Here is a 115,343-nt window from a genome sequence, read left to right on the forward strand (position 1 = left end):
TTTTAGTATTTGTTCCAGCTCGCAAATTCTTACTAAAATCCCCAAAAATATCCATTTTATTCTTGATAAAATAGTTCGAAACTAACTCAAAACTAACTACAATTGGCAAAAATTAACGGGATACAACAGTATTCACTAGAAAAATAGAATACTGTTATATCAACGTTTAGAGCCCCTTAGAACCTTCAGAAAAAGCTAACTTTCTGCTGGAAGGCAGTGTGGGGTAAAGCCTTTTTTAGCGCTAGAAACGTTGATTTATCAATGTTTCTGGTGCTTCTTTTTTTCAAAAAAGCAAACTAACATCAAAACTAACTACAATTTCTTTTAGAAAAGATTGTTTTCCTTTTTAACTAACAACAAAAAAACGATCAAGTTATTTTTGATCGTTTTTTGTTGTTGTATTTTATTACCAGGTTATTTTTTTAAATGAATGATACACCATTCGTCTTAAATCGACTGTACTACTTTTCTTAGTAATTAAAAAAAACTAGAGTCTCAATATTTCTCCTTTTTCCCATGAAGTAATGAATCGATTTAATCTTCTTATCTGCGTTTCTTCTTTTTTGGCACTCATGATCCACCAAATAGAATCTCTTTTATAAGAAGGTGGAAGCTGATTAAAAAATTCCCAAGCGCTTGGATTTTTTCTGATTTTATCTTCATATTCTTTTATCAGAGTAACATTCCTATGAACGGAAGAATAGCCTGTTTGATCCTTTCTTTGATTAAAAATAGTCAGTCCTTCAGGTCTCATTTGATTGAGTTCTATTAGTTTATGCACCTTTTGCACATTAACTTTGCTCCAGAGGCTATTTGGTTTACGTGGCGTAAAACGGATTTTATAGCGATCTTCGTCAACTTTTTTTCGTATTCCGTCAATCCAACCAAATGATAGGGCACAATCTACTGATTCAGACCAAGTGAGACTAGTTCTGTTGGTCTTTTTCTTTAAAAAAAGGACCCAAACTTCGCTAGCTGTTTAGTGATGGCTGTCTAGCCAATCAATAAATTCTGTTTGACGACTAAAAAATAAGGCTTCACTCATTTTTCCAGCCATTCTAAAATCATTTGATTGAGTTCTTCAGGTTTTTCTTCTTGAATCCAATGACCAGTGTCCAAACTCTTAACATCTATATGAGGTACAAAATCTTTTATATTTTGAAGTGGCGGAATGATATCTTTTTCGCCGTATACCATCAATGTCGGCTGATGAAGAATAGGAGATACAGCACCTAATATATACCAATTACGATTGAGGTTTCTGTACCAATTGATGCTTGGAGTGAAACCGGTCTTCTTGAATCCGGAGATATAAATAGCAAGATCCTCATCGCTCATCACAGGTTCTCCTAATGGCTTGGTTGCTGTCGCTAGATGAATCATTTCCATTCCTTTTACAGGACCTTGTAATGGAACATTTTTCCGATATAAGTTATGAAGAAATTGAGCTATATTTTCGTCTAATAGAACATCTGCAACACCTGGCTGTTTGTTGAAGTGAACAAAATAATAGTCCTCTCCAAAAACATCTTTCATAAAATCAATCCAAGGTTTCTCGCCACGAACTTGGTAAGGCAAACATAAGTTAATCATTTTACGAACACGTGCTGGATGCAGCAAAGCCATGCTCCAAACAACACTTGCGCCCCAATCATGCCCCATAAAAATGGCCTCTTTGTACTGATAATGATCCAATAGAGCAACAAGATCGCCAGTTAAATGTTCAATATCATAGTTTGTGACTTCTTTTGGACAAGAAGAGGACCCGTACCCGCGTTGATTAGGTATAATAACGTGATAACCTGCTTCTACAAGAGGAGTCACTTGATGTCTCCAAGAGTAGGCATGCTCTGGCCATCCGTGGCAGAGAACGATAGGTTGCCCTCCAGTTTTTTGTCCAGCTTCAAAAACTTCTAAATCCACCCCGTTTACAGAAATACGTGTTGGTGTTGGAAATGTATCATTTTTTGTCATTTAATAGTCCTCCTAATGAAGCTAAAAGTGTCTTACAAAAACAATCGTATCATAGAGGTGTGACGACAGTCTGTCAGCTTTGAGAAACTTACTTAATAATAGTTGTGAGTCATCAAATTGAGTTTAGAAACCATTTTTTTGAGCTAAGAGCTTTATATGTTCTCCAAAATTAAATAAAGGAGAGAATAATCTTTTTTTCGGGGAATATAGCTGTAATAAGAACTCACTTACTTCTAACATCGTAATCTCTTCTTTATTTAGAACTTTCCCCAGAGGAGACTTCATTGCAAAGGGAAAACGTTCAAGACGATGGGTGTCATTGGTGTTGGCTCATTAAAAAATACAGTCATCTCAGGATAAGATTTTTCTATTTCTGGCTTTAGTAAATATTTTTAAAAAAGGATTTTCTGTAAATTATGTTCGTCACAAATTGTAATAACTTTTTCCATTCATCATAATCATAGGGATTTTCAAAATAGAACCGTTCAGCAGTGAATTCGTCACCTTCGTAAGCGTCAGATATGATTAGATCTGCAATATATGGATTATGAGTAATTTCAATAGAATCTTTGCTAAACGTTGTTTGTAGAGACGTAATTAGAGTTGAGCCTGTATAGACATTTTTTGAAAATTGAATATAAATTTTTACCTTAGATGGTTTACTGTTGATATCAAAAATAAAGTATAGTATATGACTTAGTTGTTTTTTTAAGTCATCTGATAGAGTTGCTATTTGCTGTTCAAATACACGATCAGACAAAAAATCCACTATTATTTTATTATTTTTTTTGAAATTTGTATCTATTTTTGAATGTTTTCCTTTTGTTTCTAAGTAATTTTCATGAAAATCAATAAAATCAACATTAATGAATTGAGAGTAAGTAAAAGACATTAATAATAAATAGTAAGATTCTATATATCCTTCCTCTGTATAGTCGAATGCAGCATGTTTTGAAAAAGCTGTCATGATACAGCCTACATCCATCGCAACTTTTAAGTCGGATCCTTCATAGCGGGCTACAATTTCTTTCTTTTTTTCAAAAGTATCTATGTCAAAAATTAATCCTCGAACTAAAAAACAAAAAAATATCGATTCATTTTTTATTATAGATGAATCACTGTCATTTTTCCCTGTGGCAAGAATAAAATTAGGTTCGTAGAAGAATTGTATGTCTTCTAGAAGTTCAGGGCTCAAATTCACAATTTTTTTTCGATAATATAGTCTATAAAGTGTGATACCTTGTAGCATTTTTAATCTCATTTCTTGTGAGGAAGATAGGTATGGCTGAGTTATTAAATTTTTCTTTATGTTATCTAATTGTAAGAAAGATTCTGGCATTTTAGAGCTAAAAGGATTTTCTTTATGTGTTTTATTCGCAAATGAAATAATGACATATAAAAAAAATCTAATACCAAGCTCGCTTCCTTTGAAACGTCCGGTATCGGAAAACGAAATTTCGCCATTAAATGAATGGGCTATTTTGTTGAGAATTGAGATTTTATTATAAACGGTGGAGGAAGCAAAATTTAATGAGTTTGCTAGTGTATCAATGGAGTTGTTCGTTTGAATAACTTGTTCAAAAACTAAAAAGAGAGAGCTTTTTTTTATATAATATTCTTTTACACTATCAATAATAAAAGAGTTATCAATCATTCCTTCTTTTTTTATGTAGTAGTTTCCAGTAGTAGAGGCTAAAAGCTCTATCGAAGTAAAAATGGACGATAAATCATAGCTTAGTTCGTCAATATATCTGAGAGCAGAATTTTTTGAGATATTCATACTAGTCATAATATCTTTTAGGAAAACTCTTTTTTCTGCGGTAATAAGCGAATGTAAGAGATCAACTTTAAAAAGCTCTTTCTTGCTAACAAAGTATTGAAGCATCCGCTTTCATCTCCTTATAAATTTGATTAACAACTAATTAATTTCAACCTAGTTATCTAAAAAAAAGATGTGGATCAAAATTATTTGAAAATGAGTGTAAAAATAACAACTAAACTATAACATGACACTTATTAAATTGCAATTGTTTTATATAGCACAATTGGATTCTATAAACATGAAATAAATTGTTTCAATAACAAGTAATCAGTATGTGGTGTTTTATATTATAGTGTAATGGTATATGTTTATAGTTGCTTAAATAAATACCAACATATAACAATGAGGCGTAATGGAGGAGGAAGTATATGTACTCAAAAAAAATACCAACTATATTCAGTGTTTTTCTTGTTGTAATGGGGATTTTTAGTAATTTGGCTTTAAATGTAGAGGCTACTGCAGCTAAAGATTATAGCAATCAATTTATCACAAATGCTGAATTACAAGATGAAAATGGCGACCCGCAAGATCATTTTGGTCTACATGCTACAATGATAGCGCATTACGAATTTGTTATTCCTGACAATGTATCTATTCATTCGGGGGACTCAATGACGGTAACATTGCCACCAGAATTAACAATTTCGGGTAGTTTAGGTTTTGCAGTAAAAGATCCGGCTGGAAATGTTATTGGATATGCTACTGTGGATAAAAACACTGGGACTGTTGCAATTGTGTTTACCGATTACTATGAAAATCATCCAAATGAAAAGAAGGGGTCATTTGATATATTTACTCAATGGGATAAGAGTAAGGTAACTATTGATGATGAGGTAGATATTGATTTAGGTACAGGTGGGAGTTCAATTATTATTGATGATGACAATTTAATTGGGCCTGATGAAAAGTTAACCAAGTGGGGCTGGGCGGATGATAATGATCCGACTTTAATACATTGGGTAGTTAGAGTGAATTATGAAGGAAAGGAGATTAAAAATGCAGTTTATACTGATTTTATAGGCAGCAATCAAATTCTTGTTTCAGGAACGATTGAAGCGACATTAGGTACCTATGATGGATCAAATAATTATATTTGGGATTCTAATTTAGATCCTTCAAATATCGTTGAAGGTGTAGATGGATTTTCATTTACAGTTGACTATGGCGATTTAACGAAATCATCCGTTATTTATTATGATACACGTGCTACAGATGGCGGGATATCTAGTCAATATGAAAATAAAGGGAAATTAATTGGGAGCAATATTAATGAAGTAACAGTTGACGTTTATACTCCTGAAACTGGTGGTAGTGGTGGAGGAAGTGGAACAAATCAGTCAGCTATTTTAATAAAGAAAGATAAACAATCATCTCAGGTGTTAGAAGGAGCTATTTTTAAATTAGTTGATGCATCAGGTAGTACGATTAAAGAGAATCTTACAACAAACATCAAGGGAGAAATAAAGGTAGATGGGTTAGCAAAAGGTTTCTATTCTTTTGTTGAAGTTCGCGCGCCAGAAGGCTATATATTAGACGCTACTCCTCAAACTTTTGAAATTGTAGCGAATCAACAAAAGGCAGTTCAGATTAAAATGACGAATGAGCTTTATCAAGGTTCAGTAATGCTAACGAAAATGGATAGTAAAACTGGAACTAAATTGCAAGGGGCCGTATTTAAATTAGAAGATAGCGCAGGAAATGTCGTTCAAAGTGATTTGATAACAGATGAATTCGGACAAATAGCAGTAGACGGACTAGAGTCAGGAAATTATCAATTTGTGGAAATGAAAGCTCCAACAGGTTATATCTTAGATCAAACACCACTAGTTTTTACTATTGAGGCAAGTCAAACATCAGCCGTTCAAGTTTCAATGGTTAATGAACTATGTAAAGGTGGGGCTGTTTTAACGAAGAAGGACAGTAAGACAGGAAAAGAATTACAAGGAGCTGTATTTAACTTACTGGACAGTAAAGGAATCGTCATTCAAAGTAACTTACTCACAGATGAATCTGGAAAAATAATAGTGGAAAGTCTAGAGCCAGGAGACTATCAGTTTGTGGAAACTAAAGCTCCAGAAGGCTATGTTCTAGATCAAACACCAGTAAACGTTACTATTGAAAAAAATCAAGAATCACTCATTCAAGTGTCAATGACAAATAAATTAGTTGATAGTGAAAAAGTACATCAAGATTCAGAGAATCAAAGAAATTTTCCAAAAACAGGTGAGGAAAATTCAATAGTAATAGTATCAGTGGGGGCTGTTTTAAGCTTATGTGTTCTACTGTTTTCTCTTTTTAGAATGAAGCATAGGGCAAGTGTAAAAATCTGAAAAATTAGTCGAGAGGATTTTTGGATTCTGTGTCAAAATAGCTAGAAATGAACTTTAAAAATTATTATGAAAAGAGTCACTAACTTGGAGCATGAATCCAGAGTTAGTGACTCTTTTATGATAGCTATTTTCGTTGCTTAAATAAGAGCTTATTTATTTTAAAATTCTGCTAAAGTTATATTCTTTTCCCTTACAACTCTTCCAAATCAACAACATTCTTGCCAAATCATTCTTTTCCTACCAACGATTCAAAAGTAGTTTTATAATTAGCTATAGCAAAAACCTCTTCTTTAGCAAAGTCTAGTTCCCATGAACTCAATGGAACCGCCATGACTTTAATTAGAGCTTCTCTTTTCTTAGCAATAGGTTTAGCTACCTCACCGATGCTAATTTTATCAATGTCTTTTTTGTTTATATCTACTACAAAACTTTTCATCTGTTTACCCTTATTGTTAAAGAAAATAGTGGAAATGAAAGGGAAATAAAGTTGGTTTTTCTTAGAATAAGGAATGATAAATTTTATTAAAAAAGTATCTAAATAAAAGATAGAACTGCTATAAAATAGCAGTTCTATCTTTTTTAGTTGATTCTGATTATAAAATGTTTAATTTTAAAAGAAAAAAAAGTGTGTATTTTAGATGGAAATAATGTATAATAATATATAACTTACAAAAAGTAAGTGAAAAATAAAAATTCGGGGGAATGAATAATGACGAGAATACAGGATGAACTAAGATTAAGATCGGGAAAGACATTAAAAAACAGACTGGTTATGTCGCCGATGACAACAACGCTGAGTTTTCATAATGGTAAAGTTACCAGTGACGAGGTCAATTATTATGCGAAGCGATCAGGGGATGTGGGCATGATAATTACGGGAACTTCTAATGTAAATGCGCTAGGAAAGGGCTACAATGGTGAATTAAGTGTCGAGAGCGATGAAATGATTCCAAGTCTGACTAAAATTTCAAATGGCATTAAAAAAAATGGAACTAAAGCGATTCTACAAATATTTCATGTTGGACGGACGGTTGCTGCCGAAGTTTTAAATGGGGAGCAACCTGTGTCGGCAAGTCCGATTGCTGCAGTTTATGCAGGAGCTCAAACTCCAAGAGCGTTATCAGAAGCTGAAATAGAACAAATTATCAGAGATTTCGGTTTAGCTACTGAAAGAGCGATTAAAGCGGGCTTTGATGGAGTTGAAATTCATGGTGCTAACAACTATTTGATTCAGCAATTCTTTTCTCCCCACTCTAATCGAAGAGACGATAAATGGGGTGGAACTAGAGAAAAGAGATATTTATTTGCTGAATCTGTTATTGCATCTGTGACGAAGGCGGTAGCGAATGCTACTGATAAACCCTTTATTGTAGGATATCGTTTTTCACCAGAAGAACCAACTGAACCAGGGATTACTTTGGAGGATACGTTATATTTAGTAAATCGACTTGCGGATGAAAAACTTGATTATTTACATGTATCGTTATCAGATTATAGTAAATTGCCTCATTCGGAAAGCCATCAAGAGAAAAGTCTATTACAGTATTTATACGAAACGATTGATTCTCGGATGCCGTTAATATCTGTTGGTAATGTTAAAACGAAGACAGATGCAGAAGAAGCGCTGAAGTACTCGGATTTAGTCGCGGTGGGCAAACAAATGATTATTGATCCAAGGTGGGCTGGAAAAGTTTTAAATGACAAAGAAGAGCTGATTCGCCATTATATTGTGGAGGAAGAACGTGATGATTTGGTGATCCCCGACGCACTTTGGGACTTTATGCAACCTATGTTTAAAGGGTTGATAAAATAGAGGGAAGATAAAAGAAGGAACACTCTCTGCAAGGAGGGTGTTTTTTTAGGTTGAGGTTATATTTTTAAAATAAAAGATCTAAGTAATTTTGATTGCTCATAAGCAATAAGTCCATTCTATTTGAAGTTTCGTTATTTTTTTATTATAAGAATGTTATATATATCTATCAAAAAAATTGTATATGTAGTAATATAAAGATGCGCGTTTTTTATTAAAATTTATATTAATGATATAAAAATAACTATCTAGAGCTTTTTTTGATCTACCATAAATAATTGAGTTTATGAAAGTAGAAATAAAATTTATTTACAACAACAATTAAGTAAACATATTATATTTGAAAGTAAAGGGATGATATTTTGAATATACTTCAATTTTTATATGAACGTAAACAAGATGGTAAATTATTTGTATTTGAGTATACCAATAATAATGGATACACAAAAAATCATGAAGTAATAAAAGTGGATTCTATTTCAGACAATGGTAAAATAGTTCGCTTATTAGTTGGAAATAAAAATTTTAACTACTCCATAAAAAAAATGAGAAAATGCAGAATTTTAGAAAATTATTCAGAATTTGAAGTAAGTGAGTTATCATCTGTGAAGAAAGAAAATAAAAATAAAGAATCGGTTCCTTTCCAAGAATTGAAAAATAAAAATTATATATACTTGCAAAATCTTACTGATATGATGATTGAAAGAAATATTTCAAATCATGGTTTGGAGGAAAGTTTAGGACTGAATTATAGTTTAAATCACATAAGAAATGAAATACTTGCGGAAGGAAAATTAGTTTATCAGAAAAAAATTTTGAAAAAGTTTTTAGAGGGAAGTACTGCAGAAAGAAAGCTTAGTCTAGAGCCAGAGCTTATTCTTCCATTCTCTTCAAATTTATCACAAAAAGAGGCTATCAAAAATGGTTTAATGTATGATATTTCTGTCATTCAAGGTCCACCAGGTACAGGAAAAACACAAACGATTTTAAACATTATTTGTAATGCAATAATAGAAGGTAAAAAAGTATTAGTTGTTTCTAATAATAATAGTGCTATTGACAATGTATATGAAAAACTTAGTAATTTGGAGAATTTATTTGAATTTTCTGTCAGGTTAGGTAGCAACACACCTTATATTAAAACATTCATGGGTGAAATAAGCGGAAAAATTATGAAAGACAGTAAACAGACAGTACAAATAGATAAAAATATTGAAAAAATTGATTTAGCTAAACTTAGAATTCAGATAGATAAATATGAAGAAGAGTTGGCACACTTGATTACACAAGAAAATTTATTAAATGAATTGCGGACACAAAAAAGACATATAGAAAAGAAATTAACAACTTATGGAATCGAAAAGAATAATATTACTGTGAATCGTTTTTTCATATTTCCTAGTCAATTGAAGAATGAAATTAATTTTTTAAGAAAACAAAGGACTAAATCGGTTAATCTTTTAAGTAAAGCCTACTTTAGGTTAAGGTTTTCTGCTCCAAAAGTAGATATTGAGAATTATACCCTTTATCAATGGCGCCTAGAGAAGTTATATGCAATAAAAATGATTACTTACTTAGAGACTAAAACTGCTGAAATTCCTAAGATTCAAAGAGTGCTTAAAGATAAATACGAACAATATAAACTTAAATCAGTTAATCAAGTAAATAATTTTGTTAGTACTAGGTTTAAAAATAAACAGCAAAATATAGTGGAAATATTAAATTCTTTAAAAAATGAGGATGTTAAATTTTCTAAGATTAAGAAAGAAATTTTAGATACTTACCCAGTTATTCTAACAACATTAGATTCAGTTGCATCAAATGTAGGATATAGAAAATATGACGTAGTGATTGTTGATGAAGCCTCTCAAGCAAATCTTATTTCAATATTACCAACATTAAATACGGCTGAACAGATAATTGTTGTTGGTGATTCAAATCAACTTTCTCATATTGTTAGTAATGATATTCAAGAATATGATCGGAATTTGTCAGAAGTATATGGAATTGACAACAATTATAATTTTTCAAATATGAATTTTTTAGATTCAATAATGAATGTTTGCCGGCCACCAACAGTGCTTTTAAAAGAACATTACAGATGTGATTTCAATATTATTAATTATTGTAATAAAAAGTTTTATGATGGTATGTTAAGTATTTACTCAAAAAATACATCTGTAGATAGTTTAAAGATTATGCACTTAAATAAAGAAAAAAATTCTAGTAAAGGTATAAGAAAAAATGGTGAAAACAGTTACTTTAATAAAATTGAAGAAAAAGAGATTGTTACCTATTTAAAAAATAATGCTGAGAATGTCTCGGTAATAACACCTTATGGAAAACAGGAAGAAAATTTAATTGCTGCTTTACCAGAATTAGAACAGTATATTGGAACTATTTATAAGTTTCAAGGCAGGGAAAATAAGAAAGTATTACTTTCTACAGTTTTAACAAAGGAAAGTCAGCATCTTGAAAATAATGATCTTTTGGGAAATAAAACAATAAATGTTGCAGTTTCTCGTGCAGAGGAAGAGTTAATCTTGTTTACTCATGATTCTTTTTTTAAAGAAATGAACCATGGACTAAAAGATTTGATTGAATACATTGAAACATATGGTAGTGTTCTTGAATCTAATGTAAATTCTATTTTTGCTTATTTATATAAACAACTTCCATATTACAAGAATGAAAAAGGTTACGATAGTTTATGGGAAAAGCAATTATACAGCATTATGAAACAAGTGTTGCAAGACTATCCAGGATTTATCATTCAAATGAAATTATCACTAGCTGATATTGTGAGGGATCAGGAATTTTTAGACGCGAATATAGAATTAAAAAGGTTTGCCCTCAATAAGAATACTCATTTAGATTTTACTATTATTAGTGAACTTACAAATAAACCAATTTTAGTTATTGAGTTAGACGGAAAGCATCATGATGAACACGAACAGACGATACGCGATGAGAAAAAGGACAAAATTTTACATCATCATGGTATTCCTATTTGGCGTATTAAAAGTACGGATGCTTTAGAGAAAGAAGAGATTCGAGCGAAACTGTATGATTCTATTTACGATGCTAAGCTAGAAGAGGAGCTTAGTCATTTTCTTACAAACAACAATTGGAAAGTAAATTAAGTGAAAAGGAAGGTTAAAAAAAGTGAATAATGATGCGAGTGCAAGTTGGCATGGTTTTGAGTATCAAGGCAAAGTTACACTTTATCAGGTACTAAAACGAATCAATTGTTTATTAGAAGAAGGAAAACAGGAGGAAATTTCTCGATATAGCTTTTTAGTTGAAGGTGAAGAAGATTTTGATATTTTAGAAGATGGAGAAATAATTGAATTAAATCAAGTGAAGGCACAATATTCAAAGCAGAATATTTCTGGATATATGGATTCTGTCATGAAATTATACGCTAGAAGTTCAGCACAAAATAATGAAACTATTCAGTTGAAATTTCATAGTGTTGTTGAAATAGCAGATTGGGATAGAAAATTTGAAGAAAGATATCTAAATGAATTAGAAAAGTTAAAAAAGAAACATGAAGAGAACAAACTGACTTCAGGAGATACAGAAATTTATCAGTACTTACAAACTATTCCTTATGATAAGGTGAAAGAAAAAATTTGTTTGGAAATATATGATATTGAAAATCAAAGGAAGCAATACTGTCCTTCAGATGTCATTGAAAAATTGCTTGAGGAGGAGATAGTCAAGAATTTTGAATTGAATAATCAAGCGGAGAAAGCAGATGATGCTGAAAAATATAAAATTACTTTGTTTTTCTTTATAGGCGATCATATAAGAAAAAGAGCTTCTAATGATAATGAAAATAAAGTCATTGAATTTTTTGAAATTCAAGAGTGTATCACTAAGGATGATGTTTTAATACCTAAAGACAAATATTTATACGCACAAATTGTAAACAGATTGTGTAATGATTGTTTAGTAGATTATTGTAAATACAATTGTGATGTCAGAGAACAGTGCCAAAGTATTCATAAGTGCTATTTGAAACCGAGTTTGTTCAATACTTTAAAGGAATTAGATTTAAATGAAGCTGTAGATGTAATTAGGAAAATGTTCCCACATGTAGTGATAAAAGATTATTTTAAAGATAATTATAAAATTGATGAAAGTGGATTGAATTTTATATATGATGAATTTTCAAAGAGTAATTTTTATGATTTATTGAAATTTGATAAAAATAATAAGCAATATTCGATAGCGCATAATAACAAAAAAACTTATTTCCCAACAGGTATAGTGGGGGAAGCTAGTGATGTAGAAAAGTATAAAGATAAATTTAATGAAAACATAGATACTAGTGTCTTTGATGTTACTAAAATATATGAAGTGAATTACTTGATTACTAAGAATTTAGAAACGGGTATAAATAACCAAGAAGCTTTTTTTAGTGAACGATTAGATGTTGAATCTGATTTTATTAGCGAAGAATTAGAAGAGATTAGTGGGAAAGAAAAAAGAAATCAGTATATTATTAATTTAAGAAAAATTGACGATGTTAGGGAGGATTTAATAAGTGGATAATCAATTGAAAAAAATATATACACAATTATTTTCTGAATTAGGATATGTTAAGGATGAAAAAATTCATGACTATTTCTTTAATGAAGAGACCAATTCATTTTATACGTGCTCTATCATTGATGAAAATGAGAGTAATCAAGCTATTGAAAACTGGGCAGTGGAGCAAGAAAGATTGTTTCAATTAGTCATGGGAGCACAAGAAAATCCTCATCGTATAAAAAATAACACTACCCATTTAGTTTTTTATGTTACAGAAAATGAAAACCAAAATTTTATTTTTGAGTTAGAAGAAGATGAATATTATTTCAAGAAAAATGTTATTGTTCTTACTCAACAAGAAATTACTGATTTTGAAAAAAAATCTTTGGATAGTGGATATAACACTTATAAATTATTTTTAGAAAATACAATAGATAGTAATGATCTTTTTAAAAACTATAAGGAAAGCAAAGAGAAAAATTATTATTCTATGATTCTGAAATTTTATATCAAAATACCCTCTTTATATTTATTTAAATCTGTTACGTCTAATGAATTAAAAACACTAAATGAGTCAATTGAAGAAAATTTAACTGAAGAAGAGTTAATTGGATTTAACAATCAAATAATTGGAGATATTAATGAATATATTTCACAAAATTCTGAGCAAGATGCAGAACTTAAAAACTTTGATATTGAAACTGTTTTAGAAAAATGGATAGGAGAAGATAACTGTGAAAAATAAAATAAAATCGATTTCATTTGAAAATTTCAAGTTATTTTCAGAAGAAAAAAATATAAAAATGCCAACAGATTCATTATTTATTTTAGATGGCCCTAATGGTTATGGAAAAACGACTATTTTTGATGCTATTGAAATTTTAATTAAAGGTGAACGAAATCGCGAGGAAAGTTTAGATACGACCTATAAGGTTAGGAATAAAACATTACCATTTGTTAACGATCGAACAAAAAAAATTGTCATTAAAGGAATTTTTGAAATAAAGGGTGAAGAACATTGCTATCTAAGAGAATTTGAAAAGGAGAGCACCAAAGGAGTAAGTCAGAATATAAAAAAAGCAAGTGTATTATATAAAATCAGTGACGGTGAAAGAAAAGAAATTGATGATGAAATAATGTATCAAGAATTAGGCTTAAATTCAGATGGTTCTAATTTCAATTTATTACATTATGTTCAACAGGAAGAAAGCACGGCTTTTTTGAAACATAGTGAAAAAGGTAGAATGGATGAAATCGGAAAACTTTTTAATACTAGCGAATCAGATTATGAATTTAATAAAATTGATAAAGTAAGACGGCAATTAATTAAAGTAAAGAAACAAATAACAGAGCAACTAGACCAATCAGAGAAATTAAAAAATAGTTATACAGTAGAAAAAGAAGATAAAAAGATGGAGCCGGAAGCTTATCTTCAATTGTTCAATCGGTTGAAAATTCCTTGGGATAATGAAGAATACTTTTTTGAAGAGTATAAACATGTACAAGAGGTTACGACACAATTAGAAGAATTAAAAGAATTAGTTATCTATAAAAATGAATTTGGAATTTATCAAAAAAATAAAAAAATCATGAACTTAGCAAATCAAGATTCACTTTTAAAATTAGTGCTTATTTCCCCTGATACTTTAAAGAAAGAAGAGCAAATCAAGATACTTGCAAAAAATGTAATAGATAATCAAAAGTGGCTTCAACAAACAGATGACCAAAAAATAAATTGGCTTTTAGAGGATAGATACGTTTATGCATTTGACTATCTAGAATCTTCACAAGAAATGTTTAAAGAATTACATGCAGCCATTCTGAAAGACAATAAAAATATTAATGACAGTGAAAAGTTATTAATGAATATACAGCAAGCTAGAGAGAAACTACACGAAAAACATCAACAATTTATTGAAGAAGCAAATGGAAATGATATTCTATGTCCTTATTGTGGAGAAGCCTATTCAATCGAGTCTTTAGAAAACGCTTATCAGTTAGCAAAAGAGTTCTGTAAAGGAAACAATGAGTTAGCAGATAATGTGCTCGAAATGGAGAAGCAACGTGATGAACAAATTATAGAATTAACAACAGCTATGGAAAATTTTAATAAAATAAATCAGGGGAATCTAATACTTTTTGAATGGATTATTGCAGGAGAAGGAGTAAAAGATAAGTTAGAAAAAAGTAAGATATATTTAGAAAAAGAAAAAATAATATATTCTGATTATTTAGTAGATGGACATACCATTGTAACAGATGGGCAAAAAAACTTAGCTCTTTTAAAGAATAAAATTCAAGAATTAAAAGTCAATTTGAGTACTGAAATGGAAGAAAAGATGGAAAAAAGAAAACAATTATTTTTAGATTTCTTAAAGCAAGATGAAGAGCAGCTAAATGAATTGACAGTTGAAAGTATTGAATCAAAACGAATATATATTGAGAATAGTTATTACGATTATGAGAAATCAAAAAGGGATAAAGAGATTGAGAAATATAAAAAATTAGATGCTAAAAATCAAGATTTAGGTAAGCTAAAAGAAAAAATTGATGAGATTCATAGTATTTATACTAAACAGAAAAAGAATTATTTAGAAAACTTGCTTTCTAATCTTGAAATTACTTTGTATATCTACACAGGGAAGATTATTCAAAATTATCCAGGAGGATTAGGTATATTCATGAAAATAGAATCAGAGGGATCTTACCTTAAATTTCTATCGGATTATCAAGATGATGTTGATATTTTTGCTAAACTAAGTACAGGACAATTAAGTGCTTTTGTAATCTCACTAGTATTAGCAATGAATCGGAAATTTTCAACGGAAGAATTGCCGTTGCTATTAATTGATGATCCAGTCCAGTCGATGGACGAGCTAAACGTGAGTGCCTTTGTTGATTTACTAAGAAATGAATTTAGCGATCACCAAATAATTGTTTCTACTCATGAAGAACGTATTTCAAACTTTTTCAAGTATAAATATAAAATGTCTAATTTAGATGCTAGAAGTTTAAATGTAAGAAAAGAATTAAATTTTAAATAATTAACTTTTTAAGTAAGTGGGAAACGCTCTTCCTTATAATAAAATTGATCGTAAGTAAAGGGAGAGATTCTCAAAAAAGGAAAAACATGTAGAAATTCAGTGATCCTGAATGTTTACATGTTTTTCCTTATATATAAGAACGTTTTATATCAGTAATTAAGTATCTCCTCTGAAAATAGCAAATTAAAAAATTTAAATTCAATATAAAAAGCTATAGATATTTCCCAAAAAATTTGGAAAAAACTAGTACTATATTTTGTGATAGGTTATACTTATTATTATATAAAAAAATTATTTTATATAATGATACAAACTTAGATTTCTTCTTAGTAACTTATTTTGTATAAAATAGTTAATTTTATTTAGTAAAGAAGATTTTAAATAATAATATAGTCAACAAAAAATAGGTTATAACTCATCAAATAATTTAGTAATGAGCTATAACCTAATAAATTTATTTTTGAAAAATCTAGAAAATAAGAAATATTTTAATAGTTAAGGAATATTTACATTCATAGTCCAAGATAATCCAGGAATATTCGTCATTAAATTGACTGAATTGAGTCCATCATTAATTGCATTGAAGACAACGTAAGCTACCATTGCGTCTAAAGCAGCAACAGCAGCAACTCCCAAAGGTCCAGTAGCTGCTAATTCTGAAAGATAAGCAGTTAAATAACCAGCTGCAAATGCAGCTGCACCGGTAGCCCCTAATCCTTTAATATAGGGTCCAAATTTCAAATGAAAACCTACTTGACCACGTACAGTGATATCAGAACTAGTACTTTCCTCAATCATTGATTTAAGATAATTGATTTGTAGAGTATTAAAACCTAGTTTTCCTTTTAGATCGGGATTATTATAATCTAACGTAATTCTTCCATTAGAGTCTGTATAATAGTAATCAGCTAAGGCTCTCAGGCTGCCTTCCATTCCTTTAAATAAGCTTGCATCCTCGCTAACACTTTCTTCAGTAGGATTAGTTTCTGCTGCAAATGCAGTAGTAGAGATTGCTACAACGGATAAAGAACTAAATAGCATACTTGCACAAACCAATTTTATTAAATTATTTTTAATCATTTGAACATCACCGCTTCCAGTTTATTTATTACTAATTTTAAATAAATCAAAATGCTTTAATCAACAACAACTATTACTATCCCTTTAAAAAAAATCATCAAATTTTAAGGCCTCCTTTAGAAGAATGTTTTTATTACATTTAGAATTGTATCGTATAATTAATTAAAATTAATATTTTATTTCATATATGAAAAGAGTGGAAAATATGAAAAGAATGCCCGGTGAAGTTTTTAAAGAATTCCGAATATCAAAACATGAAACCTTAAATTCGGTAGCAAAAGATATAGTTTCCGTTTCTCAGCTTTCAAAATTTGAAAGAGGGAAAAATGAAATTACTCTTCTAAAGTTTTATAAGTTACTTGAAAGGATCAATGTTTCTATTGAGGAATTCACATTATCTTTAAATTTATATGAAACAGATTCGTTTATAGACATATTAAAAGAGGTAAGGCATTACTATCAAGAGAACAACGTCAATAAATTAATATTCTTGTTTAAAAATGAATCATTTCTATATAAAGAAGAAGGTCAAGTTAGTCATAAGTTGAATTCTATATGTATCAAACAATTTATCTATGACTTAGAGGAAGGTAGTAACTTTTATATAACAAATAATGACAGGATTTTCTTTAAAAATTATTTGAATTCGGTTGATATGTGGACACATTATGAGTTGTTATTATTTGCTAATAGCTTTAAGATATTAGATTTAAAAAGTAGTGTAAAATTGTCAAAATATATGATTCAAAATATTGATATTTTTAAAAGTATTTTTCAGTATAAAAAAATATTAATTGAGATATTGCTTAATATTTTTTTATTATGCATTGAAAATAGAGATAGAAAATTAGCACTTTATTATAAAAAAATAATTAGTAATTTTTTGCTAATCGAAGAAACCTTACTTTATGAAAAGACAATTTTTCTATTTATGTCAGGATTATACATTCATACGATTTTAGATAGGAAAAGTGGAGTGACAGATATGGAAACGGCTATCAGCATCCTTTATAAACTAGGAAGCATTGATTTAGCAATGAATTATGAAGGATATTTAAAAAAAATAATAGATGAATAGAATTTTCACTTATGAAAATCTTATTCATCTATTAATCAAAAATAAAAAACATCTTCAAATTTTTTATCTAAGGCTAAAACTAAAAGTAAGGCTAATTTTGCAGAAGGAGTAAATTCACCGGTTTCAATATTACTAATGGTCTGCCTTGATACACCAACTAACTCGGCTAACTGGGATTGATTCAATTTCTTTTCGGCTCTGCATATTTTTAAATGATTTTTTAAAGTTAGTTTGTTCATAAGTTATGTCACAAATAACGAGAAAATAAGACGACACCAATTGTAATAAAGATGCTCATTACATAGATATGGACTTTTTCCGAAGATTTTTTATATGATTTATACTGATAAACACCAATTGATGAAACCAAAATTCCTAAAATATCAAATGGATTTTCCTTTTTTAAAAAACGAATAATTAATAAAATAACTAGAACAACATAGAAGTATACTCCAACTGACGCTATAGAAAAATAAAAACTGTACTTTTTGCCTTCATCAATCTTTTCATTTTTAGCCTGAGCTAAAATTTGATCTTTTCTCATAGGACACGTTCCTTCGTCTAAGTGATTTTTTTGCTTTAAAGATTAACTAAAGTATACTCAATTTTACTTTTTTGTCAAGCTGGCTTGTCATTTTTAGAGAGTATTTTCAAGATAGGGTTCATAGTATTTTTATAAATTTAAGCTTCCATCACCCCTCTACACACCTCATCCCACTCTCAAACCCTTTCTTAAAGGTTTTATAATACACCATCTCGGCAAAGTACAAGTCCAAAAAGTCCATATCTTATTGTGCCAGCTCCATCACCAATAATGAGGAGAAATTTCTGGTAAAAAAGGTTACAACAAAAGAGTAACTGCTTCGGTCTAATAAAATTTCGCTAGCAACTTGATTGGAAATCTGCCTAATAGGTCTGTCTACAAAGATAATTTTTATATGGAAACCATCTCTTGATTATAACGAAGATTTTAGAGGAACCGTGAATCTATTGAAACCCTTTATTTTCTGCCATAAATTTATTGAATAGGTAGTCAGCTAACTGAATTTTTGTTATGATGAGTCTGGAAAGACAGTTGATGTCTAGATAGAAATAACCAGAGAAACAAGAGGAGTAAAAAAGAATATGAGAACTATTAAACTAACAATTGAATACGATGGCAGACGCTATCTTGGTTGGCAACGACTTAGCGATTCAGATAATACCATTCAAGGAAAAATCGAAGGCGTTTTGACACAGATTACTAATGAAAAAATTGAAATTATCGGTTCAGGACGAACAGATGCCGGCGCACATGCTCGCGGGCAAGTAGCTAGTTTTAAATTAAATTCAGAGATGGATTCGGTAAAAATGCTTGATTTGTTGAATCGTTATCTTCCTCGTGATATTGTTGTCAAAAAAGTAGTAGAAGTTCCAGAACGATTCCATGCACGATACAATGCTACTGGGAAAAAATATAGTTATCATGTTTGGAATGATCCGATTCCTTCAGCTCTTAATCGTCATTATAGTTTTCATTATCCGAAAGAATTAAATCTTGATATTATGAATCAAGCCTGTAGTCGATTAGTAGGAATCCATGATTTTGCTGGTTTTTCTTCAATTAAAAAATCAAAAAAATCAACAGTGCGCAAGATTGAGGAGCTTTCTGTTGAAAGAGAAGGCAATCTGCTTCATTTTACTTTTGTTGGGGAGGGATTCTTATATAATATGGTGCGAATTATCATGGGAACTCTCTTGGAGATTGGTACAGGAACGATGAAATTAGATGTGATTGAAGAGATTTTTGAGAGCAAAATCCGACAAAATGCAGGAGAGACGGTTCCGTCTCATGGACTTTTTCTAGATGAAGTTTATTATAAATAAATTTGATGTAAAAAATGATTCAGTGAGACTAGTTTTATTAGTTTGGAAAAAGTTGATTTTAGAATAAATCTGAATGGGATAGTTCTCTATCAAAAGAGACTATAGCCTTCAAACAGATGTCTTAGATTATTCAAAAAGAGCATGAGGCAAAACTATTTTTATAGAGCACTTTGTCAATAAGGTCTGATGAGTTAAAGTGAAGAATGACTATGAATGAAACGATTTCGTTTCATTCATAGTTTTTTGTTCTTTTATTTCAATAAGATGATTCATCAGCCGTTAAATGATAGAGCCTGTTATAGTTTATCTCATGCTCTAAATTTTCTCTCAGACTTTTTTATTTTCCCCATTCTTCTCGCAATACCCCATATTTTATGGAATCAAAATAGTGTCCTTGGGTATAGCGAACTTTACGAATTCTTGCTTCCAGAGTCATGCCAACTTTTTCACCTAAATGCATCATTCCTTGATTACCAGACCAAGTAGTAAAGCCGACTCTTTGAATAGTTGGATGTAAGGTAAAGAGATATGAAATCCATAGTCGTAGCGCTTTTTCTCCAATTCCTTTAGTCCAAAACCGCTCCTCATAAATGACGATTCCACATTCTAACTACTGTTTTAATTGACCATCTTCCCAATAAGAAGTAACAGTGCCAACAATTTGGTCATGATAAAGAATCACTCCCCGATTTACATTACCTACCGCTCGCTCTCCAAAACTAGTAGAAAATTCTATCCAGTTTAAAATTGGGTCTTTAAAATAAGGACCATCCCATTTTTTCCATTCTAAATCAGCACGAGGTCCATAACTTATTTCCCATAATTCTCTTAAATCGCTTTGTTGAATGAGTCGAATGTGAACGTCTTGTTTCATTTAAATTCCCCCTCCATTTTATTCATTAAATGAATTTCCTAATGGACTTCTAGGATCCCCCATTTTTAGATTTTCTTTTATGGATATCGCCTTTTTTTAGTTGGTTAAAGGACAATCCTTAAAAAGCTGATCCAGTTCAGCTTGCTTAGAGAATTCGCCATTAGAGCCATTCCTTAGAGCATTAAACCATTGTTCGACTTCTTGAGGATATAGATTTCCAGCAATAGAAGACAAGCGAGTAAATCCTAAATGAATTTTTTCTTTAAGTTCAATCTCTCCGCCTGCATAGACAGAAAATTTTCGACTAATGAATGAAAGCACATCAGGAATTCGATTTCGTTCTCCAGCTTCTTTAATCCCGATAATTGCTGGATTTTTTGCTAATTCAATCAAAGAATCTGTTGCTAAATTAAATCCTATGCGTTTGGGATTATTATAGAGAATAATTGGCTTCCCAAGGATGTTAGACAAAGTATTTACATAGCTCATAGCTTCTTTTTGACTTGGTAAAATGTAGGGAGGAAAGCCCAATAAAATTCCAGAAATTTTAGTTGATGAATGAATAGATTCTGCTAAAAGAATAGCTTCTTTTTGTCGAATACTTGCTACACCGAAGATAATTTCAAAATCTGGATGAAGTCTTGTTTCAGTTTCCAATGCAGTTAAAAGGGCAATCTTTTCGTCTACTGTTAAACTATGCTGTTCTCCTGTTGAACCACAAACTAAAACAGAATGAATACCATGATTTTGTAAATAAATAATGTGTTCAAGGGTATCGGTTATATTTAGTATTTCATCGTTGTAAAATGCTGTTGGAACAGCAATATGATAGTCATTTTTTAGATCATACATCAAAAATACTCCTTCTCATCAAAAATTAATCGTTAATCGTATTATATCCCGAAAAAATTCCAAAGAAAAGGACCGAATTAAGGTTAGTTTGTTTGATTTTTCATAATAATAAAAAAGTTTGCTAATTTTTTTATAAAACTTAGATTGAGTAGTGATATGACAGAGGCAATAGAAATTTTAGTTAAAGTTGTAATGTTTCGCTGACTTAGTTTAGAAATTTAAAATAATGGATTTATAGCATATAAATAAAGGCTTTTCTGCTCTTTATAAACGAGTAATCCTACTTTTCAGCTAGATTGACTTATTCTAAAAGTATTGAGATAATAAAAAACAAGTGATTTAGGATTGTGGAGATGAGGAGTGAAAGTGAGAAAAAAAGCTTTAGTTACTGGTGCAACTTCGGGGATAGGTAAGGCCTTGGCATATCAATTGGCTGAAGAGGGATATGAATTGATTTTGTTATCAAAAACACAGGAATCTTTATTCAAATTAAAACATGAACTAACTCAAAAATATACGATAGCTTGTTCAATTATTTGTTTAGATTTATCGAATCAATCAGAGCTGAAAAAATGGTTGGAACAGGAAATTGAACTAGATGTTCTTGTTAATTGTGCAGGTATTGGGAAAATAGGTGATTTTCAAACATTGAATTTGTCAGAAGAAGAAAAAATTATTCAAGTGAATGGAATAGCACCTTTTTTAATCACTAAAAAGTTTGCTCAACAATTTGTTCAGCAGGATAAAGGGTTAATTATTAATATCTGTTCTACAGCTTCTTTTTATCCTCATCCGTTTCTAACTGTATATGGTGCGACAAAGTCTTTTTTATTTAGCTATACATTAGGCTTAATGGAGGAGGTTAGACGGTATAGCAGCAATGTGAGAATACTTGCAATCTGTCCTGGTCCAACGAAAACACCTTTTTTTCAAAAAGAAACAAGAGCTAAAATGGCTCCTGATTTTTTATCACAACATTTTGAAATGACTCCTGAAACTGTAGCAAAGAAGATTATTCAACAATTTTATCTAAAAAAAAGCTATACAATTATTGGTTTTCAAAATAAATTAACCACTAGGCTGATTCAAGTCTTACCGGCTTTTTTGAAGGTAAGAATCGTAGGAAGATATATAAAGAAAGGGCTGTGAGCTAGAATGAGTGTATTTATTTTTTTCCTAATTCTTTTTTGGATCTTGTTTTTTGCCAGACTTTTGTTAGCCCGACGATTTTATAAAAAAGTAAAAATGAAGCAAGCGGAGCCAATTGATGAAGCAAACTATACAATTGTTCAACCAATTTTGTCTGGAGATATCCGTTTAGAAAAAGATTTAACGAGTAATCTGAAGAATACTCGGGAAATGCACTTTATTTGGTTGGTCGATAAAAGTGATTTGATTGCTCAGGAAACGACAGCGAGAATTTTAGTCAATGCTGCCTATCAAAAACGAGTTGAGATTCTGCTGGTAGAGGATGTCTCAGAACAAGTAAATCCTAAGGTTTATAAGCTAGCTCAAGCAGTTTCTATGGTAAATACGAAGTACTTGATTGTTTTAGATGATGATACAGTGATTGATTTTACTCAATTTAATGAAATGAGTAGGTATGAAAAAAGAAAAGAAGAATGGATTGTTACTGGAATTCCGTATAATCATGGACAGTATAACTTCTGGTCTAAATTAGTAGCGGCTTTTGTTAATAGCAATTCGTTACTGACCTATTTTACCTTAGCTGAAATCAAGCAGAATCACTCCATTAATGGCATGTTTTATATTGTTCCAACTGCAATTGTGCGGAAATATTCTATTTTTGAAGAAATTCAGTATCAATTATGTGATGATTTGGCAATTGCGACATATCTAAGTCAGAAAAACGTGACGATTATCCAAAGTAGTATTTTTTGTAATGTTCGTACAACCCTTACGAGTGGTACTCAGTATCTTCGTTTGATGAAGCGCTGGCTGTTATTCGCAACAATTTATCTGAAAAAAAATGCCTCTATTCAGTTGTATCTTCTCTTGGTTATTCCAACTTTATTTCCTTTTCTATTACTAGCGTGCAGCTTCTTTTTAGGATTTCCTTATTTTTTACTTACAGTAAGTATCTTCTTTTTAAAAGCTATTATTTTAACCTTTTTCCGAAGACGAGTTACTAGAAAATCTGAGGGATTGTCTGAAATAATCTATGAAGTTTTGAATGAGTGCTGTTTGCCACTTCTGTATATCTATAATCTCGTTACTCCGCCAGTCATTCTGTGGCGCAATAAAAAGATTCGTGTGACAGGTGATCGGATTCATTATGAGTAGATCATTTAATAAGTATCTCAAAAAATTACAAGAGTTGGAGACCAAGGATACGTTGGTTACAGGGAAAAAAGTGGTTTTACTGATTAGCGGTAGCAGTCATTATCAGCATGCTGAATTGTCAGAAATTCAAAAAAAATTTTTCACACAAGATTATTTTAACGGCTATCAAATCATTGATATGAATTTTCCTTATAATCAAAAATTTAAAGTGCAAGAAGCCCAGTTTCCTAGTTTATTTCAAGCAAGTCTTCAAAATATTGGTTATTTTTTTCATACAATTTGGAATCGGCGTTTTAAGCAAGAATTGATCAGGCATCTGGCGCCTGTGTTTAAGGCGGAAGAAGTGGTGATTATTAGTCAGAGTTCGGGGTTGAATATGTTGACTCAGGTGTTGGCAGATAGTTCATTTAATGCTGAAAAATGTCAGATTATTGCGTTGGGTCCAGTTTCTTATAAAAAGCTAGATCCTTCTGTGGCTAAGTGGACGGTAATAAAAGGTACAAAGGATTACTATTCAACGTTTTTAGATAGCCAACCAGTGGATTATCTGGTTTCGAGTAATCATTTTGATTATTTAGAAAATGGTGAAGTAGGGGAAATTATTTATGAAAGAATTCAAAAAAATCAAGATTGACTTAGTCGCCGTTCCATTTAGTGGGCATTTGTATCCATTGTTAGAACTGGCATCACCTTTTTTAGAAGATGAAAGATACGAAGTCCGAGTGATTACAGGTGTTCAAAAGATAGAGTTAGTTGAATTAAAAGGTTTTACTGTGGTTCCTTTGTTTCCAAATCAGCCTTTTATTATGGAAGAGATTGCGAATACAACGAAACAGATTAGTAGCTTAGGCATGTACAAACAGTTGCAACAAAATATGGCGATTATTCCTGAGGCAGTCCAGCAAATCAAGGATGCTCTAGAAGAAAATCAAACGGATATTGTCGTGGCTGATTTTATTGCGGCACCTGCAGGAATTGCTTGTCAGGAGCTAGCTATTCCGTGGATTACGACGATTCCAACACCATTTGCGATGGAGACTCGGAATGGGACACCGACTTATTTAGGTGGCTGGAAAAAGAAAAACCAGCGTTTGTTTAAACTACGAGATGCCGTTGGTCGAAAAATAGTCCGCTTTTTTACAAGATTTGTTTACTTCTTAGTTCGTACTAAATTAAAAGACTTTAATTTTCAATTATACAACGAGAAGGGGGAAGAACAAATCTATTCACCTTATTCAATCTTAGGGTTGGGAATGGAGGAGCTTGAATGGAATGTTGATTTTCCAGAGCAATTTAAATGGGCGGGACCATGCTGTGCCTCATTAGAATCAGAACAGTTTGTCTTTGAAGATACAGGTGAGTTTGAAAAAAAAATCTTACTTACGATTGGGACTCATTTGCTTTGGGGAAAAGATTTTTTAATTGAATTAGCTCAAACCTTAAGTGCAGACTATCCAAATTTTCACTTTATTCTTTCGATGGGAAACAGTCAAGAGCGGCATAAAAAGCCAACGAAAGTGAAGGGAAATATTACCGTCTATGCCTATCTGCCTTATACTGAAACGATTGAAAAAGTCGATTATGTGATTCATCATGGTGGAGCGGGAATTCTCTATAATTGTATAAAGTTTAAAAAGCCAGCGCTAATTATTCCCCATGATTATGATCAATTTGATTATGCAGTTAGAGCGGAATGGGCTGGTATTGGAATTGTTGCAAAAAAAAGAAAACTAAATCAGATTCGTAAAAAATTCATTGACTTAATTGAAACAGCTCAATGGCCTGAATTAGAAAAATGCCAACAAGACTTCAAACAATATCATCCGAGCCAATTATTGGAAAGTGAAATTCAACGAATCTTATTAACGACAGAATAAAAGGACTGCTGATAATGAAAATATTCGTAACAGGGGCAACAGGTTTTTTAGGGAAATACATTTTAGAAGAGTTAGCAGCTTCAGGGTATGAAGTAGTCGCTTTTGGACGCAATGCTACAGTAGGGAAACAATTAATTAGTGAGAAGGTCACCTTTATTCAAGGGGACTTTACGAACTTGTCTGAAATCAGAGCTGCTGCTAAAGGTGTTGATGGGATTGTTCATGCAGGAGCCTTGTCAACAGTCTGGGGGAAATGGACTGATTTTTATCAGATAAATGTTGTGGGAACGGAAAATATATTGAAAGTATGTGAAGAAAATCAGGTGAAGCGCCTTGTATTTATTTCTTCTCCAAGTATTTATGCAGGTCCGAAACATCAATTTGATATCAGAGAAGAAGAAGCACCGGAAAAAAATGAGCTGAATAATTATATTAAAAGTAAATTACTAGCAGAAGCTAAAATTCGTGAAAAAAGTCAGCTGAATAGTGTTATTATTCGACCGAGAGGCTTGTTTGGCATTGGGGATACGAGCATTATTCCCAGATTGTTAAAGGTGAATAAAAAAATAGGGATGCCTTTATTCGATGGCGGGGAACAATTAGTTGATGTTACCTGTGTTGAAAATGTTGCATTTGCCATTCGTTTAGGTCTGGAAAGTCCACAAGCAGTAGGAAATACGTATAATATTACTAACGGTGAACCAAGACCTTTTAAGCAAATATTGGATCAAATGTTAGCTGAAATTGGGACGCCTGCAAGATATATTCGCCTAAACTATTCATTTATGTTGTTGGTTGCAAGTAGCTTAGAAGCGAGCTACGATTTTTTTAATAGCGGAAAAGAACCAATCTTTACGAAATATACATTATTTTTATTAAAGTATAGTCAAACGTTAAGTATTGAAAAAGCTAAAAATGAGTTAGGGTATTATCCTAAGCTAAGCTTAGATGAAGGGATAAAAAAATATGCAGAAGATTATCGAAAAAATTGAGTATTTTGCTTGCGGATATTGTGTTAACTATAAAGCGACACTATTTAAGAACACACAGAAAGAAAAAATGATTTTTCCAGCTGGTGTTTTTTTATTCAAACACCCTAAGGAAGGATATATCTTATATGATACAGGTTACTCCACTCAGCTTTATCAAAAAAAGTTGATTTATCGACTTTATTGCCGCATCAATCCCACTTATATTACAGAAGAGGAAACGATTGATCAACAATTAAAAAAAGTTGGTATTGAGGTAGATGAGATTAAAATAGTTATTTTATCTCATTTGCATCCAGATCATATTGGCGCAGTAAAAAGGTTTCCTAATGCTAGAATCCTCTTGTCTAATGATGCTTATCAAAGCTTCGTGAAACCTAAATTAACTGATATTATCTTCTCTGATTTTCTACCAGAAAATTTTGGTGATAGAGTCGAAATTATCCAACCGAATCAGCTAAATGAAGGATTTCTGTATAAAGAGACGATGGATTTATTTGGTGATGGGAGTTTATTGCTAGCCTCTTTTGATGGACATGCAAAAGGGCAACTTTGTTTGTATTTTCCAGAATATCGTTTGTTTATTGGAGCGGATATTTGTTGGGGGATTGATCTAATCCCATTGACAGAAAGAATTAAATGGCTTCCGGTTCGTTTGCAAAATAATAAAAAAGCTTATTTTGAAAGTATTGCACTTTTAAAGCGCATCATGGCAGATGGCATTCAAGTCGCAGTGAGTCATGATCCTGAAGAAAGGGTAAGGGATATTCTAAAATGAAAAAATTTAAATTTATGACGACATTTATTCAAACGCGTTGGCTGAGAACGTTTCAAACGGAACAAAAAGTAAAGGCTTATCAAGAAAAAAAGATTGCAGAACAAATGAAGTACATGAAGAAACATTCACCTTTTTTTAGTCGATGGAATGAAGTTACGCTTCCAACCATGGATAAAAATTTTATGATGACCCATTTTGATGAACTGAATACAGTTGGGCTGAAAAAGGAAGAGGCGCTAGCAATTGCGCTGATGAGTGAAGAAACGCGAGAATTTGAAGAAACGATTGGGGATATTTCGGTAGGCTTATCTTCTGGAACTTCAGGACATCGTGGATTATTTGTTACGAGCCAAACCGAGCAGGCGATTTGGGCGGGAACGATGTTAGCTAAAATGCTTCCAGAAAAACAACTTCTTCATCATAAATTAGCTTTTTTTCTAAGAGCCGATAATAATTTGTATCAAACCATCAATTCTAAAGTGATTCAATTGACTTATTTTGACATGTATCAAAGTATGATCCAACACATTCTGACATTAAACGAGTATCAACCAAGTATTCTGATTGCCCCGGCTTCAGTTTTGGTGGAACTTGGGAAAGCAGTTGAAGCTGGAAATCTTTCCATCAATCCAATCAAAGTGATTTCAGTTGCTGAAATTTTAGAAGAGCGAGATAAAACGTATTTAAAAAAAGTTTTTCAACAAAATGTAATTCACCAAGTCTATCAATGTACCGAAGGCTTTTTAGGTTGTACGTGTAGCCATGGAACGCTTCATTTGAATGAAGATCTTGTTAAAATTGATCGGGAGTATTTAGATGATCGCCGATTTTATCCGATTATTACTGATTTTACCCGAACCTCTCAGCCAATTATAAACTATCGCTTAAACGATATCTTAGTGCTTTCTCAAGAACGTTGTCCTTGTGGTTCGGCTTTTCAAGCAATTGAAAAAATTGAAGGGCGCTCAGATGATATTTTTGTATTTAAAGGAAAAAAACAAGCTGAAATCCGGGTTTTCCCTGATTTTATTCGCAGATGTATCTTATTTGTTCCTAATATAAGAGAATATCAAGTCATTCAAAGGTCCCCGCATCAGATTGAGATTCATATTAATGATGTTACAACAGAACAGCGGGAACAGATGACAACTGAGTTTTCAAAATTAGCTGAAGATTTAGAATTTGAGGATCCGACCTTACTCTTTGTACCCTATGGAAATGAATTTAATAAAAAGTTAAAACGAATTAGCCGAATTAAATTGGAGGAAAAATAATGAATCAGATCGAAATAAAAGGATATGGAACGGCTTTACCTGCGGAGTCAATTACGTTGAATGACCAAACGAGATATCGAGTAAGTGGAGAAGAAACACAGTTGACGTTGGCGGTTGAAGCTTGCATAGCTGCGCTAGCAAAAGCCCAGCTGTCTATTGAAGACATTGATTGTATTGTGTCAGCGAGTGCTGTACCAGTTCAACCAATTCCGTGTACGGCTGCATTGATTCATGAAAGAATTGCGATGGGATCCGATATTCCAGCAGTAGATATTAATACAACCTGTACAAGTTTTGTAACAGCTTTGGATACTTTTTCTTATCTTATTGACGCAGGACGTTATGAGAAGGTGTTGATTGTCTCTAGTGAAGTTGGTTCATTAGGCTTGAATCCTAAACAAAAAGAAAGCTATGAATTATTTAGTGATGGAGCAGCGGCGTTTGTATTATCAAAGAGTTCAAATAGTAAAAAGGGTGTTATTTATGGGATGCAACGAACTTGGTCTGAAGGAGCGCATGCTACTGAAATCCGTGGGGGATTAACTAATTTATTGCCTAGATTTTATACAGAAGAAACTCATGATGAGTATTTATTCGATATGAAAGGGAAGCAGATTTTGTCATTAGTGATTAAAAAATTGCCTAAAATGATGGAAGATTTTTATGCTGAAAGTCAGTTATCTATTGATGAAGTTGACTTTGTCATCCCGCATCAAGCGAGTCGGGCAATGCCATTAATTATGAAGAAAATAAACATTCCAGAACACAAGTTTTCTAATCTACTTGTTGATTATGGAAATATGGTGTCAGCTTCGATCCCATTTTCCTTGTGTAAAGCTTTAGATAGTGGACAGGTTAAAGAGAATGATGTCGTTGTTTTAATTGGAACGGCTGCGGGAATGACAACGAATATCTTGGCAATAAGGCTATAATTTTAATAACGTTAATCGTTTTATGTAGGTATAGTTAAGAAATAAAAATTAAATTAGAAATAGAAATCCAATTTGTTGAGAAAGGGATTTCTATTTTTTTATTCTTTTTGAGAGAGCAGATTAAAGAAATACATTGCGCATCAGTTATTTTGATGATACTATAATTGAGAATGAGAATCGTTATCAATTGAAAAAGAGCTGATTTTAACGACGTGCATCATCAATTTATTAAGGTAGGAGGGATCATTTTTTGGAAGTTGATCTTAAGTTAAAAAGAATCAAGAAAGGATTATTTTCTCGAAATACGCTTACTATAGCTTTGATTGTTATTTTTTTATTTTCAATTATTTTTTCATTAGGCAATGGGCAGGCAGATATTTCGTTAACGGATATTTTTCAGATTCTTGTTTTTAAAGTTTCAAATGGCTTGGTTGGAAGTCTGGAAGGTATTAATCAAGGTGGAGTCAATATTATTTGGTTTGTTCGTACGCCACGAGTTCTTATGTCTATTTTTGTTGGTTTGGGTTTGGCAACTAGTGGAGTTGTGATGCAGGCGGTTGTGCAAAATCCATTAGCTGATCCATATATATTAGGGATTTCGTCAGGTGCCTCTCTAGGTGCAACTTTTGCAATTATGGTTGGCTTCGGTTCAGCAAGTATTTTCTCACAACTGAATTTATCGTTTACAGCCTTTTTAGGCGCATTATTGGCGACTTTTTTAGTACTAGGTCTTTCTAACATTGGCGGCAGAATGACTTCGACGAAATTAGTTCTATCGGGAACAGTCATTAACTCTATTTTAGGTGCATTTTCTAGTCTAATTGTTTTTCTGGCGAATAATGCAGAAGGAATGAAAAGTGTTACCTTTTGGTCAATGGGAAGTTTAGCTTCAGCAAATTGGTCAAAATTACCACTAGTAGCTACGATTTCATTGCTTATTTTTGGCTTTTTTGCAACTCAGTTTCGCGTACTAAATACGATGTTGTTGGGGGAGGAAGCGGCAATGACATTGGGCATCTCACTAGGACGATATCGTCGGATTTATATGGTGATAGCGGCATTATTAACGGCTTTAATCGTAGCTAATTCTGGTATGATTGGCTTTGTTGGTTTGATTATTCCACATATTGCGCGGGGAATCTATGGTTCAGATCACAAAAAATTAGTCCCTATCTGTGGTTTTTTGGGAGCGTTATTTTTAGTTTGGACGGACTTACTCTCACGGATCATTCTACCGAATACAGATTTGCCAATTGGAATCTTAACAGCTATTATTGGGGCACCTACTTTTATTTATATTATTGTGAAACGTGAGTATCGATTTGGAGGGTGAAGAATGAGTTTAGATGTTCAAAATTTAAGTATAAAGCTTGGCAAAAAGCAGATTATTCAAGATCTATCCCTCTCCATGAACACCAATCAATTTGTTGGGATTATTGGAGCCAATGGAAGCGGAAAATCGACCTTACTAAAATCAATTTATAAAAGTTTAAAGCCTGAATCAGGGACTATTTATTATAATAAATTAGATATTTTGGATTCTTCAGCAAAGATTGTTTCACAAAAATTGGGAGTTGTTAGTCAATTCAATGAGTTGAGTTTTGATTTAACCGTTTTTCAGATGGTGTTACTTGGTCGAACGCCACATAAAAAATTATTAGAATCGGATACAGCAGAAGATTTAGCCATTGTTGAACGAGCATTAGCTGAAATGAATTTAACGACATATCGGGATGAAAGTTTTTTAGCCTTATCAGGTGGCGAAAAGCAACGTGTAATTCTAGCTCGTGCGTTGACCCAACAACCAGAGTTTTTGATTCTTGATGAGCCAACCAATCATTTGGATATTCGGTATCAATTAGAATTAATGGAACGAGTGAAAAATCTTGGAATTGGTGTTTGTGCGGCATTGCACGATTTAGATTTGGCTGTTGCATATTGTGATTATCTGTATGCTATGAAAGATGGGCAAATTATTGCTGAAGGAACCCCTGAGAAGTTATTTACTGAAAGTTTAGTAGAGGAGCTTTATGGGATAAAATGTTCCCTATTTAAAAATCCACTAACAAATAAATTAGCGTTTCATTATTATGTATAAATTAAAAGGAGTCGATGATAAAATGAAAAAAATTATTGGCAGTGTATTTGCTGTTATAGTACTTATTTTCCTGACAGCATGTGGGGGAAATGAAACCCAACAAGAAACAAAGGATACCACTGCAAGTAATTACCCTGTGACTATTGGGAATTATAGTAAAGCGGAAGGTGCTACAGAATGGCAGAAAAAAGAGCAAACCTTTAAAAAAATGCCTGAACGAGTTTTGGTGAATACGAGACCGGCAGCAGAGTTGATGCTACGTCTTGGATTAGACAAACAAATTGCAGGTGTTGGAGCTACATTTGGCATTGCAGATGAGTTGGTTGCAAAGCAATTTGATCAACTAAATCATCTTGGAGATAGTTATATTAGTAAGGAAGTTGCTTTAAGTGTTGATCCAGATATGATATATGGTCGTGGTAGTTTATTTGAAAATGAAGAATGGGGTAATGGAACAGTAGATTCTATTAATGAAATGGGCATTCCAACGTATGTTGTTGAAACGTCAATTCCCGGAGCTACCTTTAATTCAGTTTATAAAGATATTGAAAATCTAGGTCAAATTTTTAATGTACCAGATGAAGCTGAAAAATTTACTAAAGAGCTAAAAGAACGACAAGCGAAACTAAATAAAAAAGTAGCCGATATAAAGAAAGAACAAACTTTTGCATATTTGCATATGAATGAACCAACAGAAGTTTTAGTGTATTCGGCATATGGTGAAAGTTTTTTCAATGATGCATTTGCTACTATTAAGTTGAATAATGCTTTTAAAGACATTAAAGGAGATGTGTCGATTGAGACCTTGATTGAAACAGATCCAGATGTCTTAATAGTACCAGATTGGTCTACCTATAAAGATGGCGTGAAAAAAGAAGACATGATTCGTGCCATTTTAGAAAATAAAAAACTAGCTAGTATGAAAGCTATTAAAAATAAGCAGGTTTATGCGGTAGATTACAATTATATGTTTGGATACGGGTATCAATCCTTAACAGGAATGGAACTATTAGCCACAGAATTATATGGAAAATAAAGAATTGGGGGAAAGTATATGAAGCAAGCATTAGTAGATGTAGTGATTATTGGTGGGGGACCAGCTGGTTTGTATGCTTCTTTTTATGGCGGATTAAGGGATTTAAAAGTTACAGTATTAGAGGCTCAAGAGAATTTAGGTGGGAAATTAAACTTTTATCCGCAAAAATTTGTTTGGGATGTTGGAGGAATGGCAGGAACAAAAGGTGAGGAAATCTGTCAAAATTTAATTCAGCAAGGAATGTTATTTGGGGCGACTATTTATACAAATAGTCCGGCTATTGGTCTGACTAAAAGTGAGAATCTTTTTTATGTAGAAGATCAACAAGGCCGGATTCACCCCTGTCGAACAGTATTGTTAGCAATTGGAGGTGGAATTATTTCTCCTAAAAAGTTAACTATCCCTATTTCAAAAATAGTTAGTAAAAACCTACACTATACCTTTCCAAAGCATAAAGCGATTCAGAAAAAGAGGGTCTTTGTCTCTGGTGGTGGTGACGCAGCGATTGATTATGCTAATGAATGTTTGGAATTAGCTAAAGAGGTAACCTTAGTCTATCGTGGCGAAAAAATCAAAGCTCATGAAGCTTCTTTAGCTAGTTTTATTGCTGGTGGAGGCAAGGTGAGACTGAATACAGTGATTGTAGATGTACAGGAAGGGACTAAAAGTGAATTAGAAGTTAGCTTGAACTGTCAAGGAAAGACTGAAAAGTTAGCTGCGGATCACCTGCTGATTCAGCATGGATATGACTACAATAGTGCCTTTTTGGATGGTGTGCCTTTTGAATTTTTAAAAGAACAAGATTATTATTTAAAATGTCTTGAGCCTACCCAAACAAATATTCCTGGTATATTTGCAGCAGGGGATAGTCAATCTTATGCAGGAAAATTGTATTTATTAGCGGGAGCTTTTCAGGATGGTGCTAACAGCATCAATCAGATTAAACAGTATTTGGAGCCTAAAAGTTATGGACAAGCCATGGTTTCATCACATAATGACAAGTTTAATGAAATGAATCATGAATTATTATGGACTGAGTAGTGGTTAAGGAAGGAGTAAGAATGGTCTTCACATGACGTTCTTACTCTTTTTTGTTTGTAATCAATGAAATTAACTAAAGATGCTTCTAAAATAGTTTGATTTTTACAAAAATTGTGATAGTCTAACGATATACTTTTTAAGGAGTTGTCCAATGGAAAGAATCATAAATCAAAGCTTGGCTTTAGGAATTCCGTTGTTTTTATTTTTTATGGATTTTTATTTAGCATGTAGTCTTTATATACTAGCTTACAGCGGGTGGATTGTTTTTAATAGACGTTTAGTTATTCTTCAGCATTTAAAGAAAGTGAGAAATGAGCGTGGAAAGATTAAAAATCTAGACTATCATTTTATTACAGATGATGCGAATGTGCTGGATCGGATAAGTCGACAAAATTTATTTGAAGGGTTAACTGTATCTACTTTTTTCACGTATTTTATTGGGCTACTGGATGTTTTTGCTATTCAATACCTACTCAATGAAGCATCTCAAAGTCAAGAAGATTCACCCTTTATCTTTTTTGGATTAGCAGTACTCATTTTTATCGCTTTTATTGGTCAATTTTTATCGTTTGCATTTAAACATACGACTCTCATTTATTGTTTAATTCCCATTGTATCTGCTGTTATTTTTGGAATAGCAAGATATTCTAATGCAGATTCAATTTTATCTAAGTTGCCGCTATATGGCAGTTTTATCGTTTATTTAATGATATCTTTGACCCTCTATTTACTCATTACGTTTTTATATCCTGTTTTTATTCTACGAAATTTAAATGCGACGACGGTTATTATTGGTTCAATCCTGACCTTGATTGTAACGATTTTTGGTTATTTTGTCTCAGAGTATTTGACTCAAGAAATTGTTATAAATTTAAATCGATTTGGTATGGAAGGATTATTGCCTCAAAATGCTAAAAGTTTTTTATCAGACAATAAGGAGTTCGCCGAATTAAGTACGCGCTTTTTTGAAAGAGAGAAAAAAATTATAGTCAATCGATATATCGGAATTGTTTCATCTGGAATAACCTTATCTTTTGTATTAGGTGGATTGTTAGTGACACGAAAGCTAACAAATGCTAAGAAAAAAGCTAAGAAAATCTATCGAAATAAAATTAGTCATGGCAGATTTAATTATCAAGATATCAAAGAATGTGGCTATTATGGTGGCGAAGAATATGAAAATTTGTTGTTAACTAATCCAGTAACTTTAGCTATGATTCTTCAAGAAGAAGGAGACTTGATTATCCCTAAACTGACAATCAATCAGCGCATAAAAACCTTTTTTTCTAGGAAAAAAAGGTGACAGGTTACGTGTAGATACCTCTATTTAGAAGAGAAAGTAATAACAGTTTGGCTGGATAGAAGTTGGCCGAATATTTATCGTCCAGCATTTTCCATTGTCTTCAATAGAGCAAATAAGTAAAGTTACTAATTTACTAGTAAGTAAGGCATCCTTAATAAGTCATTTAACCACTTTATTTAGAATATGAATATGCCCAATGAAGCCAATTTAAAGGCAACATATCCCTATATTGTTAAAGCTGTTAGTAATGGTGGAAATAGTACAGATGTGAGTATTGCCATTACCGTGAAAACTGTGAACTGCTGAAATAACTGAGTTAGAAGTTCCAAGTGCTGCACCAGAACGGAAATTAGGAGGCTTATTTAATTCGATGTATTATCAAGTGGAGAATAAAATCAGTTATATTATGTCGTTGTGATTAGGCACAAGAACTATGAGTCTGGGAATCTAGGATTGTAGCTTAATTAAATAAGTAACAAGTTAGAGATAAGATTTATGTAGAGTCATGGTTCTATGTAGATCTTATTTTTTGAGATAGTGGGTGTTTGTTGGCAGATTTTTGGACAAGGAAAAATGCGGTTGAAGGGTTGGGACATATGTGTTATGGTAGATAGGTATTAAAGACTACCCCTAAATGTAAGGGGACTATAACGAATGAAGAGGGGAGGCTCGTTCGACTTAGATTAAAGACTACCCCTAAATGTAAGGGGACTATAACAACAATTGCATTAACTATGGATAGGCTACAATTAACTAGACAGAAAAATTAAGGTGTGTAGACTAGAAGAAAACATACCAGGAGGAATTTTTATGTCTAAGAGAACACGAAGAACTTTTTCACAAGAATTCAAGCAACAAATCGTCAATCTTTACTTAGCTGGAAAGCCACGTGTAGAAATCATTCGAGAATATGAACTAACGGCTTCAGCATTTGACAAATGGGTAAAGCAATCTAAAACGAGTGGTTCATTCAAAGAAAAAGATAATCTTACGCCTGAACAAAAAGAATTGTTAGAACTACGTAAAAGAAACCAGCAATTAGAAATGGAAAATGATATTTTAAAGCAAGCAGCGCTGATATTCGGACGAAGAGACAAGTAATCGATGCGAATAAGCATCTTTACCCTATATCAGCGATGTGCAGAATATTAGGTCTATCACGTCAGTCCTATTATTATCAATCAAAACCAAAGAAAGATGAATCAGAACTTGAAGAAGTAGTCGCTGAAGAATTTATCCGCAGCCGAAAGGCCTACGGCTCAAGAAAAATAAAAAAAGCCTTATCAAAACGAGGCATTCAGATCAGCCGACGAAAAATTAGTAGAATCATGAAAAATAGAGGATTAAAATCGAGCTATACTGTTGCTTATTTTAAAGTACATCATTCTACTTGCAATGAAGCCAAAACGACAAACGTATTGAATCGTAAATTCTTAAGAGACAACCCATTAGAAGCGATCGTAACAGACTTGACTTATGTACGAGTCGGGAAAAAATGGAATTATGTCTGTTTCATTTTGGATCTGTTCAATCGAGAAATTCTCGGCTATTCTTGTGGAGAACATAAAGATGCCGTTCTAGTAAAAAAAGCATTTAGCCGTATCAAACAACCTCTGACAGAGGTTGAGATTTTTCATACTGATCGTGGAAAAGAGTTTGATAACCAAGCTATTGATGAATTATTAACAACTTTTGATATCAATCGATCATTAAGTCATAAAGGCTGTCCTTTTGATAATGCCGTAGCTGAATCAACTTATAAGTCGTTGAAAGTAGAATTTGTCTATCAATACACATTTGAAACCTTACAACAATTGGATTTGGAGTTATTTGACTATGTCAATTGGTGGAACCACCTTCGGTTGCACGGTACACTTGGCTACGAGACACCGGTTGGTTACCGTAACCAGAGATTGGCGCAGCGAATCCTTGATAATGAGCTCGGATGTGCTAACGCTAGCGAGGCAGTCTAACTTTAACTGTTAGCTCCTGCCGAAGATCGTCACATCCGAGGAGGCTCATTGTCAAGGACAATCGGAATAGCATACGGAAAGAAGTTCTGCACCTTATAAAATTTGTCAAAAAAACTGTTGCCATTCCACTAGCTTAGTTGCTTTATTAAAGACTACCCCTAAATGTAAGGGGACTATAACTCTATCAGTAGACTATCCACGTCTCTAACTATTAAAGACTACCCCTAAATGTAAGGGGACTATAACCATCCATTAATTCTTTATAAGCTTCTTCTAATTAAAGACTACCCCTAAATGTAAGGGGACTATAACAGGACTTAAAATATATGTATTCTAGTTCTGATTAAAGACTACCCCTAAATGTAAGGGGACTATAACTCCTCAATGCTTTTATTTTGAGCGTTCGCTATTAAAGACTACCCCTAAATGTAAGGGGACTATAACTACCGACTAGAGAACTCTTTAGTCACTTGAATTAAAGACTACCCCTAAATGTAAGGGGACTATAACTGCTTTTGTTAAATTGATTATTGGGTCTTCATTAAAGACTACCCCTAGTAAAAAATAGTTATAATTTGTGAGTCATAGACATACTAAGGGAGAATTGAAACTTAAATTTGTATCTGATTATTTTAGGAATTAAACTAAAATAATTCAGATGCTTTTTTATTTTTTTGAAAATGATAATTTTTGATAATAATATTGTTATATATGGTAGAATTAAATAGTAATAGATGAATTTTAGGGGGAAGAGATATGAGAATGACGAAAGTTAAAATTAATGGTAGTCCGGTTAGTATGAACCGAAGTAAGCTAAATGGTCATTTAGTTTGGAATGGGACTACAAATACAGTAAATATATTAACTAAAAAAGAACAATCTTTTGCGGCTAGTTTTTTGAATAAAACATTAGTGAAAGCAGATCAAGTTAAAGGTTATAAGGTTTTGGCAGAAAATATTTTTATTATTTTTGAACAGCTAGAAAAATCAAATTCTGAGAAACCTTCTGTATATTTAAATAACATAAGACGTCTAAAAGAAGCTGGATTAAAACGTTTTTTTAAATCAAAATATCATGAGGAAATTAAGTATACCTCGGAAAAAAATCAATCTGTCCCAACTAAATTAAATTTGATTCCATTATTTTTTAATGCAGTTGATCGGATTCAAGAGGATAAATTTGATGAAAAAAATTGGAGTTATTTTTGTAAAGAGATGTCGCCTTATTTGGATTACAAAAAAAGCTATTTAAATCGAAAAAAAGAGATATTAGCTAATAGTATTCAACAAAATAGAGGTTTCTCTATGCCAACGGCAGAGGAACCAAACTTACTTTCAAAGCGAAAACAACTATTTCAACAATGGGCAATGAAATTTCAAGAGAGTCCTCTGATTCAACAAAATAATTTCGCTGTAGAACAATTTAATAAAGAATTTGCAAATAAAATAAATGAATTAGCAGCTGTCTATAATGTTGATGAATTATGCACAGCTATTACCGAAAAGCTTATGAATTTTGATAAAGATAAATCCAATAAAACTAGAAACTTTGAGATTAAAAAATTATGGAAACAGCATCCACATAATAAAGACAAAGCATTGATTAAGTTATTTAATCAAGAGGGGAATGAAGCACTGAATCAATTTAATATTGAGTTAGGGAAGTATTTTGAACATTATTTTCCTAAAACAGGCAAAAAAGAATCTGCTGAAAGCTATTATTTAAATCCTCAAACCATTATTAAAACAGTGGGGTATCAATTGAGAAATGCTTTTGTGCAATATTTATTGCAAGTTGGTAAGTTGCATCAATATAACAAAGGTGTATTGGATTCTCAAACGTTACAAGAAATTGGAATGTATGAAGGCTTTCAGACGAAGTTTATGGATGCTTGTGTGTTTGCTTCAAGTAGTTTAAGAAATATCATACAGGCAACTACAAATGAAGATATTTTAACGAGGGAAAAGTTTAAAAAAGAATTAGAGAAAAATGTAGAGCTAAAACATGACTTGTTCTTTAAAACGGAAATAGTGGAAGAACGTGATGAAAATCCTGCAAAGAAAATTGCAATGACACCGAACGAATTGGATTTATGGGCTATACGTGGTGCTGTTCAACGTGTGAGAAATCAAATCTTCCATCAACAAATTAATAAACGTCATGAGCCAAACCAACTAAAAGTAGGAAGTTTTGAAAATGGAGATTTAGGTAATGTAAGTTATCAAAAAACGATTTATCAAAAGTTATTCGATGCTGAAATTAAGGATATTGAAATTTATTTTGCTGAAAAGATTAAAAGTAGTGGTGCGCTAGAGCAGTATTCAATGAAGGACTTAGAAAAATTATTTTCAAATAAGGAGTTAACATTATCTTTAGGTGGACAAGTTGTTGCTTTTGCACCAAGCTATAAAAAACTCTATAAACAAGGCTATTTCTATCAAAATGAAAAAACGATTGAGTTAGAGCAATTTACGGATTATGATTTTTCTAATGATGTTTTTAAAGCTAACTATTATTTAATCAAGTTGATTTACCATTATGTTTTTTTACCACAATTTTCACAGGCTAACAATAAGCTGTTTAAAGATACCGTTCATTATGTCATTCAACAAAATAAAGAATTAAATACCACAGAAAAAGATAAAAAAAATAATAAAAAAATTCGTAAATATGCATTTGAGCAAGTAAAGTTAATGAAAAATGAATCTCCTGAAAAATACATGCAGTATCTACAAAGAGAAATGCAGGAGGAACGAACAATTAAAGAAGCAAAGAAAACAAATGAAGAGAAGCCAAATTATAATTTTGAAAAATTATTAATTCAAATCTTTATTAAAGGATTTGATACATTTTTAAGAAATTTTGATTTAAATTTGAATCCTGCTGAGGAACTTGTAGGAACCGTAAAAGAAAAAGCCGAGGGTCTAAGGAAGCGAAAAGAACGGATTGCTAAAATTTTAAATGTTGATGAACAGATAAAAACTGGTGATGAAGAAATCGCTTTTTGGATTTTTGCTAAGTTGTTAGATGCACGACATTTAAGTGAATTAAGAAATGAAATGATTAAATTTAAACAATCTTCAGTAAAAAAAGGGTTGATTAAAAATGGTGATTTAATTGAGCAAATGCAACCTATTTTAGAATTATGTATTTTAAGTAATGATTCAGAATCAATGGAAAAGGAATCCTTTGATAAAATCGAGGTATTTTTAGAAAAAGTTGAGTTAGCTAAAAATGAACCTTATATGCAAGAAGATAAGTTGACTCCAGTTAAATTTAGATTTATGAAACAATTAGAAAAATACCAAACGAGGAATTTTATTGAGAACTTAGTAATAGAAAATCCTGAATTTAAAGTTTCGGAAAAAATTGTGTTAAACTGGCACGAAGAAAAAGAAAAAATTGCTGATTTGGTAGATAAGCGCACAAAACTACATGAAGAGTGGGCATCTAAGGCAAGAGAAATTGAGGAATATAATGAAAAAATTAAAAAAAATAAATCCAAAAAACTTGATAAACCAGCTGAATTTGCAAAATTTGCAGAGTATAAAATAATTTGTGAGGCCATTGAAAATTTTAATAGGTTAGACCATAAAGTTCGATTAACGTATTTGAAAAATTTACATTATCTAATGATTGATTTGATGGGGAGAATGGTTGGATTTTCTGTTTTATTTGAGCGAGATTTTGTGTATATGGGACGAAGCTATAGTGCCTTGAAGAAACAATCAATTTATTTGAATGACTATGATACTTTTGCAAATATCAGAGACTGGGAAGTGAATGAAAATAAGCATTTATTTGGAACTTCCTCATCTGATTTAACTTTTCAAGAAACAGCTGAATTTAAAAATTTAAAGAAACCAATGGAAAATCAATTGAAAGCATTACTTGGAGTGACCAATCATTCGTTTGAAATTCGGAATAATATTGCTCATTTACATGTTTTGAGAAATGATGGAAAAGGAGAAGGCGTTAGTTTATTAAGTTGTATGAATGATTTAAGGAAATTAATGTCCTATGATCGTAAATTAAAAAATGCGGTCACAAAAGCGATAATTAAAATTCTTGATAAACATGGAATGATATTAAAATTGACAAATAATGATCATACGAAACCCTTTGAAATAGAATCTTTAAAGCCAAAGAAAATTATTCATTTAGAGAAATCAAATCATTCATTTCCAATGGATCAAGTTTCCCAAGAATATTGTGACTTAGTTAAAAAAATGTTGGTATTTACAAATTAACTATGTTATTATTTAAGTGCAACCCCTTTTTATCTTATAAATTTGAGACCAATGTGTTTTAAATTTATTGAAAAGAGGAGCAAAAAGAATGAAAACTAAATTTACTGTTAAAGGTTTAAAGAAGTTTGTGCGCGAACATCCAGAGGTGTTTGTACAAATCATGCTTTGGGTTGTAGATCGACTGTTCTTTTAAGAACAGTCTTTTTTGTCCGTATTTTTCCAAAGAAAAACGAGCTTGAACCCTTGCTGTATATATGATAGAGTTGAGGGGTAATATAAACTACCTCTAAATGTAAGAGGACTATAACTTTATTAGTTGTTCATCTGTTTTTTTTTAAAATATAAACTACCTCTAAATGTAAGAGGACTATAACCTACAAAAACGACTAAAAAAGCGTTTAAAGAATATAAACTACCTCTAAATGTAAGAGGACTATAACTTTGGTTGTACCCCTTTTTGAACATATAGGAATATAAACTACCTCTAAATGTAAGAGGACTATAACTGCGTAATGATGAGGTGGCAGAATCAATGCAATATAAACTACCTCTAAATGTAAGAGGACTATAACCATAAAACCTTGATTTTCATAAGATATATCAATATAAACTACCTCTAAATGTAAGAGGACTATAACCCAATAGTCAATTCTGTTAGCCAGTAGGGAAATATAAACTACCTCTAAATGTAAGAGGACTATAACTGCTATATAAACTGATGTACCTGTAATAGCAATATAAATTCTCCCTAAATATAAGAGAATAATAACTCAATCTCTTCATTCGTATTTTGTCTAGTTAAGATAAGTACCACCAAATACAATCAATCCAAAAAAGCTACTAAACAGCTATTATTGTTTATTGGCTTTTTTATACGTTAGTTCATTAAAGTGAGTAATCTAAGTTCAACTAATTGTCTATATTTATTGCATTCCCCAATAAACAGGTATAAACTAGAAGTTCACTATTTTAAGAAATGGGGAAATGTGGATGAGTCAAACTGAATTGGAAAAGGAAACGTTGTATTTACAACAGGTTTATCAAAAGTTGGTTCAAGCAGAAACTGAATTTACTGAGATTTTGGAAAATGCGAAGGACGATGGGCTTGCTACCTTAGAGTCTATGAAGGGGGATGTCGGTCTCAATTTTGATAATTATTCAGAGAACTTAGATACCTTTGCTGCGATTGAAATGAAGAATCGTGAAATTGATCAAATGAACTTAAAAGTAAGAACAGCGGATATAACGCTTCAAAAAGTGAAACGACTATTAAAATCTCCTTATTTTGGAAAGGTTAGTGTGGACTTTCTAGAGGCAGATCCATTAGAAGATTTTTATATTGGCATTCATAATTTCACAGATGAAGTAGGGAATATTCTGATATATGACTGGCGCTCCCCGATTACTGAACTTTTTTATAACAATGTGATTGGACCATCTTTTTATAGGGTCAATCAAAATAAAATTGATGTTGAGATTGCAGGACGTAGACAATTTGTCATTGAAAGGGATCGGTTGCTTAAATTTTTTGATACAGCAGTGGCGATTCAAGATGATGTGCTATTAAATGCGTTGAAACAAGATTCTACTCGTCAAATGAAAGACATCACAACTACGATTCAAAAAGAACAAAATACCATTATCCGAGATACACAACATCCAATCCTTTTAGTGGATGGCGTAGCTGGAAGTGGGAAAACCTCAACGATTATGCAACGAATTGCCTATTTACTTTATTCACTGCGTCAAGAAATTACTTCAGATAATATTTTAATTTTATCACCTAATAATCAATTTATTTCTTATATCTCCGATGTTTTGCCATCCTTAGGTGAGCAGAATCCACAAAATATGACGTTGCTTCAATTTGCTGAATACTATTTGGGAAAACCCTTGGAGGATGAAGCAACTTATTTTACTAGAATTAGTCGTGATCAAGTGGATAGTCAAACAACAGTTTTAAGAAGTAAAGAATTCAGCCATTATATTCAGCAGTCAGGTACTCAGTTACAGGATGCAAAGCTAGTATTTAATGATGTTACGAGGAAAGGTAAAGTAATCATTTCTAAGGAAGAAATCGCTAAAATATACACTTCCACTCCGGAATTTTCAGGAATTATTGATAAAATTCAAGCAACTAAAAAACGTTTGATTAGTTATTGGGAACAACGAATTAGAACACAAGCGAAAAATAATGATACTCAAAATCAAATATTGTCTTTATCAGAGGATTTGCAGCAAAAATATTTTGGTGAGTTTATAACGGATGAGTCAGAAGAAAGTATTTTTAGCTATGGCAAGCGCTTGTTACGTAAGCAATACCGTCTAGTTACGAAGCAAATTCAGCAAAATAAATGGATTGATGTGGTGGCCTTATTTGAAAGTCTGTATGTTGGGTTTAAAGGAGAGGACTATATTTTTGCGAATGAAGAGGAATTGAATTTGGATGAAGCTGTTCTATTATTATTGATTCGGCAAACATTTATTGAAAAAATAGATATTCCAAATAGGCGTTTTATTTTGATTGATGAAGTTCAAGATTATACTTCGGCGCAGATGTACTTGCTAGCAGATCTATTTCCAAGAAGTCATTTTACAATGGTTGGAGATGAAAATCAGGCGATTTTTAATTCCAGTAGTACATTTGATGAAATTCTAATCAATTTAACTAGTCGAAAAAACCAAATTAAGCACTATAATTTATTGAATAGTTATCGTTCTAGTGGGGCGATTACGAAGGTTTTTAGGCAGTTGGCTACATCAAATGAAAAGATGGAAATTGTGCCTATTCGACCAGATGGCAAGGAACCTCAATTTTTTGAAAGTTCAACGATTGAGACTTTTTGTGCTTTATTGGAACAAATTTCAGTACAATTACAAGGTGAAAAATTAACAATAATTACTAAAACTGAGGAGGAAGCCACTTGGTTAATAACGGAAATAGATTCCCAACTATTAGAAAAGCTGAATGTGCATGTGATTCCGATTAGTTTATCAAAAGGATTAGAATTTGATCATGTTTTAGTGTACAATGCCTCTTCCGAAAATTACACTAGTCAGCGGGATCAACGGATTCTATATACCGCAGTGTCTCGAGGCATGAAGCGCTTATTTGTTAGTTATGAAGGGGCGGTTAGTAAGTTGTTTGGAAGTAGAGGGGATTGATATAATTGACAACTCCCCTTTGGATAGTCTATGATAAAAGCAGTTAAATAGAATATTTAAACACTAGGGGTGTCCTTTTTAGGACTGAGATGAATGTCGCCATTCGATCCCTTTGAACCTGTAAGTTGATACTTGCGTAGGGAAGTGGCTAACGAATGAATCCGTGTATTCGTCACACTATAACTAGGCTAGTTATAGTGTTTTTTTGCGTTCTTATGATGAGTTAGGTGAGTTTAAAGGTCGATTTTTAAGTAGAAATCACCGTATTTAACAAAAAAATCATGATGAAAGGAATAAGCGAATGACAAGTTTTACACAAGAAATGCGGTTAAAATATGATGCTATCTGGCAACAGAGTATCCAACATCCATTTATTCAACAACTGGCAAATGGACAGTTACCAGCAGAAGCTTTTCGTTATTATTTAATCCAAGATCGTTATTATTTAGAGCATTTTGCGAAGCTTTATCAATTAATTGCAGATAAAACAACAGATCCGGAACTAAAGCAATTATTTATTGGTGAAGCAGAGGATTTTGAAAAAGGTGAGCGAGCAGTTAGAGGGAGTTTATTTAATGAATTAACAATTAGTGAGGAAGAAATTCTAAGTGTTCCAATTGCGCCAACAGCATATCATTATGTGTCCCATATGTACCGAGTATTTTATACCGAGTCCTTGACTAGCGCTATGATGGGCTTACTGCCTTGTCCATGGTTGTATTATGAAATAGGCATGGAATTAGTTAAAGTTGGTTCACCTAATGAGAGGTATCAGCGTTGGATAGAAACGTATGTTACGGAGGATTTGAAGACACATATTGAATTTTTTTGTCAAAAAATAGATGCTTTAGCGGAGCAGGCAACAGCTTATGAACGTCAACAAATGGAGCAGGCATTTATGATTAGTAGTCAAGAAGAATTGAATTTTTGGAGCATGGCATTGACACATGAAAAATGGGCTGATTCAGATGGAAATAGGGAGGAAGAATCAAATGAATAGTGAATTAGTAGAGAAAGTAAGAAGACAAAACCCTCTAGTGCATAATATTACAAATATTGTTGTTGCCAATGATTCGGCTAATGGGTTATTAGCAATTGGGGCATCGCCATTTATGTCAAATTCATTTGATGAAATGGGAGATGTTACCCAATTAGCAGATGCAATTGTATTAAATATTGGTACGTTGGATGCAAGCCAAATTACAACAATGAAGGAAGTTGGACGAATTGGCAATCAATTAAATAAACCGATTGTTTTTGATCCTGTTGGGGCAGGTGCTACGGCATATCGTAAGCAAGTGACAGAGGAATTATTAAATGAGGTCAAATTTGCTTTAATCAAAGGCAACGCGGGTGAAATTGCTGCAATTGCCAATGCAGATTGGGAAGCGAAAGGCGTTGATGCGGGTAACGGCACAGGAGATATTGCTGAGATTGCCAAACAAGTTGCTAAGCGCTATCAGTGTTTAGTTGGTGTTAGCGGTGCGGAAGATATTATTACCGACGGAGTTCAAGTGATTCGCGTAAGAAACGGCACCGATTATTTTCCAAAAATGACTGGTTCGGGTTGTTTATTGTCTTGTATATGTGGAGCATTTTTAGGAGTAGTGGATTCAGTTACTGACCTAACAGCAGTGGCGACGGCATTTACAATGTATGGGTTAGCTGGCGAATTGGCAGCGGATAAATTGCCTGAATGTTTAGTGGGCAGTTTTAGAATGAATTTGCTAGATGAATTATCGGTTATGACGGGTGAAAAACTATTTGAGAAAGGTCGAATTTACTATGACATTAGCGAAAATTAAGCAAGTCCAAGCCTTAACAATTGCTGGTTTTGATAGTGGTGGTGGTGCAGGATTGCAAGCAGATTTAAAAACCTTTCAAGAATGTAAAGTTTTTGGGACATCTGTTTTGACCGCCTTGCCGATTCAAAATACACGTGGTGTAAAAAAAGTCTATGATATTCCATTAGCAGCGATTCAAGATCAATTGGAAGTTGTTGCGGAAGATTTTAAAATTTCAGCTTATAAGATGGGAATGTTATTTACAACTGAGATTATCCAGTTAATTGCGGCATTTATTCAAGGACAAGATTTTGGTTATTTGGTAGTGGATCCAGTGATGATTGCGAAAAGTGGGCAAAAGTTATTGTTAGATAGTGCCATTACTAGTTTAATCAAGGATATTCTACCATTGGCAACGGTGATTACGCCTAATCTTCCTGAAGCAGAAGTTATTTTACAAAGGAAAATTGAAGGTTCAATTGAGATGGAGCAAGCAGCTTATGAGTTGCAACGTTTAGGTGCGAAAAATGTGGTCATTAAAGGTGGACATAGTCAGGATTTTGAGGTCTCTGCGGATGTTTTGTTACTTGACGATGGCACGATTCATTGGTTTAGTAGTCCAAGGATCGATACGGAAAATACTCATGGAACAGGGTGTACATTTTCAGCATGTATTACGGCAGAATTAGCTAAGGGCGCTAGTGTCAAAGAGGCTGTTGAAATTGCAAAGGCTTTTATTGAAGCAGCATTGAGTTATCCAATTGATGTTGGTCATGGACATGGTCCAACAAATCATTGGGCGTACAACGAAAGGAATGGATTGGATGGTTAATCAATCAAAAGAGATGATGGGAAAAATGTTAACTGTTTATTTTATAGCGGGGACTCAAGATATTGTCGAAGGCACATTGCCTGAGTGCTTAGAACAAGCTTTAGAAGCTGGAATTACGTGCTTTCAGTATCGAGAAAAAGGACGTGGCAGTTTAGCAACATATGAAGAAAGGAAAGCAATGGCCTTAATTTGCCAAAAGTTATGTCAAGATTATCAGGTTCCATTGATTATTAATGATGACTTGAAGTTGGCTTTAGAGATTGGTGCTGATGGAATTCATGTGGGGCAAAATGATGTCAGGATTCAAGAAATTATTAAGTTAAGTGAACCAACCATGTTAATCGGCTTATCTTGTCATAGTGAAAATGAAGTAAGTGCTGCCAATCAATTGTTAGAAGTGGATTATTATGGCATTGGACCTGTGTATCAAACAACTTCAAAGGTAGATGCCGAACCTGCGATTGGTGTTAGTAAGTTGGGAGAACTGACGAGGATTGCAGAAAAACCAGTAGTAGCAATTGGTGGGATTCAGTTGGGGAATGCTAAAGAAATTGATTCTCCTGTTGGGGTTGCAGTGATATCGGCTATTACTCAAGCAGAGAATATTTTGGAAGTGGTTGAAAAATTGGTGATGCGTAGTTGATATAAGTATAAAAATATAGAAAATTTATTGGATAGGGCATGATTGATATATATGAATTTCATATTATCAATCGCCTCTTTTTTTTCATAGAAAATAAGAATTAATAATATATGTATATCTTTAAAATGTATTATTTAAATATGGTTAAGCATATTTGTTATTAATTAAAAACAAACTATGTATTATTTTTGGGTTTATTGATATAATATAACATATAATCTTTTTTATTATATAGGAAATGTTAATGGATAGATTTAAGTTATACTTTATAAAAATTTGAAGGAGAAAAATAATGAATAAACAAAAAAATACAGTGAAACCCTTTTTGAGATGGGCTGGTGGGAAAAGCTGGTTGATAAAATATTTAAATAATATAATTGGAGATTTACAATTTGAAAATTATCATGAATGTTTCCTTGGTGGTGCTTCATTATTTCTTGCAATTGCTCCTCAAAAAAAAATTTTTTTATATGATTTAAACGAAGAGTTAATTAACACATATGAAATGATAAAAAAAAATCCCGAAAAAATTATTAATGAGTTGAAAATATATGAAAATAATGAAGAATTTTATTATAGTATGCGAGAAAATGAAGAGAAAAATAAATTTTTAAGAGCATCTAGATTTATTTATTTAAATAAAACATCGTTTAATGGAATATACAGAGTTAATAATGCAGGTAAATATAATGTTCCATATGGATTTAGAGATACTTATAATATTGAAGAAAAAAATTTATATGAAATAAGTTTGAGACTACAAAATGCTACTTTAATTAGTGGAGATTTTTCAATATCAAAAAAAGAAATTAAAAAAAATGATTTAGTAATACTTGATCCACCTTATACAGTTTCACATAATGAAAATGGTTTTATTAGGTATAATCAAAAGTTGTTTTCAATTAATGATCAATATAGATTAAATGATTTTATAAACTATATTAAATCTGTTGGTGCATATTATATATTGACGAATGCAGCACATGAAAAAATAATTGAAATTTTTGATAAAGAAGAAGATGAAAGATATGAACTATCTAGAGCAAGTTTAATTGGTGGGAAAAATGCTAGTCGTGGAAAAGTAAAAGAATTTGTATTTACTAATATAAGAAAAGGGGAATTTAAATGACTAAGGAATTTGAAAATATTTTAATTGGAAAAAAATTGGAATCAGAAAAAAGATCTCGTACTCAAGAATATAATTTTTTAAAGATAGAACATAAGAAAATAAATGAATATTTAGAGAATAACTGGGAGTTAGAGAAAGTTTTAAAAATAACCACTAAAATAAAAAAATTGAAATCATATAACGAATTATTTATTAATAAGTCGTGGAAGTTATTTTTTAACTTAGGCTTTGAACAGATGAATGGTAGACAAGTTCTAGTTGGTGATGTCACAATAGATATTATTGCAGCAGATGATGAAACAGTTTTATTTGTTTTTTGTGAATCTTCTAAGGAAGCTCAAAAGAGGCAAAGTTTATTAACAAGTTTGGTGAAAATAATTGAAAATAAATTAAACTTAATAAATTATGCACGGGAACAATTTCCGGGAACTAAAAAAAAGTATTCATATATATTTATGACGAATAATTATATATTACCAGATCAAGATTTAGTTTTTATGAAACAAAAAAATATTATTTATTTTAATGAAGAAAGTATAAAATATTACGAAGAATTATCAGGACATTTAGGTCGTGCAGCTAGATTTCAATTATTGGGATATTTATTTACAGGACAAAAGATACCTGGAATGGATAATAGAATACCTGCAATAGAAGGGAAGATGGGAGGGCATAAATACTATTCATTTTCAATAGAGCCAGAAAAATTATTAAAAATAGGATATGTTTTGCATAGAAATAATGCAAATAAGCAAATGATGCCAACATATCAAAGAATTATAAAAAAAAGTAGATTAAATTCAATTCAAGATTTTGTAGATGAGGGTGGTTTTTTTCCGAATTCTTTAATTATAAATATTGAAAAGGAAGATTTGAATTTTGATCGTTCGGATAAACAAGTATTGGATGCAATCTCAAGAATAGGTGTTCTGCATCTTCCACAGTCGTATAGATCTGCCTACATTATAGATGGTCAACATAGATTATACGGTTACGCTAATTCTGAATATGCCAGCAAAAATTCAATACCTGTAGTAGCCTTTGTAAATCTTGATAGAAAAGAACAAATAAAATTATTTATGGATATTAATGAAAATCAAAAGGCTGTTTCAAAAAATTTAAGGACAACTTTAAATGCGGATTTACTTTGGGAATCTGAAAATTTTTTTGAAAGGAAAACAGCATTAAAATCACAAATTTCACAAAGTTTAGGTGAGGATCTAGATTCACCATTATATCAAAGAATTATAGTAGGCGAAAATCCTAAAACTGATTATTGTAGTATTACGTTAGAATCAGTAAAAAAAGCTTTAGATGATAGTGATTTTTTAGAAAAATATGATAAAAAAAGTAATAAATTACTTGAAATAGGAACATTAGATATAGGAAATAATGATGAAACAAGTCTTATTCTTTTACGATTTTTAAAAGAATATTTTATATATATTGAAAAAGGGTTGGAGAGTGAATGGAAAGAATCAAATAAGACGAATTCATTTATTGTTATAAATTCTGGAATATATAGTCTTATTAGAATATTAAATGATATTGTTAATTATCTTGTTAAGAGAGAAAATTTTGATTTTAAAGAGATGAATAAAGAGGAAGTGAAAAATGAAATATCTCCCTATTTAGATAGTATTATAGAGTTTTATAAGTCAACATCTAAAGACGAATTGATACTAATAAAAAAAAGTTATGGTGCTGGTGGAAGGATAAAATACTGGAGAACATTACAAAGAGCAATTAATAAAAATTATCCTGAATTTTGTCCGGAAGGTATGAAGGAGTATTGGCAAAATAACGATATGCGATTTAATAATGATTCATATGATATGATTAGGGATATTGAAACTTATATAAATAAAGATTTTAAAGAGAAGTTAATTAATTATTATGGCGATGATTGGTTTAAATCCGGATTACCAAGAAAAGTATATGATGAAGCAATGCAATTAGCAGCAAGTAAAAATTATGATAAGCTGAAAGAAGATGAAGTATCACCTTGGACTTGTTTAAATACTATTCATTATAGAGAAATAGCAGTAAAAAAAGAAAACTGGCTACACATTTTTTCTAATGCTTATACAATGCCTGGAGAAGAAAAAATTTCAGGTGGTAAAGATGCTAAAACTAAGTGGATTGAAAAATTTTCTAGAATAAGAAATGAAAATCATCACACATATAGTATTACAGAGAAAGAATTTGAATTTTTAGAAAAAATAAGAACTTGGTTAATTAGAGTTTAGAATATATATAATAAAAGGGTACTAACTAGTTAATAAAAATTAGTTAGTATTTTTTTGAAATTTATTGAATAAAGATATAAATTACTCTTACTTACATGTTACTAAAAAATCTACTTATAGGTTTATATTCTATTTATTCATAAAAGGCTTCTAAAAATTAAAAGTTTGTTTCATTTTATGAAAATCACTAAATTTCTTTATACAATTTCAACGCTAACCGCAAGGCTAATGTATTCTCTTCTTGTTCCATGTTCAACTGGGTCAATGTTTTAATCTTTTCAACCCGATAAAGTAAGGTATTGCGATGGATAAATAATTTCCGTGAAGTTACGGCAATATTCAAATGATTGTTCAAATAAACGTTTAACGTTTTCACTAATTCCGTACCGTTCTCTTGATCGTAGCTAATTAGCGCATCTAAATAATGATGAGAAAAAGCCTGAGCGGTTTCTTCTGAGATTGTATCCTCTAAAAAAGCTTCAAAATAAAAGTCATTAAAGTGATAAATCCATTGGTCTTTTTTGTGATTTTTTAGAAAAGCAATCACTTTTTTTGCTTCGCGGTAACTTTTGGAAGTTTGTAAAAGTGGCGTTGTAGAGCCAATTGCACAATAAACATGGATAGGATATTTTTGAGTAATTTCTAAATAAATGACTAATTCTTCAGCAATAGTCGTTATTTTTTTATGCAAATTCGTCATAGCTAATTTTTTATCAGTACCTAAAAGCACAATCAATTGTTGTCTTTTGCTAAATGCATGAACGTGTTGATATTTTGTTTGGGTATGAGTTGAAAATGCAGCAGATAAGGATTTCATCAGGCGATCTTCTGACTGCTTTTTACGAACTAAATTTTCAGTTTCAGCAAGTTGAATGTCAATTGAAAAGATCAACACCGTATAATCTAAAGCTGGATCAAGTGAAGAATGGAAGTCATTTAATTGAGTCAGTGTTTCAATCTGACCATGTAGCAGTTGATCAAAAAAATCACGACGAATCCGATTCTCTGTTCGTTCAATTTCTACAAGGCGATTTTGTTCTAAGGCAAAAGCCATTGAGCCGTTTTCAAGAGCAATATAGTCAGAATCATTTAGCGGTCGACCCATTTGATAGACAATAATCGAGCCATAATGAATCGTATCAAAATAAACCGGCATTAAAATGCAAGTTATTTCGATTCCATTAAGGGTTAAGTGCCTAGTAAATGGTTTTTGTACTCGTTCAAAATGTTCTGGCAACGTGGCTAGCTGTTCAATGGGAAAAAGAAAATTCTCTTCAAGGGGAATTAATGAAGCAGCAATCGAGGAACCTTTTTGCTCAACTGTCATCAAAACTTTCCAGGAAGTATCGACTAAAATAATAGGGTTTTCCACCATGTTAGCCAATCCTTGGGCAATTTTTTGCATACCACCACCATGTAACGAGATTTCAAAAAATTGTGAATGGATATCAAGAGACATTTGATTTAATTCATTCATCCGCCCAGAAATTTCTGACATAATAATGGTTAAGATTTTTGAAAAGGGAATTCCATATGGAATTTCAATAATCGGTAAAGCTAGTTCATCTGCTAATTGTTTCATTGTTTGTGGAATGGTCTTTAAGTATGCTTGTGGTTTAATACAAATAGCCGAACAATTGATTTTTTTAAAACTTTTAATAAAACGTTCTTGAACTTCAGTATTTTCACTAAAGAAATAGCCTGATGTAATGACAATTTCACCAGAAGATAGCCAATCTAATGCATCCGGGTTATCTAAAATATTGACGCCTGTGACTTTATTATGAATGCCATTTTCACCAGCAACAAGTTTAAATGATTTAAAAGGAGCTAAATTTAAAATTTTTTCAACAGTGTGCATGTATTTTCCTACTTTCTCATAAGAATAAACAAGATGATTTACTTTAACTATAAGGTAGTTGGTTAAAGTATACAACTAAAATAGATTATCTTTAGATAGAATATCCGTTTTTGTAAAGGCTTACTTAAGGTAGACTATGAAGTGTAAAGAAGAGCAGGGAGTGAATGACAAAAGTGGGGTGGAAAGGATGGCTGTTTATCAAGTTGTATCAGGACCAGCAGAAATACTATTGATAATTAAATCTGGTAGGGTAAGGGGACATCTTCATAGTGTCTTTCGCAACACGTGGAATGTGTTATTAGAAGATGACTCATTATTAACTTTAGCAACTGAGGAATTGGATAATTCATCCAATACGTTACGAATCAACGGTCTATTTAATCAAGCTCCAACTATTCCAATTGGAACAGCGGTTTATAATTTAGATCAGCAATTAATAATTGGCAATCAAGTGAAAATTCAACTTACTCAGGCTAAAGAATGGCATCCAGCTGCACTTTATTTTCCGAAACAAGGCGAATGGATGCATGTTCAGGAGAATATGGATAAAGTTCAATCTTGGCTTTTGGAAGATGCTGGTAAAGGCTTTTATTTAGAGGGAAAAACGGCTACGGGATATGAACGGGCAACGGCAGAATTATTGCAAATAGAAACGAAAAAACTAATGATGTTACTAGCTGCAGAAGAATTCAACGCAGCGAGCAAGCAAGTTCACCGAGTTGCAGGGCTTGGACCGGGGTTGACGCCTTCAGGAGATGACTTTTTAGCAGGACTGTTCTTCATGCTAGCAGGGAAATCCTGCTTAAATGCTGGATATACCTCATGGATGACACACGCACTCTTTGAACTAAAGGAGAAAACCAATGCCATTAGCTATGCGGCTCTCTTTTGGGCGACAAAAGGAGTGTCTCGTGAACGAATTCATCTATTTGTTCAATCTTTGCTAACAGAATCAGATGAAAGTAAATTGAAAAATCAGATGAAAGCCGTACTGAAAATCGGTTCTTCATCTGGTAGTGATATACTGGCGGGAATCCTTGCTGGTGTAAAGTTTATCCAAATTTTAGGAGGCTATCAAAATGACAATTTTAACCAAGATTCATCCAAATACGTACGTTGATTCCGTTTCATTAATGGCGCTATCAACAAGAGCTAACCAATTAGATGGCGTGGAACAAGTGATTATTGCCATGGCAACCGAAATGAACAAAGAGGTCATGGGAAATGTAGGTCTGCTGACGGCTGAGATTTCAACTGCACAAACCAGTGATTTGGTGATTGCGCTAAGCGTAGAACATCAAGAAGACGCAGCAGAAGTGATGGAGCGGGTAGAAACATTGATGAAAGAGAAAAATACCCAAACTAAAAGTACTGGAAATGAAGTCTTTACCACAATTGAAGTGGCGAAAACAGCGAAGCCAGATGCCAATTTAGCAATGATTTCAGTCAACGGAAAATTTGCAGCTAGAGAAGCACGAAAAGCGCTGAACAATGACTTACATGTGATGATGTTTAGTGACAACTTAACGATTGCAGAAGAAGTGGAATTAAAAACGTTGGCTCATGACAAAGGGTTACTGATGATGGGACCAGATTGTGGGACAGCAATTATTGATAATATCGGTTTGTGTTTTGCCAATAAAGTCCGTCAAGGCTCCATTGGTGTGATTGCAGCATCTGGAACTGGAAGCCAAGAAATCAGTGTTCGCGTTCATGAATTTGGCGAAGGAATTTCACAGTTAATCGGGACTGGTGGCAGAGATTTGAGTGAAGAAGTTGGCGGGATTATGATGTTAGACGCGCTAGATGCACTTGAAGCCGATCCAGCAACAAAAGTGATTGTATTGGTTTCTAAACCACCTGCAAAAGCTGTCGAAGAAAAAATCTTAGCTCGCGCCAAAGAACTGACAAAACCAATTGTGGTTTGGTTTATTGGTAGCGAATTGAGAGAGAATGAAAAAAATGTTCACTTTGAAAAATATTCTAAAAAAGCGGCATTAAAAGCAGTTGAACTAGCTGGTATTGATTTGGCTAAGTTAGATAGTCACCCGTTGAATCTGCCTTTAATTGCTGAAGTACAGCAAAAATTAGTATCAGAGCAAAAGTATATTCGCGGACTATTTACTGGAGGCAGTTTGTGTGATGAAGCGATGTTTCTAGCAATGGAATCATTTGAGGATGTGTATAGCAATTTGTCGCGAGATAAACAGCACTTGTTAAGTTATAGTGATGCCAGTAAACACCATACATTTATTGACTTTGGTGCAGATGAATTTACCAACGGCAAGCCACATCCCATGATTGATCCATCAAATCGGATTGAGCGTTTTAAAGTAGAAGCAAAAGACCCATCAGTCGGTGTGATTGTGATGGATTTTGTTCTCGGATACGGTGCCAACGCAGATCCGGTCGGTGTATTATTACCAGAAATGAAAGCAGCTAAAGAGCAAGCAGAAAAAGAAGGCAGACACTTAGAAATCATTGGTTATGTCTTAGGAACAGAACTTGATGCACAAAACTTAGACGAACAAATTGAAAAATTAACATCAATCGGGGCAACCTACGCAAGTAGTAGTCAAAATGCAGGCTTACTTGCGCGAGAATTTGTTATGAAAGGGGCAAAACAATGAGTAAAATAAGTGAACTATTTACCACAGAACCTGTTGTTATTTCATTGGGAATTGAAGCTTTTCAAGAGGATCTTGTAGCACAAGGAGTAGATGCAACCTATCTGGATTGGACACCACCAGGTCGCGGGAAAGAAGCTATTTTAGAAGCATTAAAAATCATTGAAACAGACACACTACAAGCCAAAATCGCTGCAGCAAATGAAGAAGCCGTTAGCCGTATTACAGGTTCACAAGTGTTCTTAACAGGCTATGATCAAGCCATTAATGTGGTGCCAGGCATGAAGAAAAATATGATTTTACATGCAGGACCACCGATTACTTGGAATAAAATGAATGGACCAATGCAAGGAGCTGTCAAAGGCGCACTTGTTTTTGAAGGCTTGGCAAAAGATTTAGAAGATGCAGAACGAGTGGCAGCCTCAGATGAAATTATTTTTTCTCCATGTCATGAGCATCAATGTGTCGGTTCAATGGCAGGGGTAACGTCAGCTTCCATGTTTATGCATATTGTTGAAAATCGGACTTATGGCAACCTTGCTTTCACTAATTTAAGTGAACAAATGTCTAAGATTTTAAGAATGGGCGCAAATGATGAGAGTGTGATCACACGTTTAAAATGGATGCGAGATGTCTTTGGTCCAATGTTAAGAGATGCCATGAAGTTATCTAAAAAAGGCATTGATTTGCGATTGATGTTAGCGCAAGCGATTCATATGGGAGACGAGTGTCACAACCGCAACAATGCTGGAACTACTTTGCTGATTCAAGCGTTGACACCTCTCATTATTCAAACAGATTATTCGATTAGCCAAATGAAAGAAGTTTTTGATTTTGTAGCAAGTAGTGACTATTTCTCTGGTCCAACCTGGATGGCGATGTGTAAGGCAGCACTAGATGCAGCGCAAGGCATACCTTATAGTACAGTTGTTACAACTATGGCACGTAATGGTACTGAATTTGGGATTCGTGTCAGTGGGATTGAAGGCAATCCTTGGTTTATTGGTCCCTCTCAAAAAGTCATCGGTCCAATGTTTGCTGGTTATAAACCAGAAGACGCAGGACTTGATATTGGAGATAGTGCGATTACAGAAACGTATGGGATCGGTGGATTTGCCATGGCAGCAGCGCCTTCAATTGTATCGTTAGTCGGAGGTACGATTGATGATGCTCTTCAATTCTCTGTTGAAATGCGTGAAATTACCACTGCAGAAAATCCAAATGTAACCATTCCAGCACTGAGCTTTATGGGAATTCCTTCAGGGATTGATATTGTCAAAGTGATGCAATCCAATACACTACCGATTATCAATACAGCGATTGCCCATAAAGAAGCGGGAATTGGTATGATTGGAGCGGGGATTACCCATCCACCTGTAGAAGCATTTGAACAAGCATTAATGGCCTTTAGTAAACAATACGCGGAAAATAAATGAGGTGAAAAAGATGAATGGAACAGCATTGGAAGCCAACCTTTTAGAGGCTGTAAACAAAGAGAATCAACATGAGGTGGAGGCGTTATTTGCCCAAAGAGCAGCTGTGAATTGTGCTGACGAGTTTGGACAGTCGCCGCTGATGTTAGCTGTCAAAAAAAACAACCTGACGCTGGTAAATGTCTTATTAGCGCAAGGTGCTGATCCAAATCAACGAGACAACACGCAGTTAAGTCCCTTTATTTGTGCAGCAGCCAATGGACGAGATGAAATGGTCACAGAGATGATTGCGCATGGGGCAGATTTGCCCTCTGTCAATCGTTTTGGAGGCACCGCTTTATTGCCATCTAGTGAAAAAGGGTTTATCAGAACGGTTGAAATTTGTTTGGAAGCGGGTGTTCCTGTGAATCATGTCAATCGCTTAGGCTGGTCAGCATTGTTAGAAGCTGTGATTTTAGGCGATGGTGGAATTTTGTACCAGAATATTATTCGGGAACTATTGGAACACGGCGCTGATTCTTTACAAAAAGATTTTGATAATAAAACGCCACTGGATTACGCTGTTGAACGCGGTCAAACGGAAGTCGTTGCCTTGATAAATGGAACAGCAACAGAAGTCCCTGTTTTTGTAGCAATTCGGACGGCAATTAAGAAGAATCAATTTAAAGAAGCGAATACTCTTTTGTCAGAAGTTCATTTACATGAGATTAATTTACAGAAAAAATGGATTTATTACCAAGGATATTTGGCAGAACGAATGAAAGAGAATGAAAAAGCAGTAAGTTTCTATCAAGAAGGGCTGATTCATTATCCTGAATTTGCTTTTTATCTAGCGAATATGTATCGTAAAATAAATCAACCAGAAAAAGTATTAGCCACTTATGATAAAGCGATAGCAGCTAGTCAAGATTATTTCTTCCGCTATCATAAATCCAATTTTTTAAGAGACCAAGGTAGACATGAAGAAGCCTTAGTTGAAATGGACCAATTAGTGGCGACGTATCCTGATCGTACTGATTTTTATTTTCACCAAGCCAATAGTTTCCGCAGTTCGGGTCATCATCAAGCAGCGATAAAAGCAATGGATGAAGCTATCAAACGCCAACCAACTAATCCATTATTTAGTGAACATCGAACAACCTCTGAACAACTACTGAAATCATAAAAAGAGATGGAGGCAACGAAAATGGAACAGGTACAAAATAACGTATTAGAAGAGGAACGAGGGTATTCGGCTGATCTTTTGCCTAAGACAGGAGCCGAAAAGAACTGGGGCACGTTTAATTATATGACTTTATGGATGGGTGCTGTGCATAATATCCTATCTTACATGACCGTTGCAGGATTTTTCTTATTAGGTCTGAATACTAAGCAAGTTCTGGGGGCAGTGATGCTCTCAGCCTTGATTGTATCGGTTTTCTTCGTACTAAATGGATATGCATCTGCTAAATATGGCTTGCCGTTTCCAATGTTATTGCGTTCCGTATTTGGTGTAAAAGGCGCCATTATTCCTTCGATTTGTCGGGGACTTGTTGCAGGTGTTGTTTTCTTTGGAACGCAAAGTGTTGTGAGCGCCCAATCATTAGATGTGCTTTTTTCTAGAATTTTCCCAGGATATTTGAATATAGGTGGTGGGGCAAGGGTTTTAGGCTTACCGGTACCAACGATGTTAAGTTATGTACTAGTCTGGTGTGTAACAGTAGGTCTTTTCCTAGGTGGCACAAAAGTATTAGATAAATTCGGTACGTGGTCTTCACCAATTGTTTATGTTTTTATTATTGGTGCAGCAATTTGGACGATTCAAATTGCGGGAGGATTTACACCGATTTTAAACTATACACCGGCAAATGCAACGACAAGTCCTCTTGTTTTTATTGCTTGTGTAAGCGCTTTGGTTTCTAACTGGGCTGGACCTATTGTAAATATTGGAGATTTTACGCAGAAGGCAAAATCAATCAAATCAATGGCAATTGGCTTGCCTTTAGGTTTTATCTTATCCTATATCTTATTCGCCATTACTTGCGTAGGCTTAATCGCTGGCACGCAAATTGCTTTTGGTGAACCTATTTTTAATATTGTAAATGCATTTGATAAAATTGAAAATACATTTGCGGTTTTTGTCTTAATTTTAGCATTAAATATGGGTGCCCTTGCGTTTGTGGTGTTTGGTAATTTATTCCCAGCGGGTTTGCAAATGGCATCCCTATTTCCAGGAAAATTAGATGTAAAAAAAGCAGGTATTTTGACAGCCGTAATTGGAACCTTGATTTTACCTTGGAAATTAGTTGAAAATGCATCAACATTATTCTATTTCTATGGCTTCATTGGTTCGATGTTTGGTCCAATTGTTGGTATTATGTTATCTAGTTTTTATTTTGAACATCACAAATCGGTTGATTTAAAAGAAATCTATGTAGCTGAGGGTGAGAATGGTCGTTTTAAATCGGGGTATAATAAGATTGCGATGATTACGTTAGGCATTAGCTTTGTTGTATCGATGTCCGGTGCTTTTTTACAAGGAGTTCCGTTCTTGAAAAGTTTAAATGATTTTGCCTTTTTCTCAGGTTTGATTGTATCCTTTATTTTATATACAATTTTAAGTAGACGTTCAATAAACAAGGAGGTTAGGAACTAATGGATTATATGAAATTAGCAGCAGATGCGACAATTGATGGCATGAAAAAAGGGTTTGGCGGTCCATTTGGCGCAACCTTAGTGAAGGATGGTGAAGTGATTGTCTCTGTTAGCAATACAATGATGCGAGATACAGATCCTTCTGCTCATGCAGAGATGGTAGCCATTCGTGAAGCTTGTAAGAAATTAGGGCGGATCGATTTATCAGATTGTGAGATTTATGCAACGTGTGAACCTTGTCCAATGTGTATGGGAGCGATTTTATGGGCAGGCATTCCTAAGGTTTATTATTCCAACACACGCGAAGATGCAGCAAAACATGGGTTTTCAGATAAGCATTTACGAGAGTATCTAGATGGACGTAATGAAACACACGTGGAGATGATTCAACGGAATGATTGCCCAGCTTGCGACAATCTATGGCAAGAATTTGAACAGTTACAAGTTGAAAAATAAGGAAGATTAGCATTCTATCGACCATTATCGGTGGATAGAATGTTTTTACTTTGTGTAATAGACTTAATTTAGCCAATAAACGGTTGACAATTATTTTAGAGCATGTTAAATTATGCGGTGTAGAGTAATCGTATACCCAATGATAATTTTTAATTAAATCATTTGCTGAGATAGATTCTAACAGTCAGGAGCATCCTACACTATGAATAAAAAAACTGTTTCAATTAAAGAGATTGCGAAACTTAGCGGGGTTTCTGTAGCAACCGTTTCAAGAGTCATTAATAATAATGGTCGTTTTTCAGAAGAAACACGTAAAAAAGTTTTAAAAGTCATTAAAGAAACCAATTATGAGACAAACAGTATTGCTAAAAGTTTGCGAATGAGAAAATCCAATACAATTGGGATTTTAGTTCCAGATATTAGCAACTCTTTTTTTGCCAATGTGGTTCAGGAAATTGAAAGCATTTTATTTGAACAAGGTTATTCAACGATTATTTGTAATACGGATCGTAATGAGGAAAAAGAGCTGGCTTATCTGCGGATGTTAGAAGGCAAAATGATTGATGGCTTAATTGTGATTTCTGGGGTAAAAGAGTTTGGTACGGCAACTATGAATAAGACTATTCCCTTAATTTGTATTGATCGTAAACCGCAAGATACTCAGAATACGATTATCATTGAATCGAATCACTATCAGGGAGGATTTATTGCCACTGAAGAGTTAATTAAGCAAGGGTGTAAAAATATTGCCATTATTATTCATCGTGATTTTCTGTCATCATCGAAGGAACGTTTGGCGGGTTACAAAGATGCTTTAAAGAAGAATAATCTTGCATTTAACCCTGATAATGTGATTCATATAAAGGCAACTGGCAACGTTTCGCGAACAGAAATTGCGAAACAAGCATTAGTTGAACGGTTTAAGCAAGGTGAATTTTTTGATGGAATCTTTGCTTTAAATGATCGTTTAGCAATTGGAGCTATTCATGCAGCGAAGGAGTATCAATTGAACATCCCAGTGGATCTTAAGATTGTGGGATTCGATAATGATCCTATTTCTAAATATTGTAGTCCAACTTTATCCACTATTAAGCAGGATAATCGTGTGATTGCTCAACAAGCATGTACGTCGTTATTACTAGCAATTGACACGAACTATGCTGAAATAGAAAAACATCAAGTCATTCCGGTGAGCTTGATTGTTCGAGAGTCAACTTAAAGAAAAGAAAGGTTCTTTTCTTTTTAACAGTTGAGTAATCGTTTACCTAATGGTGTTTAGCATTAAAAAAGTAGGAGGTAGATGTAAAAGAATTAATTTTTTAACAGATTTGAGAAAACGTTTACCCAATATCTAATAAAATGGAGGAACTATTATGAATAAATTAATTTGTCCGTCAATGATGTGTGCTGATTTTAGTCAATTAAAAGAGGAGGTCCAACAGTTAGATCAAGCGGGTACAGATATTTTCCATATTGATTTTATGGATGGTGTCTTTGTTCCTAATTTTGGGATGGGCTTACAAGATTTTGAATTGATTCGTAAATCCACTGAGAAGTTAGTCGATGTGCATTTGATGATTCAACATCCAGCGGAATATGTGGAAAGGTTTGCAGATATGGGAGCGGATATTATTTATTTTCATCCAGAAGCAGATCAACATCCTGCGCGAACGTTAGACAAGATACGTGCAAAAGACAAAAAGGCTGGGATTGCTATTAATCCTGGAACATCGATTGAAACAATTCAAGAGTTATTGCCATTAGTGGATTATTTAATGGTAATGACCGTAAATCCTGGTTTTGCTGGACAAAAATATTTAGGCTATGTCGATCAAAAAATTGAAAAATTAGCGACATTAAAAAATCAGCATCATTATGAGATTATGGTGGATGGAGCAATTTCTTCAGAGCGTATTCGTAATTTAAGTCAAAAAGGTGTCACGGGATTCGTTTTGGGAACTTCGGCACTATTTGGTAAGGAACAAAGTTATCAAGAAATTATTACCCAATTAAAAGGAGGAAATTAAGATGAAACTAGCAATTGGCAGCGATCATGTAGGAATTGAGTTAAAACCAGCGATTATTGAATATGTGAAAGAATTAGGTCATAAGGTTGAGGATTTTGGACCCTATTCAGCAGAGCGCACAGATTATCCGATTTATGGTAAAAAAGTTGCAGAAGAAGTAGCCGCTGGGAATTTTGATGGTGGGATTTTGATTTGCGGAACAGGTGTTGGGATTTCGATTACAGCTAACAAAGTTCAAGGAATCCGAGCGGTTGTTTGTAGTGAACCTTATTCAGCAAAATTATCCAAAGAACATAATAATACCAACATTGTTGCCTTTGGTTCGCGAGTTATTGGTAGTGAATTAGCTAAAATGATTGTCAAAGAATGGTTAGAGGCTGAATTTGAAGGTGGCCGTCACGAGAATCGAGTGAAGATGATTACTGATATTGAAAAAATAAACTGAAAGAAGGAGGAACATTCTGAGTTATGAAAAGGTAGCTCATTCAGGAAATCGTTACTCAAGTTGGTAGTGCAGCGACTATTGATTCATTGTATAACAAGAGTAAGATTTACCTTAAATGATTCTAAAATACTTAATAAAAATGAAATTGAAAAAATAGAAAGAGTCAAAGCAGAAGCCGTTAATTTAATGATTAAATAAAGGTGGAAAACCAAGAGGCTGAGATATAAATCTAGAACGTGAAACAAAATTAATTTTTAAGGTTGCTTCACGTTTAGTTACTTTAATTTTCTTTAGTTTGCAATAATAGCTGCCAAAGTTTTTCAAATAATTCTAAATAGCCATCATTTTCCCAACGGTTGGCAAAATAAGGATTATGGAAGTAAACAAAAGCTGTTAGGATTGCTTCACCAAAATTGATCCATCCGCTGATTTCTTCGGCTTTTTTTGCGAGATGGTGTAGATGCTGCGTCACTAAGTCAGAATTTTTTTCAATGTAATCTGTATAAAGTAGAAACATCCGTTTATCTGTTTTATAGAGAGCTTTTTTTGTCTGTGCTAATAACCAAAGCCACTCATGTAAAGCTTCGGTTTTAGTCAGCGAAGCTTCTGGTTTCCAAGCTAAAATAGGGTCAGAAGTTTCAGCAAGCCAATGTAGTGCTAATTTTTGAAATAAGTCTTCTTTATTTTTATAATGCTTATACAGCGCTGCATGAGTGACACCTAAGCGTTTGGCAATATCATAAAGTGTTGTCTTTTCCATGCCTTTTTCATAAATAATCATTTCAGTCATAGTTAATATTTTTTCCTGTGTTAATTTTGCCATAAATGCACCTCAAATCCATTGTTTCTTCGTTTATTAGTATACACTAATTTTATAAGGTTACAAATTGTTGACAAAGTAACTAAAAAGCGTATAATCCAATCCAAGAAGTTACTTTTTTAAAAAATAGTAACTTTTGTGAATTTGACTATAAAGGAGTAGATAAAAATGACCAAGCAAACAACAAAACGGGTAGCACTTATTATTGGTGGGACTGGTGGAATTGGTAAATCAGTTGTAGAAAAGCTAGCCAAAGAAGGGTTTGCCGTAGCAATTCATTATGCAAGCAATCAAGGAAAAGCTAATGATTTGGTAAAAGCAATTATAAATCAAGATGGTGAAGCAATTAGTGTTGGTGGTGATAGTAGTAATGAAGAAGCGATGAAAGAAGTCTTTCATTCTGTTGAGGAACATTTCGGTGGGATTGATGTTGTAGTAAATACGGCAGGAATTATGTTGTTAAGTCCGATTGCTTCTTTAGAGCTAACGGATTTAGATAAAATCTATCAAACCAATATTCGTGGTACCTTTATTGTTTCTAAATATGCCGCTCAAAACATTCGTTCAGGCGGTGCATTAATTAATTTTTCAACATCTGTAACTAAGACACAATTTCCAACTTATGGTGCTTATGTTGCAAGTAAGGCAGCGGTGGAATCTATGACCTTAATTTTGGCTAGAGAATTACGAGGAAAAGATATTACCGTTAATGCCGTTGCTCCTGGTCCAACAGCAACCCCTCTATTTTTAGATGGAAAAACAGAAGAAGCCATCCAACAATTAGCACAGGCGACTCCCCTTGAACGTTTAGGACAACCAGAAGATAGTGCTGAAATAGTGGCATTTTTAGCAGGTCCAGCTCGTTGGATCAATGGACAAGTGCTTTTCACCAATGGTGGCTTAGCCTAAACAAAAACGGATGAATTCACTACACCATGTAATGAATTCATCCGTTTTGATCTTTAATTTTCTCCACGTGAAAGAATATATAGAAAGTAAGGAGCACCGATAATGGAAACTAGAATCCCTGCTGGCATTTCAGCTGGAGAGATGACCACACGACCTAAAGTATCCGCAACAATCAATAAAGAACTTCCTATTAAAGCTGATAAAGGCAATAAATAACGATGGCGACTACCTACTAATTGACGAGCCAAATGAGGTGCTAATAATCCAATAAACCCGATACCTCCACTAACTGAAACACTTACACCAGCAATTGCAACCGCAATACTTAATAGTATCACTCGTTCTTTTTCTAAATTAACGCCTAGTCCAATAGTGGCTTCTTCACCTAAACTAAATAAATCTAATACTTTAGCTTTACGAAAGGCTAAAGGAACTAAGATAACTAACCAAAGTAAAAGAACCCAGACAAAGACCCAACTAGAACCCCAAATACTCCCCGCAAGCCAAGTTGTAATAAATTGATACTTAGTTGGTGATAATCTTAAAGTGAAAACAATCATTAAAGCAGTAATCCCGGCAGCTACTGCAACCCCAGTTAGCACAAATCTAGTTGTTGTAATGCCCTCGCCTTTTTTATATGAAAGCAGATAAATAAGCAGAGTGGCTACTGCTGCACCAATAAAAGCAATGATAGGTAAAAGAAAAACGGAGCTACCTGAGGCAGAAGAGAAGTAAGTGACAAATAATAAAACAGCAATTCCAGCTCCAGCGTTAATTCCTAATATTCCTGTATCAGCTAAAGGATTTCTAGTGACACCTTGTAAAATACAGCCTGAAATAGCCAAGCCCGCACCAACTAAAATAGCTAAACTAATTCTAGGCAAACGAAAATCATAAAGGATTAATTCTTGTTGTGAGGTTCCATTTCCAATTAAGGTTTGAAAAATTTCATTTGGCGATAACGTCATTAGCCCTGTATTCATGCTAATTAAAAAACATAGCCCGATAAAAATTAGTAATAGCCCAATCGTTAGCCAATAAGTTTTTTGCTTAAATCGATTACTCATACAGAACGACCTCCATTTCTCGCTAAATAAAGAAAGAAGGGAATACCGATTAAAGAAATCAAGGCACCAAAAGGCGTTTCAAATGGAGGGTTAATCAGTCGTGCACCTAAATCAGCTAGCACCACTAATACTCCACCTAAGAGGGCAGAACAAGGAATCACTAAACGATAATCATTTCCTACCAAACTACGCGTCATATGAGGGATAAGTAAGCCAACAAAACCAATAGGTCCAACAACTGATACAGAGGCACCTGCTAAAATTAAAACAATCCCCATTCCTAAAAAACGAATCAAAGTGACATTTTGACCTAAACTAATGGCAACCTCTTCTCCAAGGTTTAATAAGGTGATGGATTTAGCTAAGAAAATAGCACCGATAAAGGCAACAATCAACCAAGGTGTCATAATTTTTAGATTTTCCCATGTAGCGCTAGCTGTTCCACCAACATACCAAAAAGCCAAGTCTTGTCCAGTATTTTTATAGAGGGAAATAGCTTGGCTAAGGGAAGCTAATAAGGCACTAACAGCTGTTCCAGCTAAGATTAGCCGTAAAGGAGTGAAACCACCTCGACCAAGAGAGCCAATACCATAAACTAACAAGGCACCTAACCCAGCACCTAAAAAAGCCAATAAAATTAAATAAAGATAAGGTAGTTTTGGGAAAAAAGCAAAAGAGATTGCCATCATTAATGAAGCTCCGGCATTTAAGCCTAACAGACCAGAATCGGCTAATGGATTTTTGGTCATTCCCTGCATCATTGCTCCAGCTACAGCCAGACTTCCGCCAACAAGAGCTGCACCTATTACTCGTGGAATTCGGATGCTCCGAATAATTTGCTGACTAGTTTCTTCTTTTTGAAAATCAGTTAGGGCCTTAATGACAGTTTGAAAATCAATATTGGCTGCACCTAAAGAGATTGATAAGAGCATCACAAAAAGTAACAAGCACAGTCCAAATGATAAAATCCAAATAGAGCGAGTACGGTATTTTTTTTGAATAGGTAGTAGTGTATTTTCTTGATTCATAGAAAAGCTCCTTATATCGTTGTTTCGGTGCTTAATTCGTAGGTAAGGCAAATCGGATTGCCATTTTGTGGAGAGGGAATTAAGGTTGCTTCAATATCAAAAATCGTTTTTAAATTAGCAACAGTCATCACTTCTTTTGGTGTACCAGCAGTGACTAAAGCGCCGTCTTTCATGGCAATCATATGATGGGCAAAGCGAGAAGCGTGGTTTAAATCATGAATCGCCATAATAATCGTGCGTTCTTCATCTTGATTTAACTTTTCCAATAATAATAAAATATCCAATTGATGGGCCATATCTAAATAAGTAGTAGGTTCATCTAAAATTAGAATGTTTGTATCTTGGGCTAATGCCATTGCAATCCAAACACGTTGTCGTTGTCCACCAGAAAGAGCATCCACATTTTGGTTTTTGATTGAGCTTAAGCCAGTCATCTCAATTGCCCAATGAATTTTTTCATGATCTAAAGTGGAAAGCGTACCAAATCCCTTTTGATAGGGAAAACGTCCATAGGAAACGAGTTCAAAAACCGTTAGTCCTTCAGGAACTTCCATTGATTGAGGGAGAATCGCCATTTTTTTGGCTAATGCTTTTGTTTTATAGTGTTGAATTTTTTGACCATCCAGATAAATGGATCCACTTTGTGTTTTTAGTAATCTAGAAATTGATTTTAATAATGTGGATTTCCCACATCCATTTGGTCCGATTAAGGTGGTTATTTTTTTTTCGGGAATTTCTAAAGTTAAATCGTGAATAATTGGTTTGTTTCCATAACTGGCGATTAGATGTTCAGTTGTAATGGCAGTCATAAAAGGATTCCTTCTTCCTAGTGATAATGGTTCTCACTGTTATATCTCTTAAATTATAGTAGAGTGAAAAGTAAATAGCAACTGAAATTTAAAGATGTAGACAGGATAGCTGAACATAAAAAATATTGACATAGTCAATTAAATAGCTGACAATGAGAATGCTTATCAGTTAGAAATAAGGAGGAAATTTAATGAAGAAAAATAAAATAGTGATTTGGACAGCTCTAATACTAATGTTAGTTTTAGCTGGGTGTCGAAATACAGAAAATCAAAAGGCCGGCTCAAGTAGTGAGACAACGAGTGCTGTAGCAGAACCAAGGGAATTAAAGGATTTTTTAGGAAATCAAGTTAGTGTTCCGGCAACACCAAAGCGTGTGATTGGCTCGTATTTAGAAGATTATCTGGTTGCATTGGGTGTTACGCCAGTTGCTCAATGGTCGGTAAATGACGGAAAATCCATTCAAAATTATTTGGAAGGTTCACTAAAAAATGTTCCAACAATTGCCCATGATTTACCTTTTGAAGCTGTAACTAGCTTTAAGCCAGACTTGTTATTAATTTCCTCATCAGGAACAGTTGAAGGTGGCAAATACGATCAATATGCGAAAATTGCGCCAACTTATGTTGTGGAAAATGGTGAAACGGTAAATTGGCGGGATCAATTAATCGAAGTTGGGAACGTTTTGAATAAAAAAGCAGATGCTGAAAAAGTTTTAAAAGAATATGATGAAAAAACGAAAACAGCTAAAGCGGATATCAAAAAAGCTACAGCAGGTGAATCTGCAGCTGTTATTTGGGTAGTAAACAATGCCGCATTTATGGTAAGTGAAAAAACTTCAAGTGGAGCGGTTTTATATGGTGAATTAGGTTTGAAAGTTCCTAATCTAGTTAAAGAAATTTCAGAGAAGGCAACGGCAAATTGGTCAGCTGTTTCTTTAGAAAAATTAGCCGAGTTAGATGCGGATAACATTTTCTTAGTCAATAGTGATCGTGCCAATGGTGCAGCAATGTTAGAGGATGCTATTTGGAAAAATATTCCAGCTGTAAAAAATGGACGGGTGTATGAATTTGGTCCTGAGACAAGTTGGTTATATACAGGTCCAATTGCCAATGGTCAAATTATTGATGATGTCTTAGCAAGTTTAGTGAAGAAAGATAGATAAAATAGAAACGATTCTGAGAGTTGAAAATACGAAGCCATTCGTATTTTCAACTCTCAGAATCATATTTAGGATACAAAGAGGAGAGTCTCTCAAATACATCAGGACAAAAAAGACGTCAACGCAAGGCACACATATAGAACTAAATAAGAGAAAAAACGAATTTTATTTAATCTTGTGATATAATTAATTATAAGGAATTACAAATTTTTTAATTTTTACAGGAGGATTTAAAAAATGACCGAGATTAAACATGATTCACAAAAAGCGCTTGCTTTTTCTAGTGGATTGGTTCTGCCTTCAATGGCACCCTATTCAGTTGGGAATACATCCATTTCCGCTTCTGATGGAAGTGCAGTGAAAGACAGCCAAAGTGTTCTTACACAATTAACGAATCTCACGGAAAAATTTGAAACTAGTACTCAAACTGATGGGAAAAATATTCTAGCAATGAGTGATTCTTATGAGAAAACCGATGCAGAAATAAAGCAGGTATTTTCTAAATGAAGGACAAATTAGACTCACACACAATTTCAAAACAGCTCCAACAAGTTGATGATGAAAAAGTTGAATTATCAAAAAAGAAGACTCTATGGGAAGAGTATCAGGATCATTGGGATTACATACAGCAACAAGAACAAGATGTATTAGGTGAAGTGGATTATCTTAGCCAACAGACAGCCTCTGCCAGAGATGCCTCACAACAATTAGACTATTTTGAAGAAGAACGTAGGAAACATAGCCATTTTATTGCCAAGATTGAGGATGAATTTGACCAAAAGAAAAAGAAGCTTATTACATTAGAAGATGATTTAAATGAAGATTATTTTAAAGCCAAAAAGAAGGAGGCTGCCAATGACTAGATTTAACTACACCGAAGTCAAGGCGGCATACGCGGCGGTTCAAACGGCACGAGTCACTTATTTACCGACCTTTTCAAAAATCGAAAAAACCGTTGATGAGTTCACCACTTCACCTGATTTAACAGGTCTTGGTTGGGATGCCGCCAAAGAAGCACTCTCCCCCTATACAGTTGTGTCGAAAGCGTTGTATAATTATCACTGTGACTTCGGTGAAATCTCCGCCGCCTTTCTCGCTAGTTTTGAAAGTGAAGTTGGCGAAACAACCAAGGTTTTAGATACTGATCAATTAAGAGATTTACAAGATAGACTGAATCGGATCCAACAAGAAAAAGCTGATTTAATGGAGAATATCGCCACTAATATTTTAAGTGGAATGATGGATACTGCTGGAATTGGTGTTTTTTACAAAGATTTTCAGATTGGACAAACCCAGAAAAAAGTCGATTTATTGGAAAAGTACGAAACCTTTGAAACCAATCATGCCAATGATTTTACGGAACTTGTGGCACTTGGAAATGAATTAGAACAGGCAATGGATGATTTAGGAAAAAGTAAGAGTTTTGATAAGAAAACTGGAGCTTACACCTATGTCGATTGTTCTGGAAAAGACTGGTATAAAAAGATTTCTGACTATAACACCGCCTCCCCTACTCAGCGGATTGAGATTGTCCAAACGGATGAATATGGCTATGGGTTGAAAGTTTATATCGATGGACATTACAGCAAACAAGCTTCGGACAATCTCATGTATGCCCAATCGCAAGACTATTTGAAGGAAATGGGGATGACCGCTGTCACAATGACTGGCGAATTAACCGGTGCATATGATGTTTACCGTCTATTCACTGGAAAAGATCCACTAACGGGTGATAAAACAGGGCGCTTAGAAGCGGGACTTTGGACAGCCATCTTGTTATTACCACAAGCCAAAATGGTCATGGCAGCGAAGGAATTAAAAGCTGGAAATAAGGCACTTAAAGGGTTAAATTTGACAGAAAAAGAATTGAAACTGTTGAATAAAGCTGAGTATTTTGAGGATGTTGGGAAACTTGAGAAAGTTAGTGGGACTGGAACACAGATTGGAAAACATTCTGTAGAAACTTTAAATAGAGACCAAACTAGGACAATAGTTGAAAATCTTTTAGACAATGGAGAAATAAGCTTAAAAGATTTACAAAATATGATTCCAGAAGGTACTCCAAATACATTTAAGCCTACAGATACAATGAAAAATGGTGCGAAATATGAATTTCAATTATCTGATGGTCAGAAAGCTATTGTTAGATGGCATGAACCGGATCCTGTTGCAGCAGCCAAGTTTCCAGATTCAGCATCAGGTTCAAGATGGACAGCTCAAATTAAGATAGGAAATAAACAAGTAACTATTGATGGATTATGGACGAAAAAGCAAAACTTAAATGAAGTTCATGTTCCAATTCAAGGGAGGTAATACAATGGGAAAAGTTATGAAAAAAGAAGATTATTCTGAAATGCCATGGCTGTCTGCAGATAAATTATATTTATTATTTGAACAAGCTCTCATGGACTTTAAAAATAAAAAATTAACTAAGAAAGAATTTTTTGATATTCTGGACGAATTGATGATGAGGCAAGGAGATACTTACGAAAACTTAAAAGAACCTTTGAGAAGTAAACTAGATAGTGTTTTATGTAGTTTATGGAATACAGAAAATTATGATGATGTAGATATCATTACATCATTACTAATAAATTTAGGATTGAAAAAGACTTATACTAAAATGAAAAAATCTATTAAAGATAATACAAATATATCTTCAGAAATACTTGAAGAAATAGAAGATACCATTGAAGAGGTTGGGGATAATATAGAAGATCCTTATCATGATTACATGAAGGAAACAACAGAACCCGATCCCGAATAATCGATAAAATAAAAAGACACCCTATGGATGATTTAGGGAACACTAAATCATTTGATAAGAAAACTGGAACTTACACCTATGTCGATTGTTCTGGAAAAGACTGGTACAAGAAGATTTCTGACTATAACGACGTCTCCCCTACTCAGCGGATTGAGATTGTTCAAACGGATGACTACGGCTATGGATTGAAAGTTTATATTGATGGACATTATAGCAAACAAGCTTCGGATAATTTGATGTATGCCCAATCGCAAGACTATTTGAAAGAAATGGGTAGGACCGCTGTCACAATGACTGGAGAATTAACTGGTGCGTATGATGTTTACCGTCTATTCACTGGAAAAGATCCGCTAACGGGTGACAAAACGAGTCGTTTAGAAGCTGGACTTTGGACAGCCATCTTGTTATTACCTCAAGCAAAAATGGTGATGGCAGCGAAAGAACTAAAAGCTGGAAATAAGGCTCTTAAAGGGTTGAATTTGACAGAAAAAGAATTGAAACTGTTGAATAAATCTGGGTATTTTGAGGATGTTGGGAAGCTTGAGAAAGCTAGTGGGGCTGGAAAACTAAAAAATCCAGAGATAGGAAATAAACTTGACTATCTTTTCGGAAAAGCCAAGGGAAATAAACACAACATTCAAAGGTCACAAACTATGCAAAGTGAGTTAAGTAAGATTGGTATTTATGATACGCCAAGTAGCAGAGAACTTTTGAATAATCATTTGAAAAATGTAGTGAATGATTCTTCAAATATTTTAAAAATAGAATCTAGGAGCTATATAGCTAAGGAGTTACCTGGTACACCAACAGTAAATTATACAGCTACTGTAAGAGAGAGCTTTTTAAAAGGTCCTAACGGAGGCGTAAAAATAGAATCTGTTTGGGATGGAGATAGACTACTAACGATAATTGTTAAAGGTGGGAAATAAATGAATTCTTTTGAGAAAAAATCTTATGAATCAGCGGTTGAACTAGAACAAAGCTTAGATGAAAATTCTTTTTTATTCAGTGAAGAAATTTCTGAAAGTAACAAATTCATAAAATTTAGTAATAATTTGGTTGACATAGGATTTATTTACTATGATGTAGGTTTGGAGCCCCAGATAAAGTTGTTAACTTTATCAAATAATATATTCGTAGGAATAAACAGCATTTATGCTTGTCTAGACTATACCACTAAGACTGTATTGTTTGAAGAAAAATTGCCTTCTCTGTTATATGAAATAATGATAGATTCAGATTCTAAATATATTGTATTCATTTGTGAATTAGATGTATTTGTTTATGAAAATGGCGGTTCTTTATTATGGAGTATGGGATTTAGAAATGTAATCGAAGATTACTACTTAGAGGGAACAGAATCCATTGTTATTGAATGTGATGATGGTGATAAAACAACATTTTCTCTAGAGTCAGGAAGGGTAGAATAAAAAGCACATGCCCCAATAAAGAAAGTCAATAGCAACGTTAGGAGAGCTTAGCGGTCTATTGACTTTCTTTATAGTATTTTACGGATTAGAAGAGTCATTCTTATCTTTCTCTTTTTATTCTGCTTCTTTTAGAAATTGTTTTATGGCAATTATCTTCATAACTTCCATGGAAAAACATTCTAGCAATGAGTGATTCCTATGAGAAACCGATGCAGAAGTAAAGCAGGTATTCTCTAAATGAAGGACAAATTAGACTCGTATACGATTTCAAAACAGCTCCAACAAGTTGACGATGAAAAAGTTGAATTGTCAAAAAAGAAGACTCTATGGGAAGAGTATCAGGATTATTGGCATTACTTACAGCGACAAGAAAAAGCTGATTTAATGGAGACGATTGCCACTAATATTTTAAGTGGAATGATGGATGTAGCTGGAATTGGTGTTTTTTACAAAGATTTCCAGATTGGACAAACCCAGAAAAAAGTCGATTTATTGGAAAAATACGAAACCTTTGAAACCAACCATGCCAATGATTTTACTGAACTTGTGGCACTTGGAAATGAATTAGAACAAGCAATGGATGATTTAGGAAAAAGTAAGAGTTTTGATAAGAAAACTGGAACTTACACCTATGTCGATTGTTCTGGAAAAGACTGGTACAAGAAGATTTCTGACTATAACGACGCCTCTCCTACTCAGCATATTGAGATTGTTCAAACCGATGACTATGGCTATGGGGTGAAAGTTTATATTGATGGACATTATAGCAAACAAGCTTCGGATAATTTGATGTATGCTCAATCGCAAGCTTATTTGAAGGAAATGGGTTTCATATCATAAACCAACAAATGGATTCAGCAACTAACGAAGTAGAACTAGAAATGAAGTATCCTTAATGACAAATTAGGCACATTGAGTACTTTGTCCTATGATTATCAAGAATTAAAAACAGTATTCAGTAAATTTAGTTTTGTGATAAGTAAGAAAAGTCCTTCAATTGTTAAATTGTTGGACTTTTTTTGTTTGGCGAGGTTAACAGTTGGCAGAAAACATTATTCGTAGCATAATGAAGTTAATCAGGTGTTTGTTATTCGTTGCTATATTTCTTTAAATAAATTTCAAGAATTAAATCAGCATGAATCATTAAAAAGGCGCGGGAGGTAATGTCATAATTATGAAAGACATTTGTTGGCACACCGCTGGCGATGCTGCGATTAGCAATCTTATTCAAGGAATTAGAAGGTGAATTGGTGATGGAAAGAATAGTTCCACCTTTTTGTTTTACTTTTGTAGCGGAGACCGTTAAGCTTTTTGTTTCGCCACTCATACTCATAAAAATAACTAAATCATCAGATTTAATCAGTTGAGGCAGCAAGTCTAACATATGGGATTCATAAATATACATGGAAGGACGGTTTAGTTGGTACAACCGTTTGCTCATATACTCAGCAATTGGTTTTGTTAGACCGACACCAATTAAAAAAAGATTATTGGCTTGTTTTATTTTTTGAGCGAAGTATTCCAATGTTTCTAATGTTATTAAATCTAATGAATTTTGAAAAAAATTTTTATATTGACCAAGTAAATCTTTTTCTTTAATGTAAACAGTTTGTGACAGCAAACGATCTGTTTCATATTTGAACTGGGAGAATCCTTGAAAGCCTAATTTTTGCGTCAAACGAATAATTGTAGAATTAGAAGAAGCGACTTTGTGAGCTAAGTCTGTAAGATTTAGCTGACTAATTAATTCTGGAGAATTATCCAATTCTAAAAAAACAGCTTTTTCTGATTCGCTTAATTCAGTAAGTTTATTTTCATATAAATCCATTAAAAGACCCATTTTTAACACCCTTTCAAGCTAATATAATTCTATTCTACATGAACTTGGATAATTATCCAAACATTGGATGAAAAAAAGTAGTTTTTATTGTTATATTAAGTGCGTAAAGAAAGCGCATGTAACAAATAGAAAAGGAGAATTAAAATGAATATTTCTATGATGACACAACCAGAATTAATCAAAGCAAAAACATCTTTAGATACAAGAGAAGCTATTTTAAAAGAGCTAACTGATCTACTTTACCAAAAAGGATATATCCAAAATACAGAACAATTTCTTGCTTCAGTATACGAACGTGAAGAACACTCAGAAACAGGAATGGAAAAAGGTTTAGCTATTCCTCATGGTAAAAGCGCTGCAGTGGTTAAGGCAGGATTTGCTGTAATGACATTAGATAAGCCACTTAAAAAAAGAGCATGGCCATCATTAGACCCTGATAATCAAGTCGATATTATTTTCTTATTAGCAATTCCAGAAGCCGAAGCAGGTTCCACCCATTTAAAATTACTTTCTAAACTAAGTACGAATTTAATGGATGATTCTTTTGTTGCCAGTTTAGAGAAAGCGCATACTTCAAAAGAACTTTATGAATTATTAGTCCAAAAAGATCATGAGTCAATTGAAGAAAAATCAGCTGAACCACAAGTGAAAACTGATCGATTTATCTTAGGCGTTACTGCTTGTGCAACCGGAATTGCTCATACCTACATGGCTGCAGAAGCCTTAGAAAAGGCAGCTAAAGAGTTAGGTGTTACGATTCGAGTGGAAAAACAAGGTGCCAATGGACTTGAAGATCGTGTGACGCGTGAAATGATTGAAGCGGCAGATGGTGTTATATTTGCTGTAGATACAAAGGTTAAGGGGCGCGAAAGATTTGCTGGAAAACCTTATATTGAAGTTAAGGTGGCAGAACCTTTGAAAAATAGTCAGAGCTTAATTCAACAAGTTCTAAAAAAACCTCAAGGAATTGTGGCAAGCAGTAGTGTAAGTGAAGAAGATTCATTGACGAGTACCCCTAAAAAAGGCCTTAAATCAGAGTTGATGACGGCAGTTATGACAGGGATTTCATACATGATTCCTTTACTTGTAGCAGCAGGTTTGATGCTTGGCATCGCTAAGCTAACTTGGGCGCTAGTACTTGGCATGGACCCTGGTGCGATTGGTAACGCTGATTACAATGGTGTTGGTGGTTTAATTGAGTTTCTCCACACACTAGATGCTTTTGGTAATATGTTATTTAAATTTATCTATCCCGTCTTTGCAATGTTTGCAGCTTATTCAATTGCCGATCGAACTGGTTTAATCGCTGGTTTTGCTGGTGGATTATTCGCTGGCGGTTTGCATTATACGTTTTGGGGTGTTGACGGTGGGATTCCGAGCGGTTTCTTAGGAGCACTTGTTTTAGGTGTAACTGCTGGTTATGTATCCCGTTTCCTAAATGAAAAAATTAAATTAAGTAAGAATTTAAGCGCCATGAAACCAATGTTCTTGATTCCTGGTTTATCTGTACTAACTATTTTTGTTTTAAATTTATTTATAGTTGATCCTGTGTTTGGTGGATTAAATAAATTAATCTCAGATGCAATTGTGAGTATGAGTGGTTCAGGTCAATTAGGGTTATCTGCGATTATTGCTGCAGCGACGGCATTTGATTTAGGCGGACCTATTAATAAGGCAGCTGGTGCGATTGCAATTGGCTTATCAGCAGATCATATTTTCCCACTTACACCTCGGGTTTTAGCGATTGTTATTCCACCACTAGGTTTAGGATTGTCAACAATGATTGATCGTTTTGTTGTAAGACGTCGTGTTTACCCACAAGATTTACGAGTAGTTGGTGGAACTTCTTTCTTATTAGGATTTTTAGCAATTTCAGAGGGCGCAATTCCATTTATGTTACGCAATCCACTAATTACAATTCCGATTAATGTTGTAGGTGCAATTGCTGGTTCTTGTACAGCAGTAGCATTAGGTGCAGTTCAATGGTTGCCTTTACCGGCTGTTTGGGGTTGGCCATTAGTAACTAATTTACCGGCCTATTTAATTGGACTATTAGTCGGTGTATTGGTTGTAGCGTTTGGTAATATCTTTGTTCGCTTTGCAATTATTAAGAAAAAAGAAGCGAACGGTGAAAAAGTTGATAATTAATTAGTTAGAAATTAGGACAAGCACTTTATGAGTTTGTCCTAATCCTTATTTTAAGAAAATAACGAATTAAGTTTAGGATAGGTGAAATTGTTATGAAGAGAAAAGTTTTTGTCGTACCCCACAGTCATTGGGATCGTGAGTGGTATTTTTCAATAGAGGATTCAAATACATTATTAACAGAAAATATGTCTCAGTTAATTCATTATTTAGAGGCTCATCCAGAATTTCCAACCTATACGTTTGACGGTCAATATTCAGTGGTTGCTGATTATTTAAAGCATTCACCAGAAAATCAAGCTAGAATTAAAAAACTAGTTCAAAATAATCGTCTGCATATTGGACCTTGGTATACACAAAATGACACGCTATTAGTTCAAACAGAGTCAATTATTCGGAATCTTTTAATTGGGAAAAAAGGTGCAGAGACATTTGGTCATTCAATGGATATCGGCTATTTGCCAGATGTATTTGGTCAGCATGCGTATTTACCAAGTATTTTTAAACGTTTTGGGATCACTCACAGCGTCTTACAACGTGGTTTATATACGGAGCAAATCAAAGATAATCTGAATTTTATCTGGGAAGCACCTAATAAAGAATCGATTGCTGCTAATAATCTTTTTTTTGGATATGGACCAGGGAAATTTTTAGCGGATGATGATGAATATCTGACTAAAACATTGCTGCCTATTTTAGAATCGCTTGAGAAGATGAATCCAGAAGGCAGTCCCTTATTATTGCCGGCAGGTGGTGATCAAGTGTTTGTTAGAAAAAATTTTCCAAAAGTAATCGAGGCTTTAAATCAAAAAGACTTGAACTATGAGTTTATCTTATCGGATTATGAAAGCTTTATGGAGTCAGCTGGGGAAGATCAACAAAAATACAAAACAATCCGAGGCGAGTTGCTTGCAAGTCAAAAATCAAGAATACACAATACCATTCGTTCTCAACGCGTAGATATTAAATTAACAAATGCAAGAGTAGAAGAAAAAATCTATCAACAATTGGAACCTCTAGGTGTTCTAAGTCAACAGCTTGGTGGAAATTATCCGCAAACATGGATTCATACGTGTTTAACCTTATTATTTGATGTACACGCCCATGACTCAATCGGTGGCTGTAATTCAGACGAAACGAATCAAGAGATTATGAACCGTCTGAATAAAGTGGAGCGAATCGTCGATGATTACCTTAATATTCTTAAAAAACAAATTAGTCGAGGTATCTTAGGAGAAGAGGGGACAGGAGTTGTTGCCTTTAATCTTTTGCCAAAAGCAACTTGTAAAAAATTAACTTTTACTTTATTTACGAAAGAACCAGATGTGTGCTTAGTGGGATGTGATGGTCAGTTATTGCCACAAAGTATTAATGTACAAACGTATATTTCTGGCGGAAAGCAAGTAAAAGTAACTGCGGATGGAGAAGTTGAAGTTGAATTGCCTGGTTATTATCGCAGTGAAGTGATTGCTGAAGTTAACTTTACTGGTTTTGGTTACAAGCAGTTAACTATTAGCCAACAAGAAAATCAAATCAGTCAAGACAGACAGACAACGACTATCGCCAACTGTTATTATGAAATCTCAGTAATTGAAGGACAAATCTGCTTGACTAGGAAATCAGATGGTCAAAGAAAGATGGGGCTATTTGATTTTGAGAATACAACGGATGCTGGTGATTCTTATGACTATTCACCTGCAAATGATGCTAAACCAACATTTTCAACTGATTTTATCATAAAATCAGTTCATACTTCAGCTATGCAAAGCGAAATGATCTTAGAAACAACAATCAAAGTAGCCCATGATTTTCAAACAAGAAATGAACTGACAAAAGAACAAGTAATTGAAACTTCAATCAAATTAATTACTGGTTCAGAATTAATTCAAATTCAGCATACTATCAAAAATGAAGTGAAAGATCACCGAATTAGAGTGCGCTTTTTAGGAGAAAATCTTACGGGTAAAAATTATGCTGAACAAGGCTATTCGATCTTAGAACGTGAAAATCAAAACCCACATTTAAAAAACTGGCGAGAAACTGGTTTTGCAGAGGCTCCTCAAGCCATTTACCCGTTGGAGCGATTTGTTTCTGTTAATGAAATTGCTGGAAATGTGACGTTATTTACTAAAGGTCTTAAAGAATACGAAGCAACCCAAGACTGTTTAAGTTTAACCCTATTTAGAAGTGTTGGATTACTGGGTAAAGATGATCTTGCATGGCGTCCAGGAAGGGCCTCTGGAATTAATAATAAAATCGTTTGGACACCAAACGCACAGATGCAAGGTGAGTTAACCTTTGCATATGGCTATAAATGGTCTCCAGAGATATTAGATATAGCAGCGACGTACCAAACAGCTGAAGAATTTACCAGTCATCAGTTAACCTATCATTTACAAGCGCTAAATGTTTTTGAGGAAAGATTGGATCGCTTTGAATTGCCACAACCAGAAGGATTAACTCATTTACCAGTTGAAAAAACACTGCTTACTATTCAAAAAAGTGTATTTATTAGTGCATTTAAGAAAGCAGAAGATAGTGAAGCAACAATCTTAAGAATCTTTAATCCACAACATGAAACAATCGGTTTAAACTATCCTTTAAAAGATAGTGAATCGCTAAGTTTAGATGAACAGTTGTTGCATCAAACGACTCCAACTTTAAAAGCAAAAGATTATGCAACTTTAAAAATAGAGAAAGTAGGTGAACTAGCTAAATGAGTCCAATTGAAAAGGCTATAAAACCTAAATTAATCGCGGTTTATGGAGAGTTAAATGGAGAAAAAGCACTGACAGCCTTAGCACAAGTCATTGCCAAATTTGAAAAGGTAACTTTCCCAAAACAAACAAACATTAGTCAAAAAAATGTTTATTTGATTACCTACGGAGATAGCATTCAACGAACTGGCGAAGCTCCGTTAGTAACGTTAGACGACACGTTAAATCAAGTAGCAAAAAACTTAATTACAGATGTACATCTTTTGCCAATGTTTCCATATACCTCAGATGATGGCTTCTCAGTAGTAGATTATTATCAGATTGACCCAGATTTAGGGGATTGGACAATGATTGAACAATTGGGAAAAGACTATCGTTTAATGTTTGATTTTGTGGCGAATCATATGTCTAAATCAAGTGAATGGTTTCAAAAGTTTTTAGAGCAGGATACTGAATTTGAAACAGCTTTTATCAAAAAAAGTTCTGATTTTGATGCTGAGAATGTAGTGCGCCCGAGAACGAGCCCGTTATTTCACGAGTATCAAAATTCTAAAGGGGAGTTACTGTCTGCATGGACGACTTTTAGCGAAGATCAAGTGGATGTGAATATTCGCGACGTAGCGATGTTAGCACGATTGACTGATGTTATTTTGACTTACGCGCTTCAAGGAGCTTCTTCGATTCGGTTGGATGCGATTGGTTTTCTTTGGAAAGAGTCAGGCACGTCTTCGATGCATTTGACGCAAACCCATGAACTAATTAAAATATGGCGCTTGCTCCTAGATTATTTTGCTCCTCATACTCAGATTATTACAGAAACGAATGTGCCTCATGAAGAAAATATTAGCTATTTTGGAGTTGGGGAGGATGAAGCCAATATGGTGTATCAATTCCCTTTGCCACCTTTAGTGCTTCATACGTTTACTCAAAACAGTAGTTTGGCTCTATCGAAATGGGCTAAAGGAATTCACCGTGTTTCCAAATCAGGAACTTACTTTAATTTTTTAGCCTCTCATGATGGAATTGGAATGCGTCCAGTTGAAGGTCTTTTAACAGATGAAGAACGACAAGTATTGGTTGAAAAAGTTCAAGAAAATGGTGGGGAAATTTCCTATAAATCTAATCCTGATGGATCAGAGACAGTTTATGAATTAAATATTAATTATTCAGAAGCGCTACGTAACAATGGAGAAGAGGAACAAATAGCCGTTCAAAAAATGATTGCGGCTCATCATATCTTACTTTCAATGGTAGGTGTTCCAGCAATTTATTATCATTCTTTATTTGGTTCTAAAAATGACTTAGATGCTGTTAATAAATCAGGGATTAATCGACGAATTAACCGTGAAAAATTAGATGCAGATCAGTTAATCGCGGAACTTCAAACAAATGCTTATCGAAATCAGATTTTTACTGGGATTTCAGAATTAATTCAGTTGAGAAAAGAACACGCAAGTTTTAGTCCATATGCAGAGCAAGAAGTTCTTGATTTTGGTGAACACGTTTTTGTTTTAAAAAGAACAGCTGAAGAAACTGGACAAGTAGTGCTTTCCTTTACAAATGTTACCAATGAAACCATAGAATTAACTGAGTTGACTGGTTTAGAGCTTATTTCAAATCAAACGATTCAAGACAAATTAACACTTGCACCATATGGCGTTGCTTGGCTTGAGGTGACTGAGGTATGAGAGTAGCAGTTGCGATGGATTCTTTTAAAGGCAGTCTGACAAGCTTAGAGGCCGGACAGCAAATTGCTAAAGGGATTACTACAGTGGATTCGACAAGTATTGTAGATGTTTTTGAAGTTTCAGATGGTGGCGAAGGCAGTTTAAATGCTCTAAAAAATGGTCTGGTAGCATTTGAAGAAGTGAGCATAGAAGTTCCAGATACGCTGGGTCGTATCAGAAAAGTTAGCTATTTAATTACAGACTGGCATGGAAAACGTACGGCACTGATTGAGAGTGCTCTTGTGATTGGTCTTGAAAGTATTACTCCAAGTCCAGAAACGATTCAAAAAGGAACAAGTTTTGGTTTAGGTCAATTAATGAAGGATGCACTTGTGAAAAGATGTGAATGTATCATCATTTTTCTTGGTGGTACGGCAACTTCTGACGGTGGTTTAGGTCTGTTGTCAGGATTAGGCGAAGGCGATGTAACGATAAATCAAAATTTATTGTTTACCAAAGACTTGGAAGTTGAGATTGAACCACTAAAAGAAGAGTTAAAAGAAATCGACATTCTGATTGGCAGTGATGTTACCAATCCTTTTTATGGAGAATCTGGATTCGCCAACGTTTTTGCCAAACAAAAAGGCGCAACAGTTGAACAAATTGTATTACTAGACCAACAAGCGAAAAAATTTGCTGATAACATGCAAAAGACTTCAGGCATAGATTTAAATCAGATTGCTGGAACCGGCGCAGCGGGTGGAATCGCTGGAAGTTTAGTTTTACTGGGCGGTACAATTCATTCGGGCTTTGATCTAATTTCAGAACTAACGTATTTGGACGAAAAATTACAGCTGGCGGATGTTATCTATACTGGTGAAGGGAGTCTTGATTCTCAGTCAGCACAAGGAAAACTACCGATGAAAATTTGTGAGCTTGCTCAAAAAGCCAATATACCAGTAATCGCTTTAGTTGGCAGACGTAGCGAAGATATCGGTGAGTTAAGTCAAACTTTGCTTGCAACATTTTCAATTCAATTGGGTCCTATTTCTTTAGAAGATGCATTGAAGAAAGAAACTGCAAAGAACCAACTAATGTGTGTAGCGATAGAATCTTATCGGTTATTTCAATATTAAGTCTTGATGTAAGAGATTGTTAGGATCAAAAATCCTACAATCTTTTTTTTGTAAGAAAATGACAAGGATAATCATTCTGGCAAGGTTACTTGTATGCTATACTATTATTGAATGTGAAGTAATAGATAAATAGAAGTAGATATGAGAAAAATAAAGGATGGTCCCGTTATTCGTGGGGAAATGAAATGAATCAACTGTATGATTGCACTCTATTATCAAAATCAGTTGACTGAACAATCAATCCCTGAAAAAAGAATGCAAGATTACGTTTATAGCCGTTTAGTGAGCTGCCGTTTTGGCGAAGAAAAAACGACTTGTAAAAAATGTCTAGTTCATTGTTATCAAGAAAAATATCAAAGACAAATGAAGCGAATTATGCGTTATTCTGGACCGAAAAGGATAGTGAAGCATCCACTATTGTGTATACAACACAGATTTAGAGGACTGATAAGGAGAGTAGAAGCGTGAAGAAATGGTTATATATTGGGTTAGGTGGAGTTAGTTTTGGATTAGGAACAGTTGGAATTTTCTTGCCTTTTTTACCAACAACCGTGTTTTATTTATTAACAGGATTTTTTTGGATTCGTAGTTCAGAAAAGTCACATACGACATTCATTCAGTCGCCAAGTTATCAGAAATATGTGGAGAACCAGCTGATTCAAAAGAATATCTCAACGATCAATCTGTTAAAAATGTTTGTGGTGATGTTTATAGTTTTTCTAATCCCATGTATTTTTGTTGATAACTTAATGATGCGAGTAACATTGGCGATTATTTATATGGTCCATGTAGGTAGTTTGACCTGGTATTTAAAAAGGAAAAAGAAGACAGTTCAAATAGGGGAATTAAATGATTGACAAAAGCTTGCTTCGTTTGGTGAAAAAGTTTAATTAAGTATTTATTCAAAAAAAATAAAGGAAAGCCCGCTAGCTTAAAAAAGTTAGTGGGCTTTTTTGCTTTAGTCTAACATCCAGATAGGTTCAAGTATATTTCCATCTAGATCAAGAACTTCTAGGCTATACATTTGATCTTCATGAATTCCCATAGGAACACTATAAAAATCACCGCCATTTTCCTTAGCCATTTCAGCAAATTTTTGAACAGCAGTGGGACTATCTAACTGAATCGAAACGATTACACCAGTAGAATTTTTAGCATCGATAATTTGTTTATTAGGAGCAAATTGTTGATAAAAATCATGACTTAATAACATAATCCAAAAATGCTGATCCCAAATTAAAGCAGTGGCACCTTCGGTAGAAAAGGCTTGATTTTCAGTGAAACCTAACTTTTGATAAAAAGCTGTTGATTTTTCAACATCTGCCACAGGAAAATTAACAAAAATCATTGCTGACATAAAAATTCCTCCATTCTAGCGATTTTGACCGCGTTATATCTTGTTGTTAGTATGAAAGAAAACGCTTTATTTGTCAAAGATAAGTCATTATGGCAACTAAATACCTAAAATCAGAAGGTACCGAATTAATTTTAGTAAGGTACTTGACTTATTTGGAAATAGAGTGTAATATTCTCAAATGTAAGGTACCTGTTAAAAAGGTGCTATTCAGAATACGGAGGAACAGTTATGAATAAAATGCTTAAAAAATTAGCTTTAACGCCAGCAATCGTGGCAATTCTATTTTTACTGGTTCAAGCTGCGTGTGATTTATATATTCCTACACTAACAGCGAACATGATTAATCAAGGGATTGTTAATAATAACATGCAAGACATTTTAAAAATTGGCGGTATTATGTTAGGTTTTTCATTAGTCAGCTTTGCTGCAGCACTAGTGAATACCTATATTTCAGCAAAAATTTCTTATCGTTTAGGAAATAAAATCAGAGAGGAGGTTTATCAAAAAATTCTAGCTTTTTCTAATGTTGAATTTGATCGCTTCGGTGCTTCGTCATTGATTACTCGAAATACCAATGATGTCACTCAGATTCAATCTTTAGTTGAAATGGGGTTGAAATTTTTAATCTTAGCTCCGATTTATCTAGTTGGAGGTGTTTACTTATCCTATCGCTTGAGTCCAGCACTGACGGTTCCTTATTTACTATCGGTTCCGTTGTTATTGTTGATTTCTATTATTGTCTTTAAAATCTCTAATCCGCTATTTGAAAAAATGCAAAAAAGCATTGATAAATTAAATCTTATCTTCAAAGAAGGGTTAACTGGAATGAAAGTTATTCATGCCTTTAACCGTGAAAATGAAGAGTATAGTCGTTATGAGAAAGAAAACCAAACTTATACAGGAATCTCAATAAAATCCAATACATTGTTGAATTTTATTATGCCGTTTATGTATTTAGTAATGAGTATCGTGATGATTGTTGTTACTTGGCTGGGAGCGGGTTTTATTGATTCAGGTTCAATGGAAATTGGGACATTAATTGGAGTAACAGCCTATAGCACACAAATTTTAATGGGGGTAGGCTTAATTACCAATGTTGTTTCTTCTATTCCTAGAGGTCAGGTTTCGGCTAAACGGGTTCATGCTATTTTAGATCATCCGCTAGCGATTACAAACGGGGAAATCACACATCATCAAGAGCATTCAACAGCTGCTACTATTGCTATGGACCATGTGAGTTTTACTTATCAAGGAGCGGAAAAAGCAGTTTTTCAAGATATTAACTTTTCAGTAAATCAAGGAGAATCTATTGCGATTATTGGCAGCACAGGTTCTGGAAAAACAACCTTAATTAATTTGATAAATCGCTTTTATGATGTCAGCCAAGGCTCAATTAAGCTATTCGGTGAAGATATTCGTCATTGGAAGGAATCAGCGTTACATGATGAGATTAGTTTAGTACCACAACAAAATAGTTTGTTTTTTGGAACAGTTAGAGAAAATCTACAAAAAGCGAAACCAGATGCAGGCGATGAACTGATTTGGTGGGCATTAGAACAAGCTGAAGCGGCTGAGTTTTTACGCGATGAGAATGGATTAGACACAGCTGTTGAGAAGAATGGCGGGAATTTTTCTGGTGGACAACGTCAACGTTTATGTTTAGCAAGAGCCTTTATTAAAAAAGCGGCTATCTATGTATTTGATGATTCTTTTTCAGCCCTAGATTTTAAAACAGATGCTTTGATTCAACAGCATTTACAAACAGAGTTTAAAGAAGCAGCCAAAATTATTGTGGCGCAACGAATTACGACAGTCAAAAATGCAACGCGAATTTTAGTTTTAGATAAAGGGCAAGTTGCTGGCTATGGAACACATGAATCATTAGCGGCGGAAAATAGCGTGTATCAAGAAATTATTAACTCTCAAACCGAAGAAAAGGAGCGTGTATAAAATGGCAAAGGGTGGTATGAAACCAGGAGGCATTGTAGAAAAACCAAAAAATCCATGGCAAACAGTTAAACGTCTGATTCGCTATACGAAAGGTAGTATTGGCTTGCTTATCTTAGTATTTTGTTTAGCCATAGGCGGAACGGTGATGCAAGTTATTAGTCCAAAAATATTAGGTCAAGCGACAACCTTAATTTTTACAAATGTGAGCAATGGAGAAGGTGTAGTTTTTGAAAAATTAGCTAAAATTCTAATGATTGTTGCTTTTCTTTATATAGGCAAATTCTTAACTGATTTTTTTCAAGAAACAGCTATGACCATTGTTTCTCAAAAAACAACGCAACGCTTACGTAACGACATGAAACAAAAAATCAACGTGCTATCTAGTTCTTATTTCGACCAACATTCAAACGGCAATTTAATGTCGATTGCAATTAACGATATGGACAATATTGCGACAATGATGCAACAGAGCTTGACCCAATTAATTTCAAGTGGAATTTTGATTGTTGGAACAATTTGGATGATGTTGACTATTAGTTGGCAGTTAACGTTGGTTGCTTGTTTAACGATTCCATCGAGTCTTGTGATTATGAAACTATTAGCGCCACGAACACAAGCCAATTTTCGCACATACATGAAAACCTTAGGTTCCCTTAATGGACAAATTGAAGAATCCTTTAACGGGCATGAAGTCATTAAAAGTTTTAACAATGACAAACAAGCTTTAGCAGATTTTAAAGAATTAAACGACCAAATGTATGAATCTGGTTGGAAATCTAAATTCTTTGGTGGTTCAATGATGCCTGCGATGATTTTTTTGAAAAATGTTATTTATGTGGTGATTGCTGCTGGTGGGGCGATTCAAGTGACTTTAGGTCAAGTGTCTATTGGGAATTTACAAGCATTTTTACAGTATTCCACTCAATTCTCACAACCAATCAGCCAATTTTCTCAAATCTGGAATGGTGTGTTATCAACAGTTGCTTCAGCAGAACGCGTTTTTGCAGTTTTAGATGCTGAAGAAATTAAGTTCTATAATGAAGACGAATTTGAAAATAAGAAGGACAATGGGGAAGTTTGTTTTGACCATGTTCAATTTGGTTACACGCCAAACCAGTTGTTAATGAAAGATTTCTCATTAGAAGTAACGAAAGGAGAAATGATTGCAATTGTTGGACATACAGGTGCAGGGAAGACAACCTTAGTTAATTTGTTGCAACGTTTTTATGAGATTTCTGGCGGAAGTATCCGAATTAAAGGAACCGACATTCGTAACTTAAGTCATGAAGCACTACATCAAAAAATCGGTATGGTTTTGCAAGAAACATGGTTATTTTCTGGTACGATTTACGATAATATTCGCTATGGCAACCCAACAGCTACAGAGGAACAAATTATGGAAGCCGCCAAAGCTGCTTTTGTAGATGAGTTTGTTCGCAAATTACCTGATGGTTACGAGACAGTATTAAATGAAGAAATTAGCAATATTTCTCAAGGACAAAAGCAATTAATTACAATCGCCCGTGCTTTTTTATCCAACCCAGAAATTTTAATTTTAGATGAAGCGACGTCCAATGTAGATACGAGAACCGAAGTCTTGATTCAAAAAGCCATGCGTAAATTATTAAAAGGGCGGACAAGCTTTGTCATTGCTCACCGGTTATCAACGATTTATGATGCAGATGAGATTGTTGTAATGGATCATGGAGATGTCGTTGAAACAGGAACCCATGATAGTTTACTAGCAGAAGAAGGCACCTACTATGATATTTACTACAGTCAATATCAAACAGCCGTTTAATTTCCTATTGAGAGCTTGACTATTTTGTACGAGGACTTCATAATAAGTTTTATAAGGAACCTGATTAACTAAGGGGAACTCAAATCAAGGAGGAAATCAAGATGGCGAAGGAATTTAAAGAAGAAGACTTAATGGAAGAGTATTTGAACTTAGAAGGTTTAATGCATCGTTATTTTTCTTGGAAACGCAGAGAACATGGTCCACATGCAAATCCCCATAGAGGACAGGGACGGATTTTAAGTATTTTAAAATTACAGCCAGAAATTACTCAAAAAGAGATGACTTTCTTATTAGATATGCGTCCTCAATCATTAGGTGAATTATTAACTAAATTAGAAAAAGCTGGATTTGTGACAAGAGAGCCTTCTCCACAAGATAGACGCGTGATGATTGTTAAATTAACCGATGCTGGAGCAAAAGAGGCTGAGAAATTAAATCAAGCTGATGAAAATTCAATTTTTGATGCAATTACAGATGAAGAAAAAGAACAATTTAGTCAGATTATGGCTAAGCTAGTTAAAGCAATTGAAGCAGAAATGCCAGAGGATGTTCGATACAGCGGTCGACCAGATGGACGAGGCTTTTTTGGTGGAGGTCGTCCTGGCGGATTTGGAAATCATGGTATGGAAGACTTTGGACCAGGCGGAGTTCATGCTGGTTTTCCTGGATTCGGCAAAGGAATGGGCGGACAACGTGGCGGACATAAACCTCAATCGCCATTCGATGCGTATGAAGCATTTGATGAAACTAAGCCAGAGCAGAAATAGAGATAACTAAAATAAGAAAAAGTCATTCTTGCTAAACCAGCAAAGAATGACTTTTTTACTTATCCAATAGTTAGCAGGCAGTACATCTATTCTTATAATTGAACATTTACTTGGATTTCGATTAATTGTTTGTTTACATCACTAACTAAATGTTCATTCCAGTTCACTATCCAGTAATCTCCTATAATTTGGTCGTTATTTTTTTTAACTTCTTCCTCCAATAAACATAAAGCTTTACTAATCTCTTCTTCAGAATTAGTGGTAAATAACTTCAGATATCTACCTGCAGGTTTTATAATAATACTTTGTGAAGGATCATTTTTAATCATTGATTGATTGGTCATTCGGATAAAGCGATAAGGTGATTTTGAAAAATTTTGTTTATTGCGTTCGTTATTCAAAATCACGTAGCCTGTAGGAAATCCTGTCAACATTTCTTCTTTATCTAAACTATGGTAAAAATCTCCAAAATCATTAAAGTAGTTTAAACCCTCACAGGAATCATTTTTTTTTGAAGCATAGAACCGTTCTGCCGGTAGCTGCTCACTAACAATTACACCTTTTTTACTGTTCTTAACATAGTCTTGTCGCCATAAAGTAGTCGTTAAGGAATCTTCCATACGTTGTAATTCGGACATTTCTCGTCGAATACTATCACGTAAACTAAGAATATCTTTTTGAAGAGTCTCAGGATTTTCTTTGTAAATATATTTTTTAATTAGATCCAAAGAAAAGCCTAAATTTTTTAACGTACAAATAAGTCCAAATTGCTCATACTGTTTAATTGAATACATGCGGTAGCCTTTTTCGCTTAATTCAATTGGTTTGAACAAATTAATTTCATCGTAATAAATTAATGTTCGCCTGCTAATATCAGCATATTCAGCGAATTTTCCAATAGATAGTAATTTTTCCATTCTTCCTCCTTGACTGTAACGTACCGTTATAGATTAGTATAACATTATTCAGCAATGAATAAAAAATTCTAGGAGGAAATAAAAATGAAAACAACTATTATTTTTGCACATCCATGGCATGGAAGTTACAACAAAGCGATTTTAGATCAGGTAACAGATAAGTTAGAGCAGTTAAACAAAGAATACTCTGTAATTGATTTATACAAAGAAGAATTTAATCCCACTCTTGTAGAAGCAGATTTAAAATTATATTCTCAAGGTTTATCAAGTGATCCATTAGTAGATAGATATATTAATCAATTAAAAGAAACCAATGAAGTGATTTTTATTTTCCCTATCTGGTGGTATGAGGCTCCAGCAATTATCAAAGGATTCTTTGATAAAGTTATGTTAGTTGGACGAATGATAAAATATAATGATGAACAAACTCAACTGATTCCATTGATTAAGATTGATCGGACGACGGTTATTACAACATCAGAATTAACCGATGATGAAATGAGAAATGATTTTGGTAATCCAATTGAACATGTTTTGTTTAAAGGACCGATGAATGATATTGGAATGCATCATCCAAAATGGCTTAATCGAGGAAGGATTAACTTGATTAGCCAAGAAGAACGTACAAAATTTCTTGAAACTATTTATGATTATATTGATTAATAGCAAGTAAAATAAAAGACTACACAATTTTTTAATTGTGTAGTCTTTTATTTAATCACATAACTAAATCATCGATTATACGTGTGTGTGTGGCAGAAGTTTCATCTAATTAAGGATAACCTAATTAGTGAATTAGAAAAAGAGAAACTTATTTTAATAGAAATCAATTGAGAGAGCAACGTATTATTTTTTGTCAAAAGATAATCAGATTTGTTTAAATAAAAGATAGTTCGTTATAGTTATCTGGCAAATTTAATTGAACCCGCTTTTGGTCAATTAAGTCTGTTTTTATTTGTTGATAAATCGAAAGGGAGAGTGTGCTTTATCTGTTTATTTGCGTGTGGAAAATAATGGTCAGACCATTATTAAAACAATTGAATTGTTGATAAAATAGAATCATCTTTAGAGTAGGGGGAATGAATATGAAAATTGATTCGGATTGTTTAGTGAAGTCTTATCGAGAGATTTATGAATTAGTTGGGGAGGAAAATTTGATTAAAATTTATGAGTCTTTTAAGGGGCAGCAACTTACATTTCCAATGAAAATGTATGACAAACAGTTAGTTTCAGAAAAAGTAAAGAAGGAATATAAATTTTATAGTGTGTCGGAGTTAACTAAGAAATATGGATACTCACAAAGATGGCTAAAAGAGCATTTTAAAGAAAAAGGAAGTGACAAGAATGAGCAATGAGAAGACAATAAGGCAATTATATTATTGGGAAAGTAAAAAAATTGCCCAACAACTTAGTCAAAGCAAAACCTGGAATGAATTGGAAGACTGTGTAATGGAAGATAATTTATTTCAATGTACCTCATACAAAATGAAAAAAATGTTATTTCAAGAGATGAATGCTCGGTTTAATTGGATGGATTCCTGCTTATTAGATTATTTTTTAATATCTGATAGTGGAACGGCAAAAATAATTTTAGCGTATACAATGATAAAAAAGGATTCTTTGTTATTTGAATGTTTAAGAAGTTTGTATTTTGAGAAACGATTATTCTTTGAAACAGAACTATCTTTCAACCATTTTGAACAATTTTTTAATTATAAAGGAAAGAAGAATAAAAAACCTTTAAAGTATTTAAAATTAGCAAAAATATACTTAGAGTGGCTTAGTGAAGTCGGATTTGTCGAGGAATGTGAGGAAGGTTTACATTTGAATCAACTAATCATTGAACCAGCAGTTGCAAATTATTTTAGACATCATGGAGATGGTTTAATTTCAGAAATTTTATTAGGAAGATTGGAATAGCAGTCAAAAAAGAAGGGTGTGGGTGAGTATGGCATTTAGAAATATCTATATTGAAAATCCGGCAAAACTAAGTATTAAAAAGCGACAATTGATTATTCAACAGGAAGAAATGTATACTATTCCAGTTGATGATATTTTAAGCGTAATGATTGAAACGAAACAATGTAGTATTACAATTCCAACAATTTCTTTTTTAGCAGAGAATCAAGTAGCATTATTTACTTGTGATGACCGTCATTTACCATGTTCAGTTTTATTGCCATTAGGAAATCATTCAAGGAAATTACAAACGTTACATTTTCAAATGAACTTACTAAAACGGACAAAAAAACGAATTTGGAAAAAAATTATTCAACAAAAAATTATAAATCAAGCACAATGCTTAGCCTTGAATGGAAAAAATCAGGTTGCAACGTTATTGGATTTAGCTAGTAGGGTTGAGGAAGGGGACCAAACTTTTTGTGAATCACAGGCAGCCCAAATCTACTTTCTGGAATTGTTTGGGGAAGGATTTAATCGGCGTCATGACCATGTTCAGAATGCAGCTTTAAACTATGGATATTCAATTTTAAGGGGAGTCATAGCAAGGGATATTTGTGCGTATGGATTGGAACCAGCTTTTGGCGTTTTTCATCGAAATGAGTTGAATCCTTTTAATTTAGTTGATGATTTAATTGAACCTTTTCGACCGTATGTTGACTTATGGGTTGCCAAAAATGTTTATTTAGAAGATTTACTGTTAACATCAAAAATGAAAAGAGAACTTTTTTCACTACTTTTTACTAAAGTTCCAATTGAAGAAGAATATCATTCTCTCGCAAATGGTTTGAAGAAAACAACAGCGTCTTTTGTAAGTTGTTGTAAAAATAATAGTGCCGCCTTATTAAAAGTACCTGATTTAATGGTACTACGGCCACATGAGTATGAATAGATTTATGCGAATTCTTGTCATGTTTGATTTACCAGTAGGATCAAAACGAGAGCGAAGAGAAGCAGTGAGATTCAGAAATTATTTATTAAATGAAGGCTATGTAATGATGCAGTTTTCAGTTTATTATCGTATTTGTAGTGGATATGATATGGTTAAAAAATATGAGCATAAATTAGAACGACATTTACCAAATCAAGGTTCAGTCAGAATGGTTTGTATGACGGAAAAACAATTTTCCAGCATGAAATTATTAGTTGGGGACGACTTAGAGAATGAAAAGAAGGTAAATTCTTCAAGTTTGTCCATTTTTTAGCCAACAAAAAAGCCGCAGAAACGTTGATGTTCTGCGGTTTTTTGCTTAGGGTACTACATTATAGCTGATTCTGTAAGGAAACTATAGCACAAGTCTTTGCTGATAAACGTTAAGAACCACTACATTATAGCTGATTCTGTAAGGAAACTATAGCAACACCTTTAACGCTTGTTTGTTTTCTATTACTACATTATAGCTGATTCTGTAAGGAAACTATAGCAGTTTGGTTGTCATTGGGTTGTCGTTCCTTACTACATTATAGCTGATTCTGTAAGGAAACTATAGCATCAAATGTATTGTTCTTTGTATGATTCAGACTACATTATAGCTGATTCTGTAAGGAAACTATAGCCGAGATTATGACTCACATCTGGAACGTACTACTACATTATAGCTGATTCTGTAAGGAAACTATAGCTGAATCAACGCTTTATACCACATTGAATCCACTACATTATAGCTGATTCTGTAAGGAAACTATAGCTAGATAAACGGTAGTAATAATTTAAACGCTACTACATTATAGCTGATTCTGTAAGGAAACTATAGCGCATCCATCCATCGTGTGGTTGTTTTCGAAACTACATTATAGCTGATTCTGTAAGGAAACTATAGCCGACCTTGTCCTTTGTAACAAAGTAATTATACTACATTATAGCTGATTCTGTAAGGAAACTATAGCAGACTAATCATATCTTTTACAACCGATTTTACTACATTATAGCTGATTCTGTAAGGAAACTATAGCCAATCAACTTTCCACCATTTTTTAAAGGATACTACATTATAGCTGATTCTATAAGAAAACTATAGCCCTTGACTATATATTACTACATTATAGCATTGTTTTATCAGGTAAGATGTTGGTTAATACTACATAAAAACACCCTATTTATTTTAAGATAAGAAGAAAGAGTCTCTATAATATTAGCTCGAAGGTTACAGCTTTTTGCTTATTTCAATGCAAAAAACAAGTGGAAAAGATTGTTATAGGTAAAGTTTCAAACGTTATTAAAATGATTTTTAAATTGTTAGAATAGTAAAAGTATGATTGGAGGTGTTAAAAATAGAGGATTCTTTATTAAATCGGCTAAATGAAGAATAGTAAAATTAAGAAAATCACTATAATTTAAACTATTTCCGTATGTTACCCATAAGATATATGAAAAAATTTAAACGCCAAATAGAGAAAATGCTCTAAAAAGTAAATTGTTTAAACCCAAGAAAAATGTTAGAGCATTCTCAAAAATGTTAAAGCATTCCCAAAAAAGTTAAAGAAAATTATGAAGAATACGAGCAAGCTTAACCTGCAAAATATTCATTTAACTATAAGATACAAACTATAAATTAGTCAGGTATCGGGAATTATAGTTTCCTTACAACTTCAGCTAACTACTTTAAAAAATGTAATTTCAACAGAATACTGGATTGGTTGGGAAAAAATACTCACTAATCCTTGCTATAACTAAAAACTAATTAAGAAAAGGATTGTCGCTATGTCAACAATTGTTGCAAGAATGGATGCTTTTAGAGAAAAAGTTTCAGATCCGGATTTTTCAAAAAATAAAGGCTTAGGGAATGAAATTGGTTTTCATATCTTTGACTATGATCCAAAAGATGAAGTTGAAGTTAGAAAACGAGTAGGATATATTCGTGATTATTTAAATAAAAAAGATGGGGGTGAATCTATTCAAATTTTTGATTTATATGCAATTATGATTCATTTTTTTGAAAAACGAAGTTACATAGAAAAAAATGGTCAAATGGAGCATGAAAAGGGAATTGATGTACTTTTTTCAAAAATGCGAAAAGCATTGAAAATTGCTTCGGAACAAGATGTTTTTGTTCGCTATATCGAAGAGCATCTGATTGAGTCTGCAATTGTTGTCATTATAGGAGTAGGCAAAGTATTTCCAATCTTACGTTCACATATCTTGCTAAATAATTTGCAAAGTGTGATTGAAGGGCAACCCCTTATTTTATGTTATCCCGGTGTTTACGAAGACAATAGTTTAAGGTTATTTAATGAATTTAAAGATGATCATTATTATCGTGCTTTTCGCATGGTTGAAAGATGAGGGATATAAGTGGATGGAAATTAAACAATTATTTACAAAAGATATTACAAGAGAAATTAAAGGTGTTATAAAAATAGGGCAAAGCGACAATGAAAACAGATTGCAAGAGTTAGAGGAATACGTTGTTACTAGCGAGTTACAAAAGCATATGCAGCAATTTTTTAGTGCATATTGTCATGCATTAAATGAACCAACAGATCGAATGGGTGTTTGGATTTCAGGTTTCTTTGGTTCAGGAAAATCACATTTTTTAAAAATTTTATCGTATTTATTAGCTAATGAACCCTTAGATAAAGGGCAACTTCCGATTGAATTTTTTGATGAAAAAATAGAAAATAAACATCTTTTTCAGAAGATTAAACTAGCTTCTGGGCAAAAAAATCAAGTTGTTCTATTTAATATTGATTCTAAATCGGAATCAGATAATAAACAAAATAAACTAGCTGTTGTTCGTGTATTTAATAAAGTATTCAATGAAATGTTAGGCTACTCTTCTTCAATTCCATGGTTGGCTCATTTGGAAGAAATTTTAGTAGAAAAAGGGGAGTATGAAAAATTTAAAGCATTTTTTGAAGAAGAAAGTGGATTAACTTGGGAAGAAGGACGAGATGAAGTTTATTATAATGAGGATGAAATGGTACATTCTCTTGTTAAGGCAACAGGCAGAAGCGAAGAAAGCGCTCGCCGTTGGATTGAAAATGGTGAAGAAAATTATGAACTCAGCGTGGATAGCTTCACAAAAAGAGTGTCTAAATATGTAGCAAATCAAGAAGAGAGCTATCGTTTGATTTTTATGGTAGATGAAATGGGACAATATATTTCAGATAATACAAAATTAATGTTAAATTTGCAAACCTTAGTTGAAGATTTAGGGAAATTAACCAATGGAAAAGTTTGGGTTATTGTTACTAGCCAACAAGATATTGAAGCACTAAAAGAAGGTGTCGGATCAATGAATGATTTTTCTAAAATTCAGAGTCGTTTTCATTTAAAATTAAGCTTAAGTAGTGCAAATGCCGATGAAGTTATTAAAAAAAGATTGTTGGATAAAAAAGAGGAAGCTAGTCAATTACTGCAAAAAAACTATACTATTATTGAATCAAGTCTTAAAAATAAATTAGTATTCTCAGAAAAAACAGTGGATATGAAAATATATAAAGATAAAAAAGAATTTGAAGAAGTCTATCCATTTATTCCGTATCAATTTCATTTGTTGCAAAAAGTCTTTACTAGTATTCGAGAACACGGATCTGCGGGGAAGCATTTGGCCGACGGGGAACGTAATTTGTTGGAAGCTATTCAACAAGCAGCCTTACATTATCAGAATGAGAACGTTGGATTACTGGTTCCTTTTTATATTTTCTATGAAAGCATTGATCAAGCATTAGAACATTCAATTCGTTCTTCAATTATTAAAGCAAAACAAAGTGATGATTTGGAAGAAGAGGATATCTCTGTTTTGAAATTACTATTTTTAATTCGCTATGTTAAAGAAGTACCAGCAACACTGGAAAATCTAGTGACATTAATGATCACTCGAGTGGATGAAGACAAATTGCTTCTTTCTCAAAGAATCAAAGCATCATTAGAGCGTCTAGAAAAATCTATTTTAATTCAGAAAAATAGTGAAGAATATGTATTTTTAACAAATGAAGAACAAGATATTAATCGTGAAATTGATCAAGTTCAAGTTTCAAATAACAAAGTGATCCATCAAATTGGGAAAATGATTTTTGAAGATATCCTAGAGTTAAAACGCTTTTCCTATGAACCATTTGAGAATCGAAAAAGTGTTGTTTATCATTATGATATTGCGACTTGGATTGATGGGCAAGCAGTCAATAATAGTGCTGCGAACTTAGGTGTGCATATACTTACCCCATACTTTGAAGAAGCTGATTCATTAGAAAATATGATTGCTTTATCTGCTAAAAATCAGCAAGTTGTCATCATATTAAATGAGACAAGTCGATATTATGAAGACATGTTAAAGAAAATGAAAATACAAGAATATTTACGTAGTCATATGTCAGGAAATTTATCCGAAATAACGCGTCAAATCGTTACTCGTAAAACTAGTGAACATAGTGAACTTGGAAAACAACTGAAAATTCAATTACACCAAGCCCTAGAACAAGGTATTTGTTATGTTAATGGGATGGTCATTAAAGAGAAAGTTCATACTCCAATCATTAAAATTAATAAGAGTTTAGGTGTATTAATCGAGCATATGTATTCAAAACTATCCTATATGACAAAGCACTATCAAGTTGATGAGTTAGCAGGATTAGTTAAATATACGCAAGGAAATATTTTTCAAGATAATTCAACAGATCCCAATCATCTGGCAACGGAAGAATTACTTCAAGATATAAAACTGCAAACAGAACGACATAGTACCATTGTCTTACGTGAAATGCTTCAACAATTTATGAAAAAGCCAACTGGCTGGCGTGAAGTCGATATAATAGCAAGTTTCATTTATTTGTTAAAAGATGAAAAGATATTTTTTAAAAAAGATGGTATAAATTATCCCTATACAGATTCCCAATTTGTACGAACCGTAACTAGGAAAAATTATCAAGAAAAAATCGTAATTGGACAAAGAAAACTAATTCCTGAAAAGCATATTAGTATCTCAATTTCATTAGTAAAAGATACAACTGGTAAGCAATTGGATCGTCTAAAGGAAGACTTATTGGCACAACAAATTAGGGAGGTCTATCAAAAACAATTGACTGAACTTGAACAGTATCTAATGAATTACCACCATCAGTTTTATCCAGGAAAAGAATTGATTGATGAAGGGATTAAGCAAGTAAAATTAATTATTAATAAACAGAATACAGAGGATTTACTGCGTTATTTATTTGATAAAGAAGAGGAAATTTTAAGTTGCTACGACGAACTATACATTGTGAAAAGCTTTTTTGAAAATCATATGCCAATTTATGATAAATCAACTACCCTTAAAGAGCGTTATGAGAAAGATTTTAATTTACTAGTGAATGAAAAAGTGAGAGAAGCGGGAAGTCAGATTTGTCAGATTTTAAAGCAAAGTCATCCCTATCATTTGTTGAAAGAACTGCCTGCTTTAAATGAAGAATTTATTAGACACATGGTGGAAGAATTGGAGATTGCTAGTGAACCAATCTTAAGTCATTTAAAAACGAGTAAAGAAGCATTACTCGAAAATATTGCGACGTATCCGAAAGCAAAAAAAGAATTAGAACGTAGTATTTTAGATGGGTTTAATCGTTTAAAGGACAAAATAGAACATGCTGAAACCTTAAGTACTCTAAATGGATATAAATTTGAAATTGAAAATTTAACAGATAAGTATTTGCAACAAGTACAACGAATTATAGATGCAGAAAATAGGCATGAGAAAGCTCAACAAAAGCAAGTTTCAATAAAAAAAGAATCAGAATCAATTAGTACTATTCCTGTAGTGGAACAGAAAATAAATAAGGAACCACAAAAAAAGATCTTTCAGAAAAAGGATATCTTACCAATTAAAAGCATTGATATTCAAACGGAAAATGAACTGCGTAATTATTTAAGTGAGATTGAATCTAAACTATTAGCTGCTTTAAATGCTGGACAAATCATTCGTATTTTATAGCAGTAAAGAAAGGAATGTTTTTTTGAATAAAGCAGCATTAAAAAAATTTGCAACACAAACAAGAACACAATTGATGACGGGTGTACGTATCCGAGCAAGTGCATTCGGTTGTACATCAGAAGGCCTAAAAGAGGTCACTAAAGTAGCAGATCAAATGGTAATAAATGGTGTACCTATGGATAAGGAAGAACGGAAATTGTATCAAAAGTTAGTTGTGAAAATGCAAAAGTATCAAAAAAGTAGTACGTATGAATCTGCTTATGAACGTTTAATTGAAGAGGTGGCTTATACATGGTTTAATCGGATTATTGCGCTTCGTTACATGGAATTTCATGATTACTTACCAATCAGAATGCTGCTATTATCATCCAGAAATCCACTAAAAAAAGAACCAGATGCCCTAACTCATGCTATGGAATTAGTCGATGTATTGCATCTTGATTCTAATTTGGTTTGGCAATTAAAATCAGAACAAAAAACGGATAAACTGTTTAAGTATTTATTGATACAACAAAGTAAACAATTAGGTGACATTTTGCCTAGCGCATTTTCTACAGTAGATGATGTTGAAGAATTATTATTACCAGACTATTTATTAAATGAACATCAGATCATTGACAATTTAATGAATGAAACAGATAAGGAAGATTGGGAAAACGTTGAGATCATTGGCTGGCTGTATCAGTATTACCATGCAGAAGTAAAAGAACAAGTTGGCGGATCAAAAAATAGTCAGGTTGCCAAGCAACATTTGCCAGTTGTTACACAAGTATTTACACCAAAATGGATTGTTCAGTATATGTTACAAAACTCATTAGGTCGTTATTATCATCAATTATATCCGACAAGTAAACTTTTTGATCAGTGGGAATTTTATCTTAATGAACCTCAACAAAATGGTTTTTCTCCTGAAGCAACGAGACTAGAAGACATTCGACTAATTGATCCAGCATGTGGATCAGGTCATATTTTAATTGAGGCCTTTGATTTATTTTATACAATGTATGAAGAGCAAGGTTACCTCGCAAAAGAAATTCCTGATTTAATTATCAAGAATAATCTATTTGGCTTAGAAGTAGACAAACGGTCTTATCAAGTCAGTCATGTTGCTCTATTACTTAAAATACTTGCACGACAACCTAGATTATTAAGACAAAACAATTCGTTTCAATTCCATATCACCGTGTTTAAGGATGTCACTCAACCAATTTCGATTGAAGCCTTGGAATGGCTTTTTAATTCAGAGGAAATTGATGAAATTCGAGAGTTGGAAGGAAAATTTGAAAACGCAACGCAATTTGGTTCATTGTTAAAAATGGGAACAATCTCAATAAACCCATTATATACGAAACTTGAAAAGTTAAAGGAACGACAAGAACTAGATTTGTATGAACAAGCATTAGCAGAAGAATTAGTAAGCAATTTAGCCCCAATTTTAAAAACAGCCCAACTATTAATACAGAGTTATACAATTGTTGTCACAAATCCACCGTACCATAATAAATACAATTCTGATTTAAAAAAATTTATGAAAATAAATTATCCTGAAACAAAAGCTGATTTATATTCAGCCTTTATTGAAGTTTGTTTTTTTATGACAGAAAATAGTGGATATACAGCTATGATGACACCTTATACATGGATGTTTATTTCTTCCCATGAAAAGTTGCGTCATTTTATTTTGGAAAATGGTGGAATAGCGAATTTAGTTCAGTTAGAATATGGAGCTTTTGAGGATGCAGCTGTGACAATTTGTACTTTTGTTTTACAGAAAAAGCAGAGAAATAAAAAAGGAACCTATATTCGTTTATTTGATTTTAAAGGAAGTGAAAATCAACCTTTGAAGGTGAGAGAAGCCATTATTAATCCATCTGTATCCTATCGTTATGAAAAAAACACGGATGTCTTTTATCGGATTCCCGGTGCACCAATCGCTTATTGGGTTAGCGAAAATTTATATCAGTTATTTTCAGAAAAGAATTATAAGTCATTGGGTGAACTGTACGAGGTTAAATCTGGAATTATGACAGGAGATGACAAAAAACACTTAAGAAGATGGTATGAAATTGATAAAACAAAGTTAAGTTTATTGAATAGTACAAGTAATTTTGAAGAAAATACATTCATGAAAAAATGGTTTCCAATTAATAAAGGTGGCGGTCAGCGGTTATATTTTGGAAATCATGATTATGTAATTGATTTATATAAAGAAGGCGAAAATATTCGTTACTCGAAAAAAAATTACCGATTAAGAGCAAAAAAATATTATTTTAATAAAGGAATTACATGGTCAAGAATCTCCTCTTCTTATTTTTCTTTTAGAATGCAAGATCAGCGAACGTTATTTGGAGATGCTTCTCCACTAATCGTTAATGGTGATCTATTGTTGCTGGGATTTTTGAATTCTAAAGTAACAGCATATTTATTAAAAGTATTAAATCCAACTGTTAATACCTTCGTCAGCGATATTGAAAAATTGCCAATCTTATTTAATAAATCCATAGAAATAGAAAAATTAGTTAAAGCAAATATCCAGCTAGCCAAAGAGGATTGGGATGATTTTGAAACATCATGGGAATTTAAGCAACATCCATTTTTATCCTATCAACAGAATGAGAAAAATTTAAGTCGTATTTTTGAAAATTGGCAACAAATAACAACTGCTAGGATTCAACAATTAACGACCAATCAAAAATTAATCAATCAGTATTTTATTCAAGAGTACCAGTTAACGAAAGAATTATCACCGAAAGTTATTGATGAGGAATTAACATTATATAGAAGCAATAAAGCGAATGATGTTCGCTCCTTTTTGTCTTATTTGATTGGAATAACATTCGGTCGTTATACTTTGGATGAGTTAGGCTTATTTTTTGCAGGTGGGAAATTTGATTCAAATGCATATCAAGAATTTCAGCCAGATCGCACTAATATTATCCCAATTACGAGTAGTGGATATTTTGAAGATGATATAGTGAAGCAAATTGAGAAATTAGTGAGTTATTTATTCGGAGAGTCCATGTTAGAGGTCAACCTACAATTTATTGGAGAAGGACTCGGTTTAAAAAAGGATGAAGAAGCTAGAGAGCGAATTAGAAGTTATTTTATGAAAGAATTTTATAAAGATCATCTTAAAATCTATCAAAAAAGACCGATTTATTGGCTATTTAATAGTGGTAAGAAAGAAGCTTTTAAGGGATTAATCTATGTACATCGTTACGATAAACAACTCACAGCGAGATTGAGAACCGATTATTTATTGCAATTGATTACTACTTTAGGACGTTTGGAAGAATATACGAATCAAATTATTGAAATTAATGAAACTCCTCGAGCCGTGGTGAAAGCTAGGAAAGACCGAGAGAAATATAATCACCAACTGGTTGAACTAAGAAATTACCATCTTTTTGTAGAGTATTTTGCTAATCAAGAAATGGAGATAGACTTAGATGAGGGGATTATTATGAATCATCAAAAATTTGGATTGCCTCAATTTTTATTAACAAATCGAAAAGATAAAAAAATGAATCACTTATTTGAAAAAATAGACTAAAGGAGAAGAAAATGGTTTATGAAGTCGAAGAAAAAGTAAAAAAATTATTTCAACAAGAGCAAGATATGCGAAAAATTGTTTTTTGGTATGATGGAGAACAAAGGTTTAGTCAGGAAATTGCTAATTATCAATTAGAATCAATTCAATTGATTCACGTCAATCAACAAGGTTATTTTTTGACTAAATATATAATAGAAAAACAGAATCCCAAAATGAATTATTTACTTTATTTCAGTAGTAATCGACCTGAGAATAAAGAAAATCCATTATTGGATATGCTTCTCTATAGTGAAGAGTTCCAAGTTGATGGACTTGCTCAATTAGTTGAAAAACTAGCAATTAAATCTGAAGCAGCTAGGATAAGTATTGAACAGCATCGTTCCTTTTTTTTAACGCCTTCTTACTTAAATAAATTTGAATTATTTAATCATGAAAAACAAATAGAAAGTGAATCTGAACTATTGCTGGCACTATTATGTAGTTTAACGAATACCAAAGAAATGACCTTACTTGCAGTATTGATTCAGTTATTTTATGGACAAGTGACCCAGCAACTTCGATTGTGGAAAGAGGTAGAAAAGTATGACATGGATTCTTTTTTTTGGTCGCAAATGCAGTATTATTTTGGGTATATAGGGCCACAAGATATGGATATATTGATGCAGAGTATCTTTAAAACAAAAACAGCTCAAGAATTTGATGGTAAGATACCAAAAAGTTGGGAACAAGATTTGTTAAATAAGCCGCATAATAGTGTGATTTTCATCAATCATTGGATGAATCAAAAAGACGAAATCGATTCTTATCAAATTGTCAGCGAAAAAATGGCAGAATCTTTAAAAATTACGCAATTTATTAAAAAAAAGTCTGTTGAATTCTTAGCCAAAGGAGATACCTTTAAATTTTATGATAAACAAATCATTATTCTCTTGGCACTTCATTTGGTTGATGGAACCTTACACTACGATTTTTATGAAAAAATCCTAATTGATCGCAGATATACGTATTGGTTTCAGCAATTTGAATCTATTTATCAAACTTTAATTGAAGGAACCCGATTGTTACGTTTAGTGCATAAATTTTCTGAACAAAAACAGTTGGATACAAAAGAAAACATGTGGCATTGGTACGAACAAGAAGGGTATGAAATTGACGCTCATTATCGACGTTTCTATTATGAATTAGGAAAAAATGAAATTGAATTGATGGAAATTTACTTATTAAAAGAGGAAATTGAAAAACGCTATAAACAAGTGTTTTTGATACCATTTAGTGAGAAATGGACCCATTTTTTTGAGTCTGATTCACTATTTCAAGTAGCAGAAACACTTCCTCAAAGGCAGTTTTATCAAGAATACGTAGCTTCACATATAGAAAATAATCATCGGGTATTTGTGATTATTTCAGATGCTTTTCGCTATGATATTGCACATGAATTGATGCAAATTATAAATATGGATTATCGATTAACTGCATCAATCGAAAGTATGCGTGGGGTATTTCCTTCAACGACAGAATTTGGCATGGCGGCACTATTACCAAACAATAAACTTGGCATAACTACAAAAGGTGTGGTTCAAGTGAACGATAAACGCGTAGATTCTTTGGAAGCACGTTTGAAAATTCTAAAATCAAAAACTGAAAATGAAATGCAGGCAACAGCGTATCATGGAAAAGATATCTTAGCTAAAAATCGCATGAATTTGCGCCAAATATACAATGGATCGCTGTTAAATTATATTTATCATAATACAATTGATAGTATTGGTGATCAGGCTTCAAGTGAAAATCAGATATTTAATGCAATTCAGATTGCTATGGAGGAACTTACAAGACTGATTAAAAAATTAGTGACAGATGTTAACGCCTCAAAAATTATCATCACAGCTGATCATGGATTTATTTACACTGTTTCACCTTTAAAAAAGTTTGAAAAAACAACAAAAGTAAAAGGCGATATCTTGTCTCAAAATAGACGCTATATGCTCAATTTACTTGCAGAAAAAAGAGCGGAAACCTTGATGTTTCAATTAGATGTAGTAGGAAATCATGAGATAGTTGGGTACACTCCACATGGTGTCCATCGATTTGCTATTCAAGGAGGAGGCAGTAACTATGTTCATGGTGGTATTTTGCCACAAGAAACGTTAATTCCAGTTTTACAGGTGAAGACTGAACGTGGAAAAGAGCCTAAGAAAGAAGTTCAAGTTCAGTTTATTGGAGAACAAAATCGAATTACAAATGAGGTTACTTACTTGGATTTTTTCCAAATTCAACCTGTCAGTCATAGCCATAGTCCTAAAAGAGTTCATGTTTATTTAGAAGATAACGATGGACGTAGAATTTCAAATGAATTTATTTTATTGGCTGATTCCTATAGTGAAGAATCAGAAGAACGATTGATGCGGGAAAAATTAATATTATTTAACCAAAAGTATGAACTAACGGAAGCTTATTTTTTAATTATTCAAAATGAAAGTACACCTGATGAACAAGAGCGTATCAGATTTGTAATTGATTTGATACCTAATCAATATTATATAAAATAAAAATCAGAAAAGTATTGCTTTTTTGATTCATCTCCGTTAAAATGTAGTTAAGAGTTATAGCTGACTCTGTAAGGAAATTATAGTAAAGAGCACGTCTAACGTGCGTCTGTAAAGCACTGACCCCCTACTTTTTATAAAGTAGGGGGTCATCTTTTTTTATAGAATAAATATGATATAATAAAGATAAATATATTGTTTAGGAGTGGAGATATGGGGTATAGAATTGGACTAGATATTGGGATTACATCAATTGGATATGCAATTTTAAAAACAGATAACACAGGAAATCCTTACAAAATAGAACAGATGAATTCAATTATTTTTCCCGCAGCTGAACATCCAAAAACAGGTAAATCATTAGCTTTACCAAGAAGGGAACAGCGCGGTGCTAGAAGACGGAATCGTCGTAGAAAGTTTAGGAAATATCGTACGAAAATGCTTTTTATTAAACATCATTTATTAACTAAAAATCAAATGGAAATGATTTATACAGACAGTAGAATTTTAACAGACATTTATGAGTTGCGAAAAAAAGCCTTAGATGAACGAATTAGTAATGAAGAATTGTATCAAATCTTATACTTTTTTGCAGGGCATCGAGGATTTAAGTCAAACCGCAAATCTGAATTAACTGAAAAAGATATGGGAACAATGTTAACTGCGATTAAAGGGATTGAAGAGGTTCTTAGGAATGGCACCTATCGTACATTAGGTGAGTATATGTACATGGATGCAAAGTATCAAGAACATAAACGAAATAAAGAAGGCTTAGATCGCTATCTAGGAACAGCCAAACGAGCTTTAGTAGAAGATGAAATTAAACAAATTCTGACGAAACAATTTGAATTGGGAAATTTGGATTTAACCAAGGAGTTTGAAGAGGCTTTTATTGGAGATGAAGAGAAAACTGGTATTTTTAATGATCAACGAGATTTTGAAGATGGTCCAGGTAAACAGAGTCCCTATGCTGGTAATCAAGTTGAAAAAATGATTGGCGATTGTACCTTTGAAAAGGATGAAAAACGTGCTCCTAAAGCAAGTTTTACTTTTCAGTATTTTGATTTACTCAGCAAAATCAATCAATTGCGTTATCGTGAACGAATAGGTAGTGACTATCAAGAGCTAACTTCTGAGCAAAGAGAATTACTAAAAGAAAAAGTTTTGACTACTCAAAAAGTTACGTTTGCTGGAGTCAAGAAACTATTAGGTTTATCACCTTATACACAATTTAATTTATTAAATTATGGAACAAAAACAACTCAAGAGGAAACGGAAAGTAAAACGAACTTCTATTCACTACTGAATTATCATAAATTAAAAAAAACATTACCAGAAACTTTTTTTAAGTCGTTATCTGTTGATCAAATTGATGTAATTGCTTATGTGTTAACCGTTTATTCAAGTGATCATCGTCGTCGAGATGAGTTTTATGGCAGGTTAGCTTTACCAGAAGAAATTGTAGATTTACTATTGCCGCTTAATTTCAGCAAGTTTGGTAATTTATCATTAACAGCTATGAAAAAAATTATTCCTTATTTAGAAACAGGAAAAGTTTACTCAGAAGCAGCTGGTTTGGCTGGCTATGATTTTCGATATAAGCAGATAGATGAGGAATATATTGAGAAAAATGTTAATAATCCAGTTGTAAAACGGGCGGTTAAACAAGCCATTAAACTAGTGAAAAATATTGAAAGACAATATGGCTATCCACCTGATGCACTCAATATTGAATTAGCTAGGGAAATGGGTAAAACATTTGCAGATCGTCGAAAAGTGATGAAGTTTCAAGAAGAAGGGCGAAGAAGAAATGAACAACTTGCTGAGAGAATCCGTGACTTAGGTCAGTCAGTTAATGGAGAAAATATTACTAGACTTAAGCTATATGAAGAGCAAAATGGATTTGATCCATATACTGGTAACACAATTCCTTGTAATCAAATTTTTTCAGATGTTTATGATGTAGACCATATTATTCCTTATAGTAAAACATTAGATGATAGCTTTGGTAATAAAGTTTTAGTTAGTTCAGCTGCAAATAAAGAAAAGGGCAATCGAATCCCAATGGACTATATTGGAGGCAATCCAGAGCGCCGAAAGAAATTAGAAACTATTGCAAATTCAATTAAAAATCCTAAAAAACGTGAAAAGCTATTAAAAGAAGAGTTAACAAAAGAAGATATGGAAGGTTGGAAAGCACGAAATTTAAATGATACTCGCTATATTTCTAAGTTACTCTATGATTACTTTAGACAAACTATTCAGTTCCCAGAATTAGCAGTAGAAAAAAAGAAACGTGTTTTTGCGATTAATGGTTCGGTTACTGCAAAACTGAGAGCGAGATGGGGATTTAATAAAGTTCGTGCTAATGGAGATGAACATCATGCCTTAGATGCTTTAGTTGTAGCATGTGTGACAGATAAGTATATCCAAGAAGTAACAAAATATAGTAAAAGAAAAGAAGTTAGAGAAAACAGTGATTTGTGGAGATTAGATGAAACACCAGAGGCTATTGAAGCAGATGTTGTTAAAACTAAGACAGACTATAATCGAATATTTAATCAAGCTTTCCCAACTCCATGGGTAAATTTTAGAGAAGAAACCAGATGTCGTATGTCAGGAAATCCATCAGAATTAATGAAGAACTATACATGGGAAACTTATACAGATGAAGAAATTGCAGATTTAAAGCCAATCTTTATTGTACGTCTCCCTAAAATGAAAACGAAAGGTGCTGCCCATGAAGAAACTTTGCGTAGTGGAAAACTTTATGAGCAAGGATTGAATATTAGTCGAGTTTCAGTTAGCCGATTGAAATTAGATAAAAATGGTGTGATCAAAAGTGGAAATGCAGAATTTTATCAAGCAGATGGCAATGGTTGGAAACTTGTTCATGAGAAATTAACAGAAGCATTATTGGCTCATGGAGGAGATGGTAGTAAGGCTTTTCCAGAGGGATTCTTACAGTATACTCATGAAGGTAAAGAGTATATGGTAAGAAAAGTTCGAGTCGTTGGGAAATCATCGTTACAAGTACCCTTAAATACTAAACTAGCTGTAGCAGATAATGGTTCAATGATCCGAATTGATATTTTTAGAACAGAAAATGGTAAATATCAATTTGTTCCAATTTATGTTAGTGATAAGGTGAAAGAAACTCTTCCTAACCAAGCTTCTGCAGGTGGTAAGAATTCAAAAGATTGGCCAGTTGTTAAGCCAGAGGACTTTTTATTTTCACTTTACCCAAATGATTTAATTCGCATTAAGCATAAAAAAGGGGTAAAACATACTTCAAAAGACGGAAATAAGGAAGTAGAAATTAAATCAGATTTTTTTGCGTACTACAAAGGAGCTAATATCTCAACCGCTAGTATTTCTGGAATTAATCACAATAACTTTTTTGAATTTGAAGGTGTGGGCTTAGCTACTTTAATCAGTCTAGAGAAATATCGAGTGGATTACTTTGGTAATTACTATAAAGTGAATGAAAAAATACGTCAAGAATTCCACAAAAAATAAATTTGCCATTAAATGAATGAAAGACATCTAAAAATAAGAATAATTTAAAATTGTGTCCATTTTTTAGCCAGCAAAAAAGCCGTAGAAACGTTGAGGTTCTGCGGCTTTTTGCTGAGGGTACTACATTATAGCTGATTCTGTAAGGAAACTATAGCTCTGTTTCTATCTTTTTTAAATTTTTAGTAACTACATTATAGCTGATTCTGTAAGGAAACTATAGCTTGCGAAGTACAAGTTTGATGAACTTACTGACTACATTATAGCTGATTCTGTAAGGAAACTATAGCTCTTTCTTTCACTTTCATTTTTCTAATTTTACTACATTATAGCTGATTCTGTAAGGAAACTATAGCAATGAGTAATCAACACCTTCAATTTTGTTTACTACATTATAGCTGATTCTGTAAGGAAACTATAGCTGTAGTGAGTGTTCAAGTAAACGTTAATAAACTACATTATAGCTGATTCTGTAAGGAAACTATAGCTCATCAATGACTGACAAAATTAAAGCACCAACTACATTATAGCTGATTCTGTAAGGAAACTATAGCACCTTGACGCTAAAGCAGTCTATCACACACACTACATTATAGCTGATTCTGTAAGGAAACTATAGCCTCGAAAGTCTATTGATCAGTCCATTTATAACTACATTATAGCTGATTCTGTAAGGAAACTACAGCAAAAACCAATCAACATATTTAATTTATTTTAACGCTCTACAATGATTTTCATAGGAGAATCATATACATATTTTGGTTTTTGTTGACAAATTTGATAAACAATATTAATGTATGTTTAGATGTCTAAGAGGTGAAGCGATGGATTTAGGGAAAAGAACATTTCAAGAAATCAAACAAGGATACTTTCTAGCTGAGGAAGGTTACCATTGTCATTATTGTGAGGAAAATTTTTCAATCAATCAAGTTTATTCTCTTAACGATAAAATCTATATGGCCCAGCAAGCTATTCAGCAGCACATTGAGATAGAACACAGTGGGAATTTTCAACAATTAGTGGGAAATGAAAGCAAATATAATACGTTAACTGAAAAGCAGAAGCAGTTATTAATTGAATTTGAAAGTGGTGAATCAGATGCAGAAATTGCTAAAAATTTGGGTGTATCTCATTCGACAATTCGGCATCAAAAATTTACTTTTCGTGAAAAGGCCAAGCAAGCAAAATTTTATTTAGCCTTGTATGAAAATACTTTTACTTCAATTGAAACAACCGAAGATGCCTTGATTTCTATTCATAATGAGGCACTTATGATAGATGATCGTTATGTAACCACTGAAAAAGAACAAAAAGATATTTTAGAAAAAAACTTTTCAACATTTGGACCACTTACACTCGTTCACTGGCCTAAAAAAGAAAAGAAAAAAATTGTAATTATGAAACGAATCATTGAAGAATTGAAAATAAACTATACCTATACAGAAAAAGAATTAACGAAAACGTTAGCCAAAATATATCATGATCCAGTGACATTGCGACGCTATTTATATGATTACGGCTATCTTAATCGCACGCCTGATGGTGGTGCATATTGGTTAACTAAATAAACGAAGGAGTAAGAAAATGGAAAAAGATCGCAAAAAAGCATTAGCTCAAGAATATAAAGAAATGAAAAAATATTATGGCGTCATTCAAATTAAAAATGAAAAAAATGGGAAAATCTTTATTGACACAGTTGCAAATACTAAAAACCGTTGGATTGTCTACCAAATGAGCTTAAAATCAAACCGTTTAATTAATAAAGAATTGCAAAAAGAGTGGAATGAATTTGGGGCAGAAGCATTTACCTATACTATTTTATGGGAAAAAGATAGCTCACAAATCAAAGATATGAAATATGAATTAAAAAAATTGAAAAAAGAGTGGCTCTTGAAATTAGAACCCTTTGACGACAAAGGCTATCATAAACCACTTTAAATTTTGAAAAGACTATCACTAAGTGGATAGTCTTTTGTTATTTGAAGACCCCATATTCATTGCTTATTTTTCGATTAGCGATATACTTAATTTAGTTCCATAATCGTCAAAAATAAAATTAGAGGAGTGTTATTTATGTATTATAGTAATGGAAATTATGAAGCATTCGCACGTCCCAAAAAACCACAAGATGTTGATCAAAAATCAGCATATTTCGTTGGCTCTGGTTTGGCTTCGTTAGCAGCAGCAGTATTTTTGATACGAGATGGTCAAATGAAAGGTAAGCGGATTCATATTTTAGAAGAACTGCCAATTACTGGTGGTAGTTTAGATGGAATCCATAATCCAACAAAAGGTTTTATTATCCGTGGTGGTCGAGAAATGGAAAATCATTTTGAATGTTTATGGGATTTATTTCGTTCCATTCCCTCATTAGAAATAGAAAATGCATCGGTTTTAGATGAATTCTACTGGCTAAACAAAGAAGATCCGAATTCTTCTAAGATGCGGGCAACAGAAAATCAAGGACAAGATGCTCATACAGATGGAAAATTTACATTAACAGACAAAGCTTCTGAAGAAATTGTAAAACTTTTTTTGGCCTCAGAAGAAGAACTAAATGATAAAAAAATATCAGATGTCTTTACACAAGATTTCTTTGATTCTAATTTTTGGTTGTATTGGCGGACGATGTTTGCCTTTGAAGAATGGCATAGTGCTATGGAAATGAAGCGTTACATCACACGATTTATTCATCATATTGGTGGATTACCAGATTTATCCGCGTTAAAATTTACTAAATACAATCAATATGAATCTCTCGTTTTACCACTTGTAAGCTATTTAGAAGAGCAAGAGGTTCAATTTCAATATGATACGACTGTGACGAATGTCCTTGTTGATCGGGAGAATGGCAAAAAAGTTGCCAAGAAATTAATTTATCAAGAAGCTGGAAATGAAAAAATTCTTGATTTAACGGAAGATGATTTTGTCTTTGTGACAAATGGTAGTATTACAGAAAGTTCAACATATGGAGACCAAGAACATCCTGCTATCTTAAATTCAGCTTCTGGTGGTAGCTGGACACTGTGGAAAAATATTGCTGCACAAGATCCGAGTTTTGGTCGACCAGAGAAATTCTGTTCTAATATTGCCGCAACCAGCTTCGTTTCAGCTACGCTAACGACATTAGATAATCGTATTCCTCCTTATATTGAAAAAATTAGTCAACGTGATCCATTTGCAGGAAAAGTAGTGACTGGTGGAATTGTAACGGCGAAGGACTCAAATTGGTTAATGAGCTATACGTTGAATCGTCAACCGCATTTTAAATCTCAACCAAAAGATCAACTAGTAGTCTGGATTTATGGCTTATTTTTAGATAGACCAGGAAACTATGTAAAAAAAGCGATGCGAGATTGTACTGGAATTGAACTAGCGGAAGAATGGCTATATCATTTAGGCGTTCCAGAAGCTGAGATTCATGAAATGGCTGTAAATTCAGCCAATACAATTCCATGTATGATGCCGTATGTGATGTCTTATTTTATGCCTCGTGCGATTGGAGATCGTCCGAATGTTGTTCCAGAAGGGTCAATTAATTTAGCTTTTATTGGTAATTTTGCTGAAACTCCGAGAGATACAGTTTTTACAACAGAGTATTCTGTTAGAACGGCAATGGAATCAGTGTATCAATTATTAGCAATCGATCGAGGAGTACCTGAAGTATTTGCTTCTGCATTTGATATTCGAGTATTATTAAATTCTTCTAGTCGAATGATGGACGGCAAAAAACTTTATGATTTGAAGATGCCATTTTTGTTAAAACATCTAGAAAAAAGAGGTGTTGAAAAATCAAAAGGAACAATTATTTACGATATGTTAAAGGATTCAGGGCTGATTTAAGTCTAGTTTGCAAATGAACGTACTGAAAAAGATAGCATCAGTTTATATCGATGCTATCTTTTTTTAATAGAATAAATAAAAAACAAATCTATTGACATATGAGTATGTATTCATGTATTATATAGATAGCAAATGAATATATACTCATGTGAATAAAATTAACTAAATTTAAAATTGAATTTTACTTTGGAGAGGAAGATTACGATGGAAACAGTTGAAAAAAAAGCACACAACCATGAAGAAAAACATGACCACAATCACGAAAAAGGTCATAAACATGACCACAGTCAAAATCATAATCATGATGGACACAATCATGGCGATAGTAAATCGCCTGTCATTTTATTTTTTATTGGTTTGGCGGCTTTTGGGCTAGCGCTATTAATAAAAGAAAAAAATGTCATGCAAAGTGCATTATTTGTTGGAGCTATGGTTTCGTCAGGCTATCATATTATTGGTGAAGGTATAGGGGATACAATTAAAAATACAATAAAAAATAAACGATTTTCACCTAATGTCCATCTTTTAATGACTTTAGCAGCTATAGGTGCAGCTATTATTGGGAATTTTGAAGAAGGGGCATTACTAATTATTATTTTTGCTGGGGCACATTTCTTAGAGGAATATGCTGAAGGACGTAGCAAACGTGAAATTACAAACTTATTAAAAATGAATCCAACTGAAGCGCGTTTGATTCAACCAGATGGAAGTACAAAAACAGTGGATGTATCTACGCTAAAAATTGGAGACAAACTACAAGTTTTAAATGGTGATCAAATTGCCACGGATGGTGTGATTTTATCTGGAATGACGTCCATCGATGAATCTTCAATCAATGGAGAAAGTATTCCAAGAGAAAAAACAGTTGGTGATAATGTGTTTGGTAGTACGATTAATGGCAGTGGTGTGATTACAATGGAAGTAACGAAGGATAGTAGTGACACAGTTTTTGCTAAAATTATCCAACTTGTTAATCAATCACAATCTAACTTATCAAAAACTGCTACTAAAATTCAACGAATTGAACCTTACTATGTAACTCTTGTTCTTGTTTTAGTACCAATCTTTATTATCCTAGCACCAACATTGTTTAACTGGACATGGAATCAAAGCTTTTACCGTGGAATGGTGTTCTTGATTTCAGCTTCCCCATGTGCGCTGGCAGCAAGTGCAATTCCAGCAACATTGTCCGCAATTTCTAACTTGGCAAAACGTGGTGTTTTATTTAAAGGTGGTTCTTATTTATCTAACTTGGCTGAAATTAAAGCCGTTGCATTTGATAAAACGGGAACACTAACAAAAGGGAAACCTTCTGTAACTGATTTTTACTTTGAAATGGCTGAAGCAACAGATTCTGAACAAGGATACATGGATATCATTGTTGCAATGGAAAAAACAGCTAATCACCCATTAGCGAATGCTATTTTAGGCAAATTTAACGCTGAAAATATGTTGAACATCGAAGTTGAAAATAAAATTGGAACAGGCTTAATTGCTGAATATGAAGGTGCAACTTACCAAATTGGTAAACCTGAAATATTTGAAAATGTCGATCAATCTATTCAACAACACAATCAAGAGTATAGCAATGAAGGGAAAACAGTTGTTTATTTTGCTAAAAATAAACAAGTATTAGGACTCATTGCAATGATGGATGTGCCTAATGAAAATGCAATCGAAGTAATCCGTTATTTGAAATCACAAAATATTCATACAACAATGATTACTGGTGATGCTGAATTAACTGGACAAGCAGTGGGACGTATAATCGGAATTGATGAAGTTGTAGGAAATGTGCTTCCAGAAAATAAAACACAGATTGTAAAAGAACAACAATCTCGTTATGGAATGACTGCAATGTTAGGAGATGGAGTCAACGATGCACCAGCTTTAGTTACAGCAGATATTGGTGTGGCAATGGGCGATGGAACAGATATCGCAATTGATGTAGCAGATGCTGTTCTAATGAAAAATGATTTGACAAAATTCAGTTATGCTCATAAGACTGCTAAACGTTTAGATCAAGTTGTTTGGCAAAATATTATTTTCTCAATGTTAATTGTAGCAACATTAGTCTTTTTAAACAGTATTGGCAAAATGGATATTACGCTAGGTGTTTTAATCCATGAAGGTAGTACACTATTAGTTATTTTGAATGGTTTAAGATTATTGATTCCAACTAAAAAATAGAAACTAGACTAGAAGAATCGAAACAAAACTTATTTTTAGTTTTGTTTCGATTTTTTTTTAACAAAATTCTTGTAACTGTTAAGAGAACATGATATAGTAAAAAAAGCAAAACGTAATAATTTCGATTTATAAAGTGTGAGGAGGAAAAACATGGCAAAAAAATCAAAAATAGCTCAAGCAAAAAGACAAGTTCTAATGATTGAAAAATATGCTGATTTACGTGCAGAATTAAAGGCGAGAGGTGACGTGAAGGCCTTAGCAAAATTACCAAAAGCTTCTCATCCGAATCGCTTGAGAAATCGGGATCTATTAGATGGTCGTCCAAGAGGTTATATGAAAAAATTTGGATTATCCCGAATTAATTTTAGAAATTTGGCTCATAGCGGACACTTACCTGGTGTAAAAAAAGCGAGTTGGTAATAAGGGGCAGTAAACTTAATGTATGGAGGTGATAAAAATGGAAAAGATAGATTCTTCAAGTGCGCGTAGGCGATTAAAAAGCAGAAATATCAAAACGCGAAAACGTGCATTAAAACTTATTAAGCAAGCTAAAACTGAGAAAAAAAAGAAGATGGTTGGTTCGCCAGTGTGAACGCTTGCTAGCTTGGAAATTTAAAGGCATTCCTAAAAATAGAATAAGGTATGAAAGAGGCTGAATTGTAGCGTATTCTAAACAATGAAAAGTTCATAATAATCATCCTTTTTCCTAGACTTTTTGCGTGAAATAACTTAGGATAAATAAATACGCTTTTGGAGTTACATGCTAGGAGGAATAATTTTGATTAACTATCTATTAAATCGTTTTGAACGCAATTATAAGGGAACACGAGAAGGACTTAGGACAGGACTAGGGATTTTAGCCGGAAAAATAGGCTTACTTTCTAATCTAGTTCTTTTTTTAATCAAATTAATGATTGGATTGCTTTCTGGAAGTGTCTCAATTATGGCAGATGCGATTAATAATTTGTCAGATACAATTTCGTCTATTTTGACTTTAATCGGTTTCTATATCTCTGGTAAGCCAGCAGATGCAGAACATCCATATGGACATGAGCGTTTTGAATATATCAGCGGAATGCTCGTATCAGTATTGATCACCTTTGTTGGTTTTCAGTTTTTGATTACTTCTGTTAAAAGAATCATGAATCCACAAAGTGTTAAAGTAACGGGACTTGTATTAGTTATTTTAATTTTTTCAATCGGCATTAAAACTTGGCAAAGTTTCTTTTATCAAAAAACAGCTAAAAAGATTGATTCTAATACATTAGTTGCATCAGCAAAAGATAGCATTAATGATGTTTTCACAACATTAACGGTATTATTATCAGCCATTGTAGAAGGGATAACCGGTTTACGAATTGATGGATATGTTGGGTTATTGATTGCTATTTATATTATCTATAGTGGTTTTAAAATGATTCTGGAGTTTATTGATGCATTGATGGGAACAAGACCGCCACAGGCTGAAATCGATGCTATGAAAGAACATTTATCTTTAGTAAAGGATATTGTTGGTTACCATGATCTATTGATTCATAATTATGGACCTAATAAAGTTTTTGCATCGGTTCATATTGAAATTGACGATACGTGGGATTTGAGAAAAGCCCATGATACCATTGACTTGATTGAAAGAGAATTTAAACACGGATTAGGTGTAGACTTAGTCTGTCATATGGATCCTGTAAGCCTACATGATCAAGAACAAAACAGAATTTATCTATTATTGAAAGAAATTATTCATTCACTAGACAATAATTTAAAAATGCATGACTTACAAATTGAGCAAAAAGACGGAGAAACTTCAACTATTTACTTTGATATTGCGATTCCTAAGGATTTTAACTTAACTGATAATGAATTAGAAGAGCGAATTCAATATGCAGTTGAACAAAAAATTGGTGAATTTCAAGTGGAAATTACCTTCGATCATATTTATCTGTTGATTTAAATGAACAAAAAATTGTACCCAATAAAATAGTTGAACTTTTTAAATGTTTTTATTTAAAAAGTTCAACTATTTTTTTGCAAAATTAAAGAGGGTAATGATAATATTTTTTCTGAAAATATAGAAAAAATAAAAAAAGATTTACGGTTGTTATTTTTCAAGGAAATTAGTAAAGATATAGAT

At 33.2% G+C, this 115,343-nt stretch carries 91 protein-coding genes, 1 pseudogene, 4 CRISPR repeat arrays and 1 riboswitch; of the genes and pseudogenes, 75 read left to right on the forward strand and 17 right to left on the reverse strand.

The features are described from left to right. Nucleotides 1-487: 487 nt before the first annotated feature. The 3 genes from BR43_RS20495 to BR43_RS16080 all read right to left on the reverse strand — a co-directional run bounded on the left by BR43_RS20495 (nt 488) and on the right by BR43_RS16080 (nt 3,859). Nucleotides 488-790 carry a YdeI/OmpD-associated family protein gene (locus BR43_RS20495; protein WP_245617877.1) on the reverse strand — a complete coding sequence of 101 codons (303 nt, stop codon included), beginning with the start codon at nt 788-790 and terminating at the stop codon, nt 488-490. A 251-nt stretch (nt 791-1,041) separates the two neighbouring features. Continuing rightward, entirely contained in the window at nt 1,042-1,974 is a 933-nt protein-coding gene (locus tag BR43_RS16075; protein WP_034563790.1) for an alpha/beta fold hydrolase, read from the reverse strand. Nucleotides 1,975-2,353: 379 nt separating this feature from the next. Further along, nucleotides 2,354-3,859, reverse strand: a complete 1,506-nt coding sequence (locus tag BR43_RS16080) for a helix-turn-helix domain-containing protein (protein ID WP_034563792.1) — start codon at nt 3,857-3,859, stop codon at nt 2,354-2,356. 305 nt (nt 3,860-4,164) lie between these two features. Between BR43_RS16080 and BR43_RS16085 the strand changes: the two genes are divergently transcribed. Beyond that, nucleotides 4,165-6,126 (forward strand): SpaA isopeptide-forming pilin-related protein, encoded by a 1,962-nt coding sequence (locus BR43_RS16085; protein ID WP_051934003.1) that lies wholly within the window; start codon nt 4,165-4,167, stop codon nt 6,124-6,126. A 226-nt stretch (nt 6,127-6,352) separates the two neighbouring features. Here BR43_RS16085 and BR43_RS16090 read toward each other — a convergent pair whose 3' ends face one another. Further along, nucleotides 6,353-6,562 (reverse strand): hypothetical protein, encoded by a 210-nt coding sequence (locus BR43_RS16090; RefSeq protein WP_034563794.1) that lies wholly within the window; start codon nt 6,560-6,562, stop codon nt 6,353-6,355. A 273-nt stretch (nt 6,563-6,835) separates the two neighbouring features. Here BR43_RS16090 and BR43_RS16095 point away from each other — a divergent pair, with 273 nt between their 5' ends. From BR43_RS16095 to BR43_RS16115, 5 genes are all read left to right on the forward strand, one after another. Continuing rightward, nucleotides 6,836-7,939 (forward strand): NADH-dependent flavin oxidoreductase, encoded by a 1,104-nt coding sequence (locus BR43_RS16095; protein WP_034563796.1) that lies wholly within the window; start codon nt 6,836-6,838, stop codon nt 7,937-7,939. 359 nt (nt 7,940-8,298) lie between these two features. Next, entirely contained in the window at nt 8,299-11,079 is a 2,781-nt protein-coding gene (locus tag BR43_RS16100; RefSeq protein ID WP_034563798.1) for an AAA domain-containing protein, read from the forward strand. 22 nt (nt 11,080-11,101) lie between these two features. Further along, complete coding sequence (locus tag BR43_RS16105) at nt 11,102-12,496, forward strand: hypothetical protein (RefSeq protein WP_034563800.1); 1,395 nt, start codon at nt 11,102-11,104, stop codon at nt 12,494-12,496. Next, nucleotides 12,489-13,220, forward strand: a complete 732-nt coding sequence (locus tag BR43_RS16110) for an ABC-three component system middle component 1 (protein ID WP_034563802.1) — start codon at nt 12,489-12,491, stop codon at nt 13,218-13,220. The genes BR43_RS16105 and BR43_RS16110 overlap by 8 nt, the downstream gene beginning before the upstream one ends. Next, the gene (locus BR43_RS16115; protein WP_034563804.1) at nt 13,210-15,519 is read left to right on the forward strand and encodes an AAA family ATPase; all 2,310 of its coding nucleotides are present in this window, start codon (nt 13,210-13,212) and stop codon (nt 15,517-15,519) included. The genes BR43_RS16110 and BR43_RS16115 overlap by 11 nt, the downstream gene beginning before the upstream one ends. 495 nt (nt 15,520-16,014) lie before the next feature. Here the strand turns inward: BR43_RS16115 and BR43_RS16120 are convergent, their stop codons facing one another. Further along, nucleotides 16,015-16,599: a hypothetical protein gene (locus tag BR43_RS16120; protein ID WP_034563807.1), complete on the reverse strand. Its 585-nt coding sequence runs from the start codon at nt 16,597-16,599 to the stop codon at nt 16,015-16,017. 205 nt (nt 16,600-16,804) lie between these two features. Between BR43_RS16120 and BR43_RS16125 the strand changes: the two genes are divergently transcribed. After that, nucleotides 16,805-17,677, forward strand: a complete 873-nt coding sequence (locus BR43_RS16125) for an Rgg/GadR/MutR family transcriptional regulator (RefSeq protein WP_034563808.1) — start codon at nt 16,805-16,807, stop codon at nt 17,675-17,677. 35 nt (nt 17,678-17,712) lie between these two features. On the opposite strand, the gene BR43_RS16130 is transcribed toward BR43_RS16125, so the two are convergent. Both BR43_RS16130 and BR43_RS16135 read right to left on the reverse strand, forming a co-directional pair. After that, nucleotides 17,713-17,916, reverse strand: coding sequence for a helix-turn-helix transcriptional regulator (locus BR43_RS16130; protein ID WP_034563810.1), 204 nt, complete (start codon nt 17,914-17,916; stop codon nt 17,713-17,715). 8 nt (nt 17,917-17,924) lie between these two features. Continuing rightward, nucleotides 17,925-18,221: a DUF6442 family protein gene (locus BR43_RS16135; RefSeq protein WP_034563812.1), complete on the reverse strand. Its 297-nt coding sequence runs from the start codon at nt 18,219-18,221 to the stop codon at nt 17,925-17,927. A 581-nt stretch (nt 18,222-18,802) separates the two neighbouring features. Between BR43_RS16135 and truA the strand changes: the two genes are divergently transcribed. Further along, nucleotides 18,803-19,543 (forward strand): tRNA pseudouridine(38-40) synthase TruA, encoded by a 741-nt coding sequence (gene truA / locus BR43_RS16140; RefSeq protein WP_034563815.1) that lies wholly within the window; start codon nt 18,803-18,805, stop codon nt 19,541-19,543. 337 nt (nt 19,544-19,880) lie between these two features. On the opposite strand, the pseudogene BR43_RS16145 reads toward truA, so the two are convergent. Together BR43_RS16145 and BR43_RS16150 are read right to left on the reverse strand one after the other, a co-directional pair. After that, nucleotides 19,881-20,417 (reverse strand): annotated as a pseudogene (locus BR43_RS16145) (GNAT family N-acetyltransferase). Between the two features lie 96 nt (nt 20,418-20,513). Next, complete coding sequence (locus tag BR43_RS16150; protein WP_245617878.1) at nt 20,514-21,269, reverse strand: dihydrodipicolinate synthase family protein; 756 nt, start codon at nt 21,267-21,269, stop codon at nt 20,514-20,516. Nucleotides 21,270-21,629: 360 nt separating this feature from the next. Between BR43_RS16150 and BR43_RS16155 the strand changes: the two genes are divergently transcribed. The 23 genes from BR43_RS16155 (at nt 21,630) to BR43_RS16265 (ending at nt 50,927) form a co-directional block, all read left to right on the forward strand. Next, on the forward strand, nt 21,630-22,418 hold the full coding sequence (locus BR43_RS16155) for an SDR family NAD(P)-dependent oxidoreductase (protein ID WP_084679963.1): 789 nt from the start codon (nt 21,630-21,632) through the stop codon (nt 22,416-22,418). A 96-nt stretch (nt 22,419-22,514) separates the two neighbouring features. Beyond that, nucleotides 22,515-23,573, forward strand: a complete 1,059-nt coding sequence (locus BR43_RS16160) for a glycosyltransferase (RefSeq protein ID WP_211252936.1) — start codon at nt 22,515-22,517, stop codon at nt 23,571-23,573. Further along, complete coding sequence (locus BR43_RS16165) at nt 23,566-24,207, forward strand: hypothetical protein (RefSeq protein ID WP_034563821.1); 642 nt, start codon at nt 23,566-23,568, stop codon at nt 24,205-24,207. Before BR43_RS16160 ends, BR43_RS16165 begins: the two co-directional genes overlap by 8 nt. Beyond that, nucleotides 24,179-25,450 (forward strand): glycosyltransferase, encoded by a 1,272-nt coding sequence (locus tag BR43_RS16170; protein WP_034563822.1) that lies wholly within the window; start codon nt 24,179-24,181, stop codon nt 25,448-25,450. The genes BR43_RS16165 and BR43_RS16170 overlap by 29 nt, the downstream gene beginning before the upstream one ends. 14 nt (nt 25,451-25,464) lie before the next feature. Then, the gene (locus BR43_RS16175) at nt 25,465-26,442 is read left to right on the forward strand and encodes an NAD-dependent epimerase/dehydratase family protein (protein WP_034563824.1); all 978 of its coding nucleotides are present in this window, start codon (nt 25,465-25,467) and stop codon (nt 26,440-26,442) included. Further along, nucleotides 26,417-27,217 (forward strand): MBL fold metallo-hydrolase, encoded by an 801-nt coding sequence (locus BR43_RS16180; RefSeq protein ID WP_034563827.1) that lies wholly within the window; start codon nt 26,417-26,419, stop codon nt 27,215-27,217. The genes BR43_RS16175 and BR43_RS16180 overlap by 26 nt, the downstream gene beginning before the upstream one ends. Next, nucleotides 27,214-28,491: a F390 synthetase-related protein gene (locus BR43_RS16185; RefSeq protein ID WP_034563829.1), complete on the forward strand. Its 1,278-nt coding sequence runs from the start codon at nt 27,214-27,216 to the stop codon at nt 28,489-28,491. The genes BR43_RS16180 and BR43_RS16185 overlap by 4 nt, the downstream gene beginning before the upstream one ends. After that, a complete protein-coding gene (locus BR43_RS16190) occupies nt 28,491-29,423 on the forward strand; it encodes a 3-oxoacyl-[acyl-carrier-protein] synthase III C-terminal domain-containing protein (protein WP_034563832.1) in 933 nt (310 codons plus the stop codon). Before BR43_RS16185 ends, BR43_RS16190 begins: the two co-directional genes overlap by 1 nt. A gap of 277 nt (nt 29,424-29,700) precedes the next feature. Further along, nucleotides 29,701-30,756: a FecCD family ABC transporter permease gene (locus BR43_RS16195; protein WP_034565303.1), complete on the forward strand. Its 1,056-nt coding sequence runs from the start codon at nt 29,701-29,703 to the stop codon at nt 30,754-30,756. Between the two features lie 3 nt (nt 30,757-30,759). After that, nucleotides 30,760-31,521 carry an ABC transporter ATP-binding protein gene (locus tag BR43_RS16200; protein ID WP_034563835.1) on the forward strand — a complete coding sequence of 254 codons (762 nt, stop codon included), beginning with the start codon at nt 30,760-30,762 and terminating at the stop codon, nt 31,519-31,521. A 22-nt stretch (nt 31,522-31,543) separates the two neighbouring features. Beyond that, nucleotides 31,544-32,557: an ABC transporter substrate-binding protein gene (locus BR43_RS16205; protein WP_034563836.1), complete on the forward strand. Its 1,014-nt coding sequence runs from the start codon at nt 31,544-31,546 to the stop codon at nt 32,555-32,557. Nucleotides 32,558-32,575: 18 nt separating this feature from the next. Beyond that, nucleotides 32,576-33,598: an NAD(P)/FAD-dependent oxidoreductase gene (locus tag BR43_RS16210; protein WP_034563838.1), complete on the forward strand. Its 1,023-nt coding sequence runs from the start codon at nt 32,576-32,578 to the stop codon at nt 33,596-33,598. 151 nt (nt 33,599-33,749) lie between these two features. After that, entirely contained in the window at nt 33,750-34,901 is a 1,152-nt protein-coding gene (locus tag BR43_RS16215; protein WP_034563840.1) for a hypothetical protein, read from the forward strand. Nucleotides 34,902-35,084: 183 nt separating this feature from the next. Further along, nucleotides 35,085-35,207, forward strand: a complete 123-nt coding sequence (locus BR43_RS20645; RefSeq protein ID WP_281173974.1) for a hypothetical protein — start codon at nt 35,085-35,087, stop codon at nt 35,205-35,207. A gap of 504 nt (nt 35,208-35,711) precedes the next feature. Further along, a protein-coding gene (locus tag BR43_RS16225; protein WP_086956687.1) for an IS3 family transposase occupies nt 35,712-36,874 on the forward strand; the annotation gives its coding sequence in 2 pieces (ribosomal slippage) (nt 35,712-35,988 and nt 35,988-36,874; 1,164 coding nt in all). A 144-nt stretch (nt 36,875-37,018) separates the two neighbouring features. After that, nucleotides 37,019-37,384: direct repeats of the CRISPR family, unit length 36 nt; unit sequence ATTAAAGACTACCCCTAAATGTAAGGGGACTATAAC. A gap of 246 nt (nt 37,385-37,630) precedes the next feature. Next, the gene (gene cas13a / locus BR43_RS16230; protein ID WP_034563842.1) at nt 37,631-41,125 is read left to right on the forward strand and encodes a type VI-A CRISPR-associated RNA-guided ribonuclease Cas13a; all 3,495 of its coding nucleotides are present in this window, start codon (nt 37,631-37,633) and stop codon (nt 41,123-41,125) included. Between the two features lie 272 nt (nt 41,126-41,397). Continuing rightward, a CRISPR array of direct repeats spans nt 41,398-41,829; the repeat unit is 36 nt; unit sequence AATATAAACTACCTCTAAATGTAAGAGGACTATAAC. 286 nt (nt 41,830-42,115) lie between these two features. Continuing rightward, complete coding sequence (helD, locus tag BR43_RS16235) at nt 42,116-44,290, forward strand: RNA polymerase recycling motor HelD (protein ID WP_034563845.1); 2,175 nt, start codon at nt 42,116-42,118, stop codon at nt 44,288-44,290. 55 nt (nt 44,291-44,345) lie between these two features. Next, a riboswitch (TPP riboswitch) is annotated at nt 44,346-44,450 on the forward strand. Between the two features lie 141 nt (nt 44,451-44,591). After that, on the forward strand, nt 44,592-45,290 hold the full coding sequence (tenA, locus tag BR43_RS16240; protein ID WP_034563847.1) for a thiaminase II: 699 nt from the start codon (nt 44,592-44,594) through the stop codon (nt 45,288-45,290). Further along, on the forward strand, nt 45,283-46,095 hold the full coding sequence (gene thiM / locus BR43_RS16245) for a hydroxyethylthiazole kinase (protein ID WP_034563848.1): 813 nt from the start codon (nt 45,283-45,285) through the stop codon (nt 46,093-46,095). The genes tenA and thiM overlap by 8 nt, the downstream gene beginning before the upstream one ends. After that, nucleotides 46,076-46,906, forward strand: a complete 831-nt coding sequence (gene thiD / locus BR43_RS16250) for a bifunctional hydroxymethylpyrimidine kinase/phosphomethylpyrimidine kinase (RefSeq protein WP_034563850.1) — start codon at nt 46,076-46,078, stop codon at nt 46,904-46,906. The genes thiM and thiD overlap by 20 nt, the downstream gene beginning before the upstream one ends. Next, entirely contained in the window at nt 46,854-47,549 is a 696-nt protein-coding gene (gene thiE, locus BR43_RS16255) for a thiamine phosphate synthase (RefSeq protein WP_245617879.1), read from the forward strand. The genes thiD and thiE overlap by 53 nt, the downstream gene beginning before the upstream one ends. Nucleotides 47,550-47,841: 292 nt before the next feature. Beyond that, on the forward strand, nt 47,842-48,678 hold the full coding sequence (locus tag BR43_RS16260) for a DNA adenine methylase (protein ID WP_034563852.1): 837 nt from the start codon (nt 47,842-47,844) through the stop codon (nt 48,676-48,678). Then, a complete protein-coding gene (locus tag BR43_RS16265; protein WP_034563854.1) occupies nt 48,675-50,927 on the forward strand; it encodes a DGQHR domain-containing protein in 2,253 nt (750 codons plus the stop codon). Before BR43_RS16260 ends, BR43_RS16265 begins: the two co-directional genes overlap by 4 nt. A 187-nt stretch (nt 50,928-51,114) precedes the next feature. Here the strand turns inward: BR43_RS16265 and BR43_RS16270 are convergent, their stop codons facing one another. Next, on the reverse strand, nt 51,115-52,788 hold the full coding sequence (locus BR43_RS16270) for a PucR family transcriptional regulator (protein ID WP_034563856.1): 1,674 nt from the start codon (nt 52,786-52,788) through the stop codon (nt 51,115-51,117). A 187-nt stretch (nt 52,789-52,975) separates the two neighbouring features. Here BR43_RS16270 and BR43_RS16275 point away from each other — a divergent pair, with 187 nt between their 5' ends. The 9 genes from BR43_RS16275 to rpiB all read left to right on the forward strand — a co-directional run bounded on the left by BR43_RS16275 (nt 52,976) and on the right by rpiB (nt 62,410). After that, nucleotides 52,976-53,908, forward strand: coding sequence for an oxamate carbamoyltransferase subunit AllH family protein (locus tag BR43_RS16275; protein WP_051934005.1), 933 nt, complete (start codon nt 52,976-52,978; stop codon nt 53,906-53,908). After that, the gene (gene fdrA / locus BR43_RS16280; RefSeq protein ID WP_034563858.1) at nt 53,868-55,418 is read left to right on the forward strand and encodes an acyl-CoA synthetase FdrA; all 1,551 of its coding nucleotides are present in this window, start codon (nt 53,868-53,870) and stop codon (nt 55,416-55,418) included. Before BR43_RS16275 ends, fdrA begins: the two co-directional genes overlap by 41 nt. Then, nucleotides 55,415-56,851 carry a YlbE family protein gene (locus BR43_RS16285; protein WP_157464080.1) on the forward strand — a complete coding sequence of 479 codons (1,437 nt, stop codon included), beginning with the start codon at nt 55,415-55,417 and terminating at the stop codon, nt 56,849-56,851. The genes fdrA and BR43_RS16285 overlap by 4 nt, the downstream gene beginning before the upstream one ends. Nucleotides 56,852-56,861: 10 nt before the next feature. Further along, nucleotides 56,862-58,013 (forward strand): ankyrin repeat domain-containing protein, encoded by a 1,152-nt coding sequence (locus BR43_RS16290; RefSeq protein ID WP_034563861.1) that lies wholly within the window; start codon nt 56,862-56,864, stop codon nt 58,011-58,013. A 21-nt stretch (nt 58,014-58,034) separates the two neighbouring features. After that, complete coding sequence (locus BR43_RS16295; RefSeq protein WP_034563863.1) at nt 58,035-59,483, forward strand: cytosine permease; 1,449 nt, start codon at nt 58,035-58,037, stop codon at nt 59,481-59,483. Then, nucleotides 59,483-59,938 carry a nucleoside deaminase gene (locus tag BR43_RS16300; RefSeq protein WP_034563866.1) on the forward strand — a complete coding sequence of 152 codons (456 nt, stop codon included), beginning with the start codon at nt 59,483-59,485 and terminating at the stop codon, nt 59,936-59,938. The genes BR43_RS16295 and BR43_RS16300 overlap by 1 nt, the downstream gene beginning before the upstream one ends. Before the next feature lie 202 nt (nt 59,939-60,140). Further along, the gene (locus tag BR43_RS16305; protein ID WP_034563869.1) at nt 60,141-61,157 is read left to right on the forward strand and encodes a LacI family DNA-binding transcriptional regulator; all 1,017 of its coding nucleotides are present in this window, start codon (nt 60,141-60,143) and stop codon (nt 61,155-61,157) included. Between the two features lie 154 nt (nt 61,158-61,311). Continuing rightward, nucleotides 61,312-61,965, forward strand: a complete 654-nt coding sequence (gene rpe, locus BR43_RS16310; protein WP_034563872.1) for a ribulose-phosphate 3-epimerase — start codon at nt 61,312-61,314, stop codon at nt 61,963-61,965. 1 nt (nt 61,966) lies between these two features. Further along, nucleotides 61,967-62,410, forward strand: coding sequence for a ribose 5-phosphate isomerase B (gene rpiB / locus BR43_RS16315; protein WP_034563874.1), 444 nt, complete (start codon nt 61,967-61,969; stop codon nt 62,408-62,410). Between the two features lie 280 nt (nt 62,411-62,690). Here rpiB and BR43_RS20650 read toward each other — a convergent pair whose 3' ends face one another. Then, nucleotides 62,691-63,233 (reverse strand): TetR/AcrR family transcriptional regulator, encoded by a 543-nt coding sequence (locus tag BR43_RS20650; protein WP_034563876.1) that lies wholly within the window; start codon nt 63,231-63,233, stop codon nt 62,691-62,693. A 165-nt stretch (nt 63,234-63,398) separates the two neighbouring features. Between BR43_RS20650 and BR43_RS16325 the strand changes: the two genes are divergently transcribed. Then, nucleotides 63,399-64,139, forward strand: a complete 741-nt coding sequence (locus BR43_RS16325) for an SDR family oxidoreductase (RefSeq protein ID WP_034563878.1) — start codon at nt 63,399-63,401, stop codon at nt 64,137-64,139. 53 nt (nt 64,140-64,192) lie between these two features. Here BR43_RS16325 and BR43_RS16330 read toward each other — a convergent pair whose 3' ends face one another. From BR43_RS16330 to BR43_RS16340, 3 genes are read right to left on the reverse strand one after another with little or no spacing between them, the layout of a single operon-like run. Then, on the reverse strand, nt 64,193-65,206 hold the full coding sequence (locus BR43_RS16330; protein ID WP_034563879.1) for a FecCD family ABC transporter permease: 1,014 nt from the start codon (nt 65,204-65,206) through the stop codon (nt 64,193-64,195). Continuing rightward, nucleotides 65,203-66,234, reverse strand: coding sequence for a FecCD family ABC transporter permease (locus BR43_RS16335; RefSeq protein WP_034563881.1), 1,032 nt, complete (start codon nt 66,232-66,234; stop codon nt 65,203-65,205). Before BR43_RS16335 ends, BR43_RS16330 begins: the two co-directional genes overlap by 4 nt. 11 nt (nt 66,235-66,245) lie before the next feature. Next, the gene (locus BR43_RS16340) at nt 66,246-67,043 is read right to left on the reverse strand and encodes an ABC transporter ATP-binding protein (RefSeq protein ID WP_051934006.1); all 798 of its coding nucleotides are present in this window, start codon (nt 67,041-67,043) and stop codon (nt 66,246-66,248) included. 191 nt (nt 67,044-67,234) lie between these two features. On the opposite strand from BR43_RS16340, the gene BR43_RS16345 reads away from it, so the two are divergent. From BR43_RS16345 to BR43_RS16380, 8 genes are all read left to right on the forward strand, one after another. Beyond that, nucleotides 67,235-68,206, forward strand: a complete 972-nt coding sequence (locus BR43_RS16345) for an iron-hydroxamate ABC transporter substrate-binding protein (protein WP_034563883.1) — start codon at nt 67,235-67,237, stop codon at nt 68,204-68,206. 234 nt (nt 68,207-68,440) lie between these two features. Then, nucleotides 68,441-68,710, forward strand: a complete 270-nt coding sequence (locus tag BR43_RS16350) for a DUF3130 family protein (protein WP_034563885.1) — start codon at nt 68,441-68,443, stop codon at nt 68,708-68,710. Beyond that, the gene (locus BR43_RS16355) at nt 68,707-69,066 is read left to right on the forward strand and encodes a hypothetical protein (RefSeq protein WP_034563888.1); all 360 of its coding nucleotides are present in this window, start codon (nt 68,707-68,709) and stop codon (nt 69,064-69,066) included. Before BR43_RS16350 ends, BR43_RS16355 begins: the two co-directional genes overlap by 4 nt. Further along, a complete protein-coding gene (locus BR43_RS19710; RefSeq protein ID WP_169741072.1) occupies nt 69,059-70,516 on the forward strand; it encodes a T7SS effector LXG polymorphic toxin in 1,458 nt (485 codons plus the stop codon). Before BR43_RS16355 ends, BR43_RS19710 begins: the two co-directional genes overlap by 8 nt. A 4-nt stretch (nt 70,517-70,520) precedes the next feature. Then, nucleotides 70,521-70,970 (forward strand): hypothetical protein, encoded by a 450-nt coding sequence (locus tag BR43_RS16365; RefSeq protein WP_034563890.1) that lies wholly within the window; start codon nt 70,521-70,523, stop codon nt 70,968-70,970. A 23-nt stretch (nt 70,971-70,993) separates the two neighbouring features. After that, nucleotides 70,994-71,899, forward strand: a complete 906-nt coding sequence (locus tag BR43_RS16370; protein WP_034563892.1) for a pre-toxin TG domain-containing protein — start codon at nt 70,994-70,996, stop codon at nt 71,897-71,899. After that, nucleotides 71,900-72,400, forward strand: a complete 501-nt coding sequence (locus BR43_RS16375; RefSeq protein ID WP_034563894.1) for a hypothetical protein — start codon at nt 71,900-71,902, stop codon at nt 72,398-72,400. A 237-nt stretch (nt 72,401-72,637) separates the two neighbouring features. After that, nucleotides 72,638-73,240 carry a hypothetical protein gene (locus BR43_RS16380; RefSeq protein WP_034563896.1) on the forward strand — a complete coding sequence of 201 codons (603 nt, stop codon included), beginning with the start codon at nt 72,638-72,640 and terminating at the stop codon, nt 73,238-73,240. A gap of 247 nt (nt 73,241-73,487) precedes the next feature. Here the strand turns inward: BR43_RS16380 and BR43_RS16385 are convergent, their stop codons facing one another. Further along, entirely contained in the window at nt 73,488-74,240 is a 753-nt protein-coding gene (locus tag BR43_RS16385) for a MurR/RpiR family transcriptional regulator (protein ID WP_034563899.1), read from the reverse strand. Nucleotides 74,241-74,384: 144 nt separating this feature from the next. On the opposite strand from BR43_RS16385, the gene BR43_RS16390 reads away from it, so the two are divergent. From BR43_RS16390 to BR43_RS16410, 6 genes are all read left to right on the forward strand, one after another. Beyond that, the gene (locus tag BR43_RS16390; protein ID WP_034563902.1) at nt 74,385-76,388 is read left to right on the forward strand and encodes a fructose-specific PTS transporter subunit EIIC; all 2,004 of its coding nucleotides are present in this window, start codon (nt 74,385-74,387) and stop codon (nt 76,386-76,388) included. A gap of 92 nt (nt 76,389-76,480) precedes the next feature. Continuing rightward, a complete protein-coding gene (locus tag BR43_RS16395; protein WP_034563904.1) occupies nt 76,481-79,105 on the forward strand; it encodes a glycoside hydrolase family 38 N-terminal domain-containing protein in 2,625 nt (874 codons plus the stop codon). Beyond that, nucleotides 79,102-80,790 (forward strand): sugar phosphorylase, encoded by a 1,689-nt coding sequence (locus tag BR43_RS16400; RefSeq protein ID WP_034563907.1) that lies wholly within the window; start codon nt 79,102-79,104, stop codon nt 80,788-80,790. Before BR43_RS16395 ends, BR43_RS16400 begins: the two co-directional genes overlap by 4 nt. Then, nucleotides 80,787-81,905, forward strand: a complete 1,119-nt coding sequence (locus tag BR43_RS16405) for a glycerate kinase family protein (protein WP_034563909.1) — start codon at nt 80,787-80,789, stop codon at nt 81,903-81,905. Before BR43_RS16400 ends, BR43_RS16405 begins: the two co-directional genes overlap by 4 nt. 198 nt (nt 81,906-82,103) lie before the next feature. Beyond that, nucleotides 82,104-82,373: a nitrous oxide-stimulated promoter family protein gene (locus BR43_RS19715; RefSeq protein ID WP_342668054.1), complete on the forward strand. Its 270-nt coding sequence runs from the start codon at nt 82,104-82,106 to the stop codon at nt 82,371-82,373. Next, the gene (locus BR43_RS16410) at nt 82,370-82,762 is read left to right on the forward strand and encodes a YbaN family protein (protein WP_034563911.1); all 393 of its coding nucleotides are present in this window, start codon (nt 82,370-82,372) and stop codon (nt 82,760-82,762) included. Before BR43_RS19715 ends, BR43_RS16410 begins: the two co-directional genes overlap by 4 nt. A gap of 101 nt (nt 82,763-82,863) precedes the next feature. Here the strand turns inward: BR43_RS16410 and BR43_RS16415 are convergent, their stop codons facing one another. Then, on the reverse strand, nt 82,864-83,262 hold the full coding sequence (locus BR43_RS16415) for a VOC family protein (RefSeq protein WP_034563913.1): 399 nt from the start codon (nt 83,260-83,262) through the stop codon (nt 82,864-82,866). Nucleotides 83,263-83,490: 228 nt separating this feature from the next. Between BR43_RS16415 and BR43_RS16420 the strand changes: the two genes are divergently transcribed. The 3 genes from BR43_RS16420 to BR43_RS16430 all read left to right on the forward strand — a co-directional run bounded on the left by BR43_RS16420 (nt 83,491) and on the right by BR43_RS16430 (nt 87,780). Beyond that, a complete protein-coding gene (locus BR43_RS16420) occupies nt 83,491-85,212 on the forward strand; it encodes an ABC transporter ATP-binding protein (protein WP_034563916.1) in 1,722 nt (573 codons plus the stop codon). 1 nt (nt 85,213) lies between these two features. Next, entirely contained in the window at nt 85,214-87,013 is a 1,800-nt protein-coding gene (locus BR43_RS16425) for an ABC transporter ATP-binding protein (RefSeq protein WP_051934007.1), read from the forward strand. Between the two features lie 101 nt (nt 87,014-87,114). Next, complete coding sequence (locus BR43_RS16430; protein ID WP_051934008.1) at nt 87,115-87,780, forward strand: MarR family winged helix-turn-helix transcriptional regulator; 666 nt, start codon at nt 87,115-87,117, stop codon at nt 87,778-87,780. Nucleotides 87,781-87,872: 92 nt separating this feature from the next. Here the strand turns inward: BR43_RS16430 and BR43_RS16435 are convergent, their stop codons facing one another. Then, nucleotides 87,873-88,697: a MerR family transcriptional regulator gene (locus BR43_RS16435; protein WP_034563921.1), complete on the reverse strand. Its 825-nt coding sequence runs from the start codon at nt 88,695-88,697 to the stop codon at nt 87,873-87,875. Nucleotides 88,698-88,781: 84 nt separating this feature from the next. Between BR43_RS16435 and BR43_RS16440 the strand changes: the two genes are divergently transcribed. The 17 genes from BR43_RS16440 (at nt 88,782) to BR43_RS16515 (ending at nt 115,163) form a co-directional block, all read left to right on the forward strand. Continuing rightward, the gene (locus BR43_RS16440) at nt 88,782-89,360 is read left to right on the forward strand and encodes an NAD(P)H-dependent oxidoreductase (RefSeq protein ID WP_034563923.1); all 579 of its coding nucleotides are present in this window, start codon (nt 88,782-88,784) and stop codon (nt 89,358-89,360) included. A 422-nt stretch (nt 89,361-89,782) separates the two neighbouring features. After that, nucleotides 89,783-90,052: a hypothetical protein gene (locus BR43_RS16445; protein WP_051934009.1), complete on the forward strand. Its 270-nt coding sequence runs from the start codon at nt 89,783-89,785 to the stop codon at nt 90,050-90,052. Further along, on the forward strand, nt 90,042-90,617 hold the full coding sequence (locus tag BR43_RS16450) for a BrxA family protein (RefSeq protein WP_034563927.1): 576 nt from the start codon (nt 90,042-90,044) through the stop codon (nt 90,615-90,617). The genes BR43_RS16445 and BR43_RS16450 overlap by 11 nt, the downstream gene beginning before the upstream one ends. 28 nt (nt 90,618-90,645) lie before the next feature. Continuing rightward, complete coding sequence (gene cas1, locus BR43_RS16455; RefSeq protein ID WP_034563929.1) at nt 90,646-91,548, forward strand: type II CRISPR-associated endonuclease Cas1; 903 nt, start codon at nt 90,646-90,648, stop codon at nt 91,546-91,548. Next, complete coding sequence (cas2, locus tag BR43_RS16460) at nt 91,535-91,861, forward strand: CRISPR-associated endonuclease Cas2 (RefSeq protein WP_034563930.1); 327 nt, start codon at nt 91,535-91,537, stop codon at nt 91,859-91,861. The genes cas1 and cas2 overlap by 14 nt, the downstream gene beginning before the upstream one ends. Nucleotides 91,862-91,913: 52 nt before the next feature. Beyond that, nucleotides 91,914-92,675: a CRISPR direct-repeat array (repeat unit 36 nt; unit sequence ACTACATTATAGCTGATTCTGTAAGGAAACTATAGC). A gap of 682 nt (nt 92,676-93,357) precedes the next feature. Further along, nucleotides 93,358-93,939, forward strand: coding sequence for a DUF1788 domain-containing protein (locus BR43_RS16465; protein ID WP_034563932.1), 582 nt, complete (start codon nt 93,358-93,360; stop codon nt 93,937-93,939). Beyond that, nucleotides 93,887-97,564 (forward strand): BREX system P-loop protein BrxC, encoded by a 3,678-nt coding sequence (gene brxC / locus BR43_RS16470; protein WP_157464084.1) that lies wholly within the window; start codon nt 93,887-93,889, stop codon nt 97,562-97,564. The genes BR43_RS16465 and brxC overlap by 53 nt, the downstream gene beginning before the upstream one ends. Before the next feature lie 22 nt (nt 97,565-97,586). Further along, entirely contained in the window at nt 97,587-101,117 is a 3,531-nt protein-coding gene (pglX, locus tag BR43_RS16475) for a BREX-1 system adenine-specific DNA-methyltransferase PglX (protein WP_051934011.1), read from the forward strand. Between the two features lie 11 nt (nt 101,118-101,128). Continuing rightward, nucleotides 101,129-103,666: a BREX-1 system phosphatase PglZ type A gene (pglZ, locus tag BR43_RS16480; protein ID WP_034563935.1), complete on the forward strand. Its 2,538-nt coding sequence runs from the start codon at nt 101,129-101,131 to the stop codon at nt 103,664-103,666. 210 nt (nt 103,667-103,876) lie between these two features. Continuing rightward, a complete protein-coding gene (cas9, locus tag BR43_RS16485) occupies nt 103,877-107,182 on the forward strand; it encodes a type II CRISPR RNA-guided endonuclease Cas9 (RefSeq protein WP_034563937.1) in 3,306 nt (1,101 codons plus the stop codon). 119 nt (nt 107,183-107,301) lie between these two features. Then, nucleotides 107,302-107,865: direct repeats of the CRISPR family, unit length 36 nt; unit sequence ACTACATTATAGCTGATTCTGTAAGGAAACTATAGC. A 138-nt stretch (nt 107,866-108,003) separates the two neighbouring features. After that, on the forward strand, nt 108,004-108,747 hold the full coding sequence (locus tag BR43_RS16490; RefSeq protein ID WP_034563939.1) for a DUF2087 domain-containing protein: 744 nt from the start codon (nt 108,004-108,006) through the stop codon (nt 108,745-108,747). A 16-nt stretch (nt 108,748-108,763) separates the two neighbouring features. After that, the gene (locus BR43_RS16495) at nt 108,764-109,117 is read left to right on the forward strand and encodes a GIY-YIG nuclease family protein (RefSeq protein WP_034563941.1); all 354 of its coding nucleotides are present in this window, start codon (nt 108,764-108,766) and stop codon (nt 109,115-109,117) included. Nucleotides 109,118-109,252: 135 nt separating this feature from the next. After that, on the forward strand, nt 109,253-111,022 hold the full coding sequence (locus BR43_RS16500; RefSeq protein ID WP_034563943.1) for an oleate hydratase: 1,770 nt from the start codon (nt 109,253-109,255) through the stop codon (nt 111,020-111,022). 204 nt (nt 111,023-111,226) lie between these two features. Further along, nucleotides 111,227-113,212, forward strand: a complete 1,986-nt coding sequence (locus tag BR43_RS16505) for a heavy metal translocating P-type ATPase (protein WP_034563945.1) — start codon at nt 111,227-111,229, stop codon at nt 113,210-113,212. A gap of 150 nt (nt 113,213-113,362) precedes the next feature. Then, on the forward strand, nt 113,363-113,632 hold the full coding sequence (gene rpsN / locus BR43_RS16510; protein WP_034563947.1) for a 30S ribosomal protein S14: 270 nt from the start codon (nt 113,363-113,365) through the stop codon (nt 113,630-113,632). 37 nt (nt 113,633-113,669) lie between these two features. Further along, nucleotides 113,670-113,804 (forward strand): putative metal homeostasis protein, encoded by a 135-nt coding sequence (locus tag BR43_RS20230; RefSeq protein ID WP_169741073.1) that lies wholly within the window; start codon nt 113,670-113,672, stop codon nt 113,802-113,804. Nucleotides 113,805-113,990: 186 nt separating this feature from the next. Next, entirely contained in the window at nt 113,991-115,163 is a 1,173-nt protein-coding gene (locus BR43_RS16515) for a cation diffusion facilitator family transporter (protein WP_034563949.1), read from the forward strand. Nucleotides 115,164-115,343: the final 180 nt, after the last annotated feature.

The organism is Carnobacterium gallinarum DSM 4847 (assembly GCF_000744375.1).
Classification (GTDB): Bacteria; Bacillota; Bacilli; order Lactobacillales; family Carnobacteriaceae; genus Carnobacterium; species Carnobacterium gallinarum.

What these genes read in the sequence shown, in the direction of transcription:
- BR43_RS16075 (WP_034563790.1), bottom strand. Translation starts at nt 1,974, where the DNA reads ATGACAAAAAATGATACATTTCCAACACCAACACGTATTTCTGTAAAC.
- BR43_RS16080 (WP_034563792.1), bottom strand. Translation starts at nt 3,859, where the DNA reads ATGCTTCAATACTTTGTTAGCAAGAAAGAGCTTTTTAAAGTTGATCTC.
- BR43_RS16085 (WP_051934003.1), top strand. Translation starts at nt 4,165, where the DNA reads ATGTACTCAAAAAAAATACCAACTATATTCAGTGTTTTTCTTGTTGTA.
- BR43_RS16090 (WP_034563794.1), bottom strand. Translation starts at nt 6,562, where the DNA reads ATGAAAAGTTTTGTAGTAGATATAAACAAAAAAGACATTGATAAAATT.
- BR43_RS16095 (WP_034563796.1), top strand. Translation starts at nt 6,836, where the DNA reads ATGACGAGAATACAGGATGAACTAAGATTAAGATCGGGAAAGACATTA.
- BR43_RS16120 (WP_034563807.1), bottom strand. Translation starts at nt 16,599, where the DNA reads ATGATTAAAAATAATTTAATAAAATTGGTTTGTGCAAGTATGCTATTT.
- BR43_RS16125 (WP_034563808.1), top strand. Translation starts at nt 16,805, where the DNA reads ATGAAAAGAATGCCCGGTGAAGTTTTTAAAGAATTCCGAATATCAAAA.
- BR43_RS16130 (WP_034563810.1), bottom strand. Translation starts at nt 17,916, where the DNA reads ATGAACAAACTAACTTTAAAAAATCATTTAAAAATATGCAGAGCCGAA.
- BR43_RS16135 (WP_034563812.1), bottom strand. Translation starts at nt 18,221, where the DNA reads ATGAGAAAAGATCAAATTTTAGCTCAGGCTAAAAATGAAAAGATTGAT.
- truA (WP_034563815.1), top strand. Translation starts at nt 18,803, where the DNA reads ATGAGAACTATTAAACTAACAATTGAATACGATGGCAGACGCTATCTT.
- BR43_RS16150 (WP_245617878.1), bottom strand. Translation starts at nt 21,269, where the DNA reads ATGTATGATCTAAAAAATGACTATCATATTGCTGTTCCAACAGCATTT.
- BR43_RS16160 (WP_211252936.1), top strand. Translation starts at nt 22,515, where the DNA reads ATGAAGCAAGCGGAGCCAATTGATGAAGCAAACTATACAATTGTTCAA.
- BR43_RS16165 (WP_034563821.1), top strand. Translation starts at nt 23,566, where the DNA reads ATGAGTAGATCATTTAATAAGTATCTCAAAAAATTACAAGAGTTGGAG.
- BR43_RS16170 (WP_034563822.1), top strand. Translation starts at nt 24,179, where the DNA reads ATGAAAGAATTCAAAAAAATCAAGATTGACTTAGTCGCCGTTCCATTT.
- BR43_RS16175 (WP_034563824.1), top strand. Translation starts at nt 25,465, where the DNA reads ATGAAAATATTCGTAACAGGGGCAACAGGTTTTTTAGGGAAATACATT.
- BR43_RS16180 (WP_034563827.1), top strand. Translation starts at nt 26,417, where the DNA reads ATGCAGAAGATTATCGAAAAAATTGAGTATTTTGCTTGCGGATATTGT.
- BR43_RS16185 (WP_034563829.1), top strand. Translation starts at nt 27,214, where the DNA reads ATGAAAAAATTTAAATTTATGACGACATTTATTCAAACGCGTTGGCTG.
- BR43_RS16190 (WP_034563832.1), top strand. Translation starts at nt 28,491, where the DNA reads ATGAATCAGATCGAAATAAAAGGATATGGAACGGCTTTACCTGCGGAG.
- BR43_RS16200 (WP_034563835.1), top strand. Translation starts at nt 30,760, where the DNA reads ATGAGTTTAGATGTTCAAAATTTAAGTATAAAGCTTGGCAAAAAGCAG.
- BR43_RS16205 (WP_034563836.1), top strand. Translation starts at nt 31,544, where the DNA reads ATGAAAAAAATTATTGGCAGTGTATTTGCTGTTATAGTACTTATTTTC.
- BR43_RS16210 (WP_034563838.1), top strand. Translation starts at nt 32,576, where the DNA reads ATGAAGCAAGCATTAGTAGATGTAGTGATTATTGGTGGGGGACCAGCT.
- BR43_RS16215 (WP_034563840.1), top strand. Translation starts at nt 33,750, where the DNA reads ATGGAAAGAATCATAAATCAAAGCTTGGCTTTAGGAATTCCGTTGTTT.
- BR43_RS20645 (WP_281173974.1), top strand. Translation starts at nt 35,085, where the DNA reads ATGAATATGCCCAATGAAGCCAATTTAAAGGCAACATATCCCTATATT.
- cas13a (WP_034563842.1), top strand. Translation starts at nt 37,631, where the DNA reads ATGAGAATGACGAAAGTTAAAATTAATGGTAGTCCGGTTAGTATGAAC.
- helD (WP_034563845.1), top strand. Translation starts at nt 42,116, where the DNA reads ATGAGTCAAACTGAATTGGAAAAGGAAACGTTGTATTTACAACAGGTT.
- tenA (WP_034563847.1), top strand. Translation starts at nt 44,592, where the DNA reads ATGACAAGTTTTACACAAGAAATGCGGTTAAAATATGATGCTATCTGG.
- thiM (WP_034563848.1), top strand. Translation starts at nt 45,283, where the DNA reads ATGAATAGTGAATTAGTAGAGAAAGTAAGAAGACAAAACCCTCTAGTG.
- thiD (WP_034563850.1), top strand. Translation starts at nt 46,076, where the DNA reads ATGACATTAGCGAAAATTAAGCAAGTCCAAGCCTTAACAATTGCTGGT.
- thiE (WP_245617879.1), top strand. Translation starts at nt 46,854, where the DNA reads ATGGTCCAACAAATCATTGGGCGTACAACGAAAGGAATGGATTGGATG.
- BR43_RS16260 (WP_034563852.1), top strand. Translation starts at nt 47,842, where the DNA reads ATGAATAAACAAAAAAATACAGTGAAACCCTTTTTGAGATGGGCTGGT.
- BR43_RS16265 (WP_034563854.1), top strand. Translation starts at nt 48,675, where the DNA reads ATGACTAAGGAATTTGAAAATATTTTAATTGGAAAAAAATTGGAATCA.
- BR43_RS16270 (WP_034563856.1), bottom strand. Translation starts at nt 52,788, where the DNA reads ATGCACACTGTTGAAAAAATTTTAAATTTAGCTCCTTTTAAATCATTT.
- BR43_RS16275 (WP_051934005.1), top strand. Translation starts at nt 52,976, where the DNA reads ATGGCTGTTTATCAAGTTGTATCAGGACCAGCAGAAATACTATTGATA.
- fdrA (WP_034563858.1), top strand. Translation starts at nt 53,868, where the DNA reads ATGACAATTTTAACCAAGATTCATCCAAATACGTACGTTGATTCCGTT.
- BR43_RS16285 (WP_157464080.1), top strand. Translation starts at nt 55,415, where the DNA reads ATGAGTAAAATAAGTGAACTATTTACCACAGAACCTGTTGTTATTTCA.
- BR43_RS16290 (WP_034563861.1), top strand. Translation starts at nt 56,862, where the DNA reads ATGAATGGAACAGCATTGGAAGCCAACCTTTTAGAGGCTGTAAACAAA.
- BR43_RS16295 (WP_034563863.1), top strand. Translation starts at nt 58,035, where the DNA reads ATGGAACAGGTACAAAATAACGTATTAGAAGAGGAACGAGGGTATTCG.
- BR43_RS16300 (WP_034563866.1), top strand. Translation starts at nt 59,483, where the DNA reads ATGGATTATATGAAATTAGCAGCAGATGCGACAATTGATGGCATGAAA.
- BR43_RS16305 (WP_034563869.1), top strand. Translation starts at nt 60,141, where the DNA reads ATGAATAAAAAAACTGTTTCAATTAAAGAGATTGCGAAACTTAGCGGG.
- rpe (WP_034563872.1), top strand. Translation starts at nt 61,312, where the DNA reads ATGAATAAATTAATTTGTCCGTCAATGATGTGTGCTGATTTTAGTCAA.
- rpiB (WP_034563874.1), top strand. Translation starts at nt 61,967, where the DNA reads ATGAAACTAGCAATTGGCAGCGATCATGTAGGAATTGAGTTAAAACCA.
- BR43_RS20650 (WP_034563876.1), bottom strand. Translation starts at nt 63,233, where the DNA reads ATGGCAAAATTAACACAGGAAAAAATATTAACTATGACTGAAATGATT.
- BR43_RS16325 (WP_034563878.1), top strand. Translation starts at nt 63,399, where the DNA reads ATGACCAAGCAAACAACAAAACGGGTAGCACTTATTATTGGTGGGACT.
- BR43_RS16330 (WP_034563879.1), bottom strand. Translation starts at nt 65,206, where the DNA reads ATGAGTAATCGATTTAAGCAAAAAACTTATTGGCTAACGATTGGGCTA.
- BR43_RS16335 (WP_034563881.1), bottom strand. Translation starts at nt 66,234, where the DNA reads ATGAATCAAGAAAATACACTACTACCTATTCAAAAAAAATACCGTACT.
- BR43_RS16340 (WP_051934006.1), bottom strand. Translation starts at nt 67,043, where the DNA reads ATGACTGCCATTACAACTGAACATCTAATCGCCAGTTATGGAAACAAA.
- BR43_RS16345 (WP_034563883.1), top strand. Translation starts at nt 67,235, where the DNA reads ATGAAGAAAAATAAAATAGTGATTTGGACAGCTCTAATACTAATGTTA.
- BR43_RS16350 (WP_034563885.1), top strand. Translation starts at nt 68,441, where the DNA reads ATGACCGAGATTAAACATGATTCACAAAAAGCGCTTGCTTTTTCTAGT.
- BR43_RS16355 (WP_034563888.1), top strand. Translation starts at nt 68,707, where the DNA reads ATGAAGGACAAATTAGACTCACACACAATTTCAAAACAGCTCCAACAA.
- BR43_RS19710 (WP_169741072.1), top strand. Translation starts at nt 69,059, where the DNA reads ATGACTAGATTTAACTACACCGAAGTCAAGGCGGCATACGCGGCGGTT.
- BR43_RS16365 (WP_034563890.1), top strand. Translation starts at nt 70,521, where the DNA reads ATGGGAAAAGTTATGAAAAAAGAAGATTATTCTGAAATGCCATGGCTG.
- BR43_RS16370 (WP_034563892.1), top strand. Translation starts at nt 70,994, where the DNA reads ATGGATGATTTAGGGAACACTAAATCATTTGATAAGAAAACTGGAACT.
- BR43_RS16375 (WP_034563894.1), top strand. Translation starts at nt 71,900, where the DNA reads ATGAATTCTTTTGAGAAAAAATCTTATGAATCAGCGGTTGAACTAGAA.
- BR43_RS16380 (WP_034563896.1), top strand. Translation starts at nt 72,638, where the DNA reads ATGAAGGACAAATTAGACTCGTATACGATTTCAAAACAGCTCCAACAA.
- BR43_RS16385 (WP_034563899.1), bottom strand. Translation starts at nt 74,240, where the DNA reads ATGGGTCTTTTAATGGATTTATATGAAAATAAACTTACTGAATTAAGC.
- BR43_RS16390 (WP_034563902.1), top strand. Translation starts at nt 74,385, where the DNA reads ATGAATATTTCTATGATGACACAACCAGAATTAATCAAAGCAAAAACA.
- BR43_RS16395 (WP_034563904.1), top strand. Translation starts at nt 76,481, where the DNA reads ATGAAGAGAAAAGTTTTTGTCGTACCCCACAGTCATTGGGATCGTGAG.
- BR43_RS16400 (WP_034563907.1), top strand. Translation starts at nt 79,102, where the DNA reads ATGAGTCCAATTGAAAAGGCTATAAAACCTAAATTAATCGCGGTTTAT.
- BR43_RS16405 (WP_034563909.1), top strand. Translation starts at nt 80,787, where the DNA reads ATGAGAGTAGCAGTTGCGATGGATTCTTTTAAAGGCAGTCTGACAAGC.
- BR43_RS19715 (WP_342668054.1), top strand. Translation starts at nt 82,104, where the DNA reads ATGATTGCACTCTATTATCAAAATCAGTTGACTGAACAATCAATCCCT.
- BR43_RS16415 (WP_034563913.1), bottom strand. Translation starts at nt 83,262, where the DNA reads ATGTCAGCAATGATTTTTGTTAATTTTCCTGTGGCAGATGTTGAAAAA.
- BR43_RS16420 (WP_034563916.1), top strand. Translation starts at nt 83,491, where the DNA reads ATGAATAAAATGCTTAAAAAATTAGCTTTAACGCCAGCAATCGTGGCA.
- BR43_RS16425 (WP_051934007.1), top strand. Translation starts at nt 85,214, where the DNA reads ATGGCAAAGGGTGGTATGAAACCAGGAGGCATTGTAGAAAAACCAAAA.
- BR43_RS16430 (WP_051934008.1), top strand. Translation starts at nt 87,115, where the DNA reads ATGGCGAAGGAATTTAAAGAAGAAGACTTAATGGAAGAGTATTTGAAC.
- BR43_RS16435 (WP_034563921.1), bottom strand. Translation starts at nt 88,697, where the DNA reads ATGGAAAAATTACTATCTATTGGAAAATTCGCTGAATATGCTGATATT.
- BR43_RS16440 (WP_034563923.1), top strand. Translation starts at nt 88,782, where the DNA reads ATGAAAACAACTATTATTTTTGCACATCCATGGCATGGAAGTTACAAC.
- BR43_RS16445 (WP_051934009.1), top strand. Translation starts at nt 89,783, where the DNA reads ATGAAAATTGATTCGGATTGTTTAGTGAAGTCTTATCGAGAGATTTAT.
- BR43_RS16450 (WP_034563927.1), top strand. Translation starts at nt 90,042, where the DNA reads ATGAGCAATGAGAAGACAATAAGGCAATTATATTATTGGGAAAGTAAA.
- cas1 (WP_034563929.1), top strand. Translation starts at nt 90,646, where the DNA reads ATGGCATTTAGAAATATCTATATTGAAAATCCGGCAAAACTAAGTATT.
- cas2 (WP_034563930.1), top strand. Translation starts at nt 91,535, where the DNA reads ATGAGTATGAATAGATTTATGCGAATTCTTGTCATGTTTGATTTACCA.
- BR43_RS16465 (WP_034563932.1), top strand. Translation starts at nt 93,358, where the DNA reads ATGTCAACAATTGTTGCAAGAATGGATGCTTTTAGAGAAAAAGTTTCA.
- brxC (WP_157464084.1), top strand. Translation starts at nt 93,887, where the DNA reads ATGAATTTAAAGATGATCATTATTATCGTGCTTTTCGCATGGTTGAAA.
- pglZ (WP_034563935.1), top strand. Translation starts at nt 101,129, where the DNA reads ATGGTTTATGAAGTCGAAGAAAAAGTAAAAAAATTATTTCAACAAGAG.
- cas9 (WP_034563937.1), top strand. Translation starts at nt 103,877, where the DNA reads ATGGGGTATAGAATTGGACTAGATATTGGGATTACATCAATTGGATAT.
- BR43_RS16490 (WP_034563939.1), top strand. Translation starts at nt 108,004, where the DNA reads ATGGATTTAGGGAAAAGAACATTTCAAGAAATCAAACAAGGATACTTT.
- BR43_RS16495 (WP_034563941.1), top strand. Translation starts at nt 108,764, where the DNA reads ATGGAAAAAGATCGCAAAAAAGCATTAGCTCAAGAATATAAAGAAATG.
- BR43_RS16500 (WP_034563943.1), top strand. Translation starts at nt 109,253, where the DNA reads ATGTATTATAGTAATGGAAATTATGAAGCATTCGCACGTCCCAAAAAA.
- BR43_RS16505 (WP_034563945.1), top strand. Translation starts at nt 111,227, where the DNA reads ATGGAAACAGTTGAAAAAAAAGCACACAACCATGAAGAAAAACATGAC.
- rpsN (WP_034563947.1), top strand. Translation starts at nt 113,363, where the DNA reads ATGGCAAAAAAATCAAAAATAGCTCAAGCAAAAAGACAAGTTCTAATG.
- BR43_RS20230 (WP_169741073.1), top strand. Translation starts at nt 113,670, where the DNA reads ATGGAAAAGATAGATTCTTCAAGTGCGCGTAGGCGATTAAAAAGCAGA.